General features: G+C 36.1%; 106 protein-coding genes and 5 tRNA genes (1 of these 111 running past the window's edge). 43 read left to right on the top strand and 68 right to left on the bottom strand.

Annotated features, from left to right (window positions below; all coding sequences use genetic code 11):
* The 12 genes from mraY to MP478_RS17260 all read left to right on the top strand — a co-directional run.
* Nucleotides 1-828: the 3' portion of a phospho-N-acetylmuramoyl-pentapeptide-transferase gene (mraY, locus tag MP478_RS17315; RefSeq protein WP_047489752.1), read on the top strand. The gene continues 414 nt to the left of window position 1, outside the view; the window shows 828 of its 1,242 coding nt (coding positions 415-1,242); its start codon lies beyond the left edge, outside the window; the stop codon is at nt 826-828.
* Between the two features lie 85 nt (nt 829-913).
* Nucleotides 914-2,239 carry a UDP-N-acetylmuramoyl-L-alanine--D-glutamate ligase gene (gene murD, locus MP478_RS17310; RefSeq protein ID WP_230032955.1) on the top strand — a complete coding sequence of 442 codons (1,326 nt, stop codon included), beginning with the start codon at nt 914-916 and terminating at the stop codon, nt 2,237-2,239.
* Nucleotides 2,240-2,288: 49 nt separating this feature from the next.
* Complete coding sequence (locus MP478_RS17305; RefSeq protein WP_230032957.1) at nt 2,289-3,527, top strand: FtsW/RodA/SpoVE family cell cycle protein; 1,239 nt, start codon at nt 2,289-2,291, stop codon at nt 3,525-3,527.
* Between the two features lie 49 nt (nt 3,528-3,576).
* The gene (gene murG, locus MP478_RS17300; protein ID WP_257201157.1) at nt 3,577-4,674 is read left to right on the top strand and encodes an undecaprenyldiphospho-muramoylpentapeptide beta-N-acetylglucosaminyltransferase; all 1,098 of its coding nucleotides are present in this window, start codon (nt 3,577-3,579) and stop codon (nt 4,672-4,674) included.
* A gap of 71 nt (nt 4,675-4,745) precedes the next feature.
* Nucleotides 4,746-6,104 carry a UDP-N-acetylmuramate--L-alanine ligase gene (gene murC, locus MP478_RS17295; RefSeq protein ID WP_257189550.1) on the top strand — a complete coding sequence of 453 codons (1,359 nt, stop codon included), beginning with the start codon at nt 4,746-4,748 and terminating at the stop codon, nt 6,102-6,104.
* A 77-nt stretch (nt 6,105-6,181) separates the two neighbouring features.
* Nucleotides 6,182-6,559 carry a GxxExxY protein gene (locus MP478_RS17290; protein WP_257201156.1) on the top strand — a complete coding sequence of 126 codons (378 nt, stop codon included), beginning with the start codon at nt 6,182-6,184 and terminating at the stop codon, nt 6,557-6,559.
* 78 nt (nt 6,560-6,637) lie between these two features.
* Nucleotides 6,638-7,603 (top strand): cell division protein FtsQ/DivIB, encoded by a 966-nt coding sequence (locus MP478_RS17285; RefSeq protein ID WP_257189547.1) that lies wholly within the window; start codon nt 6,638-6,640, stop codon nt 7,601-7,603.
* An 80-nt stretch (nt 7,604-7,683) separates the two neighbouring features.
* A complete protein-coding gene (gene ftsA, locus MP478_RS17280; RefSeq protein WP_230032971.1) occupies nt 7,684-9,069 on the top strand; it encodes a cell division protein FtsA in 1,386 nt (461 codons plus the stop codon).
* Nucleotides 9,070-9,146: 77 nt separating this feature from the next.
* Complete coding sequence (gene ftsZ / locus MP478_RS17275; RefSeq protein WP_230032972.1) at nt 9,147-11,060, top strand: cell division protein FtsZ; 1,914 nt, start codon at nt 9,147-9,149, stop codon at nt 11,058-11,060.
* 96 nt (nt 11,061-11,156) lie between these two features.
* Complete coding sequence (locus MP478_RS17270; RefSeq protein ID WP_257201155.1) at nt 11,157-11,603, top strand: GatB/YqeY domain-containing protein; 447 nt, start codon at nt 11,157-11,159, stop codon at nt 11,601-11,603.
* 443 nt (nt 11,604-12,046) lie between these two features.
* Complete coding sequence (locus MP478_RS17265; protein WP_047489771.1) at nt 12,047-12,457, top strand: BrxA/BrxB family bacilliredoxin; 411 nt, start codon at nt 12,047-12,049, stop codon at nt 12,455-12,457.
* 106 nt (nt 12,458-12,563) lie between these two features.
* The gene (locus MP478_RS17260) at nt 12,564-14,078 is read left to right on the top strand and encodes a GH3 auxin-responsive promoter family protein (protein ID WP_257201154.1); all 1,515 of its coding nucleotides are present in this window, start codon (nt 12,564-12,566) and stop codon (nt 14,076-14,078) included.
* Between the two features lie 56 nt (nt 14,079-14,134).
* Here the strand turns inward: MP478_RS17260 and MP478_RS17255 are convergent, their stop codons facing one another.
* From MP478_RS17255 to MP478_RS17210, 10 genes are all read right to left on the bottom strand, one after another.
* Nucleotides 14,135-14,548: a hypothetical protein gene (locus MP478_RS17255; RefSeq protein ID WP_230032976.1), complete on the bottom strand. Its 414-nt coding sequence runs from the start codon at nt 14,546-14,548 to the stop codon at nt 14,135-14,137.
* 28 nt (nt 14,549-14,576) lie between these two features.
* On the bottom strand, nt 14,577-14,939 hold the full coding sequence (locus tag MP478_RS17250) for a hypothetical protein (RefSeq protein WP_257201153.1): 363 nt from the start codon (nt 14,937-14,939) through the stop codon (nt 14,577-14,579).
* A 4-nt stretch (nt 14,940-14,943) separates the two neighbouring features.
* Entirely contained in the window at nt 14,944-15,915 is a 972-nt protein-coding gene (locus tag MP478_RS17245; RefSeq protein WP_230032978.1) for an endonuclease/exonuclease/phosphatase family protein, read from the bottom strand.
* A 74-nt stretch (nt 15,916-15,989) separates the two neighbouring features.
* The gene (locus tag MP478_RS17240) at nt 15,990-16,985 is read right to left on the bottom strand and encodes an endonuclease/exonuclease/phosphatase family protein (protein WP_257201152.1); all 996 of its coding nucleotides are present in this window, start codon (nt 16,983-16,985) and stop codon (nt 15,990-15,992) included.
* A 9-nt stretch (nt 16,986-16,994) separates the two neighbouring features.
* Nucleotides 16,995-17,750, bottom strand: a complete 756-nt coding sequence (locus MP478_RS17235; RefSeq protein WP_257189542.1) for a rhomboid family intramembrane serine protease — start codon at nt 17,748-17,750, stop codon at nt 16,995-16,997.
* 5 nt (nt 17,751-17,755) lie between these two features.
* Nucleotides 17,756-19,549, bottom strand: a complete 1,794-nt coding sequence (gene mutL / locus MP478_RS17230; RefSeq protein ID WP_257201151.1) for a DNA mismatch repair endonuclease MutL — start codon at nt 19,547-19,549, stop codon at nt 17,756-17,758.
* A 246-nt stretch (nt 19,550-19,795) separates the two neighbouring features.
* A complete protein-coding gene (locus MP478_RS17225; RefSeq protein ID WP_257189539.1) occupies nt 19,796-20,623 on the bottom strand; it encodes a YoaK family protein in 828 nt (275 codons plus the stop codon).
* Between the two features lie 29 nt (nt 20,624-20,652).
* Nucleotides 20,653-21,147 (bottom strand): hypothetical protein, encoded by a 495-nt coding sequence (locus MP478_RS17220; protein WP_257189538.1) that lies wholly within the window; start codon nt 21,145-21,147, stop codon nt 20,653-20,655.
* 219 nt (nt 21,148-21,366) lie between these two features.
* Complete coding sequence (locus MP478_RS17215) at nt 21,367-22,770, bottom strand: HAMP domain-containing sensor histidine kinase (RefSeq protein WP_257189537.1); 1,404 nt, start codon at nt 22,768-22,770, stop codon at nt 21,367-21,369.
* Between the two features lie 3 nt (nt 22,771-22,773).
* A complete protein-coding gene (locus MP478_RS17210) occupies nt 22,774-23,481 on the bottom strand; it encodes a response regulator transcription factor (RefSeq protein ID WP_257201150.1) in 708 nt (235 codons plus the stop codon).
* Nucleotides 23,482-23,659: 178 nt separating this feature from the next.
* On the opposite strand from MP478_RS17210, the gene MP478_RS17205 reads away from it, so the two are divergent.
* The 6 genes from MP478_RS17205 (at nt 23,660) to MP478_RS17180 (ending at nt 32,837) form a co-directional block, all read left to right on the top strand.
* Entirely contained in the window at nt 23,660-24,229 is a 570-nt protein-coding gene (locus MP478_RS17205; RefSeq protein ID WP_257189535.1) for a helix-turn-helix domain-containing protein, read from the top strand.
* A gap of 480 nt (nt 24,230-24,709) precedes the next feature.
* Nucleotides 24,710-27,535: a TonB-dependent receptor gene (locus MP478_RS17200; protein WP_257201149.1), complete on the top strand. Its 2,826-nt coding sequence runs from the start codon at nt 24,710-24,712 to the stop codon at nt 27,533-27,535.
* A gap of 9 nt (nt 27,536-27,544) precedes the next feature.
* Entirely contained in the window at nt 27,545-28,843 is a 1,299-nt protein-coding gene (locus MP478_RS17195) for a DUF5690 family protein (protein ID WP_257201148.1), read from the top strand.
* A gap of 11 nt (nt 28,844-28,854) precedes the next feature.
* On the top strand, nt 28,855-30,009 hold the full coding sequence (locus tag MP478_RS17190; RefSeq protein WP_257201147.1) for a TIGR03364 family FAD-dependent oxidoreductase: 1,155 nt from the start codon (nt 28,855-28,857) through the stop codon (nt 30,007-30,009).
* A 7-nt stretch (nt 30,010-30,016) separates the two neighbouring features.
* Nucleotides 30,017-30,685, top strand: coding sequence for an HAD-IA family hydrolase (locus tag MP478_RS17185; RefSeq protein WP_257189531.1), 669 nt, complete (start codon nt 30,017-30,019; stop codon nt 30,683-30,685).
* A gap of 298 nt (nt 30,686-30,983) precedes the next feature.
* Nucleotides 30,984-32,837, top strand: coding sequence for an alkaline phosphatase family protein (locus MP478_RS17180; protein ID WP_257201146.1), 1,854 nt, complete (start codon nt 30,984-30,986; stop codon nt 32,835-32,837).
* A gap of 73 nt (nt 32,838-32,910) precedes the next feature.
* Here MP478_RS17180 and MP478_RS17175 read toward each other — a convergent pair whose 3' ends face one another.
* The 3 genes from MP478_RS17175 to MP478_RS17165 are packed head-to-tail and all read right to left on the bottom strand — an operon-like array spanning nt 32,911 to nt 35,234.
* Nucleotides 32,911-33,396 (bottom strand): GNAT family N-acetyltransferase, encoded by a 486-nt coding sequence (locus MP478_RS17175; protein ID WP_257201145.1) that lies wholly within the window; start codon nt 33,394-33,396, stop codon nt 32,911-32,913.
* Nucleotides 33,397-33,409: 13 nt separating this feature from the next.
* Nucleotides 33,410-34,825, bottom strand: a complete 1,416-nt coding sequence (locus MP478_RS17170) for a PLP-dependent aminotransferase family protein (RefSeq protein ID WP_257189528.1) — start codon at nt 34,823-34,825, stop codon at nt 33,410-33,412.
* Nucleotides 34,826-34,868: 43 nt separating this feature from the next.
* Nucleotides 34,869-35,234 carry a hypothetical protein gene (locus tag MP478_RS17165; protein ID WP_257189527.1) on the bottom strand — a complete coding sequence of 122 codons (366 nt, stop codon included), beginning with the start codon at nt 35,232-35,234 and terminating at the stop codon, nt 34,869-34,871.
* Between the two features lie 145 nt (nt 35,235-35,379).
* Between MP478_RS17165 and MP478_RS17160 the strand changes: the two genes are divergently transcribed.
* Nucleotides 35,380-36,027, top strand: a complete 648-nt coding sequence (locus tag MP478_RS17160) for a helix-turn-helix domain-containing protein (RefSeq protein WP_257201144.1) — start codon at nt 35,380-35,382, stop codon at nt 36,025-36,027.
* 168 nt (nt 36,028-36,195) lie between these two features.
* Nucleotides 36,196-36,396, top strand: coding sequence for a hypothetical protein (locus MP478_RS17155; protein ID WP_257201143.1), 201 nt, complete (start codon nt 36,196-36,198; stop codon nt 36,394-36,396).
* 44 nt (nt 36,397-36,440) lie between these two features.
* Here MP478_RS17155 and MP478_RS17150 read toward each other — a convergent pair.
* The 5 genes from MP478_RS17150 to MP478_RS17130 form a co-directional block, all read right to left on the bottom strand.
* Nucleotides 36,441-36,524, bottom strand: a tRNA-Leu gene (locus MP478_RS17150).
* Between the two features lie 84 nt (nt 36,525-36,608).
* Nucleotides 36,609-36,690: transfer RNA gene (locus MP478_RS17145), tRNA-Leu, on the bottom strand.
* 122 nt (nt 36,691-36,812) lie between these two features.
* Nucleotides 36,813-36,896, bottom strand: a tRNA-Leu gene (locus MP478_RS17140).
* Nucleotides 36,897-36,901: 5 nt separating this feature from the next.
* Nucleotides 36,902-36,977, bottom strand: a tRNA-Gly gene (locus tag MP478_RS17135).
* Between the two features lie 4 nt (nt 36,978-36,981).
* Nucleotides 36,982-37,063, bottom strand: a tRNA-Leu gene (locus MP478_RS17130).
* 179 nt (nt 37,064-37,242) lie between these two features.
* Here MP478_RS17130 and MP478_RS17125 point away from each other — a divergent pair.
* From MP478_RS17125 to MP478_RS17115, 3 genes are read left to right on the top strand one after another with little or no spacing between them, the layout of a single operon-like run.
* The gene (locus MP478_RS17125; protein ID WP_230033019.1) at nt 37,243-37,620 is read left to right on the top strand and encodes a DUF3127 domain-containing protein; all 378 of its coding nucleotides are present in this window, start codon (nt 37,243-37,245) and stop codon (nt 37,618-37,620) included.
* Nucleotides 37,621-37,676: 56 nt separating this feature from the next.
* On the top strand, nt 37,677-38,330 hold the full coding sequence (gene aat / locus MP478_RS17120; protein WP_257201142.1) for a leucyl/phenylalanyl-tRNA--protein transferase: 654 nt from the start codon (nt 37,677-37,679) through the stop codon (nt 38,328-38,330).
* Nucleotides 38,317-39,195, top strand: coding sequence for a DMT family transporter (locus MP478_RS17115; protein ID WP_257201141.1), 879 nt, complete (start codon nt 38,317-38,319; stop codon nt 39,193-39,195). The genes aat and MP478_RS17115 overlap by 14 nt, the downstream gene beginning before the upstream one ends.
* Nucleotides 39,196-39,374: 179 nt before the next feature.
* Here MP478_RS17115 and MP478_RS17110 read toward each other — a convergent pair whose 3' ends face one another.
* From MP478_RS17110 to MP478_RS17075, 8 genes are all read right to left on the bottom strand, one after another.
* Complete coding sequence (locus MP478_RS17110) at nt 39,375-40,754, bottom strand: tetratricopeptide repeat protein (RefSeq protein ID WP_230033034.1); 1,380 nt, start codon at nt 40,752-40,754, stop codon at nt 39,375-39,377.
* 206 nt (nt 40,755-40,960) lie between these two features.
* Complete coding sequence (locus tag MP478_RS17105; RefSeq protein WP_257201140.1) at nt 40,961-41,932, bottom strand: zinc-binding alcohol dehydrogenase family protein; 972 nt, start codon at nt 41,930-41,932, stop codon at nt 40,961-40,963.
* A 129-nt stretch (nt 41,933-42,061) separates the two neighbouring features.
* On the bottom strand, nt 42,062-42,643 hold the full coding sequence (locus MP478_RS17100; RefSeq protein ID WP_257201139.1) for a Crp/Fnr family transcriptional regulator: 582 nt from the start codon (nt 42,641-42,643) through the stop codon (nt 42,062-42,064).
* Nucleotides 42,644-42,693: 50 nt separating this feature from the next.
* The gene (glmM, locus tag MP478_RS17095; protein ID WP_230033041.1) at nt 42,694-44,076 is read right to left on the bottom strand and encodes a phosphoglucosamine mutase; all 1,383 of its coding nucleotides are present in this window, start codon (nt 44,074-44,076) and stop codon (nt 42,694-42,696) included.
* 70 nt (nt 44,077-44,146) lie between these two features.
* A complete protein-coding gene (locus MP478_RS17090) occupies nt 44,147-45,163 on the bottom strand; it encodes a DUF4421 domain-containing protein (RefSeq protein WP_257201138.1) in 1,017 nt (338 codons plus the stop codon).
* 218 nt (nt 45,164-45,381) lie between these two features.
* Entirely contained in the window at nt 45,382-47,415 is a 2,034-nt protein-coding gene (feoB, locus tag MP478_RS17085; protein ID WP_257201137.1) for a ferrous iron transport protein B, read from the bottom strand.
* Nucleotides 47,415-47,669 (bottom strand): FeoA family protein, encoded by a 255-nt coding sequence (locus MP478_RS17080; protein WP_257189515.1) that lies wholly within the window; start codon nt 47,667-47,669, stop codon nt 47,415-47,417. The genes feoB and MP478_RS17080 overlap by 1 nt, the downstream gene beginning before the upstream one ends.
* Nucleotides 47,670-47,811: 142 nt before the next feature.
* Complete coding sequence (locus MP478_RS17075) at nt 47,812-48,726, bottom strand: GLPGLI family protein (RefSeq protein ID WP_230033047.1); 915 nt, start codon at nt 48,724-48,726, stop codon at nt 47,812-47,814.
* A gap of 181 nt (nt 48,727-48,907) precedes the next feature.
* Here MP478_RS17075 and MP478_RS17070 point away from each other — a divergent pair, with 181 nt between their 5' ends.
* Nucleotides 48,908-49,405, top strand: a complete 498-nt coding sequence (locus MP478_RS17070; RefSeq protein ID WP_230033049.1) for a DinB family protein — start codon at nt 48,908-48,910, stop codon at nt 49,403-49,405.
* Nucleotides 49,406-49,457: 52 nt separating this feature from the next.
* On the opposite strand, the gene MP478_RS17065 is transcribed toward MP478_RS17070, so the two are convergent.
* Nucleotides 49,458-52,157, bottom strand: a complete 2,700-nt coding sequence (locus MP478_RS17065; protein WP_257201136.1) for a carboxypeptidase-like regulatory domain-containing protein — start codon at nt 52,155-52,157, stop codon at nt 49,458-49,460.
* 660 nt (nt 52,158-52,817) lie between these two features.
* Here MP478_RS17065 and MP478_RS17060 point away from each other — a divergent pair.
* Entirely contained in the window at nt 52,818-53,699 is an 882-nt protein-coding gene (locus MP478_RS17060) for a cupin-like domain-containing protein (protein ID WP_257201135.1), read from the top strand.
* Between the two features lie 52 nt (nt 53,700-53,751).
* Here the strand turns inward: MP478_RS17060 and MP478_RS17055 are convergent, their stop codons facing one another.
* The 18 genes from MP478_RS17055 to MP478_RS16970 form a co-directional block, all read right to left on the bottom strand.
* Complete coding sequence (locus MP478_RS17055) at nt 53,752-54,534, bottom strand: T9SS-dependent choice-of-anchor J family protein (RefSeq protein ID WP_257201134.1); 783 nt, start codon at nt 54,532-54,534, stop codon at nt 53,752-53,754.
* 134 nt (nt 54,535-54,668) lie between these two features.
* Complete coding sequence (locus MP478_RS17050) at nt 54,669-56,393, bottom strand: hypothetical protein (protein ID WP_257201133.1); 1,725 nt, start codon at nt 56,391-56,393, stop codon at nt 54,669-54,671.
* Nucleotides 56,394-56,573: 180 nt separating this feature from the next.
* Nucleotides 56,574-57,305 (bottom strand): metallophosphoesterase, encoded by a 732-nt coding sequence (locus MP478_RS17045; protein WP_257201132.1) that lies wholly within the window; start codon nt 57,303-57,305, stop codon nt 56,574-56,576.
* Nucleotides 57,306-57,307: 2 nt separating this feature from the next.
* Nucleotides 57,308-57,850 carry an RNA 2'-phosphotransferase gene (locus tag MP478_RS17040; RefSeq protein ID WP_257201131.1) on the bottom strand — a complete coding sequence of 181 codons (543 nt, stop codon included), beginning with the start codon at nt 57,848-57,850 and terminating at the stop codon, nt 57,308-57,310.
* 12 nt (nt 57,851-57,862) lie between these two features.
* Nucleotides 57,863-58,342 (bottom strand): hypothetical protein, encoded by a 480-nt coding sequence (locus MP478_RS17035; protein WP_257201130.1) that lies wholly within the window; start codon nt 58,340-58,342, stop codon nt 57,863-57,865.
* A complete protein-coding gene (locus MP478_RS17030; RefSeq protein WP_257201129.1) occupies nt 58,339-59,286 on the bottom strand; it encodes an ADP-ribosylglycohydrolase family protein in 948 nt (315 codons plus the stop codon). The genes MP478_RS17035 and MP478_RS17030 overlap by 4 nt, the downstream gene beginning before the upstream one ends.
* Nucleotides 59,286-59,972, bottom strand: coding sequence for an NAD-dependent deacylase (locus tag MP478_RS17025; RefSeq protein ID WP_257201128.1), 687 nt, complete (start codon nt 59,970-59,972; stop codon nt 59,286-59,288). The genes MP478_RS17030 and MP478_RS17025 overlap by 1 nt, the downstream gene beginning before the upstream one ends.
* A gap of 4 nt (nt 59,973-59,976) precedes the next feature.
* Nucleotides 59,977-60,483, bottom strand: a complete 507-nt coding sequence (locus tag MP478_RS17020) for an O-acetyl-ADP-ribose deacetylase (RefSeq protein ID WP_257189506.1) — start codon at nt 60,481-60,483, stop codon at nt 59,977-59,979.
* 30 nt (nt 60,484-60,513) lie between these two features.
* A complete protein-coding gene (locus MP478_RS17015; protein WP_257201127.1) occupies nt 60,514-61,149 on the bottom strand; it encodes a DUF4291 domain-containing protein in 636 nt (211 codons plus the stop codon).
* Nucleotides 61,150-61,269: 120 nt separating this feature from the next.
* Nucleotides 61,270-61,680, bottom strand: coding sequence for an ADP-ribosylation/crystallin J1 (locus MP478_RS17010; protein ID WP_257189504.1), 411 nt, complete (start codon nt 61,678-61,680; stop codon nt 61,270-61,272).
* An 11-nt stretch (nt 61,681-61,691) separates the two neighbouring features.
* Nucleotides 61,692-62,288 carry a DUF4291 domain-containing protein gene (locus MP478_RS17005; RefSeq protein WP_257201126.1) on the bottom strand — a complete coding sequence of 199 codons (597 nt, stop codon included), beginning with the start codon at nt 62,286-62,288 and terminating at the stop codon, nt 61,692-61,694.
* Nucleotides 62,289-62,291: 3 nt separating this feature from the next.
* On the bottom strand, nt 62,292-62,762 hold the full coding sequence (locus tag MP478_RS17000; RefSeq protein WP_257201125.1) for a macro domain-containing protein: 471 nt from the start codon (nt 62,760-62,762) through the stop codon (nt 62,292-62,294).
* Nucleotides 62,763-62,835: 73 nt separating this feature from the next.
* A complete protein-coding gene (locus MP478_RS16995) occupies nt 62,836-63,912 on the bottom strand; it encodes an adenylosuccinate synthetase (RefSeq protein WP_257201124.1) in 1,077 nt (358 codons plus the stop codon).
* Nucleotides 63,913-63,985: 73 nt separating this feature from the next.
* On the bottom strand, nt 63,986-64,840 hold the full coding sequence (locus MP478_RS16990; protein ID WP_257201123.1) for a hypothetical protein: 855 nt from the start codon (nt 64,838-64,840) through the stop codon (nt 63,986-63,988).
* Between the two features lie 2 nt (nt 64,841-64,842).
* Nucleotides 64,843-65,178, bottom strand: a complete 336-nt coding sequence (locus tag MP478_RS16985; protein WP_230033075.1) for a hypothetical protein — start codon at nt 65,176-65,178, stop codon at nt 64,843-64,845.
* A 69-nt stretch (nt 65,179-65,247) separates the two neighbouring features.
* Nucleotides 65,248-65,793: a 2OG-Fe(II) oxygenase gene (locus MP478_RS16980; RefSeq protein WP_257201122.1), complete on the bottom strand. Its 546-nt coding sequence runs from the start codon at nt 65,791-65,793 to the stop codon at nt 65,248-65,250.
* A gap of 31 nt (nt 65,794-65,824) precedes the next feature.
* Nucleotides 65,825-66,367: an NADAR family protein gene (locus MP478_RS16975; RefSeq protein ID WP_257201121.1), complete on the bottom strand. Its 543-nt coding sequence runs from the start codon at nt 66,365-66,367 to the stop codon at nt 65,825-65,827.
* A gap of 347 nt (nt 66,368-66,714) precedes the next feature.
* Nucleotides 66,715-67,410 carry an NUDIX hydrolase gene (locus tag MP478_RS16970; protein WP_257201120.1) on the bottom strand — a complete coding sequence of 232 codons (696 nt, stop codon included), beginning with the start codon at nt 67,408-67,410 and terminating at the stop codon, nt 66,715-66,717.
* Nucleotides 67,411-67,529: 119 nt separating this feature from the next.
* Between MP478_RS16970 and MP478_RS16965 the strand changes: the two genes are divergently transcribed.
* Entirely contained in the window at nt 67,530-68,174 is a 645-nt protein-coding gene (locus MP478_RS16965) for a DUF1579 domain-containing protein (RefSeq protein ID WP_257201119.1), read from the top strand.
* Nucleotides 68,175-68,208: 34 nt separating this feature from the next.
* On the opposite strand, the gene dinD is transcribed toward MP478_RS16965, so the two are convergent.
* The 6 genes from dinD to MP478_RS16935 all read right to left on the bottom strand — a co-directional run bounded on the left by dinD (nt 68,209) and on the right by MP478_RS16935 (nt 73,824).
* Nucleotides 68,209-69,012, bottom strand: a complete 804-nt coding sequence (gene dinD / locus MP478_RS16960) for a DNA damage-inducible protein D (protein WP_306592796.1) — start codon at nt 69,010-69,012, stop codon at nt 68,209-68,211.
* A gap of 141 nt (nt 69,013-69,153) precedes the next feature.
* Nucleotides 69,154-70,950 carry a translation elongation factor 4 gene (lepA, locus tag MP478_RS16955; RefSeq protein WP_047489911.1) on the bottom strand — a complete coding sequence of 599 codons (1,797 nt, stop codon included), beginning with the start codon at nt 70,948-70,950 and terminating at the stop codon, nt 69,154-69,156.
* Nucleotides 70,951-71,077: 127 nt separating this feature from the next.
* Nucleotides 71,078-72,103, bottom strand: coding sequence for a hypothetical protein (locus tag MP478_RS16950; protein WP_257201118.1), 1,026 nt, complete (start codon nt 72,101-72,103; stop codon nt 71,078-71,080).
* 103 nt (nt 72,104-72,206) lie between these two features.
* Nucleotides 72,207-72,713: a hypothetical protein gene (locus tag MP478_RS16945; protein WP_230033097.1), complete on the bottom strand. Its 507-nt coding sequence runs from the start codon at nt 72,711-72,713 to the stop codon at nt 72,207-72,209.
* A gap of 5 nt (nt 72,714-72,718) precedes the next feature.
* Nucleotides 72,719-73,255, bottom strand: a complete 537-nt coding sequence (locus MP478_RS16940; protein ID WP_257201117.1) for a hypothetical protein — start codon at nt 73,253-73,255, stop codon at nt 72,719-72,721.
* 17 nt (nt 73,256-73,272) lie between these two features.
* Nucleotides 73,273-73,824: an RNA polymerase sigma factor gene (locus MP478_RS16935; RefSeq protein ID WP_047489920.1), complete on the bottom strand. Its 552-nt coding sequence runs from the start codon at nt 73,822-73,824 to the stop codon at nt 73,273-73,275.
* 202 nt (nt 73,825-74,026) lie between these two features.
* Here MP478_RS16935 and MP478_RS16930 point away from each other — a divergent pair, with 202 nt between their 5' ends.
* From MP478_RS16930 to MP478_RS16915, 4 genes are all read left to right on the top strand, one after another.
* Complete coding sequence (locus tag MP478_RS16930) at nt 74,027-74,776, top strand: Rossmann-like and DUF2520 domain-containing protein (protein ID WP_257201116.1); 750 nt, start codon at nt 74,027-74,029, stop codon at nt 74,774-74,776.
* On the top strand, nt 74,766-75,284 hold the full coding sequence (locus MP478_RS16925; protein ID WP_230033100.1) for an HAD family hydrolase: 519 nt from the start codon (nt 74,766-74,768) through the stop codon (nt 75,282-75,284). The genes MP478_RS16930 and MP478_RS16925 overlap by 11 nt, the downstream gene beginning before the upstream one ends.
* A gap of 5 nt (nt 75,285-75,289) precedes the next feature.
* Nucleotides 75,290-75,844, top strand: a complete 555-nt coding sequence (locus tag MP478_RS16920) for a nucleoside triphosphate pyrophosphatase (protein ID WP_257201115.1) — start codon at nt 75,290-75,292, stop codon at nt 75,842-75,844.
* Nucleotides 75,845-75,930: 86 nt separating this feature from the next.
* On the top strand, nt 75,931-78,516 hold the full coding sequence (locus MP478_RS16915) for a lipopolysaccharide assembly protein LapB (protein WP_257201114.1): 2,586 nt from the start codon (nt 75,931-75,933) through the stop codon (nt 78,514-78,516).
* Nucleotides 78,517-78,574: 58 nt separating this feature from the next.
* On the opposite strand, the gene tsaB is transcribed toward MP478_RS16915, so the two are convergent.
* The 7 genes from tsaB to rpiB form a co-directional block, all read right to left on the bottom strand.
* Nucleotides 78,575-79,261, bottom strand: a complete 687-nt coding sequence (gene tsaB, locus MP478_RS16910; protein WP_257201113.1) for a tRNA (adenosine(37)-N6)-threonylcarbamoyltransferase complex dimerization subunit type 1 TsaB — start codon at nt 79,259-79,261, stop codon at nt 78,575-78,577.
* 70 nt (nt 79,262-79,331) lie between these two features.
* Nucleotides 79,332-80,081 (bottom strand): SDR family NAD(P)-dependent oxidoreductase, encoded by a 750-nt coding sequence (locus MP478_RS16905; protein WP_257201112.1) that lies wholly within the window; start codon nt 80,079-80,081, stop codon nt 79,332-79,334.
* Between the two features lie 101 nt (nt 80,082-80,182).
* Nucleotides 80,183-80,554 carry a YraN family protein gene (locus MP478_RS16900; RefSeq protein WP_257201111.1) on the bottom strand — a complete coding sequence of 124 codons (372 nt, stop codon included), beginning with the start codon at nt 80,552-80,554 and terminating at the stop codon, nt 80,183-80,185.
* A gap of 27 nt (nt 80,555-80,581) precedes the next feature.
* Nucleotides 80,582-81,511 carry an LD-carboxypeptidase gene (locus MP478_RS16895; RefSeq protein WP_257201110.1) on the bottom strand — a complete coding sequence of 310 codons (930 nt, stop codon included), beginning with the start codon at nt 81,509-81,511 and terminating at the stop codon, nt 80,582-80,584.
* Nucleotides 81,508-82,194 (bottom strand): LysE family translocator, encoded by a 687-nt coding sequence (locus MP478_RS16890; protein WP_230033116.1) that lies wholly within the window; start codon nt 82,192-82,194, stop codon nt 81,508-81,510. Before MP478_RS16890 ends, MP478_RS16895 begins: the two co-directional genes overlap by 4 nt.
* 268 nt (nt 82,195-82,462) lie before the next feature.
* Nucleotides 82,463-84,613 (bottom strand): ribonuclease R, encoded by a 2,151-nt coding sequence (rnr, locus tag MP478_RS16885; protein ID WP_257201109.1) that lies wholly within the window; start codon nt 84,611-84,613, stop codon nt 82,463-82,465.
* 334 nt (nt 84,614-84,947) lie between these two features.
* Entirely contained in the window at nt 84,948-85,382 is a 435-nt protein-coding gene (gene rpiB, locus MP478_RS16880; protein ID WP_230033127.1) for a ribose 5-phosphate isomerase B, read from the bottom strand.
* Nucleotides 85,383-85,937: 555 nt separating this feature from the next.
* On the opposite strand from rpiB, the gene pgk reads away from it, so the two are divergent.
* Nucleotides 85,938-87,128 carry a phosphoglycerate kinase gene (gene pgk, locus MP478_RS16875; RefSeq protein ID WP_257189470.1) on the top strand — a complete coding sequence of 397 codons (1,191 nt, stop codon included), beginning with the start codon at nt 85,938-85,940 and terminating at the stop codon, nt 87,126-87,128.
* A 1,568-nt stretch (nt 87,129-88,696) separates the two neighbouring features.
* Here the strand turns inward: pgk and MP478_RS16870 are convergent.
* The 6 genes from MP478_RS16870 to MP478_RS16845 all read right to left on the bottom strand — a co-directional run bounded on the left by MP478_RS16870 (nt 88,697) and on the right by MP478_RS16845 (nt 97,331).
* On the bottom strand, nt 88,697-89,518 hold the full coding sequence (locus MP478_RS16870; RefSeq protein ID WP_257201108.1) for a class I SAM-dependent methyltransferase: 822 nt from the start codon (nt 89,516-89,518) through the stop codon (nt 88,697-88,699).
* 114 nt (nt 89,519-89,632) lie between these two features.
* Complete coding sequence (mnmG, locus tag MP478_RS16865; protein ID WP_257189468.1) at nt 89,633-91,495, bottom strand: tRNA uridine-5-carboxymethylaminomethyl(34) synthesis enzyme MnmG; 1,863 nt, start codon at nt 91,493-91,495, stop codon at nt 89,633-89,635.
* A gap of 147 nt (nt 91,496-91,642) precedes the next feature.
* On the bottom strand, nt 91,643-92,062 hold the full coding sequence (gene ybeY, locus MP478_RS16860) for an rRNA maturation RNase YbeY (protein WP_257201107.1): 420 nt from the start codon (nt 92,060-92,062) through the stop codon (nt 91,643-91,645).
* A 4-nt stretch (nt 92,063-92,066) separates the two neighbouring features.
* Nucleotides 92,067-94,223 (bottom strand): patatin-like phospholipase family protein, encoded by a 2,157-nt coding sequence (locus MP478_RS16855; protein ID WP_257189466.1) that lies wholly within the window; start codon nt 94,221-94,223, stop codon nt 92,067-92,069.
* Between the two features lie 2 nt (nt 94,224-94,225).
* A complete protein-coding gene (locus tag MP478_RS16850; RefSeq protein ID WP_257201106.1) occupies nt 94,226-96,673 on the bottom strand; it encodes a bifunctional UDP-N-acetylmuramoyl-tripeptide:D-alanyl-D-alanine ligase/alanine racemase in 2,448 nt (815 codons plus the stop codon).
* Between the two features lie 58 nt (nt 96,674-96,731).
* Nucleotides 96,732-97,331, bottom strand: a complete 600-nt coding sequence (locus tag MP478_RS16845; protein WP_257201105.1) for a thymidine kinase — start codon at nt 97,329-97,331, stop codon at nt 96,732-96,734.
* A 61-nt stretch (nt 97,332-97,392) separates the two neighbouring features.
* Between MP478_RS16845 and MP478_RS16840 the strand changes: the two genes are divergently transcribed.
* The 4 genes from MP478_RS16840 to fabG all read left to right on the top strand — a co-directional run bounded on the left by MP478_RS16840 (nt 97,393) and on the right by fabG (nt 101,969).
* Nucleotides 97,393-98,868, top strand: a complete 1,476-nt coding sequence (locus MP478_RS16840) for a hypothetical protein (protein WP_257201104.1) — start codon at nt 97,393-97,395, stop codon at nt 98,866-98,868.
* Between the two features lie 2 nt (nt 98,869-98,870).
* Nucleotides 98,871-99,545: a 16S rRNA (cytidine(1402)-2'-O)-methyltransferase gene (rsmI, locus tag MP478_RS16835; protein WP_230033152.1), complete on the top strand. Its 675-nt coding sequence runs from the start codon at nt 98,871-98,873 to the stop codon at nt 99,543-99,545.
* Nucleotides 99,546-101,057 (top strand): WG repeat-containing protein, encoded by a 1,512-nt coding sequence (locus MP478_RS16830; protein WP_257201103.1) that lies wholly within the window; start codon nt 99,546-99,548, stop codon nt 101,055-101,057.
* A gap of 168 nt (nt 101,058-101,225) precedes the next feature.
* On the top strand, nt 101,226-101,969 hold the full coding sequence (gene fabG / locus MP478_RS16825) for a 3-oxoacyl-[acyl-carrier-protein] reductase (protein ID WP_230033155.1): 744 nt from the start codon (nt 101,226-101,228) through the stop codon (nt 101,967-101,969).
* 84 nt (nt 101,970-102,053) lie between these two features.
* Here fabG and MP478_RS16820 read toward each other — a convergent pair whose 3' ends face one another.
* On the bottom strand, nt 102,054-103,094 hold the full coding sequence (locus tag MP478_RS16820; protein WP_257201102.1) for a GMP reductase: 1,041 nt from the start codon (nt 103,092-103,094) through the stop codon (nt 102,054-102,056).
* Between the two features lie 61 nt (nt 103,095-103,155).
* On the opposite strand from MP478_RS16820, the gene MP478_RS16815 reads away from it, so the two are divergent.
* The 3 genes from MP478_RS16815 to MP478_RS16805 are packed head-to-tail and all read left to right on the top strand — an operon-like array spanning nt 103,156 to nt 105,554.
* The gene (locus tag MP478_RS16815) at nt 103,156-103,896 is read left to right on the top strand and encodes a prolipoprotein diacylglyceryl transferase (protein ID WP_257201101.1); all 741 of its coding nucleotides are present in this window, start codon (nt 103,156-103,158) and stop codon (nt 103,894-103,896) included.
* An 11-nt stretch (nt 103,897-103,907) separates the two neighbouring features.
* Nucleotides 103,908-104,141: a hypothetical protein gene (locus MP478_RS16810; protein ID WP_230033162.1), complete on the top strand. Its 234-nt coding sequence runs from the start codon at nt 103,908-103,910 to the stop codon at nt 104,139-104,141.
* A gap of 9 nt (nt 104,142-104,150) precedes the next feature.
* Nucleotides 104,151-105,554, top strand: coding sequence for a radical SAM protein (locus tag MP478_RS16805; protein WP_257201100.1), 1,404 nt, complete (start codon nt 104,151-104,153; stop codon nt 105,552-105,554).
* A gap of 81 nt (nt 105,555-105,635) precedes the next feature.
* On the opposite strand, the gene surE is transcribed toward MP478_RS16805, so the two are convergent.
* Nucleotides 105,636-106,424: a 5'/3'-nucleotidase SurE gene (surE, locus tag MP478_RS16800; protein ID WP_230033173.1), complete on the bottom strand. Its 789-nt coding sequence runs from the start codon at nt 106,422-106,424 to the stop codon at nt 105,636-105,638.
* A 320-nt stretch (nt 106,425-106,744) separates the two neighbouring features.
* A complete protein-coding gene (locus MP478_RS16795; RefSeq protein ID WP_230033175.1) occupies nt 106,745-106,915 on the bottom strand; it encodes a lmo0937 family membrane protein in 171 nt (56 codons plus the stop codon).
* Nucleotides 106,916-107,267: 352 nt separating this feature from the next.
* On the opposite strand from MP478_RS16795, the gene MP478_RS16790 reads away from it, so the two are divergent.
* Nucleotides 107,268-109,397, top strand: coding sequence for a carboxy terminal-processing peptidase (locus MP478_RS16790; RefSeq protein ID WP_257189457.1), 2,130 nt, complete (start codon nt 107,268-107,270; stop codon nt 109,395-109,397).
* Between the two features lie 52 nt (nt 109,398-109,449).
* Here the strand turns inward: MP478_RS16790 and MP478_RS16785 are convergent, their stop codons facing one another.
* A complete protein-coding gene (locus tag MP478_RS16785) occupies nt 109,450-109,953 on the bottom strand; it encodes a superoxide dismutase family protein (protein WP_230033179.1) in 504 nt (167 codons plus the stop codon).
* A 214-nt stretch (nt 109,954-110,167) separates the two neighbouring features.
* Here MP478_RS16785 and MP478_RS16780 point away from each other — a divergent pair, with 214 nt between their 5' ends.
* From MP478_RS16780 to MP478_RS16765, 4 genes are all read left to right on the top strand, one after another.
* Complete coding sequence (locus tag MP478_RS16780; protein ID WP_257201099.1) at nt 110,168-110,806, top strand: 4'-phosphopantetheinyl transferase superfamily protein; 639 nt, start codon at nt 110,168-110,170, stop codon at nt 110,804-110,806.
* A 181-nt stretch (nt 110,807-110,987) separates the two neighbouring features.
* Entirely contained in the window at nt 110,988-111,407 is a 420-nt protein-coding gene (locus MP478_RS16775; protein ID WP_257201098.1) for a hypothetical protein, read from the top strand.
* 441 nt (nt 111,408-111,848) lie between these two features.
* Nucleotides 111,849-113,612, top strand: coding sequence for a fibrobacter succinogenes major paralogous domain-containing protein (locus tag MP478_RS16770; protein WP_257189454.1), 1,764 nt, complete (start codon nt 111,849-111,851; stop codon nt 113,610-113,612).
* Nucleotides 113,613-113,869: 257 nt separating this feature from the next.
* On the top strand, nt 113,870-115,343 hold a 1,474-nt coding region (locus MP478_RS16765; RefSeq protein ID WP_257201097.1), incomplete at its 3' end, for a condensation domain-containing protein.

Genomic DNA, 115,343 nt, shown 5'->3' with positions numbered 1-115,343 from the left:
GGCCAGGTTGGATTAGGATTAATTGTGGGGGTTACCATGTATTTCCACCCTGATATCACCGTTAAAAGAAAATACGCTGATGCAAAAGTAGTCAACAGAAACAATGTAGAGCAAAACTTTATGCCTACTGAAAAAATTACTGTTTCCACCGTACCTTTTGCAAAAAACAACGAGTTCGATTACAGTGGAATTTTGTTTTGGATGAATGATAAAGATGCCCACGAATGGGCATGGGTTGTCTTTATCCCTATCGTCATCTTCATTGTAACCGCCGTTTCAAACGGAGCCAACATCACTGACGGAATAGATGGTCTTGCAGCAGGAACAAGTGTGGTCATACTCCTCACGCTGGCCCTTTTTGCCTACCTTTCCGGGAACATCATCTTTGCAGATTATCTCAATATCATGTTCCTCCCGAATATGGGTGAAACCACCATTTTTGCCGTTGCGATGGTAGGAGCGGTTATTGGATTTTTCTGGTACAATACTTACCCCGCACAGGTCTTTATGGGAGATACTGGAAGCTTAATGCTGGGCGGAGTTATTGCCGTTTTAGCTATTATTTTAAGAAAAGAATTATTGATTCCCGTATTATGTGGAATCTTCTTAATTGAAAATCTGTCTGTTATGCTTCAGGTAGTTGTTTTCAAATACAGAAAGAAAAAATATGGGCTGGAATATGCCCAAAACAATAGACTATTCAAAATGTCACCATTACACCACCATTATCAGAAAGATGGCTTCCACGAAAGCAAAATCGTGAACAGAATGATCATCATTGGTGTAATACTGGCTATTGTATGTCTGATCACCTTAAAAATGAGATAAATATTGTCAAGCGTAGAAAGTATTAATCTTAAAAAACCAGATTACATTAATACATTTTTACATTGTACATTTTACAAAAAAAAATATGAAAATAGTTGTTTTAGGAGGAGGAGAAAGCGGATGTGGAGCTGCATATTTGGCTAAAAAGAAAGGTTTGGAAGTGTTTCTTTCAGACAAAGGAGTCATTAAAGATAATTACAAGCAGTTTCTTACCGAAAATGAAATTGAATTTGAAGAAGGATCGCACGACGAAGAAAGAATTCTCAATGCAGACTGGATTGTAAAAAGCCCGGGAATTCCTAAAAAGGCTGAGATTATCTATAAAATTCATGAGAAAGGAATAAGACTTTCTTCTGAAATTGAATTTGCTTCTGAATTTACAGACGCTAAGATCATTGCTATTACCGGAAGCAACGGAAAAACAACTACTACCTCTCTGATCTACTATATCCTGAAAAATGACGGATTAAATGTAGGATTGGGAGGAAATATCGGGTACAGTTTTGCCAAACAGGTGGCCGATGAAAATTATGAATATTATGTTCTGGAAGTAAGCTCTTTCCAGTTGGATGATATCCAGAACTTCAGACCTTATATTTCTTTATTGCTGAATTTATCCCAGGACCACCTGGATCAGTATAACTACAATTATGAAGAATATGCATTGGCAAAATTCAGAATTGCTGAAAATCAGGAAAATGACAACTTCTTCATCTATAATAAAGATGATGAAATGAGCAAAAATCTTCTTGAAAAGCTTGAAATAAAAGCCAAGATGATTCCTTTCTCAACAAAAGAAAAACTAACGGAAGGGGGATTCATCAATGATGACAGCATTGTAGTAAAAGTAAAAGATGATTTCTCAATGAAAATTGAAGAATTATCTCTGATGGGAAACCATAACGTTGCCAACAGCTTAGCAGCATCAATTGCCGGTAAGATATTGAAAATCAACAATGAAAGTATAAGAAACTCATTAATGACTTTCCAGGCGGTAGAGCACAGACTGGAGTTTGTTTCTGAAATTGATGGCGTTAAATACATCAATGACAGTAAGGCAACCAACGTCAATGCCACATACTACGCTTTGGAAAGTATGAAAACCCCAACCGTCTGGATTGTGGGCGGATTGGATAAAGGAAATGACTATACCGAAATTGAGGATTTAGTTAAGAAAAAAGTAAAAGCAATTGTTTGCTTAGGAATTGACAATAAGAAGATTATAGATTTCTTTAAAGATAAAAAAGAATTTATTTATGATACTTCAAGCATGGAAAAAGCAGTGGAAATATCAAAATCACTGGCCAAAAAAGGCGATACCGTTCTTCTGTCTCCATGCTGTGCAAGCTTTGATTTGTTCAAAAGCTATGAAGACAGAGGAAACCAGTTTAAAGAGCAGGTATTAAAATAAAATGTAGGCAGTACAAAATACATGGTACTTTATACATCAAGACAATATTATGGACGAACAGAACACAGAAAGCAGATTTGAATTTCTAAAGGGCGATAAAGTACTTTGGATGGTCATTCTTGTGATCTCCATTTTCTCTATTTTCCCCGTATACTCTGCTAGTTCAAATCTGGAATATATCGTTAATAACGGGACCACTACAGGCCACGTTATCAAACATATGTTCTTTGTAGTCTTAGGATTAGGAATCATGAGACTGGCAGGAACCGTAAAATATGAATACATCGGAAAGCTCAGCAGTATTTTACTCGGCCTGATGGTTGTTTTATTGGTTGTCACCATGTTTACCGGTCAGACCATTGATGGAGCCAGTGCCTCAAGATGGCTGAAAATTCCCGGAACACCTATCTCATTCCAGCCGTCATCATTTGCCTTTTTAATGCTGATTATCTATTTGTGCCGGTATTTAACAAAAAAGATAACAAGAGAAAGACTGCCCATAGAAAATATCATGTATATTTTCGGACCTATTCTTCTTGTTTTTGTACTCGTTGCGAAAGATAACGGATCTACAGCATTAATGATCTTAATGGTTTCTGTAGTTGTTCTGGTCATCGGACAGCTTCACTGGAAGTATATTGCAGGCTTTATTTCAGCTTCATTTGTGGCTATAGTATTATTTCTGCTGATTGCCTTAAATACCAATATGATTGGAGGAAACCGTGTTCATACATGGATGAGCCGTGTAGAGACCTTTACATCAAGCAAGGCAAAATCAACAGATACCGATGATGAAAGTGTAAAAGCCAAAAATTATCAGGTAATGCAGGCAAAGGCAGCCATCGTACACGGTGGAATTACCGGAATGGGACCTGGAAAAAGTGCATTAAAACAAATGCTACCACAGTCTGCTTCCGACTTTATCTTTGCCGTTATTGTAGAAGAATATGGTGTCATTGGGGCCGCTTTCCTGATCAGCCTTTATCTCATCATGATGATAAGGATTGTAATGATAGCCAGCAAGATGCCGGCATTCTTCGGATCATTGCTGGTCCTCAGTCTCGGAGTAATGATTTTTATACAGCTCGCCGTAAATATTGCCGTAGCTGTGAACCTGATCCCCGTAACAGGACAGCCTCTGCCACTAATAAGCTACGGAGGAACCTCCATGCTTGTTACCTACCTGCAGCTAGGAATTATTCTGAATATAAGCTCTAGAATACAGATTTATGATGAGGAAGGAATGGGCAAAAAACAAAGCATAGCAGAAATAAACGATATTGCGTAATGTCATTGCGAGGAGCGAAAGCGACGAAGCAATCTCAAAATTTATATAAATGAACAAAAAATTAAAAATAGTATTATCAGGCGGAGGAACAGGAGGACACATCTTCCCGGCTATCGCTATTGCTGATGAAATCAGAAAAAGATTTCCTGATGCAGAATTTTTGTTCATTGGAGCCAACGGAAAAATGGAAATGGAAAAAGTTCCGCAGGCTGGCTATACAATAGAAGGAATTGATATCGCCGGAATCGACAGAGGGAATCTATTATCCAATTTGGGACTACCTTTCAAAATTCTGAAAAGCTTATCCCGCTCCAAAAAAATAATCAAAGCCTTTGCTCCTGATTTTGCAGTGGGAACCGGAGGATTTGCCAGCGGCCCTGCCCTTTATGAAGCAAGTAAAATGGGAATTCCCATCTTCATACAGGAACAGAATGCCCACGCTGGAGTGACTAATAAAATTTTAAGCAAGAAAGCCAAAGCCGTTTTTACAGCCTATCCAAAAGTAGAAGGTTTTCCGGCAGAAAAAATAAAATTCCTGGGCAATCCAATCCGCTCAGCTATTATTTCAGGAATGCAGGAAACAGCTCAGGCAAAAGAAAAAATGGGATTGAATAAAGACAAACTTACCATTCTATCTGTGGGAGGTTCTTTAGGATCCAGAACATTAAATAATGCCTGGAAATCTCATTTAAATGAAATTGTAAACAAAGATTATCAGCTGATCTGGCAAACAGGTAAGCTTGATTATAAAGATATTATAGAAGAAACAAAAAATGTGGACACCAGAAATATTCAGATCCTTGAATTTATCAAAGATATGGAGCTGGCCTATTCTGCAGCAGACATTATTGTTTCCAGGGCCGGAGCAATCGCCATATCAGAACTGGCAGTAGCACAAAAACCGGTGCTGTTGGTTCCTTTCCCTTTTGCAGCGGAAGACCATCAAACAAAAAATGCCATGAACCTGGTTGAAAAAAATGCTGCCAGAATGGTAAAAGACTCGGAAATGCAGGAAAAATTCTGGAATGTTTTATCAGAGATGTGCGAAAATGAAAGTGTAAGAAAAGAAATGTCCGACAATCTGAAATATTTTGCCAAGCCTAATGCCGCAAAAGAGATTGTAGACGAAATATTTAATAAACTGTAAAAAGTAAAAGGTACAATGTAAAAACTAAGAAAAATACATTATACTTTGTACATACTACATTAAGACAAAAAATGAAGAAATTAGAAACATATCAGAATTTTTACTTCGTTGGGATCGGAGGTATCGGAATGAGTGCTCTCGCACGCTATTTCCATGCATCCGGTAAAAAGGTACTGGGATATGATAAAACCAATACCAAACTTACTCAGAATCTGATGAATGAAGGTATTGATATTGTTTTTGAAGACCTTACTGATGAACGAATAAACTCCCTTAAAAAAGAAGATACACTGGTTATCTATACTCCGGCTATTAAAATACTTGGGATTTTGGATTATTTTAACCAAAATCAGTTTGAAGTATTGAAACGGGCTAAAGTTTTGGGACTGATTACAGAAAATACAGATTGTATCGCCGTAGCAGGAACACATGGAAAGACCACAACATCTACCCTTGTGGCACATTTGTGCAAAGAAGCAGATCTGCCTTTCTCATGCTTTTTAGGAGGGATTTCTGAAAATTTTAAATCCAACTTCCTGTACAATGGCTCTACCTATTCTGTAGTAGAAGCTGATGAATATGACAGAAGCTTCCTGAACCTGTCTCCAGACTGGGCCGTAGTAACCTCTACAGATGCAGACCATCTGGATATTTATGGTGATAAAAGCCATATTGAAGAAGGCTTCAGACAGTTTGCAGCATTGGTTCCCGAAGATAAAAAACTCTTTGTAAGAAAAGGGATAGAAATCGGCAGAGGACATCAGACTTATGCTGTGAATGAACCTGCTGATTATTATTCAGACAACCTGCGTATGGATCATGATAAGATCTATTTTGATTTTCATACCCCAACAGAAACAGTAAAAGATTTCGTCTGGGAAATCCCGGGAATACATAATGTGGAAAATGCTACTGTAGCATTGGCTATTCTTCACAATTTGGGCGCAGATTTTGATACGCTGAAAAAGGCAATTGCCAATTTTAAAGGAATTAAGAGAAGATATACCAAACATTTTTATCAAAACGGCAAAATATATATTGATGATTATGCCCACCATCCTACAGAAACAAATGCTGTAATAAGCTCTATCAGAACATTTTACCCTGATAAAAAGCTATTGGTTGTCTTCCAGCCGCACCTGTTCAGCAGAACAAGAGATTTTGCAGACGGATTTGCGGAAAGCCTGAGCCAGGCAGATGAATTGATTTTGCTGGATATTTATCCCGCAAGAGAACTTCAGGAAAACTTTGAAGGAGTTACGTCAAACTGGCTGCTGGAAAAAGTACATTTAGAAAAGAAAGAAGTATCGGCTTTATCCGCTGCTTTTGAAAAAATAAAAGAAAAGGATTTTGATATCCTTCTTACAGTAGGCGCAGGAAATATTGATACCCTGTATGATCCTATCTGTGAGTGGTTAACCAAAATTTGAGCGTAACGCAATGCACGCGGAGAAAATAAAAGTTCGTTCGCAAAGGCGTTTCACTCAGCAAAAAAAACACAAAATGTATGATAGAAAATGAAATTTCAGGAATTGTTTTCGATGCTGGAATAAAAATACATCGTACGCTTGGAATTGGCCTTTATGAAAAAGTATATGAAGAATGTTTAATCTATGAGTTGAAAAGTAGAGGATTAAATGTAGAAAGTCAGAAAAGTATTGACATAGAATATGAAGAATTAAAAATTCCTGAAGCATTCAGAGTAGATTTATTAATTGAAAACAAAGTAATAATTGAAATAAAAGCAATACCGGAAATCAATGATTATCATTTTTTCCAGCTTTTAAATTATTTGAGAATAACAAACATAAAGCTGGGAATGATCTTAAATTTTCATTCTATGTTATTTAAAAATGGAGTAAAACGAGTTGTAAATAAATTATGAATAAGCCGTCGCTGAGTGAAACGCCTTTGCGAACAAAAAAATAAAATCCTTTGCGCCTATAGCGTTTAAAGAAAAAATATGAAAAATAAGTACAGAATATTAAAAATTGTTGTCACCGTAATCATCCTTGGGTTGTTACTGAGTTTCTCATTGAAGAGATTCGGAAATCAGCAGATTACCGACAGTAAAATTTCTGTAAAAATGAGTGAAAAAACTCCGGTTTACTTTGTTGACGAAAAAGATATCCGGGAGATTGTAAAAAAAGAAAACCCATCGGGAAAGGTAGGTGAACTTAATATTCCTTCACTGGAAAAAAAGATCAATGCTCTGCCAGCCGTAGACAGCGCCAATGTTTATTTAAACTTAAATGGGAAGCTTAATCTGGATATTAAGCAGAGAGTTCCTGTCTTCAGGCTAAATAAAGATGGAAAAGACTTTTATGTAGATGAAAAAGGAATCGAGTTTCCTATTTCAAGAACCTATTCTCATCCCTGCATGCTGGTAACAGGTAATATTCAGCCCGATGAATATGAAAAACTGGCAGAGCTGGTGGAAAAAATTGATAAAGATGATTTCAGTAAGAAGTATTTTATTGGAATTTCAAAATATAAGGACAGCTATAATCTCCTGACAAGTGAGGGGAATTATAGAGTGGAAATTGGTGATTTAGATAATATAGATTTTAAAGTAAAAGGATTTAAAACTTTTGTGGAAAAATACCTGGTATATCAGGACCCTCAAAAATACAGCATGGTTTCTGTAAAATACCAGAACCAGATTGTAACCACTTTAAATCCTTATTTCAAAGAAAACGACAGTCTTCTGAAAGCTGGAAAGCTGGAACTGGCAAAAGCACCATCGCTAACGGCTATCGCTAAAAAAACGGACGCTAAACCCAAAATAGCTGAACTAAAAAAAACGAACTCAACAAAACCAAAGGAAAGCACAAAACCTAAAACACAGGCAAAGAAAAAAACAGAGAAAAAAACACAGGCTCCGGTACCGTCCAAGCCTAAGCCCAAATCAAAGGTGAAAATAGAATAAAAAGTCCCAAAGGACGATTTAACATAAAATAGGAGATATCCTATAATGGAAAAAGTAGAAAAAATCAAATCGATATAAAAATGGAAAATCAAGAGTATTCAGTAGGTCTGGACATCGGAACAACAAAGATTGTTGCGATTGTCGGAAGACGGAATGCACATGGGAAAATAGAAGTTCTCGGTGTAGGAAAAGCTAAAAGTCTTGGTGTTCATAAAGGAATTGTGAACAACATTTCACAAACCATTAATTCAATCAAGGCTGCAGTATCCGAAGCACAATCCAGTGCAGGGGTGCCTATCCGTAAAGTAACGGTAGGTATTGCAGGAAAACACATACGTTCTCTGCAGCACTCCGATTATATTATGCGTGAACATCCGGATAAATTTATTACAGATGATGACATTGAAGCATTAAAAGATCAGGTCAAGAAGCTGGTAATGCTTCCTGGAGAAGAAATAATCCATGTACTTCCTCAAGAATATAAAGTGGATTCCGAAGGTGAAATTCAGGAACCTGTCGGTATGCACGGAAAACGTTTAGAAGCGAACTTCCATGTTGTAGTAGGTCAGATGGGAAGCATCCGAAATATTGCAAGATGCGTCCGTGAAGCCGGGCTGGAAATGGAAGCCCTTACTTTGGAGCCATTAGCATCGTCAGAAGCTGTTCTTACCAAAGAAGAAAAAGAAGCTGGTGTAGCCATTGTTGACATTGGTGGTGGTACTACCGATATTGCTATTTTTAAAGATAATATCATTCGCCATACATGTGTTATTCCTTACGGAGGCGGAATTATTACAGAAGATATCAAAGAAGGCTGTTCAATTATTGAAAAACATGCAGAACAACTGAAAGTAAAATTCGGTTCGGCTGTTCCCGAATTGGAAAAAGACAGTACTTTTGTAACCATTCCCGGGCTTCACGGAAGACCGGATAAAGAAATTTCTTTAAAAACTTTGGCACAGATTATCAATGCAAGAGTGGAAGAAGTCCTGGAAATGGTAAATACAGAGCTGAAGGCTTATGGTGCTTTTGAACAAAAGAAAAAGCTGATTGCCGGAATTGTTCTTACAGGTGGTGGTTCCAATTTGAAACACCTTCGTCAGCTTGCCAATTATACCACAGGTTTCGACAGCAGAATCGGTTTTGCCAATGAATATATTGCGAACGATAAAAATCAGTATCTGAAAGGCCCTGAATTTGCTACTTCTATCGGGTTATTGATGGAAAGTTTAAAAATCAGGGATAAAAAACAGACCGCTGACGAAATGGAAGAAGTTGCCCATGAACAGCCTCAGGCTGAAAAAGCAGCTCCCCAGGCAGAAACTGTTCAACAGGTTCAGCCTCAGGCAGCAAGCATTCAGGAGCAGGCTGTAGCCAACGAACAGCGGGAAAACAGAAGGGCAAAACTGACTTTTGGACAGTCGCTTATGGAAAAAGTAAAAAAATTCTTTGAAGAAGTAGAATAAGTTATAAATGATAGATGATAATGATAAATGATTTATCAACCATCACTCATCATTCATCAATTGTAAAAAAAATAGTTATGGAAAATATAGGTACACAAGGATTTTCATTTGATTTACCAAAAGGAAATTCATCGATCATAAAAGTAATCGGTGTAGGAGGCGGAGGAAACAACGCCCTGAAACACATGTACGAAAAAGGAATTCACGGGGTAGATTTCGTGGTCTGTAATACGGATGCTCAAACTCTAGATAATAACCCTGTTGCAAATAAAGTTCAGCTAGGAACTACCATTACAGAAGGTCTCGGAGCCGGTGCTGACCCTGAGGTTGGAGAAAAGTCTGCAATAGAAAGTATTGAAGACATCAAAGCAGCTATGGGACAGAACACTAAAATGGTGTTTATTACTGCCGGAATGGGCGGTGGTACAGGTACTGGAGCAGCTCCTGTCATTGCTAAAGTAGCAAAAGATATGGGGATTCTTACGGTAGGTATCGTTACGGTTCCTTTTAGCTTTGAAGGAAAAAGAAGGCTGGACCAGGCTGAAAATGGTCTTGACAAATTAAAAAATAACGTTGACTCATTAATTGTGATCAACAATGATAAACTAAGACAGCAGTTCGGAAACCTTGGATTCAAACAGGGATTCTCAAAAGCTGATGAAGTGTTAGCCAATGCCGCAAAAGGAATGGCAGAAGTTATTACCGGTTATTTTGATGTAAACATTGACTTTAGAGATGCTAAATCAGTGCTTCAAAACTCCGGTACGGCTCTTATGTCTACGGGTACAGCTTCAGGTGAAAACAAAGCTGAAGAAGCGGTAAGAAAAGCCCTTGATTCTCCGTTATTAAATGACAATAAGATTACCGGTGCCAAAAATGTATTATTGCTGATCAGAAGTGGTGCAGAAGAAGTTACCATGGATGAAATCGGAATCATTATGGACCATATCCAGAAAGAAGCCGGAAACACAGCTGATATCATCTTTGGGGTGGGTGCTGATGAAGAATTAGGCGATGCTGTAAGTGTTCTTGTGATTGCTACAGGGTTTTCTAATGACAACAAGAAATTTGCAGGTCCTACAGAAAAGATCAGAATCAGTCTTAATGACAATTATGAATCTCAAAAATCTTCTCCTTTTAAAACAAGAGAAGAAAGAGAATCTGCTCCAGAAGCGTCTCATGATTTCAGCAGAAAAAATCTTTTTAGATTAGATGATGAAGACCACGATACTCCACAGTTCGGGGCTACATCTATTGAAAAAAAAATGATTATTGAAGAAGAGGAAATTAAAACAGAGATAAAATTTACTGACAGACAGCAAGAAACGCTGAACACTCCTGAGCAAAACTGGAGAAATGAAGAGGAAAATGATCAGGATGGCTTCAGCTTATTTTCAATTGATGACGAGAATGAAGATCCAAACGATTTGGAAATCCAGTCTTTCTCTTTTGATTTTGAAAATAAAAAAGAGGAGCCTCAGTCTGGAAGTACGTTTAACAATTCTTTTTCAGAGGAAAAACCTGTTGAGTTCAATTTCTTTGTCAATGAATCCAACAGAACGGAGCCGAAGACAGATTTTGGACAGCCTAAAGCGGAATTTAACGCACCTGCCAGTGCTGTAGCTGAGCCTGCACAGAAAATTGAAACGTTCTTCCAGAAAGAAGAAACCAAAGCAGAAACAAAGCCTGCATTTGAAAGCAAGGCAGAAATTGAAACTCCAAAATCTGAAGAATCAGAATTCACTTTCGTGAATAAAGCGGTGGATCAGGAAAGAGTTTTTGAAAGAAGAAATAAATTAAAAGAATTCAATTCCCGATATCAAAGTTTTGACAGCACTAGTGAATTTGAATCTATTCCAGCTTTCAAAAGAAAAAATATTTCTATTGACGGAACCAATGCATCAGACCAGAATATCAACACATACCTGTCTGATAACAATGGCTCTATGCAGATTAAAGAAAACAGGTTTTTAAATAAAGACGTAGACTAAATAATATAACAATATAGAAGTGTACCAATGTAACAATCTTTACCGCTATCAATTATTGGTAAACTGTTACATTGATACATTGTTAAATTTGAAACCATGAGTTTAGAAAATATAATTAGCGAAGCTATAAAAACAGCTATGAGAGAGAAAGACAGAGTCGCTTTGGATTCTCTCCGTGCTGTAAAATCTCAAATTCTTCTTCTGAAAACTGAAGCCAGAGGTGCTGAAGTTTCTGCAGAACAGGAAATTGCGATTCTTCAGAGAATGATCAAACAGCGTAAAGATTCTTTTGAACAGTTTACTGCTCAGAACAGACAGGATCTGGCAGAAGTAGAGGAAGCACAGATGAAGGTCATTGAGAAATTTTTACCTAAACAACTTTCTCCTGAAGAATTAGAAGCAGAAATTAAAACTATTATTTCTGAAACCGGAGCCGAGTCTATTAAGGATTTAGGGAAGGTAATGGGAGCTGCTTCAAAAGCGTTAGCCGGAAAATCTGACGGAAAAAGTATTTCCGAGATGGTTAAAAAGCTTCTTTCATAACGGGATTCGGTTTCGGGTTTCGGGTTATCCCGAATCTCGCAAACGTTTTCTCACAACTAAAGGATATTCAACCTTTGCATATCGATTTGATTAAAGAATCCCGGGGCTTTACAGTCCCGGGATTCATTTTGGATATTTAAGTTTATTATTCAGTTCAAATTAAACTGAAAAAAAGAATATTTAACTGCGGTTTATGCCGAGTTAAATAATTTGTTAGCCTGAGGGAAAGCTGCAATTGTTTTTTTCATGGTCGTTTGTTTTTTCAGAATCATTTCAAATTTAATAAATATATTTTATTATTCCTATTTTAAATTCAATTATTTTTAAATATTGTTGAAATATTAATATTACATTAATTTTATATGACTAATCCAGCGATAGTTATTATATATTGATCAAACGTAAAGAATTGTTTAACTTTGTAGCGATAAAAAACAAAATATATGTATCCAACAGATTTAGTAATGCCTATGAAGGCTGAACTTACAGATAAAGGTTTCCAGGATTTAACTTCTCCTTCTCAGGTAGAAGAAGCTTTAAAGCAATCGGGAACTACACTATTAGTAATCAATTCAGTGTGTGGATGTGCTGCAGGAGCAGCAAGACCTGGCGTGGTATACTCTTTAACAGGAGATAAAAAGCCTGACCACTTAACAACTGTTTTTGCAGGATTTGATACTGAAGCTGTAGTAGAAGCAAGAAAACACCTTGCTCCATTCCCACCAAGCTCTCCTTGTGTTGCCCTTTTTAAAGATGGAGAATTAGTTCATATGCTGGAAAGACACCACATTGAAGGGAACCCTGCAGGGGCTATTGCCGCTAACCTTCAGGCTGCTTATGATGAGTATTGCTAAGAAACAAATAAGCTAAAAAGCAAACCGTTACAAAATATGTAACGGTTTTTTTATTTAATATCATAAAAAATTCTCTGAAAAATCAAATATTATTATATTTGTTGGAATGGCAACCAAGGCACTTTTTAATACTGTAGTCAACTGGTTTATCCGTCAAAGGATAGATCAGATACAAAACTTCATGGATCATCCCATTGAAACACAGAAGGGCATATTATTTTCCCAACTCTTTCATGCAGAAGATACGGAATACGGTAAACTACATGGATTCAATTCTATTTCGAGCTATCAGGACTTTAAGAATAAAGTTCCGATTGTTACCTACGAAGATTTTGAACCTTATATTGAAAAAGCAAGGCAGGGGCATAAAGATGTAAGCTGGCCAGGCCTCATTAAACATTTTGCCAAGTCCTCGGGAACCACCAATGCAAAAAGTAAATTTATTCCTATTTCAGCAGAAAGTCTTGAGTACTGCCATATGAAAGCAGGAAAAGATATGGTTTCTATTTACGCAAACAACCATCCTGAAAACCAGCTTTTCACCAATAAAAACCTTCGTTTGGGGGGAAGCTCAGAGCTCTATGCTGATTTTAACACCAAGTTTGGGGATCTGTCTGCCATTCTTATTGACAATCTTCCTTTTTGGGTTGAAATTACAACCACCCCAAGTAAGAAAGTTTCTCTGATGTCTGAATGGGAAAGTAAATTAAAAGCCATTACCTCAGAAGTGAAAAATGAAGATGTAGGCAGCATTCTTGGAGTACCGAGCTGGATGATGGTTCTTCTGCAGAGAGTATTGAAGGAAACGGAGGTTGGCAGTATCTCGGAGCTATGGCCTAATTTGGAGGTGTTTTTTCACGGTGGAATCAGTTTCAAGCCCTATCGGGAACAGTACCGCAATATCATCGGAAAAAACATCAATTACTACGAAATATACAATGCTTCTGAAGGCTTCTTCGGTATCCAGGACAGATCAGACAGTGATGAAATGCTTCTTATGCTTGATTATGGCATCTTTTATGAGTTTATTCCAATGGACCAGTTTCATTTTTCCAATCCGAAAGTGGTGAACCTCGAAGATGTTGAAATTGGTAAAAACTATGCCATGGTGATTACAACCAATGGTGGATTATGGAGATATTTGATTGGCGATACGGTAGTCTTCACGTCTGTTAATCCTTTCAGAATAAAAATAACGGGACGAACGAAACATTATATCAATGCGTTTGGGGAAGAACTGATGATTACGAATGTAGAATCTGCACTTTCCAGAGCTTGTGAAGCTACGGGTGCTCAGGTTACCGATTTTACAGGCGCCCCTGTTTTCATGAAAGAAAATGAAAGCGGCGCTCATGAATGGATCTTTGAGTTCAGCCATTATCCCGATAACTTAGACCTGTTTATTGATGCTTTTGATCAGCATCTGAAGACCATCAATTCGGATTATGAAGCTAAAAGATACAACAATATAACCCTGAAAAGGCCGGTGGTTCACATTGCCAAACACAACTTATTTTATCACTGGCTGGAATCTAAAGGAAAGCTTGGAGGGCAGAATAAAGTACCAAGACTGAGCAATGACAGAGAATATATAGATCCGTTACTGGAACTTAATAAGTAGATTTTTTTCAGGACAAGATACAGCATAAAAAAAACCGCAGTTTACTGCGGTTTTTTTTATTTACTTAAATCTTCTTTTACTTTTTTGGCAGCGTCTTCAACTTTTGAGGCTCCTTGTCTTGCAGCATCTTTTGCATCTTTTCCTGCTTCCTGTACCCCGCTTTTTATATCCTTTCCTACCTTATTAAGGTCCTGTTTGGTCTTGTCAGCTGTTGCATCAATCTTATCTTTCGCTTTCTGAGCTGCGTTATCAATCTTATTTCCAGCTTCATCCACCTTTGTTTTAATGTCTTCTTTTGTCTTATTGACTTTTGAACTGTCAACAATATCAGAAGGGGTCTCTGTGGTGGTAGTTGTAGTGGTGGTAACTGATCCGTCAGGATTTTCTACCTGTTCAGTTTTCTTTGTCGATTTTGTGCATGCTATTGTGAATACTGAGATCACTAATGCTGCTAAGATACTTTTTTTCATATTGTATACTTTAAATAAATGATGTTTATTATTCGGTTTTGGTTTTGGATGCAGATGATGTTTCTGAAACTTTCTGTTTCTTTTCAGCATCTGTTTTTTTCTTCTCTTCTTCCAGCTTCTTTTTGGCTTCCTTATCCAGCTCTTCTTTAAGTTTCTTTTCTTCTTCCTGAAGCTTTCTAACCTGTTTTACGGAGTCCAGATACTGTGGAGAAGACATTTTTATCTTTCTGGCAATATCTACAGAAACGGCACCCGTAGAAAATGAATCTATTGCCGTTGTATCATACTGTATTTTAACTTCCTGTTCATTACTAAAGCCCGCAGATTCTTTTTTGGAACATGCGATGAACAGAATAATAAAAACAAAAGCAGCAAACCCTAAATTTTTCATGGAACTAATTTAGCAGAAATTCTGCAATTACAGGATAATGATCCGATAATTTCACAGATTGATCTACTTTATAGCTTAGAGGAATAATTGATTTTGATGTAAAGATATAATCTATTCGCAAAGGTACCTTATAGTCATGAAAACTACTTGCACTTCCTTTTCCCGCAACCAAAAAGGCATCCTGAAGATCTTTCCCTAAATTATAATATTCATAAGAATTGGGAACAGAGTTAAAATCTCCTGCTAAAATAACAGGATAGGGAGATAAATCTATTATCTTTCTTATTTTCTTAACCTGATCTTCATGGGCTTGAAAAGTAGGAATCATGTGGGATAGAAGAGCGGATATATTTCCGGCACCAAAAGCATCAAGCTTCGTAAACATTGATTTATGAAGCCGGAAGGGTTCCAGGTATACATTGACAATCCGTACAATTTTTCCATTGATATCTATATCTGCATAGAAAGAATTGCCTCTTGCTTTCTCTTCAATAATTTCAGCCTGACGTACTATTTTATGTTTCGTTTTAAGGATAACCGAAGGATATTTTACAAGATCCTGTCTTAATTCACGGTTGGTATCTTTCTCCTGAACCAGGATAATATCTGCATTTTGCTCTTTAATATAATTTTTCACCTTATCCCATCCATAATCTCCATATTTTACATTAAAGGTTAAAACCTTGATATCTCTTATGGTCTTTACATTCTCTACTTTTGGAGAAAAATTAACCCATCTTCTTATTGGGTTATAGAATAGAAAAATTCCTAAAGCAAAAGCTATTGCCACTTTTTGCTTTTTAAAAATCCATACCACTGTAAGAATAATATACGCGAACATCAGATATGGGAAACCCAGAGAAAGAAGATTAAGGTTCCCAAAAATATTTGGAGGAACCCATGCATTTCCCAACGTGCATAGCAATAAAACAGCAATAACAATATGTATAAATAGCAGTATCTGGTTCGGCTTCATGAAAAAATGGTCTTGGTACGTATTTTTTTTAAGCAAAAACCCTACCAAGCACCCATATTTAACTTTTTTTATGATTATTTACTACCTGAAGAAAACTCAGAAATGACAGGATAATGGTCTGAAAAACTGACAGAACGGTCCACTGCATAGGAAACAGCCTTCACAGACGGAGAAGAAAAAATGTAATCAATCCTTATAGGAAATTTATAATCATGGAAGCTGGTAGCACTTCCTTTTCCGGCATTTACAAATGCATCTTCAAGTCCGGATGACAGGTGGTAATACTCATAAGAATTGGGAACCGAATTAAAATCTCCAGCCAGGATCACAGGATATGGTGAGCTTTCAACAGCATTTTTAATAAGCTCAACCTGTTTTTGATGGATTTTAAAAGTAGGAATAAGCCTTTTTACAATATCCTTCATCTTTTGCTCATTGGCATCAGAATTTCCGTTAAGGGTCACCATCTCTCTTTCAAACTTAAAGGGATGAAGATAAACATCCACAAACCGATATACTTTTCCTTTTATCTCAATATCAGCCTGTATTGCCGGTGGAATTTCACTTTTTTCCGGAAAATCAAGTTCTTTACTATCCAGCACCTTGTGTTGCGTAAGGATCGTTCCCACTCCCGAAAAATTCACTCTTTTATAATCTTCAAGGTATGGAAAATCTCCTCCTCTGCCTTCCTGTAAAAGTATGACATCTGCTTCCTGAGATTTTAGATACTTTCCGATATCCTCTTTTCCCATAATTCCTCCCTTCACGTTAAAGGAAACTATTTTAATATCTGCTTTCTCTTCTTTATCAGAAGAAAAATTAATGATCCTTTGTATCGGACTGATAAAAACGAATCCCACCAGCATGAATACAAAAGCCCTCTTTTTCCAGCTGAATATCCAAAAAGCAGTCATCAGAATATAGGCAATCATTAGGATAGGAAACCCTAACGAGAGCAAATTAAACCATGGAAATATCTTAGGCGGAACATAGGCATTCAGTAAAGAAGCCAATAAAAGGAACAAAATTCCTACGTGCAGAATCAGTACTATAAGTCGAAAAATCTTCACAAAGCAGCTTTAATTAAATCTGTATAAATGTTTTCTCCAGTTTCTGGCCAATAGCCATCCTACCAAAGCTCCTCCAACGTGAGCTAAATGGGCAATACCTCCTCCATTTCCTGAAACACCAAGATATATGGAAACAACAACAATAATAGGCAGTAAATACTTTACCTTAATAGGAACAGGAATAAACATTATTCCAATTTTCGAATCCGGATATAATGTGGCAAATGCCGCCACTACTCCAAAAATTGCACCGGAAGCCCCCATCATACGTGATTTTAATAACCCATAATACTCACTTGATAATGCCAGCCCCTCAGCCGTTGTGGCACTAATTCTCTGATCTCCTGAATAATTGAGTGCCGCTTTAGGATAAATTTCCGAAGCATTTAATCCCAAACTTTGTAAACCTGAAATAATCTGTTGTGCTTCAACAAAATTCCAAAGGTTAAATAAGAAAAATGCACCTAACCCACTTGCAAAATACAATATCAGGTATTTTTTTTCTCCCAGTGTTTGTTCCAAAATTGGCCCAAAACTGAATAGAGTAAACATATTGAATAAAATATGCATCAGTCCGCCCGGCTCATTAAACGGAGCATGCATGAACATGTGCGTGATAACCTGCCAGGATTTAAAATTGGGAGAGAAAGGATAGAACCCCGAAAGTGTATCGTATAAATTAAAAAACAAGAAATTGGATATCAAATAAACAATAATATTAATAATGATAAGATTTCTTGTAATCGGTGGTATATTGTTAAACATATTTTTTAAAATTTGTTTTTAAAATCATTAAACGGAACTTCATAGAAACATCTTTTTCCGTCCGGTAAAAATTCTGGGAACCCTAATGCTGTAAAATCTTTAATAAGCTGCTCCGCATCTTTTTTATAAAGGAAATCAAATCTTGACTTCGAATGCATTTTGGCCCATTGATTCTGATAATACTGCATGAATTCTTCTTCTGTTTTATATTCCAGTATTTCAAAAAGGTTCTCCAGAAACTTCATAGCCTGTGTTTCTTTCAGCCCTTCGGGAAGTGAATCTATTCTCAGTACACTTTCATGAGCAATTTTCATGTCAAACCCTAGTTCGGGAAGATATTTTTTGATAGAATTATATTTATTCTTTTCTATTTCGTTCATGTGATACTCCAGAGAAAACAGGAGGGCATGGCTGTTGGTATTGGATTTCTTTGATGCTGATTTATTATTGCTTTCAGAAACCACAAGCCTGTGCATTCTTCCAAGATCCAGCATCAGCGTCATATCTCCTTTATTGAACACCCAGTATCCGTTGGGAAGCCTCATCAGGTCTTCATCAAAATCTTCATCTTCAAATAAATTGATTTTTGAAGGTTCTGCTGTAATATTCTGGCTGTACATTTCCGTAAGATTCTGAATCTCCTCCGGAAGTACAATATTTCTTTCTTCCAAAAACGGATTATAGTCTTTATCAACAATAATTTCAGGCATTTTTATAACTCCTCCGCCGCCGTTTCCTTTACTGGGAATAGGTTTATTCATCATTTCGTCTAAATCCGGATCTCTGTCAAAATCAAGACTTGGAGAAACATTATAAATTCCCAACGATCTTTTTATCGTGGAACGAAGCAACGCAAAAATAAGATGCTCATCTTCAAACTTTACCTCAGTTTTCTGTGGATGTATATTAACATCTATTTTTTCAGGGTCCAGCTCCAGATAAAGAAAAAATGATGGAACATATCCCGGTAAAAGCAATCCTTCAAAAGCTTCCTGAACTGCTTTATTGAAGTAAGGACTCTTGAAATATCTTCCATTCACAAAAAGAAACTGTTCGCCTCTGTTTTTCTTGGCTCCTTCCGGTTTTGCTACAAACCCATGAAGCTTACACCAGATAATATCTTCTTTGATAGGAATAAGCTGGGGCTGCAGTTTTCTTCCGAAAATATCTACAATACGCTGCATCTGGCTCCCTTTTCTGAGTTTGAAAACCGGTTCATCATCATGAAACAACGAAAACTCCAATCCTTCATGTGCCAATGCAACACGCTGAAATTCATCGATTACGTGCCTGAATTCAATATTATTATTTTTCAGAAATTTTCTTCTGGCAGGGACGTTATAAAATAAATTCTTCACTAAAAAATTGGATCCGTCCGCCGTTTGTATCGGGTCCTGAAACTGAAAAACCCCACCTTCAAGGTAAATATTGGTTCCAATGGATGCGTTTTTCTGCTTTGTTCTCAATTCAACCTGTGAAACGGCCGCGATGGAAGCCAGCGCTTCACCCCGAAATCCTTTTGTAGCAATTTTAAAGATATCTTCCGTTCCCCTGATTTTGGATGTAGCATGTCTTTCAAATGCCATTCTGGCGTCTGTTTCAGACATTCCTTTTCCATCATCCACTACTTGAATCAGGTTTTTCCCGGCGTCCCTGAGAATCAGTTCGACCTTAGACGCATCTGCATCAATAGCGTTCTCCAAAAGCTCCTTCACAATGGATGCAGGCCTCTGCACCACTTCTCCTGCTGCAATCTGGTTAGCTACATGATCCGGTAAAAGTTGAATAATATCTGACATAAAAAAACGTAAATCAACTTACAAAAATAGACAATGAAATTGGGAATTAAAACATTAAAAGAGGGAATTAATATTTAATTATCAACATTTCAACAATGCAGCTTTTTACAGACTGAGCCTCAAACCATTCACTACAGCAGTTTTATATAAAGATCAATCCCCTATTGTTCTTACACAAATAGAGGATTGATTCACAGCTAGTTTATACAAAAAAATTAATAGTGATATTTATTTATCATTTCACATTCAGTCTTCAAAGGCCAGTTTTCTTTTCTTTTCTCTTTCCGGAATTCCGTGGATCTTCTCATACAGATAAGCCAGAAGGTTGGGCTTTTTATAAATCCTGTTGTATCTGTATTTGGTATTAAAATGTCTCACATGAATTTTATAAGCATCGTATCCTATCACAATTAAAAGACACAAGCTGATCACATAAAACACTCTGAATTCCAGATAATAATAAGTAAGCCCCGAGAATACTGCTCCTAAGACATAGGCAATCATAATACTCAAGAGTAACTTTGCCCTCCCGATCAGCTCACCGTTTTTTCTATATTTTTTTTGGGTAAACATAGAAACCAGAATTCCCAGGTCGGTAGTTGTTCCGGTAAGGTGAGTTGTTTTTACTGAAAAGTTTGAGATACTGGCCGTTAAGCCATTCTGAAGACCTGTAGCAAAAAGCATTAATGCGACCAGATATTCTGTTTCTTCCAAAGTTTTCTGATAATAAAACTGTCCGTATACTCCTACGAAGAGAAGACATATAATTTCCAATACAATTGGCATGGAATGGGCAAAATACTTGCTTTTTTTATTGAAATTAATGACAATAAAATTGGATAGAAAGCTTCCGAAGAAGAACAAAAAGATCCATCCGGCCACTATTCCCACCTGTGCCCAGTTGGCCTTGCTGATTTCTGCCGCCAAAACAGCGTAATGTCCCGTTACATTCGATGTAAAAGAGAGAAATATTAATAGGGATGCTATATTTATAGTACCTGCTGTAAATGCAGTCAGCGTCCCCAATCTGATATTATCCCCCAGTGTCCTGCTGTTACTATAATTTCTTAACATTTTTTTATTTTTTTTAATTTGTGTTTATTTTAGACCTCTACAAAGATCTCTGCAAGCCTTCCTCTTTCCGGAAGCCTTTCTCTAACCTCAACGGCAATTTCACGAGACTTCAGGTCTTTGCAATTCCTGATATAAGGAATAAGATCAAACTTTCCTTTACCCTTGCTCTTAATAGACGAAGAATAATAAGCTTCTTCTATATTCCCTGCACTCACGTATTGATTGAATGTTCTCTGAAAGCTTCCTGTAAAAACATCACAAATGATTTTATTGACCAGATGAGGATATTTATTCTTCACGATTCCATAAGCATCGCAAAACTCTGCCGGCCTGATCTTATTGAAAATGGATGTTTTGGTATTGAATAAAAGATCTCTGATAGAATCTCCGGAATCATATCCTGAGGTAAGAAGGATATCATATTGGTTTTCGTCATTCGCGGCTTCTTTCTCTTTTAGCACTTTTTTCAATATGTTTAATGACTCAAGAGAGTAATCCGTTGCAATTAAAATTGTTTTAGCCATGTTCTTTTATTTTGTTTTGTGTTTATCTTTTTTGATGATACAAAACTAGAACGACCAAATTAGAAGGTCCTTGGAATGGAATTAAAATGTGATTAAAGAGATTAAAATGAGATTAGAAAATTGTTAAGAGAAATTAATCTGAGAGAAAGGTAAATTAACAACAACAATAATAAAACAATGATAATCAATTAATTATACAGATCACCTGAAAATTCAGGTTTAAACACCTTCTTTCTGTGTGCTGTAGAAATTAGGGAAACGCATCTGAACCGTAGTTCCCTGATTTTCGTGCGAGCTTACAATCAGCTCACCGTGATGCATTCTTACGATATTTCTCGCCAGTGGAAGCCCAATTCCATAGCCTTCATAATTGTTGGTATTGGAAGCCCGGAAGAACGGATCGTAGATTTTATTCATTTCTACCTCCGGAATCCCGATTCCATTATCCTTTACAATAATATAGACATCTGTATCTGTGGCCCCTAAAGAGACTTTTACCTGCTGAAAATTAGAATATTTACAGCCATTACTGATGATATTGGCTACTGCAAGATGCAGCAACTGCTCATTCCCCTGTACTTTCAGTTTTTTAGGATTATCAGGGAGCATACTGATATCGAGATATATATTATTCCTGGAATCTATTCTTCGTAGTGTTTCAATTACATCCCACAGCAGCTGGTCAATTCTTACCTTATCCATTTTCTGGATCTTGCCGTCAAATCCGGTTTGGGCAATCATTAATAAAGCTTTGATCTTTTTATCCAGTTTTTCTGCCTCATCAAGGATGATTTCCAGCGTTTCCTTATATTCTTCAGCGGTTCTGTTGATGGAAAGTGCTACATCCGCTTCTCCCATAATGGAAGTCAGCGGCGTTCTCAATTCATGGGAGACATTGCCAATCAGATGGTTCTGGGTTTCAAAAGAGGTTTCAATCCGGTTGAGCATATCATTGAAAGTGTCTACCAGTTCATTCAGCTCCTTGTTATCCGGTTGAGATTCCAACCTTAAGTGAAGGTTTTCAGAACTGATTTCTTTTACTTTTCCCGTAATTTTTAAGATCGGCCGGAACAGTGTCTTGGATAAATAAAAAGAAAAAATCATACTGAAGAACAATGAAAGCACAATACAGGTGAGCAATGTTCTTTTTAAAAAACCAAGATAATAGACCACATAATGGTTCTTGGCAGAAGCAATAGCGATATAGTCTTTATCGTCGTATCTGAAAGTCTGGCCAATATAATAGAATTCCTTATCATTATAATTGGCTTCCCCCTGCTTGATAATATTTTTAAAAAAATAAGATGGAATATGAACTTCCTGGGATATCTTCTTGAAATTGGAATCTGTAGGGACTGCAAAAACATAATCTTTTTCCATGGGAAGCTCTTCATCATTCAGGCTACTGAGGACATAGTTTTCCGGAAGATCAAGATGGTCTTTGCTTTTTTCTATCTGCACAATAGTTGCTGTACGGATCTTCAGCAGTTCATAAAATCTCTGATGTGAAAAATTAACGATCGAAAAATAAACCAGCCCACTGAAAAGCAATATAATGACAGTAAAAACCAGCATTAAAAGCACCATTGTTTTGGTCTGATTTGTGATCACTTTATTAAACATTCATTACGATTTTTTCAGGACGTAACCCATTCCTATTACTGTATGAATCAACTTATTGTCATCCTGGCTATCCAGTTTTTTCCTTAAGTAATTGACATAGACATCTACCACATTGGTTCCCAACTCATAATTGACGCCCCATACTGCATCCAGAATTTCCGCTCTGGAGATTACCTTTTCCGGATTCGTAAGGAAATAGACTAATAATTTATATTCAGTAGAGGTAAGGGTAATTTCTTCCCCTCCACGGGTTACTTTTTTTGTATAGTCGTTCACGATAAGATCAGAAAACTGAAATACATGCTCGTTATCCAGTTCCGGCTCAACTGTCTCCTGCGGTCCATTGTTGTTACTTCTTCTTAACAAAGATTTCACACGGGCTACCAGTTCAATGAATTTAAATGGCTTTACAAGATAATCATCGCCTCCGCTTTCTAATCCCAGCACAATATTTTCAGAAGTTCCCAATGCCGTTAAAAACAGAATAGGAACGCTCTGATTGGTTTTCCGGATCTCCTTACAGACATCCAGCCCATTCATTTCCGGAAGCATAATATCTAAAATCACCAAATCGAAATCATTTGCCTGAACCAGCTGTACTCCGGTACGCCCGTCAAAAGCGACAGAAATTTCATATCCGTTTTCCTGAAGTCCCTTTTTAATAAAAGACACCACGCTGGTTTCGTCTTCGATAAGAATAATTTTTTTCATAAATGAAATAACGAGTTTTACAAAAATAGGGAAATTTTGGGATGAACAAAATTGCTCTTCTCCCCTCAATAATAATTTTAAATGAATTGAGACCCTTCCTTATCCAACCTACATAGAATAATACTACCTTTGTTTTTCATATAATGACGAAAATAATTTAGGTTAAATTGAATACAGCATGAATGACTTTTTAATAGGTATCGGCAAGCGATTAAAGGATATTAGAAAAAAGAATAATTTAACCATTAATGAACTGGCATTCAAAGCCAATGTAAGCAATGGCCTTGTTTCCAGAATCGAAAACGGGAGAACAATACCTTCTCTTCCGGTGTTACTTGACCTCATCCAGTCCTTGGAAATTGATGCAAGCTATTTCTTTGAAGGGGTAGAGAAAAAATCCCATGCAAAATTCATTTATGTGCCAAAAGAAAGCCAGCAGCTCATAGAAAAAGAAGTGGAAGCTGAAGGTTTCAAGTATATGCATATCTTCAGTAAAAGTCTTCATTCTTTAGGTTTTGAAGCGGTATTGCTGACTCTTGAACCTAATTCTAAAAGAGAAAAAGTGATCACAGATGCCTGGGAGTTCAAATTCGTCCTGAAAGGTGAAGTAAAATATGTTATTGATAATGAAGAGATCATTTTAAAAGAAGGCGATTCTTTATATTTTAACGGAAAATTTCCACACGTTCCTGTAAGCATCAGCGATGAAAGCTGTGTAATGCTGGTTCTCTATTTTTATACTGCATAGATTTTCACAGCTTCATGTAACACAAAACCTTACCTTCTGTTTCTAATATTATAAAGAAGTGAAGGTGGAAATATTTTCTCTTTACTTCCCATCCTCCATTTCTTACGAGGTTATATAAGCTTGTACCCTAACCTGTTCTCCGTTTTGTTCTTTCAACTTCTAAAGTTGACAAGCAAAAGTTTACTATTTGTAAACTTCTAGTTTTCTTATTTTGGGTAAAATGAACGTAATGTTAATCAAAAACACCCTTCTCATATTCCATTTAAAAATTAAATAAAAACATCAAAGCAACCTCATAAATACATTAAAATAAATAGTTTAATATAAAGACTAAATCAAAATATTCTTTTATACAAATATTTTTAAGGTAAAATAAAAGTAACAAACAGCCTTGATTTATTAAACAATACTTAACACCAAATATTTATATATATTAAAATTATTAGCGTGATTTGCATAAAAAATTTAATATATGTAAAAATGAGAACAAACTTAGAGAAATTACTAACCCTTGCTTCTGTCTGTATTGTCACTTCTGTTGCAGCACAAAAGCAGCTCATTATAGGAACTGTTCTTGATAACAGCCAGCCCCTTCCCGGCGCCACTGTAAAAATAAAAGGTCTATCTAAAAATATAACGACTGATATTGACGGAAAATTTACGATCAATGATATTAAAGAAGGTCAGTACAATTTACAAATTACCTACATAGGATATGAAACAGCAGACATTATTATTACACTAAAGCCTGATCAAACTGTAGATCTAGGAACCGTTATGCTTTCTCAGCCCCGAAAAAATATTGATGAAGTTGTGGTTACCGGTACTTTGAAAAATACAGAAGCAAGAGCTTTAAATCTTCAGAAAAATGCAATCAATATCACCAATGTCATTGCATCAGACGGAATTGGAAAACTACCGGACAGAAATGCTGCAGAAACCGTACAGCGCGTACAGGGAGTCTCTATCGAAAGAGACCAGGGAGAAGGAAGATTTGTTTCATTAAGAGGACTTCCTCCTTTCTGGGCCTCCACGACCATCAACGGAAACAGGCTTCCCACCGCAGAGGAAGAAACAACTTCCAGAGCTACAGCATTTGATTTTTTCCCTACAGAACTGATATCTTATGTACATGTCAATAAGTCATTTACCCCGGATATGGAAGCAGATGGAATTGGCGGCGGTGTTAATTTTATTACCAAGACTCCTCCCATGAAAACAGAGTTTAAAGCAACATTGGGGAGCGGTTATAATGCCAAAGCAGATAAAGGAGTTTATAATATCGGGCTTTTGTATGGCGGAAGAACAAAGGATAAAAAGTTCGGATACCTATTCAATTTTGCCCATTTCATCAGAAACTGGTCTACTGACAATTTTGAAGCAAGAAGAAGTGGTAACGAAGGGGTTTTCAGAATGGAGCTTCGGGATTACAACGGCGTAAGGAAGACAACCGGAATTAATGCTGCCTTTGAATATGTTCTTTCCCCAAAAAACACCCTCTATGTAAAAGGAATGTACGGCACCTTGTCTGATGATGAAACACATTATAAACACAGGATTCGCTTTGATAAATTCAGCAGTACAAATAATACGGCAAGAGTAGAACTTCAGAACATCCACAACTTACTGATCACAGAGCTTACCTCTGTTTCATTAGGGGGAATTCATAAGTTAAATAAAGGAAAAATCGACTGGGATCTTTCTTATTATGACAATCAGTTCAAGTATGGGAATATCCCCGATAAGCAAAACAACTCTTACTATGTCATCAAATATACCCAATCTGGAGTAGGTATTAACCCCGATTATATTTCTGATCACGGGAATGGCCCAAGAGCCTACTGGAAAGCCGATGGTGGAAAATTGGATTACAAAAACCCTGATGCCTTATTTGGTTTCTACAGCGATCCTAATTTTAAAATGGATGCTTCACAAATGAAATTTACAGACCTTGAATTTTATAAAGTTTTTGTTCAGGAAAAAGATAAGATTGTTGCAGCCTTTAACCATGAGATTAATACTTCTGATAAATTAACCCTGAAATATGGTTTTAAGTACAGGGATAAAGAACGTAATGCAAGGTTTTCAGATATTTTTTACACCTGGAACGGCGGAACGGCTCCTCTTTTATCAGATTATTCCCAATTTATTACTTCACAGCCAAACGGAACCAAATATCTCAGTGAAATGAATGCACACATCGGAAATACTTTCGGTCCGGTACTTTCTACCTCGGGAATGAACCAGTTCTGGTTTGACAGTCAAAAAAACCTGAAGATCAATACTGCTGATTCCGAGGCTTTAGAATATAACAAAGCGTTGGGAAGAAATTTTGATGTCCTGGAGAAACATGCCGATGCATTTGGAATGGCAACCTATAAAGTGAATGATAAGATTATGGTTTTAGGAGGAATAAGATTTTCCAACACCAATACCAAAGTAAAGGGCTATAGTGTGATCGATGATGTACTGACCCCTGTTGAAAATACTAAAAACTACCTGGCCGTTCTTCCCATGATCCATGTAAAGTATGCATTAAATGATAAAACGAATCTTCGTTTTGCTGCTACGAGAACTTTCTCGAGACCTAACTTCGGAGATCTTACGCCAGGAGGAACCTATAGTGAAGCGGATAATGAATTCAAGGGTGGAAACCCCAACCTCAATCCAACATATTCATTAAACTTTGACCTGATGGGAGAATATTATTTCTCCAATGTAGGGATTCTGAGCGGTGGTGTTTTCTATAAATCCATTACAGATCCTATTTTCCAGGATTCATTCATTGGAAATTATAACGGGATCAACGGGGTCCAGTTTACAGCCCCAAACAATGGAAAGGCAGCATGGCTGGGCGGTATTGAACTGGGAATCAATAAGAGGTTTGATTTCCTTCCGGGTTTCCTTAAGTATTTTGGAGCTCAGGTGAATGCCACTTTTATGACATCAGAAATGGAGAAGCCAAGCGGAAGAAAGGTAAAACTTCCTTATCAGGCCAAAGAACTCTATAACATACAGCTCTTCTTTGAGAGAAAAAGCTTCAATGCAAGACTTGCTTACAATTATAAGGGAAAATATGCTGTAGAATATGCTGAGGATGATCGTAATGACTCTTATTATGGTAAATACAGCAGCCTGGACTTCGGAGGTTCTTACCAGCTTACTAAACATCTGAGTCTGTATGCGGATATCAACAACATCCTCAATAAACCTCTGATCTATCATTTCGGACAAAATGAAGACCGTCCCGAACAGGTGGAATATTATGGGGTAAGATGTAACCTTGGAATAAAACTGAACTTCTAAACCCAAATAATGGCCAGAACAATCAATCCTAAGACACTGGTAACACTGAAAGCTGCTTTTGCCGCTTTTGGTGTTTACTTCTGCATGTACGGTTTCAGAAAACCTTTTACCGTAGCCTCTTTCGAAGAACTATCTTACTTCGGAGTAGATTATAAAATCCTGATTATCATTGCCCAGGCTGTAGGGTATTTTATTTCGAAATTCATTGGAATTAAATTCATTTCTGAACTAAAACCTGCAAAAAGGCTGCATTATTTATTTTCCTTTATTGCCATAGCAGAACTTTCTTTATTAGGGTTTGCAATTATTCCTGCTCCTTATAATATTCTTTTTATGTTTCTCAATGGTATTCCGCTGGGAATGATCTGGGGTATTGTTTTTTCCTACATAGAAGGCCGTAAAACAACTGAAATTATCGGATTATTTCTGTGCTCAAGCTTTGTGATTTCTTCAGGGTTTACAAAGTCGGTAGGAAAGTTTCTGATGGATACATTTGCTATTTCAGAATTCTGGATGCCTTTTTCTGCCGGGCTTATTTTTATTGTCCCTTTGCTTATTTCAGGAATTCTTCTGGAAAAAATTCCAAAACCTACTGAAGAAGATATTCAGCTTAAAAGTAAAAGAAAGCCTCTTAACGGAAAAGAAAGGAAAGAGCTTATCCGCCAGTTTTTTATCCCTGTTGTCTGCATTATTTTTCTTTATATCTGTTTAACTGTTTTAAGGGATTTCAGAGATAATTTTAACCGCGAGATCTGGGACGGTCTTCACTTTACATTTGACAGTTCTGTATTTACATTGACAGAAATCCCCATTGCCATTATGGTTCTTTTGATTTTAAGCTGTATGGTAAAGGTTAAAAACAATAAAAAGGCTTTTGCTTATTATCACTATATCCTCTTTGCCGGAATTTTAACGGTGGGGCTTTCCACCTATCTCTTCCAACAGAATTCACTATCTCCGTTTTTATGGATGACGATCTCCGGATTTGGAATGTATATCTGCTATATTCCTTTTAATGGAATTTATTTTGACCGGATGATTGCCGCATTTGATATTAAAGGCAATGTAGGCTTTCTGATCTATACGGTAGATTCCTTTGGGTATCTGGGAAGTGTTCTGATCTTACTGTATAAGAATTTCGGTTCTGCGCAGACTTCGTGGCTCAGCTTTTATATCAGTCTGAATTATATCATTACAGTCAGTGTTTTAATTCTTTCGGTTATTGCCTTTCTGGCTTTTAAAAAAAAGGCAAAACCCAATTCTAATTCTAATCAATACATCAATTTCGATACTTCGAAAATCTTATAAATTATAGTAAAATGAAAACAAAATTTGATTTACTCATTGTGGGAGGCGGAATCTTAGGAACATTCCATGCCTATCATGCCCTGAAGAAAAATCTGAAAGTAGCTTTACTGGAAAGAAATGCGCTGCCTCAAGGGGCAACGGTAAGAAACTTTGGACAGGTAGTGCCATCTGGAATGGATCTTAAATGGCAGAATTTCGGGAGAGAAAGCCTTGCTATATATAATGAACTTCATGCTCAGGCAGACCTTACTATCAGGCAAAACGGCTCTGTATACATTGCTTCTGATGCTGAAGAGCTTCAGCTTATTGAAGAACTCTATGAAATCAACAGAAACAACGATTATGAATCTGTTTTATTATCTAAAAATGACTGTATCAAGAAGTTTGACGGCCTACGCTCGGATTATTGCAAAGGAGGGTTGTTCTTTCCCCAGGAGCTTTCTGTAGACTCTGCAGATATGATTGTAAAACTTCACAAGCTTTTACAGGAAAAAATGGGGCTGGAGATCTTCTACAACACCACAGTTATTGAAACAGGTGAAGATGACCGGAAATGTACTGTGATCACTGCTGAAGGAACAGAATTTTCTGCTTCCCGGATTATCATCTGCGGGGGACATGAATTTAAAACATTATACCCTAAAGTATTCAATGAAAGCGACCTGGAAGTAAGCAAACTGCAGATGCTGCAAACCAAACCTCAGGGAATTTATTCTCTTCAGGGAAATATTCTTACCGGACTTTCCGTCAGAAGATATGAATCATTCAGTGAATGTCCTTCTTTTCAAAAAATCAAATCATTGGAAAATCCTCATTCATTTGAGAAGAAATATGGTGTTCATATTCTTTTTAAGCAAGCTCTTGACGGCTCTATCATTCTTGGTGATTCCCATGAGTATGCTGATGCTAAAAATGCGGACGACCTTGGATATGATCTCAATATGGAAATTGATGAATTCATGATCCATGAAGCAAAAAAAATAATTGACCTTCCTACGTATGAAATTCAGAGAAGATGGTTTGGAGTGTATTCCCAGTGCAAGATGAAAGATATTTTCGAATACAGCCCCTCTCCGAATATCCACATTATAACGGGAATCGGAGGAAAAGGAATGACCGGAAGCGGAGGGTTCTCCAAGTTTAACATAGAAAAAATTTACGCATAAAAATTCAATGAAAAATATAGAATTACTGGTTCTGGATATGGCCGGAACAACAATTGATGAGGACAATGTAGTGTATAAAACCTTAACAGAGGCTGTCAACAGCCACGGTTATTCTGTGAGCCTGGAAAAAGTTCTTAGAACCTGCGCCGGAATGGAAAAGCTGGAGGCCATCACAAGTCTTTTGAAGGATATTAAGGGTAATGGAAATGATGCCCCTTTTATTTTTGAAAACTTTTCCGAAAAATTAAAGGAAGCTTACCGTGATCTTGATGTAAAACCCATCAACGGTACAGAAAATTTTCTTCTTACCATGAAAGCCCAAAACAAAAAAGTGGTTCTCAATACAGGATATACCGCTGAAATTGCCCAACAGCTGTTAGATAAATTACAGTGGAAAGAAAACGTACATTTTGATGCTCTGATCACTGCTGATGATGTTTCAGAAAGCAGACCGAGTCCGGAGATGATCAATCTGGCTATGAAAAAATTCAATATCACGGAACCCAAAAAGGTCTTAAAGGCTGGTGATTCCGTGATTGATATTGAAGAAGGAAAAAATGCAGGATGCGGGCTAACCATCGCCGTGCTTTCCGGTGCCCAAAGCAGAACAGAGCTGGAGAAAGCAAAACCTGATTATATCCTAAATACAATCTCTGAAGCTGAACATATTCTTTAACAACTTCTTTTTCAACTTTATGTAATACAAACGGCACAAGTGTTTTGTGTCGTTTGTTTTTTAATAAGTAAAAAGTGAACCGCTCCGTCATCACTCCGGAAAAGGGGGAATTTTAGTTCCTTCGATTGGCTATTTATAAAAAATGTTTGATTTTCTACTTATTGAGATTACATTTTATAAACTATTTACTTATCAATTAATTAATTTTCTGTTTACATATATTTACAAATAGTAAACTAATTTTACAATATTTAAAAATAAATTACTATTTGTAAACTTTTCATTAAATCCTTATCCCATGAAAACAAAACTATTCTCAATGGCTGTTGTGATGAGCTGCTTCCTTGGAGCTCAGACCAAAAAAGTTCTTTTTATTGGTATCGACGGATGTCGGGCAGACGTCATGATGTCTGCCAATACTCCAAACATCAAGAGCCTCATCAACCAGTCTATTTATTCTCTTGACGGGCTTTGCGCTGCCACTACATGGAGCGGAAACGGATGGAGCACCATGCTTACTGGCGTTTGGCACCCCAAACATAATGTGCAGGATAATAATTTTACCAATCCCAATTATGTAAATTATCCTGACTTTTTGACGAGAGCAGAAAGCCACAACCCCAATCTAAGAACAATTTCCCTGGCACATTGGGCGCCTATTAATGATAAAATTATTCAGAATGCAGATGTGAAGTCTAATCTGGCAACGGATCTTGCTGTGAAAAACGCAGCAGTCAATGCGCTGCAAAATGACAACCCTGATATTCTGTTTGTAGATTTTGATGATGTAGACCATGCAGGGCATTCTTATGGCTTTTCTTCAGCTGTTCCGCAATATGTATCTTCTATTCAGACCACAGATTCATATATCGGAGAGATTGTGAGCGCGATGAAAAACAGAAACAGTTATCAAAATGAGGATTGGCTGGTTGTTTTAACTACAGATCACGGTGCGGTAGACAGCTCGCATGGCGGGGGAAACCTTTCGGAGAGAAATATTTTTACCGTGTATTCCAATCCAGGATTTACTCCTCAGCAGATCAGTAAAACGGTTTTAGAGTCCAATAAAACTTTCAATCAGCTGAGTCTCCCGGCTGGAACTTATGCAAAGCCAACAAATCAGAATCTTTTCAACTTTGGAGCGAACCAGGATTTTACCATTGAATTTTGGGTGAAACCCAATGCTGCCTATTCCAGCGACCCTGTCATGATTGGGAATAAAAACTGGGCCAGCGGAAAAAACAAAGGGCTTGTGGTCTCAGGATATTCCGGGCAGACCTTTAAAATGAATATTGGTGATGGAACAAACAGAATTGACCTGGTAGGAGGAAAGGTAGAAACCAATAAGTGGAAGCATATTGCCGCCAGTTTTGATAGAGACGGCCTTGTCACTTTATATGAAGATGGTGTTCCGGTCACTTTTGCCAATATGAATACCATCGGAAATATTGATTCCGGTCTTCCATTAACGTTAAATCAGGATGGAACCAACACGTATGGACTCAACCTTCCCGCGTCTTATAAAGACATCAGAATCTGGAAATCTGCTCTTCCGAATAATGTAATCGTTAACTGGGCCCATCAGGATATTACCCCTTCACATCCTTATTATTCTCAGCTGCTGGCCAACTGGAAGTGTGATCATACCTCAGGAAATACCATCACAGATTCAGGTCCCAATTCCAATCACATGACCATAACAGGATCTCCGGCTTATAGTGTCAATACCTCTGGTAGTTTTAAAATCTCTGACTACACCTCTACAACAAGAGAAACAGATCATTTTCCAACGGTACTGAACTGGTTGTGTATTCCGGTACAATCCATTTGGGGAATTGATGGGATAAACAGAATTCCAGTTTGTTCAAACGGTGTTTTAGGAGCTAAAGAAATAAGGAGAAATACTGATGATTTCACCATCTATCCCAATCCTGCTTCAGCAAGCATAACTATCCTATACACCTCTGAAGATAAGGAATCTAAGGCAGAAATCATTGATGCTAAAGGAATGATTATTTCAAGTCTTCATTTGAAATCTTCCAATGGGTATTACAACGAAAAAATAAATATTGAACCCCTTCCGGCTGGTATATACTTCATTAAACTTAGCGGAAGTAAAAACTCACTGACAAAGACCTTCATTAAGAAATAACAGTAAAGCAATTAGATTTAATTTTTGATATTAGAACTCGGATATAATGTCCTTGTTCTAATATTTTTTTTTATCAGTTTTTAAAATCTAATTCCATCTGTACATCCACACGGTCATATCCCGCATTGGTAACCGGCATATGCTTAAATCCAAGTTTTTCGTACAGTTTTATGGCTGGAACCAGAATTGAATTGGTTTCCAGAAACACTTTCTCAGCCTTTAGCTCCCTAGCTTTCTCTATTAAAGTATTTCCCAGCAGATATCCAATTTTCTTTCCCTGTGCTTTTGGACTTACTGCCATTTTTGAAAGTTCAAAAATAAGGGGCTCATTACTGTTTCTTACTAATGCACATGTTCCCACGGCTTCTCCATTAAGCAGGGCAAAAGCAATATGACCTCCTTTCTGCAAGATATGTTCTTCAGGATAATCCAGCAGTTTATAATCACCGGGCTCCATCACAAAGAAATTACTGATCCATTCTTCATTTAAAGCTCTGAAAGCTTCTTTATATTGAGATTCATAGGCTATAATTTGTACTTCATTATTGATATCATTCATCTCTATGGGTGTATTAAATTTTATTTTTTATCATTTTACCAAGTTTCTCCAGGTCACTTTCTACACGGTCTGTCCATTCCAGGGCATAATTCAGCCTCATACAGTTCTGATACTGGTTATATTGTGAAAACATTCTGCCAGGGGCAAAGTTTACTTTCTGGCTTAATGCCTCATCATAAAGGTCTTCCGTACAGATCCTTTGATCCAGTTCCAGCCACAGCATAAAACCTCCTTTCGGTTCTGAAATTTTGGTGTTATCCGGAAAATATTGGGTAACAGATTTCTGAATCTGCAGGTAATTGGCATACAGTTTTTTCCTGAACATTCTCAAATGATGGTCGTACCGCCCATGTTCAAGAAAATCAGCAATGACATCTGAAAATAAAGACGGACTGGAAACTGTCTGAACCAGTTTCTGACGGATAATCTTATCTTTAAATTTCCCTGGGGCTACCCAGCCTACACGATATCCCGGGGCCAACGTTTTAGAAACAGATCCCACCCACATTACAATTCCGGCTTCATCATAGAATTTACAGGGCTTGGGTCTTCCTGCTCCAAAATAAATATTTCCATAAACATCATCTTCCACCAAAGGAACATTATATTCGGTAAGCATTCTTACCAGTTCCTTTTTGTTCTCATCAGGCATCTGAAATCCCAGCGGATTATTATAATTAACGACAAAGCAGCAAGCAGAAATCTTTGGCAGTACTTTTTTTAAAGCATCCAGATCTACTCCGGTGATAGGATGCGTTGGGATTTCCACCGCCTTCAATCCCAGCAGGTGAATCGCCTGCAGTATTCCAAAATATACGGGACTTTCAATGGCTACGGAATCCCCAGGCTGAGTAACCGCCATCAGACAGTTATAGACTCCGTTCATCGCTCCGGAGGTGATGACAAGGTCGTCCTCTGTAATTTTCCCTTCCATTACAATCGACCATTTGGCAATTTCCCGGCGAAGATTTTCACTTCCCTGTACCGGCTCATAATTGGTCCCGCTATCACTGCTCTTCTTCATTACGTTAATCATACACTTCTTCATTTTAGCCACAGGAAGAAGGCTTTTTCCGGGAATACCCAGTGCAAACTGAGTAACATCTGTTCCGGCGATGGTTCCGAATACTTTGCCAATAAGGTCTTCCGGTGTTTTTTGCCCTTCTGAAACTTTCATCTTTGCAATAGAAGGTAAGGCCAGTTTTCGCTGGGAAGTCTGGCTTACGTAATAACCATATTTTGGGCGTGATTCCACCAGAGACCGGCTCTCCAGCTCCATATACGCCTGTTTTACAGTGTTTAAGCTAACATTATGCAATTTCTGGGCACTTCTTAGCGATGGCAGCCTGTCTCCAAACTGCAAGGTTTCGGTTTTAATCTGTTCGGTAACAGCATTGGCTATTTTTAGATACAAAACATCTTTAGACATTGATCAGGGTTTTACGTAAAAGTACACTTTTATCTATGCTTTATTAAAAATCCAGCCAGCTAATCATGCTTTTAATGCTGCTTTTTAACTGTTCCGGATTTCGAAAATTGGGCGTTGTATTCTTTTTGAAATAAGCTTCCACTTTTAAAGAAAATCTTTTCTTTTCTGCCTCGGAGATTCCCTTTTTATCATAGATTTTAAAGGCAATTTCTCCTTTTGTATTTATAATAAGACTGGCAAATGAAACAATTTCATCACCCTTTTTTGCCAGGAAAAACGGAACTCCAAAATCCGGACTTATCTTTGAAGTGTTCTGTGTCTGTAGAAATAATTTTTTCAGCGCCAACATATCTGAAATATAAACTTCAGCATATTGAAGCTGCCCGTGATGTTGAATGGTTGTTTCCATAATATCATGATTTAATGAAACAAAATTATGGAGGATTTACCTTTGGATACAGATACAGAAGAATGGAATATTATGGGTACAGATATGCTGCAAATCTCCAAATGCAAATGTTTTTATCCATCATATACTTTAAAATGCTCTATTTTTGCAAAAAAAATTAGACAATTTGAGTTTTTTTGGAAGTAATGTAAAGAAAATCAGACAGGCAAAAGGATTAAGCCAAAAGGCATTTGCCGATTTATTTGATTTAAGCAGAGGGGTAATAAGCTCTTATGAAGAAGGCCGCGCTGAGCCTAAAATAGAAACGATACTAAAGGTTGCCAACCATTTTAACCTTAGTCTTGATAAGCTTCTCACCGAAGCCGTACAGGTACATCAGTTAGCCAATGTTTCAGATATCAATCAGCTGATGCTTTTCCCGGAATTAGCTATAGAGGATAGCGATGAAACAAAAGCGCCGGAAAACAATATTCAAAATACAACGGTTTTGCAAAAAATATTAGCATCGGTAGATTGGCTGTATGAATTTACGACTGAAAATCAGGTGTTATCACCCTATCAGTATGGAGATATTTTATTCCTGAATAAAGCAGATGTAAAAAGTGATTTGAACAGCCGTTTATTAGTACATACCAATGGCCGTTTACAATATGCTGCTGGAAACAATCCAGCCCATAGAGGCAAACAGGAGCTTTATAAGATTATGGGCTATGTTTCCACTGCTGAAAAGAATATTTTTGAGAGTATTTTTGAGAGACTGGAAAAACTGGAAAGGAATATACCACAATTATGAGGTGAGAATGAAGCCGAACAATTAATTAAAAACTATGAAAAGACTCTTCAATATACTCCTTATGCTTTTCTTCTATTCCTGTGGAGAAGCAGATTGTAATCAAGTAAAAAAAGTATACTATCCTGATGAATATTATATTTTCGTCACACAATCAAAGGTAGATCTTACATGGATAAAACTGGAGGGGTATGTTCGGAAACCAATGAGCGGACAAGCGTTATGGTTCACAACAACTGGGGTGTTGGTACGGATGAAATAGATTACGGTGAAATTATACTAAAAAGAAGGGGAGAATTGCCACTTACCATCCATAAAAAAGATACAATTATCACTCATGATTGGTATTGCAGAGGAAAACCCTATCAATAATAGTGCAATAAAAAACCCTCCGTATATATTACAGAGGGTTTTAGTACCCCGGGCGGGACTTGAACCCGCACGTTCTTACGAACACAGGATTTTAAGTCCTGCGTGTCTACCAGTTCCACCACCAGGGCAGGTGTGGAGCGAAAAAAAAGATTCAAACCTGAAGTTCCAATCTTTTCAAAGGCTGTAGACAACCTATTGAGTATTTCGCATTGTGCGGATGAAGGGACTCGAACCCCCACGCCTCACGGCACCAGATCCTAAGTCTGGCGTGGCTACCAATTACACCACATCCGCTGGTTGTATTGCTCTGTTTTCACAGATACAAACTCTATTTCTTACAAATATAAGACTTTATAATTACATAACAGTCTCTATAAAAACAAAAAACCCTCCGTCACAAAGTACAGAGGGTTTTGTACCCCGGGCGGGACTTGAACCCGCACGTTCTTACGAACACAGGATTTTAAGTCCTGCGTGTCTACCAGTTCCACCACCAGGGCAGGTGTGGAGCGAAAAACGGGATTCGAACCCGCGACCCCAACCTTGGCAAGGTTGTGCTCTACCAGCTGAGCTATTTTCGCATAGTGCGGATGAAGGGACTCGAACCCCCACGCCTCACGGCACCAGATCCTAAGTCTGGCGTGGCTACCAATTACACCACATCCGCTGGTTTTTTTGTATTGTAAGTTTTAAAGAGCTTGCTTCGTTTTTGTGAGTGCAAATATAGGACAATTTACTTTACCTCCAAACTTTTCAGGGAAAAAAAATATTTTTTTTACATTTTTTTTCCCCGGCAGCTATTATTACGATTCATTTTCTTATTTTTACATCGTTAATATTTACGATATGGAATTACAAGGAACGGTAAAGAAACTTTTTGATGCTCAAACATTTGCGAGCGGATTTCAAAAAAGAGAAATGGTTATTTTAACTCAAGAACAGTATCCACAGCCGATAAACATAGAATTTTTGTCTGATAAAATTAGTTTATTAGATAATCTTAAGGAAGGAGAGAACGTAAAGGTAGGAATCAACATCAGAGGTAGAGAATGGGTTTCTCCTCAAGGTGAGACGAAATACTTCAACTCTATTACGGGATGGAAAATAGAAAAAGTTTTTGATAATGGATCAGAGCCTACTCAGGCTATGCCTCAGCAGTCAGCTTCTCCTGTTTCTAACGAGAATCCGTTTGCCGGAGATGACGATGATGATTTACCTTTTTAATTAAGAAATAAAGATCAACTATAAATCCTGCTTTTTAAGTGGGATTTTTTTCTACAATGGTTCGATTAGACGAAAATGAGATTTCATTTCCTGACCCTGAAACGTATGACGGTCAGGATGGGTTAATTGCCTTTGGGGGCGATCTGTCTGTGGAACGGATATGGTTTGCTTACCAATTGGGGATTTTCCCATGGTACAACCCCGGAGAAGAAATTCTATGGTGGAGCCCTGATCCTAGGTTTGTTTTATTTCCTGATGAGATAAAAGTGTCTCAATCTATGCGGAAGATACTGAACAGAAATGTTTTTACGTTTTCAGAGAACCGGGACTTCAGAGGTGTCATTAAAAGCTGTCAGCAAGCCAGCCGAAAAGGACAGGACGGAACCTGGCTTTCTGACGAGCTGATGGAGTCTTTCATTAAGCTTCATGAATATGGCCTCGCCAAAAGCATAGAAGTCTGGCAGAATGACGAACTTGTAGGTGGGTTTTACGGATTACAGATTGGGAATTTATTTTGTGGTGAAAGCATGTTTGCCAAGGTAAGCAATGCTTCAAAGGCGGGCTTTATTCACTTTGTTCAAAACCATAAAGATACTATTGAATTAATTGACTGCCAGACTCATACAGACCACCTGGAAAGCTTAGGAGCCCGTATGATTTCTAAAAAAGAATTTTTAAAAATTTTACACAAAAATAATGAACGCAGATAAAGAAAAATGGGTTCTTCTGGTTATCCTGAGTATTATTTGGGGGTCGTCATTTATTCTGATTAAAAAATCGCTGGAACATTTCAATCCGTTTCAGGTAGGATCATTAAGAGTTCTTATTGCAGGAATTATTCTACTTCCTGTTGCTATTTCCAATTATAAACTTTTCCCAAAAAAGCACCTAAAATGGCTTATTCTTGCTGCTTTTACAGGAAATTTTATTCCTATGTTCTTATTTCCGATTGCAGAAACAGAGGTAAGCAGCAGTATTGCAGGAATTATCAATTCCATGATGCCTATTTTCGTTATTGTTGTGGGTGCACTGATATGGAAGTTTGAAACCACTAAAAAACAGATCTTCGGAACGTTGATAAGCTTCACAGGAGTTTGTATTCTGGCTTTTGGAGGTGGCAGCAGTGGAGAATTAAAAATAATTCCTATTTTGCTGTTATTACTGGCTACTTTATGCTACGCCGTAAGTACCACCACTGTAAAATCAAAGCTCATGGAGGTATCTTCCACCATCTTGTCGGCTTTTGTTTTTTCATTTGTCTTATTTTTCCCTTCCCTTATTTCTTTAACAAGTACAGGATTCTTTTCTGAATTTACTTTTTCGAAGGACAATATGCTCGGGTTATTATTTGTCAGTCTCTTATCTGTCTTCGGAACAGGACTGGCCATGATGATGAACTATCGTTTACTGAAAGTTTCTACACCTCTTTTTGCTTCTACGGTTACCTTGGTAATGCCAATTGTTGCTATTATCTGGGGAATTATAGATGGTGAACAGCTGACTTATATGCAGTTTATAGGAGCAGGGATAATTATTGCCGGATTGATATTCCTGAGAACTATCCCAAAAAAATAATTTACAGCAGGAAACAGCATTAGATTTGAACGGAAATTTCCCCAATACTCTTTTTGATAGACGTATTTACGAATACAGCCATTCATAAAAAAATCCCGCATTGCTGCAGGATCTCTGTTTATATTAAAATTAAATGTAAAGATTATTGAACCGAGCCCGGGTATCCTGATTCTTTTCGTTTAATTCTTCTTAACCTTACTGGCTTTCACCTTTTTCACTTCGTCTTTAATGAATGGATATTTTTTCTGCATATCCTTTGCCAGACTTGGGTCCAGGTCTAATGCTTTCTGAAGGGATTCCATTCCTTTATCCTTTTCTTTCAGGTTGAAAAAGCAATTACTTAACTGATAAAATAATTCAGCTCTGTAGTGTTTTTTAATCGCATTGTTTAAAATGGTTACTGCTTCTTCATATTCACCTAAAAGCATCAATACTTCCGAATATGCATACCAGTTGTAAAATCTTGAAGGTTCATCCGCTACCAGCTTCTTAAGACAGGAAAGGCTCTCTTCGAATTTTCCTGAATCAATGAATAAAAACGCCAATCTTTTTTGATAATCAAGGTTATTTTCATTCAGTTGAGTCGCTTCTTTAGCAAAATGCAGCGCTTCGGACATTCCTCCCATTTCTTCATACAGATAAGACTGCTCCATCATCGCAAGATAAAACTGAGGGTCTTCTCTTAGCGATTTCTGAAATGAATTTAATGCTAAAATAGGCTGTTTTAAAGCTTTATGGCATAATCCGATCTTATAAAAGGTGAATGCTTTTGTATATTCCAGCTCAAGCATTTCCTCATATACTTCAATTGACTTCTGATATTGCCCCAATGCTTCATAACAAGCAGCCTTATTTGCATATACTCCCACAGAACTGGAATTGATTGCCAATAAGTAATCATATCCCCTGATCGCTTCTTCGAAATTCTTTCTGTTAAAATAGAACTGACCATATTCGAACCAAGCGGTTTCCGAATAGGAAAACTCATCTAAATATTCATTAAGAAAGGCAATAGCCTCCTCGCTCTTATTCAAATCACTGAAGCACACCATACAGTTTTCTAATGCATATTCATCAGTAGGATCTTCTTTCAATGCTTTTCTATAGTGTTTAAGAGCGTTAAAAGGGTCTCCAAGATTCACATATTCATCTGCAATAAAATTGTGAAGGAAGTTTTCTTCTTCCCCCAGCTCAAGTGCTTTCTTACAAATTTCAATGGATTTTCTAGGATTTCCTAAGTTCGAATAATATTTGGCATAGCAAACCAAAAAGTCTGTATGCTCCATAGAGGAACCTTTCAGCTCATTGATAAGCTCTTTAGCTGTAGTATACTCTTCCCACTCCAACAGAATTTCAAGCTTTTTAATCTTGATATCTAAAGAATTGGGATGAAGTTTGAGACCAAAATTAACCGCCATATCAGCGTAATTAAAATCTCCCAGCTCCAAATAATACACAATAATGTCTTCCAACTCTTCTGTGTCAAAGTAGAATTCATCATTATTTTCCATCATTTCCTCGAACTTCTTTACAAGTTCATTTCCAAAATACTCTTCCAATAGTGTCCTCTTTGTCGGTCCGATGCCTGAATTTACTTACAGACCTCGGCAAACTTATTAATTAATGATACATCTGAAACTGATATTCAAATATTTATGCAAAGTTGCAATTTTTTTTTGAATTTTCCATTTCGTAATTTCTATTATAAAAATAGTAAAAAAAGAAAACAGATAAAAGGATTGTGGATAAAAAAATCAAATTGTTATTAAATTCTTATCACCAGTCTCTTTCCATTTTGAATTTCTTTATTCCAGGCAGATTCAATATATTCTAAATCAACAACTTCTGTTTCTATTTTAATTTTTCCTTCAGTAGCGGCCAGAAACATTCCGGGAATTATTTCTGAAAATAAAAGTTGGGACTCTTCTTTTGTCCAGCTTCCCAGCCCTGATCCTGAAATCTGAATGTCTGTTCCTCTTAAAATCTGTGAAGATAACTGAATATGGTCTCCACTCATTCCTCCTACAGAAACCAATTTCGTCTTATGAGAAAATGTACCGTCTCCTTTAAGAGCCGTCAGGATCATTTCTACAGACTGTCCCCAAATATAATCTAAGATGACATCAATAGGGGTTTCAGCGTGGATCTCTTTAATTTTATGTTTAAAACTTTCATCATCACGCAGTAAAGAAACAGCTTCATCAGCTCCCAGTTCAAGCAGAGATTGTAGTGCGGCTTCGTTTCTTCCGGTAACAATCACCTTTCCTGCTCCGTATAGTTTAGCAATCTGAACGGCTATCCTTCCCGTAATTCCGGTTGCACCATTGATTAAAATGGTATCTCCTTGCTGCATTTCTGCTTTGCATTTTAACCCCATTGCCGAACCCATCACTGCATTGGGCAATGCTGCAGCTACAGAAAAATCAAGGTTTTCCGGAATGGGCACCACCAATTGCCGGTCTGCCACAACTTTCTCTGCCACACTCCCCTTTTTACTGAAAAAATATACTTTAGTTCCGTTTTCAAGATATCCTACACCATCTGAGCCAATAATTTTAGGCTGGAACTCCTCGTTATCAGCAGAATAATGATTTCCACTGGCTCTGGCTCTGTCCAGGTTTTTAATAGATGCAGCCTTCACCGAAACTAAAACGTCGTTTTCTTTTATAATTTCCGGTTCAGGGAAATCTGTGTATTGAGGAATACTTCCTTTTTCAAATACTACTGCTGCTTTCATTGTTTTAAATTTTATACAAATTTATCTCGTAAGAAAGGCTGGGAGCAATAACATTTGTTATCAGATTGGGATAATTGGGCAGAGAGCCGGAGGTAATTATTGTTTTAAAATAATCCCTGAAAATAGTTTTCAGAAAGGTTTATCTTTCAGTATTTTGCTTTTTATCCTGCTGAGATGAACCGTTGTAATCCCGAGATATGAAGCAATATAATGCTGGGGCACTCTTTTGATGATCTCAGGCTTTTCTTTCATCAGATTAAGATAACGCTGCTGTGGGGTATCTTTAATAAATGAAAAGAAGTGCTTCATATAATCAAACATTCTTTCAAAAAAAGCGTCCATCAACAGGGTCCTAAGTTCAGGACATTCATACACTTCTTCCAGAAAAGCATCCACATCAGGCTTTCCGATTTTATATACAATGCAGGGTTCTATTGTTTCGAAAGAAACCATGCTTGGAAGTCCTTTTTTAAAGCTTTCAAGAGAAGAAAACATTGTATTTTCAAGAAAAAACTGAAAGGTAACATCTTTACCATCATTATTATACCATGCCCGGACAACCCCTTTTTCAAGATAATATGCATTACAGGAAACTTCATTTTCTTGTAATAACAGCGTTTTGACAGGAACTTCGATCCTTTCAAAAGTGTTCAGAAACTTCCGCCATTTTTCTTTAGGGAAGGGAAATTTGTCTTTTATATGCTCAAACATGGGATACAAAAAAGAACGGAGCTAGATGGCATCCGTTCTTTAGATTTTATTTAAATTAAACTTTTGATCTTAGCAATGATATCATCTCCCAATTTATCGGCTTCTTCCTGAGATTTAGCTTCTGTATAAATTCTGATAATCGGTTCTGTATTGGATTTTCTAAGGTGAACCCAATTGTTTTCAAAGTCTATTTTAACACCATCCACTATAGAAACTTCTTCATTTTTATATTCCAGCTCCATTTTGCTTAAAATATCATCTACGTTGATCTCCGGTGTAAGTTCTATTTTCTTCTTCCCCATAAAATAACTTGGATATCCTGCTCTCAATTCAGATACTGTTTTATTTTCTTTTGCCAGATGGGTTAAAAATAATGCTACTCCCACTAAAGAATCTCTTCCGTAATGCAGTTCAGGATAGATAATTCCTCCGTTTCCTTCTCCTCCGATCACTGCATTTTTATCCTTCATTAAAGTAACTACATTTACTTCTCCTACGGCACTTGCAAAGTATTCTGAATGGTGGGTTTGAGCTACGTCTCTCAAGGCACGACTTGATGAAAGGTTAGAAATTGCCACTCCATTTTTATGTTTCAACAGGTAATCTGCTACAGCCACCAAAGTATACTCTTCGCCGAACATTTCTCCTTTTTCATCAATTAGGGCCAATCTGTCTACATCCGGATCTACAACAACTCCCAGGTCTGCTTTTTCTTTAATCACCAGCTCGCAGATATCTCCCAAGTGTTCTTTTAAAGGTTCCGGGTTGTGTGGAAACTGTCCTGTAGGTTCACAATACAGTTTAACGGTCTCACAGCCAAGCTTATCTAATAACATAGGAATAGCGATCCCACCTGTAGAGTTTACCGCATCCAGTACCACTTTAAATTTTTTAGCTTTAATGGCCTCTACATCTACCATTGGCAGCTCCAGGATCTGCTGAATATGGATATCAAAAGCATCATCTCTTGTTTCGTAATTCCCAAGATCATCTACCTCTGCATAGTTGAAATCTTCACTTTCTGCTAAAGCAAGTACATCTGCACCGTTTTCTCCACTGATGAATTCTCCTTTTTCATTTAATAATTTCAGGGCATTCCATTGTTTTGGATTGTGAGAAGCGGTAAGGATAATTCCTCCGTCGGCTTTCAATTCCGGTACCATGATCTCTACTGTAGGTGTTGTAGAAAGCCCTAAATCTACCACATTGATACCCAACCCCTGTAAAGTAGCGGTAACCAGAGAAGAAACCATCTGACCGGATATTCTTGCATCTCTACCGATCACAAGGGTTAAATTTTTTTTATTTTTATTATTCTGAAGCCAGGTTCCGAAAGCCGAAGCAAATTTTACCACATCAAGCGGAGTCAGGTTATCATTTACTCTTCCTCCTATGGTTCCTCTAATTCCTGAAATAGATTTAATTAACGACATTATATTTTGATTGTTTGATTGTTTTCTTTCTATATTTTTCTACGCAAAGATACTTAAAAGACTCTTGAACTTATAAAACAGGAATCTTTTTTTGAATTTTATCATAGGTGTTTTTTACAACTTTCGGAGGGGCAAAACGATACCCTATATACAGCAGACCATAGAGGTTATTATTTTCCACAGTCTGGTTATTTTTCTGATCATAGGCATAGGCACTGAAATTCATTTTTCCTCCGAATAAAAAGCGGTCTGTATTGTATCCTATATGAAGTCCTCCTTCCATCCTTATGGTTACATACTGCGCATTGACCCGCGATTTATCACTCAGGTTTTCATAATAACTGGAGAATTTTCCACCGAGGCCTAATGCTAAATAGGGAGCAATATGCACCTTTTTACCAATCACCCAATTGTAGAAATATCCCATATTGGCTCCGATTTTATATTGGATTTCTTTGCTCTTCTGCCCATCTGTTATATTGGTAAAAAGGCTTATATCATAGTCCAGGAAAGGAACCCAGCTGCCACTGCTTTTTTTCTGCCATTCTCCCTGGGTATAGATACTTTTGGCTGAGAAATTTTCATTGAGAACATATGCGGTAGATCCTCCGAAACTTTGTACCCTGAAGTCCGGGAACTGGATATATGCATCTTTCCCTTCCTGCCAGCCGGGAAGAAAATCTTTCATATTTTCCAGATAAAATCCTTTTACGTTTTTATAGTAGAGGGTCTGAATAAATTTTTTGGGAAATAGCCGTAAGCTAAAGTCTGTATAAGAACTCTTTCCTTTCAGCTCATCATCGTTATTGCCTGAAATAAAATGGGGTGAAAAAGACAGGGTAGCACTTATTATTTTATAGTCAACCGAGAGGGAAGTCCTTGTTTTGTTGTTGATTGAAAATGTCATTTGGTTTTCATTTTTTCCTTCTCCCTGCGAAAAAATATAACTTTCAATATTGGTATCAATATTGGCACGGATCATCACCTGATCTGTATAGGATTTTATATTCGTGGTATCGCTTTGTGCTCTTCCATAGAACGCAAAGAAAGGAAATAAGAAAACAAAGATTGCTTTTGAAAGCTTCAAACTGAATTTTTTAAATTAAAAAAATAAATTTACTACATTTTTTTAATTAATTATTTTAATTCAATATTAAGAACAGCCGCAATCTTTATCACAGTTTGTTCTTTTGGAACTGAATTTTTTGGGTGCAAAATTCTTTCTGAGTATCTTAAATAAAGAGTAACAGGCAAATGCTACTATTACAAAGATAATGACGTATTGAAAAACTAATGATGAATCCATTATTTTAAAATCTGATATGCTATCATCGACACAAAATATGCCAAACCTGTCATCATGACTACCTGAAAGCCGGTCCATTTCCAGCTTTTGGTTTCTCTGTAGACTACTGCAAGTGTAGAAACACACTGCATTGCAAATGCATAAAATAAAAGTACTGAAACTCCTGTAGCAAAGCTAAAAACTTTCTCTCCGTTTGGCTTTACATCCCGTCTCATCTTATCAATTACTTTTACTTCCGGAGCATCATCTTCAAGGCTGTATAGTGTAGACATTGTTCCCACAAAAACCTCTCGTGCAACGAAGCTGGTAAGAATTCCAACTCCCATTTTCCAATCGTATCCAAGCGGAGCAATGACAGGCTCTATTCCTTTACCCATTTTTGCAAGGTAAGAATGGTCGAGCTCTACATTGGTTGCTACCAACTCATTAGGCTGTTGTTTGGGTCCGAAGTAACTTAGGAACCATATAATGATACTTACAATGAAAATAATTTTACCTGCTCCGGTAATAAAGTCCCAGACTTTACCTAAAACCATCTTAAGATCATATCCGAAGAGCGGTTTTTTATAAGCCGGCAAATCCATTACCAAATAGGTTTTACCTTTATGCTTAATAAATCCTTTAAGAATGGCTGCAGAGAATAATGCTACCAGAAAACCCAGAAGATACATCCCCATCAGCACCAATGCCTTATATTTTACCCCTAAAAATGTTCCTTCAGAAATAATGAGCCCAATAATGATACTGTATACCGGAAGCCTTGCAGAACACGTCATAAAGGGAGTCACCAGGATAGTCAGCAATCTTTCTTTAACGTTTTCAATATTCCTTGTAGAGATCACTGCAGGAATTGCACAGGCCGTTCCTGAAACAAGCGGAACAATACTTTTCCCATTGAGTCCGAATGGCCGCAGAAGTCTGTCCATCAGGAATACTACTCTTGCCATATATCCTGAATCTTCCAGTAGATAAAGGAAGTACAGTAGAATTCCAATCTGGGGTGCAAATACAACAATTCCTCCTATACCCGGAACAATTCCGTTTGAAATCAGTGAATTGACAGGTCCTTCCGGAAGATGCTCCGCTGTAAAGGCTGCAAGCCATGAGAAAGATTCCTCAATCCAGTTCATAGGATATTCTGCCAGGAAAAATACACTTTGAAAAATAACTAATAAAATGGCTAAAAATACTACATATCCCCAAAATTTGTGAACCAAAACCTTATCCAGCTTTTCCGTTAACAATTCTTTGAACTGAGGTTTTTTAGTAATTACATTTTCTAAGATTTTATCTACATTCTGATATCTCCTAACTGTTTCCTGAACCTGTAATCTTTTAGGTACCAAACTTTTAGAATCTGCTTCATTAAGCTGATCCATTACAGATTCTATTCTTCCCAGGTCTGTACCTAACGAAAGGCTCATCCATGCTTTATATTCGTTATCAAAACCTTTATGTGAAGCCAGTTTCCGTATAAAATCCCTGTGTTCGTTCGGTGTTTCAAATGAAATCTTATCTGCTTTTACAAATTGGTTATTGTAAACGGCTTCTCTTACTTCATCTATACCAATATGTTCTTTGGCATTTGTCTGAATGATCGTAATACCTAAGGCTTTGGAAAACTGTTGGATATCTATATTAATCCCTCTTCTTTCCGCCTGGTCAATCTGATTGACAATCAGAATCATGGGAACGCCGAGATCCTGAATCTGCTGAAACAAAAGAAGGCCTCTTTTCAGACTTAAAGCTTCAAGAATATAAACAACTCCGGCATAGTTTTCCTGTTCATCGATAAGATATTTTGAAAAAATAGCCTCATCTTCAGAACTTGGATACACGCTGTATGATCCGGGCAGATCTACTACCTCAACGTCTTCATTTTTATAGGTATAATTCCCGGAATAACTGGCAACAGTTACCCCGGCATAATTTCCGGTCTTCTGCTTTTTATTACAAAGTGTATTGAAAACCGTAGATTTTCCTACATTCGGGTTTCCTACTAAAAGTATTTGTTTTTTCTTGTTTGCCTGCATTAATTCAATTCTTCAACAATGATGTAATCTCCTTCTTCCTCACGAAGAGCAATCCGGCTTTTCTCTACTCCAAACTCTACATACATTGGCCCATTGAATGGAGCCTGATACAAAATCCTGAAAAAGGTCTCTGGAAGAAGCCCCATTTCAATGATTTTATTGGGCATTTTCAGATGGTCATTATCATAGCCCAATATCTTCCCCATTTTGTTTTTGGGAAATCCACTTAATTTATGTAATCCTTTCTCTTTCAAAGCCTGATTTTTAGTGTTGCAAATATACGTTATTTAAATTTAATCTAAATAACAACAGATATGAAAGAAATCAACCCAAATACATTGCTGTATCTGGGTTGATTTGAATATAATTTAGTTGATATGAAGTCTGTTCTGATTTTTATTTTTCTGCTTTTTCTACAGCTCCTACGCTTAATTTAGTGTAAGGAGGCTCCACAGGGTTATCATTGGCGTTATAAAAGTCTTTATACTGTTTTTCCTGCTTTTTCATCATGTCTCCAATAGTCCCGTCCATACCCGGAATTGTTTTAGACATCATCTCCTGGGTAATCATTGGCCTTACAGAAGCAAAAGGATCCTTCTTAAAATCATTGAATGTTTTTTCAAACTTTTCTCTAGGCAGATCTTTAACCTTTCCTCCTGAAGCCTGCATCAAATGTTCAATGTAAGAGAACTCTGTATAATCTTTCACTTTTTTATTCCCCTGTAATACCCATGAATAATTTTTCTCTGAATCTTCTATTTTTACAATAAGCCCTGGAAGACCATAAAACTTGTACGGTCCGTCCTGGAAAGGAATATCTGTTGTAAACCATGCCGTCCATTTTCTATCTCCAAATTCTGTAGTGGCCTTCTGAGTATTGTACTCACCTATCTTTTGTTTGTCGCCAAGAATCTTCCAGTTGAACTTTAAGTTTTCACTATATCCAATATTGGTAGGTGTAAAACCATTTGCAATTTTGTCAACATACTGAATTCCCATACCTGGATACGTTTTATATATCCTTGCTGAAATCTTTGGCGTTTTAATAGTTTTTGAAAGGTCTTTCATAGTCCCGGCCTTCTGCATTGCCTCTATTTCTATTTTCATAATAGAATCTTGTGCAATAACGGTATAATCCTGATAAACAGATCTGTTTTTATCTGTAATATCCAGGATAGTAATCACTTTATCCATTTTTGCAGAATCTTTCTTGGGCTTAAAGGTAAGCTCATAAAAGAACCGGTTAGCTGTTTCCTGTGCACTTGCTGCTGCAAAAAGAGCTATAAAGAATATGGAAAATAGCTTTTTCATTTTAATCAAGTTTATTAATTAGTAATCGGATGTGAACTTTTGTTACAGTTTTTCTTCATTTTTATTTTCATGAGGGTTAATTTTCGCCTGATCAGAAAGGCAAATTATAAAAATTATGATTTTGTTAAAACATTTCAAGTTTTAAAAGAAGTATCTTTAATATTCTAAAAACCAAAATATTATGGACACTTTATCACAATTAAAATCCGAACTGGAGGGAGAATTTCAAACAACAAAAAAATTCATTGAACTCTTTCCTGAAGGGAAAAATGATTATGCTCCTCATGAAAAAAGTATGAAAATGATGCCTCTTGCGACACATCTTGTGGAAGTTTTTGAATGGCCAAATACTATTTTAAACACTTCGGAACTGGATTTTGCCAAGGGAGGATACCAGCCCACTGTTCTTTCCACAAAAGAGGATCTTTTAAAGAAACTTGATCACGATTATCAATCCGGAAAAGCAGCTTTAGAAAATGCTTCCGAAGACCAATTAAATCCAAGCTGGACGATTAAAAATGACGGGCATGAACTGGCAAGCTGGAGCAAGTATGGAGCGATCCGTCATGCTTTAAACCAGATTACTCATCACCGGGCACAATTGGGAGTTTATTACAGGCTCAATAACATTCCTCTTCCCGGAAGCTACGGTCCGTCTGCAGATCAGCAAAGCTTTTAATACTTCAGTATATCTCAACAAAAAACCAATCCGGTTCGGATTGGTTTTTACTTTATTTAAAGTTGAATTTTACTGTAAACATTACCTGGCTGGGGCGGAGCTGCATTGTAGTCTGTGTAATCGTTGCATCCCCTACATTGATCCTTTCAAATACTTTTCTGTCTCCAATATTCATCCACTTTAGTTCGAAGTCTACTTTTTTCTTTGCCCAGCTAAACTGATAAGAGACATCAAAAAAGCCATTATTTAATTTGGTCTGTCCTAATTTTGAGTTAATCTGATCCCAATAGAAGCCTATGGTATGATTTTCCAACGGATAGAAAAACACATTTAAATTATGGGTATACCCCTCAGTTTTTCCAAGATCATCCTGAATAATACCATTGGATTGCTTATTCCATGATTTTGTCATATTAAAATCGAAACTCATCCACGAAAAATAGGTGTTGTTTAATTTAAATCCTAATGTATTTCCGTCAGTTCTGGTATTAATGTCCTGTTCATTTCTTCTTGACTGAGACTTTGAATTTGTATTGTTATAGTTCAGGGAAGCATTTGTTTTAAATTTAGGAAAATACTTTCCAATTTCTGCATAGTAACTGTTGTTTGTTCTTTTGTTCTCGCTTTCAATATATTCAATAACACTGAATCCGAATTCATTTACTGCACTTGAGGCCAACAGGTTGTTCTTAGCATCACTTAATCTGTATCCTGCATTAAAGAAAATATTGTTTAATGGATTTCTATACTCTAATCTTGCTCCTGCACTTTTTGTCGTCGTTTGGGGTATTGGATTTTTGGGGTTCATTACATTAAATCCACCTGGGCTGGTTAAAATATATCCTGCATAAGCGGTTTGGATATCTCCAAAATTATTACTGATACTTCCGTTCAAGCTTGCTTTAAAAAATGAAGCAAAAGAATATTGAGCAAAGACATTAGGGGTAAATGTTGTTTTATTTAATGATTTTGAAACATTTCTGAATGCATCTTCAGCTTTAATATTATTGAAGTTAACAGGGAAATTAGCAAATAAGCTCCAGGCTTCAGATTTATAATTAATCCCTACGGATGCATTTGGATTGATTTTCGTGAATTTCAGATCATTTTCATAGGCAAAACCTGTAAAATCCGGTTTATTATCATCAGTAATTCCATCGAAGTTTGTAGTCAGCCTATCTGTTGAAAAATCAATTCCCACCTGTGGAGTAAAAGTCCAGCCTTTTGTTGAAAAACTGATATTTGCAGAATGTGATGTATCTAAAGATTTAATTCTAAAATACTGTAAAGCTGTACTTCCTGGAGTAAATTTAATGGTAGCTAACTGAGCAGTATCTGATACTTTGTAGGGAAACTGCAGATACTCAGCAGGAGAAATTTCTAAGATCTGCTTGTCATCCTGATAACTGATATAAGACTTAAAATTCACCATTTTTTCTTTCCATGGAATAATCGTACTTAAAGAGTTTTGAAAAGATGAAGTTGGAGATTCCAATGCTTCATTTCCAATGCTTCCTCTTCTTTCTGCCAAAGCTCTGTCGGCATTCCAGAATTGAGAAAATGTAGTTGTATTTTTAAAGAATCCTTTTTTAGCGTTTTTAGTAAATATCAATTCTCCTTTTACTTTATCTGTATAGAAGTTGTTCAGGAATTTGGTATTGTATTTCGTTCCCTGCTGGATATCTGTAATGGTACTATTGGACTCTCTTTCCACCGCATTGTTAGTATAGTTTGCATTGGCTTTGAGTTCCCATTCCTTCTTTTTATCAATATTGGTTAGGTAGTTCGCTGAGAGGTAGTGAACACTGTTCATCAGATATCTTTTTACCGGAAGATCAGGAACGCTGGCATTTTCAACATCTAGCCAGTTGTTTTGTGAGATATTACTTCTTCTTCCTTCCCATCCGCTTCCAAAAGCGAGAATATTTCCTTCATTTTCCACCTGTTCCCCCATATTATTGGTTTTATAATTGACTACCCACTGGCTTTTCTGGCCGAAAAACATGGGAGTCAGCTTTACATTCCAAAGCCAGGGATCTCCAAAACCTGTTCCCACCTCTCCTCTTCCGGTCATGGTTACAGAGTTTTTAAGCTTAATATTAATGGCTGCCTGATCGGAAGGGACTTTATCCTGAAGAATTTTTACCGGCTGGTGATTTTCAAGAACTTCCACTTTCTGAACGGCATCTTTGGGAAGTGAATTGTTGATGGTTCCATATCCACCCTCCATTAAATCCTTTCCGTTGACATAAAATTTATTGATCGCATTTCCCTGATAAAGGATCGTCCCGTCTTTATTGACTTCAATTCCCGGGATTTTTTTCATTACATCCGCAAGCGTTCTGTCGTTTTTGCTATTAAAAGCTTTAAGGTCATAAGAAATGGTATCTCCTCTGGCGGTGATCATTTTTGTCTTCAGCTGCACTTCTTTGATTTCTGTAGCCTCCGACTGCATTTTAAAACTCAGGTTCTGGTCGGTATTGCTGATCTGTTTGGTAACCGGTTTTTGGTTAAACGCTTTCACCTTAAGATCCACATTAGATTCTGCAGAGGTAAATGTTACTTTATATTCTCCTTTAGAATTGGTGATCCCATATGCCAGAATAGCATCTTTACCCGATTCCTCAATGGTTACACTTGCGCTTGGTATGGCTACTCCATCGTCATCGGTAATTTTTCCTGACACCGTTTTCTGTGCAAAAGTGAACACAGAAATAAAGATCATCAAAAATAAAGAAATATTTTTTTTCATACTTATGTATTTACCCAATTAGTTAATCATTGTTGAATTTCGTTACACTTTTCATAAAGATCATTTTTAAACCGAAAAGTTAAATCCATATCACTACAAATATAGTTATATTTTAACAAGATAAATACCTTTGCATTTAAAAATCCAGATATTCATGGATAAGAATGCTGAAGCAAAAAATGCCCTATTCTTAAAACCACATTATCAAATGGATAGAAAAAGAGATAAGCCAACCACAGATTATAAATATTTCAATAATACATCCATTTAATTTTTGGATTAATAAATTTATACTCTTATTCATATTTGAATATTAAAAGTAAATTATAATTTCTATTATCATAATTAAAATAATATTATTACAAAATTTGAAATATTTTATTAATATTTATATCATTTTGTTTGTAAGATAAAAGAGATATATTAGATGTAGGAATGAACTCTTATTCATTTTATTTGTATTTTATTGCCCTGTGATTATTTATAGGACAATTTATTTATGTCTTTTGAAAAGAGTTTAATAAAAAGGTATTAAATGGCATTTTGCTATTTTTATTTAGTCTAAACAGCTGAAAATAATTTCAATCATAGATAAAAAAAATTTTCTTAGTCTTCTCATTATACTTTAATTTAATAATTTTGTAATATAAAATTTACATAATGGGAATAAATTTAAAGCCTATAGATATTGTAGATGACATTTCCAAAGAGGAATTCTACGAAAAGTATCTAAAGCCAAGAAGGCCCGTTGTCATCAAGAATATGGCAAAAAAATGGCCGGCGTACCAAAAATGGACGATGGAATATATGAAGGAGGTTGTAGGAGACGTGGAAGTTCCGCTATATGACAGTTCAAAAGCAGATCCTTCTGCCCCAATCAATTCTTCCGCCGCAAAGATGAAGTTTGGAGACTATATAGATCTTATTCAGAGGGAACCTACCGACCTTAGAATTTTCCTTTTTGATCCGATAAAATTTGCCCCTAACCTTCTTGAAGATTATATTTCACCTAAAGAACTAATGGGTGGTTTTTTAGATAAATATCCCAATATGTTTTTTGGAGGTAAAGGTTCTGAAACCTTTCTTCATTTCGATATTGATATGGCCCATATTTTCCATACTCACTTTAATGGAAGGAAACACATTCTTCTTTTCGATTATAAATGGAAAGAAAGGCTATACCAAATTCCGTATGCAACTTATGCCCTGGAAGATTATGATATTGAAAATCCGGACTTCACCAAATTTCCGGCACTGGAGGGCGTAGAAGGTATTGAATGTTTCCTGGAGCATGGGGATACACTCTTTATGCCTACAGGATGGTGGCATTGGATGAAATATCTGGACGGAAGTTTCTCTATTTCATTAAGAGCATGGGACAAATCATGGGCTGTAAAGGCACATTCTTTATGGAATCTTACGGTACAGCGTAAATTTGATGATATCATGAAGTCCAATTTCAAAAAAGAATATATGGACTGGAAAGAAAAGTTAGCCGTTAAAAGAGCAGAACTGGCCTTACAAAGAGGTCTTCCAAAATAAAAAAAAGACGTTTCTGGCTGAAACGTCTTTTTTATTTTTAATAAAAGTAAGATTACTTCTTAATAATTTTATAGCTTTTTTCAGCCACTCCTTCTTTAATTTTCAATATATAATTTCCTGTTGCTAGATCATTAACATATAGTCTTGCATTTTCGGAATTTACAGTTTCATTTTTGAGCAATTTCCCGGTAAAATCATATATGCCTACTTCAGACATTTTATTTTTATTACTAATGTTTAAAACATCTTTTACAGGATTTGGATAGATAGATGCTTTGTTTAAATTTACTTCCGAAATTCCTAGATTATTGGTGGAAATTTCAAAATCATCTATCCCAATATACCAGATATTCGTTGTAGAAGAATAAAAAGCAATATAAATTGTTTGCCCAACATAAGGGGTCAAATCATAAGTATACTGTTGCCAGGTAGTAGGCGGTTTTACTGAGGCTGCTAAAGTATCTGTAAAGGCAGCGGCCGTAGGATCCGTTGTCGATATTTTGATATCAATAGTCTCTGCAAGTGAGGCACCTTTGTTTTTTGCCCAAAAAGAAAGTTTGTCTGACACTCCTGTTACCACCAGAATAGCAGGACTAATAGCATAATCATCATGTGCTGTACTTCCATATTTCAACCCTAAGAAATGTGTTCCTGAATATGGAGCAAATGCAGATGGAGAAGAAGCATTCGCTGTAATCCAGGTTTCAGAGTCGCCTCCGTTTATTATGGTCCAATCTGCCGGCATGGTAGCCGAATCAAAACTTTGGGAGTACTGTGCTGACATCCCTAAAGGTATAAGACAACACATGGCTAATAATTGATAAATTTGTTTCATTGTTTTTTATTTATATATCAATTCAAATTTAAACAATATTTATCTTTAAACTAAAAAACAAAACAAAATCCTATAAATTAACCAAAAATGTTGAAAATTAGTCAAATAATAAACTATATCATTGAAAATTTAATTTATTCAATCCTAAATATAGGATACTGTCTGAATGTTTTTTCTTCAAAGTAAGGTGAATGTCTATAGACCCAGTCTAACTGCATTTCACCATCTTCAGAAAGCTTTTTATCTGATAATTTTGCCTTGTCAAAGACGTCTTTCAGATTTTTATCTTTCTTTAACAGCTCTGCAGCCGTATCTTCAAATATATAGGCTGAATAGTATTCTTTCTGAGCTAAGATTCCATCAAAAAAATTCCAGTTGAAAAACGAGTCTAACGCCTCAGGTTCAAGGGTTTCAATAACATACTTCACACCAGGCTGATTGGTAGAAACTAAATAATCACCTTTAGAAAAAGTATGTTTTTTCTCTGCTGCTTTTACAGTCGTTTCATAGTGAAGATAATGTCCTTCGTAAGGATTTTTAACTGTTTTAAAATCTTTAATCTTATAAGACTCTACTGCTATAGTACTATCTTTCTGAAGCGGCTTCATCTGAATTCCATTTCTTTTAAATTCCTCAATGACTCTATATTGAGCCTGTGGAATCACATAATACCTGGGAATTGTAATGTAACCGGTAGGAACTGCCGTGGTAAACAGCTTTATATTCTTTGTAAAAGGTTTGTTCCTGTCATAATACAGTCTTGGTTTCCCAGAAATTTCGCTGGGTTTATATTTTCCTTCATACCCTTTAAAATCCATGGTAGAAAACTTTGTAGAATCTATTTTCCAACGGATTCCATATGGTTTGCCTGCCCGATACTGCTTCAGGTTTTCCAAACGAAGTTGTTTTATTTTACTATAATCCTTATCCAGGTTCTCCAGATTAACCAGCATATACTTGTAAGTGGCATCTACCCTTTTGTCATACGGCTTCAGCATATGGGTTTCAGGAACTGTTCCCAATGAATTGAACAAAGAGGTATACCCCGTTGAGTATCTCGGGGAGTCTTCAAAAGAAGCAAAGCCCACCTCCGGAACATCCCCGTGAATATTCACATAAGGGGTGCTTTCATAGCCTAACTTTTTCATCTCATTAAGGTTTTTAGCCTGATAATCATTGTAAAAATAGGTTCCGAGGGTATTTCCCAGGCGCTCTTTAAAAGTAGAAATATAGGTAAATGTATATTGATAGTCTGCTCCGTTACTCACATGATTATCGATAAATACATCCGGTTTCAGCCACTGGTAGATTTCCTGAAAGCTTCTTGCATTTTTAGAATCTGCCTTGATAAAGTCTCTATTAAGGTCATAGTTTCTTGCATTTCCTCTAAAGCCATACTGTTCCGGGCCATTCTGATTGGCTCTGGAATAAGAGCCTCTGTTCAGCATTCCACTAATGTTATAGGCAGAAATAGCGGCAATGATAAAATTTTGTGGTGTTTTAATTTTCTTTGTTGCCAAATCACGCATCAGCATCATCGTAGCATCTATTCCATCCGGTTCTCCGGGATGAATTCCGTTATTGACAAAAAGAATTGCTTTATCTTTTCTCAGTTTTTCAACATCTTTTTCAGCAAAAGGATTGTATACCACGACATAAATAGGTTTTCCATTGTCATCTTCTCCTTTTTTAAGATATTGAATGGTGTTAAAATTCTTCGCCAGATCCTGATAATAGGTATTCATTTCGTCATAGGTAACCGTCTGATTTCCATTTCCTTTTTCAAAAGGAGTCTGAAAAGATTTCTGGGCAAAGACTAAGCTGGAACTTAAGGTGAGTAAAAGGTATTTCAGTTTCATTGATATTTTATTTTCCGGCCTAAAATTAGTTAAATATGATTATGGCAGAAAAGCAAAATAGTAAAAAGGCAAAAATGACCCTGTTGATTAAGTAAAAACAGCCATAAAAAATTAAAACCTCATACTTTTTGTATACCTGTGAGGTTAGATTGCAGACAACATCTTATTCATCTTTTAATTTTATACGTTTCTTCCTTTTTCATCAGGATATAGCAATGGAAGCGGATCACTTTGCCAGCATTCTTTAGTTTCAATATCCATAACAGATAGGGCACCTGTAAAAGCGGCTCCGGTATCCATATTCCATATATTGGCTTTATTGACAGGTGTTTTACTTCCAATATAAAGTGTTGGAGTATGTCCTATAAATATTTCATGATATAAAAGCAGTCTTTTAGGATAGAGCTCTGAGTTTTTTGACAGTTTTTTATCCATTGCTGCCGCAGTCTCCCACAGGGTTCTGTCCCATCTGTAATTGCTGGAATACACTTCCTTTTCGGGCCCGTGCATAGAAGAATATCCTGCATGAATAAACAGACGGTTTCGACTATCCACATGGTAATTTTTCATTTCCCGAAAGAAATCAAGATGAATTTTTTTATCCTGGTGAGAAAAGTCTGCGTAGCTTTCTACGGTACTTTGTCCGCCATTGAAAAGCCAGACCTCTGGTCCGGTTCCCGCAGAAAGCCAGTCTTCAGCCCAGGCATCATGGTTCCCTTTGATAAAAATACATTTCTGCTTTTTCGAAAGCTCAATTAAAAACTGGATAATCTGTGAAGATTCGCTCCATCCGTCAACATAATCACCCAGAAAGATCAGCTGATCATCATCCATGACTTCTGCCCTTTCAAAAACCTGCTGTAATGCTTTAAGCCCTCCGTGGATATCCCCTATCACTAATGTTCTTCCCATTTTTATTTTGAAATGTATTTTGCCTCTACAAAATCTGTCAGCCAGACTCCATTAGCCGAAAGATAAAAAAATAATCCGTCTTCATGCATTTTTCCGGTTCTGATGGTGAGAATAACAGGTTTTCCGTGTCGCATTCCTACCTTTATAGCGGTCTCTTTATCAGCACTTAAATGAACATGCTGACGGCTTCTTTTTTCTATCCCTTTATCTAAAATGGAGGAAATATTGCCTTCCGCCGTACCATGGTATAAAAAGTCAGGAGGCTGACGGGTTTCCAATGCAAGATCTATATCAATAGAATGCCCCTGACTTGCTCTGATCATGGTTTTATCCTCGTTAAAGGCAAACCTTTTTTTATTATTGGTTTCTACTACCTCATCTAATTCTTCGGGTGTAAAATATATTCTTTTTTTTGCCGATTTTTCTCTCAGCTCACCTATGTGAGCCCATCCGTTTTCATCAAGTTGCAAACCAATGCTTTCCGGCTGATGCCTCAAAATAAGGCTTAAAAATTTACTTATTTTTTTCTTTTCTATTTCGTTCATAGGTATGTTTCATTAACAATTATAAAATTCCGGAGCAAAGGCTACTTTTACTCCTAAAGTTCCGGAGATTTTAGCCGCATATGTATCAAAATTGCAAGTGTTTGAAGCGATGGAAAGTATCAAATATTTACTGTTAGGTAAGCAAACTGAAAAATAAGACTCACCAGGCCCTCTTCCTGGCAGTATGTTTTGAATTTCAAATCCTTTCACATCACGCAAAGGGATTATTAAGCTTTTCTCATTATTTGAAAAACCAAGCAAATTATTTCTTTCATCAACCCAAAGCAAAGTATTGTTATTTAAGAGCTTTAATATTTCATCCGGTGTTTGAAATGAATAATCCTTGGAATAATTAACACGGTTACTTCCAATCTCTACAAATTTGTCTATTTCAACTTTCCACTTGTATTCTTTCAAGAGTTCTTCTGAGGTAATTATCTGATTATCTTGTCCGGAGAAGAATTTTGACAGTATTTTTAGCAAGGCTTTCATTTCTTTATAGAATATTTGTTTTCTAATTTTTCACATACTTTTTCTATATCATCTTTCCTTACCAGCTCATCAATCCATTCTTGGGGTATATTTTCAAATCCATAATAAATACCTGCCAATCCTCCTGTAATTGCTCCTGTCGTATCTGTATCTTCTCCCAGATTCACCGCTTTCAAAACAGCTTCTGAATAATTTTCCGAATTAAAAAAACACCATAAAGAGGCTTCCAGACTGTGTAGCACATAGCCACTTCCTCTGATTTCATCTTCGGAATAACCTGAAATATCATTTTTCAAAATTCTTTGGAAGAGTTCAGTCTCACTTGGGTTAAAACATTGTAATTCTGCATATTCCAAAACCATCTTTTGCATATACTTATAGGCTTCTGCTTTGTTTTTCCCTTTTATTAACTGAATCGCAAGGATTACATAGATAAAACAAGCAAAAACAGATCTAAAATGGCCATGCGTAATGGTTGAAACTTCCCTTACGGTCTTATATAACCTCTGAGTATCATCTTCATTTTCCAGATAAAAAGCTAAAGGAAGAATTCTCATTAAAGAACCATTCCCATTATCTTCTTCAAAAATATTTCCTGAAAATCTGGCACTCTCTCCTTTGATTAGCCTTGCAATCGCTTCCCGTGTAGTTCCTCCAATATCGAAAAGTCTTCCGTGGGCTGTACAGTGTCCGTATTTCACCCATTTTACAAAACTTTGCCCGATCTTTTCCAGATCATAGCCTTTTGTAAGCACCTCAGCAAGACAGAGCGTTAATGAACTATCATCACTCCAGGTTCCTTTGGGTTGATTATGCGAGCCAAATTCCTGCATTTCTTTAACAGGAAACCGTTTCAAATATTCTCTGTTTTTAAATTCTACCGGAACTCCTAAAGCATCTCCAATACAAACACCGAAAATTCCGGCTTTAACTGCATTTTTCATCAGGCAAGATTAACCAGTTTATCAAACAATAGTTTCATTCCCTGTGTGGCCGTTTCCTTCATAACCACTGCTCTTTTTCCATATCCGAATTCTGTTTCATTAGGGTTGATAACAATTAGAAGGCAATTGTCGCTAATCTCATGAATCAGCCCGGCAGCAGGATATACCTGTAGAGAAGTTCCGATTACCAGTAAGATATCTGATTCTTTTACGATTTCTTTTGCTGTCTGATATAAAGGAACATCTTCCCCGAACCAAACGATAAAGGGTCTTAGCTGAGCTCCATCTTCTGCTTTGTCTCCCATATTGATGTCTCCTTTTTGTTCATAAATCAGGCCTTTATTGTTGCATGAACATGATTTGAACAATTCTCCATGGATATGAAGGATATTGGAAGATCCTGCTCTTTCATGAAGATCGTCAATATTCTGGGTAATAATCTGTACCTCAAAATGTTTTTCCAGCTCTGCCAGCAGCTTATGGGCTTCATTAGGCTGTACCTCATGAAGCTGGCGTCTTCTCTGGTTGTAGAATTCTAATACCAGAGCCCTGTCTTTTCGCCATCCTTCCGGACTGGCCACATCGGTTACATTATGATTTTCCCAGAGACCATCTCCGTCTCTGAAGGTTTTTATTCCGCTTTCGGCACTGATTCCCGCTCCGCTTAATATGGTTAGTTTTTTCATTATTTTAGTCTAATAGCTTTTTGTAAATCATCTCATTTTCGTCATCAAAACAGACAAAAATAATTTTTTCTATGGTCTCTGACTGAAATTTTCTAGCCTCATGTACAGCAATTTCTCCCGCCAATTCTTTGGGAAACCTATAAATTCCCGTGCTGATATTAGGAAAAGCTATTGTTTTCACTCCAAGGTTTTCTGCCAGCTGTAAAGAATTGATATAGCAATTCGATAGCAGTTTTGAGCATTTCTCTGCATCATCATTCCAAACCGGGCCTACAGTGTGAATAACATATTTTGCAGGAAGATTTCCTGCAGTAGTTACCACCGCTTCTCCAGTATTACATTTGCCCTGCCTGTTTCTTATCGCTCTGCATTCTTCCAGAATTTGTGGTCCTCCAGCACGATGAATGGCTCCATCTACGCCTCCACCTCCCAATAAAGAAGAATTAGCTGCATTGACAATGACATCGGCATTAATTTTTGTGATGTCTTCTCTTATAACTTCAATTTTCATAAAAAAGTTTTTTCAAAGTAGGTGTAATCATTACTTTAAATTAAGCTTCCTGTTTAGAACCTCATCATCAAATAATAATGGTTTTTCTTCAGGAATGACAAGCTGATCTACATCATCATTCAGGACAAACTGATACTGTTTCTGAACAAAATCAGAGATATTTTCAATTAAAATAATATCTTCTTTTGCAAAAGAATGGATATGTTCATTTCTTAAACCAATTTGTATAGCTCTCCTTTCCAGTTTGTTTCCAAAAGGATCATGATCCGGATCCCACTGAAGTCTTACAGATGATTCTTTTACCTGTTTCTGCCACACTTCTCTGGATATTCCAAGATCATCATTGTAGCTAGAAACAATAGAATTTTCAAGGTATTTTTTGAATGCATCTAACTTTAAATGTATGGCTAATACACATTCCTGTCCTTCTTTTGTTCCCCAGCCATTACGATACATCATCCAAAGGAAATTAGGTTTTATCCAGGTCATTCTTTCCAAACTGAATCCACCACCAAAATATTGATTTTTAACCGCAAATTCTCCTATTGCTCTTTTATAGGACTGATAGACTACAATTTTCTCATCATCATATTGTGCCATGATGTGATGTCCTTTTTGAGGCCAATCTGGTAGCTGTTCTTTATATTTTTTTAATGTAAGTTTCATTGTATTTCTTCAAATGGCTTCAGCATCTCTTCTTTCTTGTCAGCACTGCAAAAGCCACTCTTTTAAATTTATTTTTATATTTCCCCTGGAGACATTTTCTGATTAATGAACTCCTGATGATTATTTTAAGACATTTACCAAGCTGTTTATTTCAATATTTACAGATCCTTTAAAATCATTCCCCACAAACACTTTTATTACTTCAATTTTCCCAATAATTGCCTGGTTAAATTCTTCCAGCCCTTCAGAAGGAACCCAAAGTTCATTATGATTTTTTGCGCCTACATTTTGTGCAGGATATTGCTTTGCTACCTCTTCTGATACGTAAAATTGGGTTACAAAGCCAAGATAATTACCAAATTCATCTCTTGTGTTCCATTTTTCAGCAATTTCTGAAGCGTAGCTTTCATCAAGAACTGGATAGAAAATGGGCTGCCATTCCAATCTTGGAGGGAATTTTTTATATCCGGTTTCCATAATGAGAATCATTTCTTTTTCTCCCACCGGTCTGTAAAGGCTTGTTGTTTTCACTATTTCTTTTTTTACATCATTGATCCTATTGTATGAGCAAGCTCAGCAGATACAGGATACGTTTTTTCTACCGGCAATATCTTTTTTGCCTTATCATATTCTCCTGCTTTTGTAAACTCCAATATCTTTTTTACCAACGGCGTGTAATCTTCTATTTTTACAATCCAATCTTCATTAAATTCTTCTATCAAATGGCGGCTAATACCTACCTGTATTGAACGATAGTCTAATTTACTTCCTTTAATATTCCTTTCCGGATCCCACTGTACATACACTTCGGCGTTGCTAAACTCTTTTTCCCAATTTTCAGGATTGGAATAGACTCTCTTTTCAGGAGAGGTTAAAACAGCCATACGCAAAGCTTTTTCCCAGGATTCTCTTTTGATATGTATTGCCAGAGTACATTCCTGATTGGATTTCTGTCCATAATTGCTGCGTTCCATCATCCAGAGAAAAGAAGGCTTAATCCATGTCATCCTGCTGAATGAAAAAGGAGCGCTAAACTTCTGATGTTCTACTGCTGCTTTTGCAATGGCTTTATTATAAGCCTGATATACAACAATAGTATCACGGGTATAATCTGCTCTTATTTCAAATTCTTTCATCATTAATTAATCAAAATCATAGACATACACTTCAACATTCTTATTCAGTAAGGTTCTTTCGATGATAGGTTCTATCTGTTCCCATTTTCCGCCAGCCAAACCACATCCAATTCTCGGCATATGTACTGAAGCATTTCTTTGCAAAGCTTCATAGGTAAGCTTCAATAGACATTCCTCTGCTGCCATATATCTGATAGGTGGAACCTCTGAATGCGTAATAATCTTATGCTGAGCAATCATATTGCAAACCCAGACATCTTCTTCCGTCCGAACCATCTGAATTTCTCCCAAGGTAAAATTTTCTTTGCTTCTAAACCATTCTCTGTATTCTTTTTCCGGATGTTTCCATCTTTTTGATACAGCTGTGACAAAACCTTTTCCCCAGCCTCCTATATCATTACATATATGGGCAATTATTTTATTTCCTTCAGTATTGGGAACAGTTGCATCTCCTTTTATATATTGTATTGTTTTCATGTGTATCTTTTTATGTTGCCTGTTCCTTTCCTAAAAATAAAATTAATGTCTCTATTATCTGCTGATTCTTTCTTTAAGCGTCAGAAAACTTTTTGAAATCCTGTGAATATGGGGAATAGGAACCATACACAGTGTCAAAATCAATATTCAGATTTTCAGGTTTAAACTTTTCATCTATCTGATCCAGACAGGTTACTACAAGATTCTTTTTTGTTGCTTCCACATGGGCTCCGTCTAATTTCAAAGCATAGTTTAAAAGGTCATAATCTAACCCGCCAAATCGAAGCCCTTTCTGATACTCATTAAAGGTACAGGTTTCCTCTTCATTATTTCTCAGGATCATCTCCTTTTCATTACTCATCCAGCCATTTCCATGTCTTGTTGCATAGCTTCTGGTCACATAATACATTTCTATATTTTCAATTTTCTGCAGTTTACAGATTTCATATGCGTTTTTTGAGGTGGTATTGGCATACGTTACATTAGGAAATACACCATGATTCATATCCAGCAGGACTCCCTGGCTTCCTTCAAAAATAAGGTTATCAAACGATTTTAAAAAATGATAATCATCTATTTTCCAGTCTATCTGATCAATGGCTTCTAAAAAAAATTTCAACTGCTCTTCTATTTCATTTTCATCCATAAGACCGTAGTAATAAGCAATACCTTTCAGCTTTTCTATCAGCATTTCTTTGGGGGCAATCAGGTCAATGGCAAATAGTTTATAAGGGCTTTCATTCCTTTTCATGGTAGCTCCTACTCCTTTTCCGCAGGTTCCGTGCTCCAGATTCTTTATATTAGTTCTGTTTTTCCAGACATCAAAAGGCGTAGTTACCTTCGCTAATGGATGAATATGAAGCTCTGTATTTCCATTTTTTGCTTTTAACTCTTCCCTTTCATTGAATAAAAATAGAGGATGAATCGTGCAATGTTCCGTAAAATAAGAAGGTAATCCCCGAAGTGCTCCGCTTGCAAAACTGGAATGAACATGTTTCCTGTCATCAATCATCACTGTATGAGCGGCCTGTTGTCCTCCTGAAAACCGGATCACCACTGAATCCGGGCTTTGGCAAGCCAGAAAATCTGTTGTTATTCCTTTTCCTTCATCACCAAACCCTAATCCTATCACTATTTGTGCCTTTTTCATATGTAGATTTTTTATTGTTCTAGAGCATTTACCATTGCCACCTATGCCTCTCTGAAAATGTAAGTTTCCTCGCTTAAAGCATTTGAATATGATCTAATCCTTCCTGCCCTTCTGTTCCAAAAGTTTTGTTTTTACATTGGTCGCAGATAATTTTTTTAATTACGTCAGGAATATCTCTGTGATCTTCTATGGATATACAGTTTTTGCCTAATAACTCCTTCCAGCCTCTGTCTGCTCTTATGGCCTGATCGGAATGTAAAACACTGATGTGGTATACTTCGTATCGTTTTTTAGCTTCCTCCAACAGTTCATCATGAGTATAGGTTTGTTGTCCTGAACCCATAATTTCTCTGATGGCTGATGCCGGAAGTACCTTTAAACAGGGTTCATCTCCTACGGTAAACAACAGCCCTTTCTGCTTTCTTTTTTCAAAGGCATCTGTTCTGGTGTGAAATGCTGCAAAATACCATGCTAAAAGATAGCTTTCTCCTCCATTTCCGCCACCTCCGGATTCAATATAAGTACGGGTAAGCCACATATCCAATTCTTCATCCCCGGATTCAAACTGCCCCACCTGTAACGGGTAGCTGTCGCATTCGTGATCTCCGATTCCTAAGAACAGTAAGGCCGGATCCGGCACGCCTCCCTGGATAATGCCTCCCATCAGCTTGGGTAATCCTTCTTTGATCAGTTCATGAGGAATATGTCCCATACTTCCTGTAACATCTAATCCTAAAATAATCGGGACCGAGTTAGGATGAACCTCAGAATCTCTGGATTCCCTGAAAGAAACACCTTGAGGATTCATAGATGGGTGAGCCTGTCTTTTTGTATTCTGAGTGAAAATCTCACTTGCGGATTTTATTCCGTATCCTGCCTTACTGGCTCTATCGTAACGAGCATCTATATCGTATCTTGTACTTCCCATAATTAAAATGTTTTTCCGAATAAATATTCAAATCTCTTTTGACTTACTTCGAGCTGGATATTTAAATTTCTGATTGTTAATGATAATTCTATGTCTTTCTGAACAAAGTCTTCGGTGTTGAAATCTGCAAAAGTTAAACTGTTCCTGTCTAAAGGGCTGATATCAATAAGTCCTTCCTGTTCACGCTCGAGTCTCTTTATTTTTAACTCGATATCCTCTACCTTGCGCCTGTAGATCAATTCTGAATCTTCTCCGATCGTTCGCGCACGGTCTTCTCTGATCTGATCATTGTTTCTTTGTAATGATTCGATAAATCTTGGTTTTAGCTCATCTTCCATAATCATTCTTTTGTGTTGTTATTACGCTAATTAAAAAGAGCATAGTTATGCTGCATTCCTGCATTCATTTTAACAGGAATACATTATATCAGTTCTTAAAACATATTTTAATCCGCTTATCAGTGTTCTTCCTTCGTGTCTTAAGGGATGGTAAAAGATTAAGGCAGTCCCTTTTTTAGGAGCTACCGTGAAAAGGTTTTCAAATTCTGTTTCTCCCCCTTCAAAATCATCGTTCAGATAGATTAAAAAGGTATAGAAACTTTTCTCTTTTTCATTTCTGATATAACTTCCGTCACGGTGCATTTTAAATTGCTGGCCTGGAGAATACTTATAAACCCTGAACATCTCATTAAAATTCAGAAGTTTGTAATTTTCATGTTGCTGCGGAAGAAATTCAGCTGCTTTTTTAAAAAGATCCTCTGCCAGATTATTATCAAAAATCATCAGCCTGTCATTGTTTCTGATCCCTTTGCTCATCAGTTGGCGTCCACCGACATTGATTTTGGCTTCTTCAAAATTTTTTCCTTGTGATAAAGCGATGTATTGGTCACATTCGGCTTCCGTAAGAAAGTCTTCAATTAAAAATATCTGTGGATGTAGGTCTGTTTTTTCCATAGTTAGTATTTTGTGACTGGTTATTGTGTTTTTACCCTCTTAATTCATCCCGTACTTCCATCAAGACAAAACCTAAAAGGTTTTCTCCTTTCCATAATAAAGGATTTTCTGCTCTTGAGTCTGTTTCCAGCATCCCGATTCCCCAAATGGTATCATAAGGGCTGGCTTCTACAAGAATCTTATCGTTGGTTGATAAAAGAAAGTCTTTATATTTCTTGTTCTGTGAAAATTTTAAAAGATTTCCCTGTTTTACAATCTCGTATTTATGTTCATCCCAACGTTTCGGATCAAAATTCTTTACTTTTCTTCCCAGGCTTTTAACCTGGTTGGGCGTGGATGCCTGCACTATTTTTTCTAAAGTTTCGGGATCATTGAATAACCTTGCTTTACCAGCCATCATATAATGTTCTGCTGTTTTATAAACAATACCGTTTTCTTCAAACTTTCCTGCAAACCATTGGCTAAAGCATGACTTGGTGACCTCATCTTTAACCGTATGTCCCCAGAAAAACAAAAACTTTATCCTTTCTTTTTTCTGAAATCTGTCTTTAATAATTTGTATAGTGTATTTCATGATTGCGTTATTATTACACAAATGTAAGTGAATTCCAATTTATACACCAAATTTATTTGTGTTGTTTTTACACTAATAAATATAAAATACTGATTATCAGTGATAAAATTTTAATTAATAAACACTACTGCCACAAATATTTTACGCAAACGACAGGTGTCTGTTGGGTTTAGGCTAAAGCCGATGGAATGCTGGTATATAAAAAAACGGGCTAAAGCCCGTTTCAATTGAATATCTTCTGAATATCTTTGCTTATACAATAGATTTTAGTGTAGTTTTAATAACACATTGAGTAAGTGCATTTGTGATTATTAGTGTAAAATATTGTCTGATTTGTGGTTAAAAAACTATTTGATTTCAAAATAAAATCCCTGCTCCTCCAGTTTTTTGTATTTTTCCTGATTGAAGGTAAAGAGCTTTCCAGGTCTTCCGCTGCCTTCTTTTTTAACGTTATTGGTTTCATTAAGCAAACCATAGCTCATAATTTTTTTACGAAAATTTCGGCGGTCAATTTCCTGTCCTACAATGGTTTTATAAAGGTTTTCAAGGTCTGAAAAAGGAAATTCCTCATTGAGAAGATTAAATCCAACCGGCTGATACTGGATTTTGGTACGAAGTCTCTTTAATGCTGTATCAATAATTGTTTTATGATCGAAAGCTACAGAAGGGAGCTTGTGGACACTGAACCATTGTGCATCGTCAGCATCAGAATCAGCAAACAACTCATGATAAGAAGGGTTCACGAGCCCCAAATAAGCCACGGAAACCACTCTATTCCTCGGATCACGCCCAACATTACCAAATGTATAGAGTTGTTCCAAAAAATCGGGCTTTATACCTGCTTCTTCGTGCAGTTCTCTCTTTACCGCATCATCCAGGTTCTCATCATCCAATACAAGGCCTCCGGGAAGTGCCCATCCGCCTTTAAAGGGTTCTATGTTTCTTTTGATTAAAAGAATCTGAAGGTCTTTTTTATCAAAATAGCCAAAGATAACAGCATCTACAGCCACTTTTATATCCTGTAATTTTTTGGGAGATTCCATAAATTAATTTGCGTTACGAATACACAAAGTTACAATTTATCATAACAATAAAAAAATTACATATAATAAAAGTTACTATCTTTAAGTTATTACTATAACCAACTTAAAATTAAATAATTATGAAAAATTTACTAACAGTTCTTTCTATGGCTTTTTTAATGACAGCCTGCGAGAAAGGAAAAACAACAGCAGCCGGCAATGCTGACAAAACGGATTCCACCGCCGCAAAATCCGAATGGAAACCTGTAGATTCTGCTACAGCAACCAAAGCGTGGATGGAATTTGCTACTCCGGGAGAAATGCATAAAATGCTGGCAAAATTTGATGGAAACTGGACCGGTGCTACCAGCATGTGGATGGATGAAAGCGGAAAAGCAGCCACCAGCACTTCTGAATGCACTAATAAAATGATCTTTGAGGGACGTTATCAGGTAAGCAATTATAAAGGAAATTTTATGGGAATGCCTTTTGAAGGGATGAGCATTATGGGATATGATAATGCCAGGAAAAAATTTGTAAGCACCTGGATTGACAATATGGGAACAGGATTAATGCATGCCGAGGGAGACTGGAATCCTGCTAAAAAATCTATTGATTTTAAAGGTAAAATGACGGACCCCAGCCAGCCTGGAAAAGAATGTGACGTAAGAGAAGTCTATACCTTTACCGATGATAATAACCATACACTGGAAATGTACGGTCCCAATCCTAAAACAGGAAAGGAAATGAAAACAATGGAAATAAAATTCACCCGCAAGAAATAAAACAAAATCTGCTTCGTTTGAAGCAGATTTTGTTTTATTTCTTAAAAGGCTTTTTAGTTTGTTTCAAAACTTTCTTTTCATCTCCGTCTAATTTTCTCTGCAATTTTCTGACATCCTCCGCAGAAGGTAAATTTTCAGGAATTATTCCTCTGTTAGTAAGCATATTCCTAACAGCAACATTATTATCTATATGTTCTTCTTCAATTTTTGATTGTCCTTTTAGATCTTTACTTTGAACATTCAATCCTGTCATTTCTGCAGCTAAATCTTTAGCTTTAATACTAATAGTAGGTAAAAAATCAGCAACTGGCCTATTTTCAGGAATACCCATTTTTTTCTTTAGCATTTGGGTGTTTAACCGGAAAAGCGCTTGATCTCCTTTACTTCTTATAATAGCAAATCCCTGGCTATCAACTCCTCTCTCATATAAAACTCCTGAAAGTTGTTTTTCGGTTTGACTTAATTTTTCACGGGCTTTGATTCTTTCATACTCCAATAATCTTTGCTCTACTAATTCTGCTCTTCTTGTTTGAACTGCAAAATAATTTTGTGCAAAAGAAATCTCTTGTTTTCTACTATCCCCATTCTGTGCGATTAAATAACATCCGTACCTTGTTAATAGAATATCATCTATCTCTTTTTCAGCTCCTTTCGGCATCTGTATCGTTTTCCTGATATCAGGAAAATGATACTCGATTAGCTCCCCAACATTTTTGCAAGCATCTTTTGCTTTTATAATTACTTTTTCAAAGTTTTCCCATTTACTATATCCTAACAAAATTTGTAAATCCCTTGCACTCCAGCATTCTATTCCCTCTAGTTCAGGAGGCTTCTTCAAATTTATAGAATAAGTTTTTTATTTCTTCTGATTTCATTCAACAATATGTTTTTATAAAAATACAAAAAAAATCCTGTAGCTTTCTAAAGCGCTAAAATCAAAGGCAATAAAAAACCGCTTCGAACGAAGCGGTTTATATTTTTAATCATTAAGCTTTAATACAGCCATGAATGCAGACTGTGGTACTTCTACCCTTCCAATCTGTTTCATTTTTTTCTTACCTTCCTTCTGTTTTTCCAAAAGCTTTCTCTTTCTGGAAATATCTCCTCCATAACATTTCGCGGTAACGTCTTTTCTTAATGCCTTGATTGTTTCTCTGGCAATAACTTTCGCTCCCAATGCTGCCTGAACTGCAATATCAAACTGCTGTCTAGGGATCAGTTCACGAAGTTTTTCACACATCTTTTTACCAATATAATAGGCATTACTCTCATGAATCAGTGAAGAAAGGGCATCTACCATATCTCCATTGATCAGAATATCCATTTTAACCAGTTTGGAAGAACGCATTCCTATTGGTGAATAATCAAATGAAGCATATCCTTTGGAAATAGATTTAAGACGGTCATAGAAGTCGAAAACAACTTCAGCCAAAGGCATATTGAATGTTAATTCTACCCTGTCTGCCGTTAAATAACTTTGGTTAACAATCTCTCCTCTTTTTTCAATACAAAGCGTCATAACCGCACCTACGAAATCGGATTTAGTAATAATGGAAGCTTTTATATAAGGCTCTTCAACTCTATCCAAAAGATTGGGATCAATCATTTCAGACGGATTGTTGATTAAAATTGCGGTTTCAGGTTCTCTTTTAGAATATCCATGGTATGAAACATTGGGTACCGTAGTAATAACATTCATATCAAATTCTCTGTCAAGACGTTCCTGTACAATTTCCATGTGAAGCATTCCTAAGAATCCGCAACGGAAACCAAAACCAAGTGCTGCAGAACTTTCAGGTTCAAAAACCAAAGAGGCATCATTTAATCTTAATTTTTCCAATGAGAATCTTAGTTCCTCAAAATCTTCAGATTCAATAGGATAAATGCCGGCAAAAACCATTGGCTTTACTTCCTCAAAACCATCGATGGCAGCTTCTGCAGGATTCACAAAAGAGGTAATGGTATCACCCACTTTAACTTCTCTTGCATCTTTAATTCCGGAAATAATATATCCTACGTCACCACATTCAATAGTTTTTTTCGGAACTTGTTTTAGTTTCAAAGTTCCTACTTCATCAGCACCATATTCTTTTCCTGTAGCAAAAAATTTAATTTTTTCGTTTTTAGAAATACTTCCGTTCACCACTTTGAAATAAGCCTCAATTCCTCTGAACGGGTTGTAAACAGAGTCAAAGATCAATGCCTGTAACGGAGCTTTAGGATCTCCAACCGGAGCAGGAATTCTATTCACAATCTGCTCAAGCAAATCATGAACTCCTTCTCCTGTTTTCCCTGAAACTCTAAGAACATCTTCATATTTGCACCCTAAAAGTCCCATAATTTCGTCGGTAACTTCTTCTGGGTTTGCAGATGGAAGATCTATTTTATTAAGAATTGGAATAATCTCCAAGTCATTTTCCAATGCTAAATATAAATTACTGATCGTTTGTGCCTGAATACTTTGGGCAGCATCCACAATAAGAAGGGCTCCTTCACAAGCAGCAATAGAACGGGAAACTTCATAAGAGAAGTCTACGTGTCCCGGTGTATCAATCAGGTTTAAAATATATTTTTCTCCTTTATATTCATAATCCATCTGGATCGCGTGAGACTTAATCGTAATCCCGCGTTCTTTCTCCAAATCCATATCATCCAGCGTCTGAGATTGTAGTTCTCTTTGAGTAACTGTATTCGTATACTCTAAAAGACGATCTGCCAAGGTACTTTTACCATGGTCGATATGAGCGATTATGCAAAAATTTCGTATGTTTTTCATTTAAGAATCTTGTAATTTGCAAAGATAAGAAAATGCAAGAGAATTTTATATTCTTAATTTTTTCTTTTAACTAAAACACAAATAATGGTAAAAAGAGAAGCAAAATTGTCTCTTCTTTTCCGATATGTTATTTAGTTTTACCAAAGTTTTCAGGGAAAATATAATCTCCTGTAAGCGTATCAATTCCTACTCTATAATACATTGCATTCTGTTTGCGGATCTTTGTGGCAGTAATATCTATTACAGCAACGACCAAACCTCCAATAATACCTCCAACTCCAGCCCCTGCATAAATAGCAGCATTAGACCTTGGAAAAATTTCCTCTTCGGATGCAGTTATAAAATAGCCTTCATCATCTTTCTCTATCTCAATAATACTTGTGGGTGTTTTTTTATAAGCAATTCCGTTATCGATGATTGCAAAAACATCTTTATTAAGATTATCATAACCATCAACTCTTTTCACTCCTTTAATCACGCCCTCTTTATTCTTCTTTACCGTAAGTTCTTTATCAGGTTTTTGTTCTGCAAATGATTTATAATCTCTATAGACTCCATCTGCAAAAGACTGGGAGCTATAAACAGGTAACTGCTCAGATATTATTTTTCCGTAGTTGTCAAGATCGGCCTCGGAAACAGGAATATTCAAACCACTTTCAGCATATGAATCTTTTACAATATTGGTTAATTCCGATGATATTTTGGCTGCTATAGCCCTTGTAATATAAGCATGATCTCTCTGTGGATAATCTTTTGAAATTTTAATTTTTTTTAAAAAGTAATATTTATTATTTCTTTTTAAAAAGGTAGACACCTGCATTTCAAGATGTCCTGCGACTGATCTTTCGCCCGGTATATCTTTAACTTTTAAATGTTCCAGTACAAGGAAGTATTCAGTCTTTCCCAGTTTTTTATTATTCTCTAAAAACCAATCTGAAAATAATTTTTCCAGGTCTTCTTTTTCAAATTTTACCTCGTAAGGCTCTTTCCTGTGTGAAACTATACCTATTGTTTTATCTTCTCTTCTGTCAAGCAACGTAAGAGATTGGGCGGCATGATTTCTATCTTTTATATTATTTCTAAGTTCTATAAACTGGTTTTTCTGACCGTATAACACTACTGAAAGCAATAAAAAGAAAAGTGTTTTTTTCATAATTGATGTTTTCGGTAAAAGTAGAATTTTTTAAAACATAAATTAAACGGCTCTCACAAAAAAAGATTTGTAAGAGCCGTCCAACATTAAAAAAAATAAACTATTATGGGGTCTGTTTAGGTCCTGGATTATTATTTCCGTGAGGTTTCCTTTCATTCATTTTATCTCTCATCATTCCTTCAGACTGAAACAGCTTTAAGACTTTTTGACAGGGAATTACCTGCTGCATTTTATCTGCGTATTTTTTTCTGTTATCCAATAGCTTCTGCCCTATTTCAAAGCTTTGCTGAAGTTTAACTTTGGCTTCTTCATCTGATAATGTTTCAGGATTAAAGCCAGGATCGAACTGTCCTTTTATCTGCTTCTGACTTTCCAGGTATTCATTATAAAGCTGGGTAAATTCTGCTTTATCATCCTGGTCAATATTCAGATTATCCATGATCATGTTGTTCCTGAACTTCTTAAGCAGTTCTTTCCTTTCTTCAGGAGAAAGATTGTTAATGACTTCCTTCCGTTGTTTTGGATCCATCTTTTTCCAGTCATAATCCGTCCTTTGAGCATTCAAGCCGAAACCATAAATAATAAAAAACGTCAATATTATCTTTTTCATCTTTATTAATTATATAAGTCCAAATAAACGTCTTGTGTCGAGTTACTAGCCAATTCTGCAATTTCAGAATTAGAAAACGAATCCAGGTAATCATTTATTTTGGTTTCGTCTTTTTTAGGCTTGGCTTTCACTGATTTTGGTGACGTTTCTGTTTTTTCTTTTTCGTTTTTTAAAGCATAGTTAACATTATCCGCCTGATTTACACTTGTTTGATTATTATTATCAGCAAAAGTTAAATCAGATTTTAATGTTTCATAAGCAAGTTCACTTTCTGTTTTGGGTTCTCCTTTATTAACTGCATAGGCAGCATCTGAAGTTAGCCCTTTTTCAGCGGAATCATTATCAGAATTTAAAACATAAGTCATTCCAAAAATTAAAGCTACTGATGCCGCGGCAGCGTACAGCCAGTTCAATTTAAAGATAGGCGCTTTTTTGCTTGTCTTTATATCATTCATAACATTCTCCTGAATGTTTTCAAACAAATGATCAGGGACTTTGTAAATATTTTTACGTTCTAATTTTTCTATGTCGAACTCTTTCATTTCTGTTTTTTCAAAAATTATCTTTCGTAATTTTCTTTAATAAATTCTTCTATTTTCTGCTTGGCATAATGATAATTTGTTTTTAACGTCCCTACAGACATATCTACAATCTTAGATATTTCTTCGTAAGGCAAATCATCATAATACCGCATCATAAATACCAGTTTCTGCTTTTCTGGCAGACTTTGTATAGCGTTCTGTAGCAGGATTTGTATTTCTTCGGCACTTCCTTCGGTATTGTCGGCGACAAGATTCTGCATATGATACTCTGCGTCTTCATCAGTTTTTTTCATTTTATTCATTTTGTTGACTTGTTGTAATGCTTCGTTGGTAGCAATTCTGTAAAGCCAAGTGTACAACTGACTGTCATTTTTGAACTGATGAAAATTCTGATAAGCTTTAATAAATGTTTCCTGCAAAGTATCCTGAGCAAGATCTCCATCCACGATAATTCTTCGAATGTGCCAATACAATCTGCTTTGATAAGCATCCATCAAGGCACGGACACCTTTTTCCTGGGTCCGTGGATTCTGCATCAACGAAATAATTTCCGCGTCCTTAATCTTCATAAGATGCTTTCACTGTTTTGGATTACAAAAGTAACTGAAAGTTAAATTACTTCTTCAATTTTAACCTTAAAAATCAAAATAATATGAAATTTTTTTGGGTACTAAGCTTTAGACTACACGCAATAAGTATGCCTATCCTTACTATCCGGTTTCCCCATCCCCTTTCTTTTTAGTACTCGGCTTAAAATCTTATATTTGTTATATGCAAATTGTAATTATCGGTTCCGGAAATGTTGCTTATCATATGGCAAAGGCTTTCAGTCTGAAAGGTATTCCTTTGGTCCAGATTTTTGGCAGAAACGAAAATGAATTAAAGAAAATAGCTGAAGAACTGAATCTTCCTTATTCTACAGAACATTTGAAGGATGCAGATCTGTATTTGATCTGTGTAAGTGATCATTCTGTAGAAGACGTTTCCAAGATCATCACTAAGAAAAACAGTCTGGTGGCCCATACTTCAGGATCCCTTCCTAAAGAAATCCTTTCAGGGGAATACCGGAAGGCCAGTTTTTATCCATTGCAGACTTTTTCAAAATCTAAAAATCTGGAATATGAAAAGATTCCGTTTTTTATAGAAACTGAAAATAAGGAGGATCAAAAACTTCTTTCTGATCTTGCTTCTGTGGTCTCCAAAAATGTAATGGAAAGCACCCATGAAAAAAGAAAATATATTCACCTGACAGCAGTTTTTGCCTGTAATTTTGTGAATCATCTTTTTTCAAGAGCCAAAGAAATTTCAGATTCTCAGGAGATTCCTTTTGATTATTTCTTGCCTTTAATTGATGAAACGGTCCAAAAAATCTACGAGATAGAGCCTAAAATGGCACAGACAGGCCCTGCGGTAAGAAATGATGTAAGAATTTTACAGCTGCACGAACAGCTATTAAAAGACGAAAGTCTTGAAATTTATAAAACAATGAATCATTCTATTCAAAAAATGTATGAGTTATAAAGAGAAATTAAAAGATATAAAAGCATTTGTATTTGATGTTGACGGTGTTTTTACAGATGGCAGTGTTTATCTTCTTCCCGGAGGGAATATGTGTAGGGTAATGAATGTGCTGGATGGTTATGCAGTCGTTAAAGCTTTAAAAAACAATTATTTAATTGGGGTCATCACCGGTGGAAATGATGAAATGGTAAAGCATAGAATCAATTATCTTGGAATTCAGGATTATTATCCGAAATCCCATAATAAATTATCTGATTTTGAAGATTTTAAAAAGAAATACAATCTTAAAAATGAGGAAATCCTGACTATGGGAGATGATCTTCCGGATATTCATATCATGGAAAACTCCGCGATAGCAGCATGTCCTGAAAATGCAGTTCCTGAAGTAAAAGGAATTTCCAGTTATATTTCCCCGCAAAAAGGGGGGAGTGGTGCTGTGCGAGACGTCATAGAGCAGGTAATGAAAGTTCAGGGAAACTGGCATGATGATAATACTCAATCTGTATAATATTTATGAAATTACTTTTAGCATCTCAATCCCCGAGAAGAAAGGAACTTCTTTCCAGCCTTGGCTTTGAATTTGAAGTGGTAAAAACCGATTGTGAAGAAATCCTTCCTGACCATATAAAAATAGAGGAAGCCGCGGCTTATTTATCTCTGTTAAAAGCAGATATCTTCAGAAACCTTATCGATGACGAGGTTTTATTAACATCTGACACGGTAGTAGCTATTGACCATCAAATCCTTGGCAAACCGGCCAATGAAGACGATGCCCGGAAGATGCTTCGCCAGCTTTCCGGAAAAACACATCAGGTTTATACGGGAATTACGGTGAAAACCGCTGATAAGTCCATTACAGAGACCGATGTAGCTGATGTAACGTTTGATGAGATTACCGATGAGGAAATAGATTATTATGTTCGGGAATACAAACCTTTTGATAAAGCCGGAAGCTATGGTATTCAGGAATGGCTGGGTATGGCTAAGATTAAAAGTATGACCGGAAGCTTTTATACTATTATGGGGCTACCTACTCATTTGGTTTACAAAATTTTGAACGAAATATAAATATTATTCATTATAAAATTTTATTATTTTTACAAAATCATCAAACTGCTGATAATAAAAAGCAGATTAGCTAGTTATATTGAATAATGAAAAAGAATATATTGTTCCTTTTAGTAATGTGTATCGTTGCTTCATGTGCTACCAAGACAAAAAAGCCAGAGCAGCGGTCTAAGCTATTGAAAGGCTTTTCCACATACTATAACACCCTTTTTAATGCGAAGGATGCATTAAACAGTGAATTTACAACCAGAGATAAGGGACATAAAGATAATTTTTATGCTCCTTATATTCCTATTCTTACTTATGAAGAACAGCCTTTGGGGAGTGATCTGGGCCAGTCTGCAGCATTTGCAGAAAATTCCATGAAAATGGCTGAAGTAGCGAACTCAAAGCCATCGGGAAGAAATAGTTCCGGTACCCCGAATGTCCCGGGAATGCAGGGAAATATGCCTGGTAATACCCAGGATAATCAGGATGACGGTCAAAATAAAGGGGCTACAACTTTGGAAATTGCTGAAGCTAAAGCACTGAAGGCCATCAATAAATATTCAGTGACCAGAAATGGGGAAGAGAAGAATAAACAAATTTTTGAGGCATATATGATCCTGGCGCAATCCAGAATTTATCAAAATAAGCCTTTGGAAGCTCTGGACGCCCTGAATTATGTTTTCACACATATGAAAGATGATAAAAGGCTGCCTTTGGCAAGAATTTATCAGGGATTAGCTTATGACAACATCAAAGATTACCATAGAGCTCATGAAACTTTTGCCAAGCTGAAAGGGGAGAAGCTCAATAAGACCTATGCAAAACTTCTCAGCATTTATTATGCTGAGTCTCTGCTGGATGCCGGGAAGAAAGAAGAGGCTGCCAAGGAGCTGGATGAAGCATTTGAACTGAATGGTAACAGAAAACTTAAGAGCAGAATTTCTTATCTCAGAGGGCAGGTACAGGAAAATCTCGGACAAAATGAAAAGGCAAGAGACAGCTATGCTGCAGCCTATAAATATGCCAATGATTTTGAATTTGAAGTAAAATCTCAGATTGCTATTGCCAAAACATTTAATGGAAAAGGAGACTACAATGGTGCAAAAAATTATTTGGAAAGCATCAGTAAAAAAGGGACTTACGGTTCCCGAAAGAATGAATTTTACTATGCTTTAGGCTTAATGGCCAATAAGGCTGGAAAAAAAGACGAAGCCCAGCAGTTTTTCAGAAAATCCTTATTTGAAAAGGTTTCCGACCCTCAAATCAGAGGTTTAGCGTATTATGAAATAGGGAAGAGTTATCTGGAAAAGAATGACTATATCGGTGCCGGAAGTTACTATGATTCAGCACTTGTTGTAATGACTTATGAGCCTTCCAAGGTGTTGCTGAAAGATCAGTCTGAGTACATTAAAAAAATCTCTAAAAATTACTACCTGATTAAAAAAAATGACAGTATTCTTTCTTTAGCCAAGATGGATGAGGGACAGAAAACCGACTTTTTCTCCAAGTATATTGCTAAGCTAAAAGTTAAAGAAGAAAAAGAAGAGCAGGAGAGAAGACGTGCAGAAAGAAGCAAAGGTTTTGATACCGGAGACTATAATGCCAATTCTATTTTCGCCAATGACGTCAATGCTTTTGAAGACTTTGGAGTTACTACAAAAGGTTTTTATTTCAGTAATACGGGAACTGTAAGCAAAGGAACATCATCCTTTAAACAGGTCTGGGGAGACAGAGCTCTTGCTGATAACTGGCGTTTTTCAAAAAAGATGGTTTCTATTGAAGATATGAAAAATGAAGCTTTAGGAGTATCTGCTGCCCCTAACCCAAGACGTTTTGAACCGGCTTATTATATTGAGCAGATCCCAACAGATCAGGGTAAACTGTCCCAGCTGAAAAAGGACAGAGATACAGCTTCTTTAGGCCTTGGAATTATGTATCAGAATTATTTTACCAATACCCCTTTAGCTACTAAAACGCTGTATGATCTTGTAGATGTAAAGCCCGAAGAAAAAGTAATGCTTCAGGCATTATATGAAATTTTTGCAATGAATTACGAGAAAAATCCTCAGATATCAGACAGGGCGAAACAGATTCTTTTAAAGGATTATCCTTATACTTCATATGCTGAATTTGCAAGAAACCCTAAAAACGTTTCATTTGTAAAATCTACGGAAGATGTTGAGAATGAATATAAAAAGGCATATGCTTTATTTGAATCGGAGAAGTTTGATGACAGTAAGAATGTCATTGACCAGACGATCCAAAAGTTTCCAAAAGATGCTTTAGTGCCTAAACTCTATTTACTCAATGCCTTTAATGCAGGAAAATCCAGTGGAAAAGAGGTAATGATCCTGCAGCTTGAGCAGATAGCACTGAACTATTCTAAAACCCCGGAAGGAGTGAGAGCTAAAGAAATGCTGAATTACCTGAAAAGTGACCTTAGCTTCCAGGCAACGGATAATAAAGGAAATTCTGTTCCTAAGCAGCCCGGAGCCCCCGTTCAACCTAATAACAACTCCGAACCTGTACAGGAGGGGTTACAGAAAGCTGACCTCAACAACAACAATTTAGAGAGCTTAGAGACGGCTCCTTCTACAAAAAAGCCCGGCGGTGACAGCCAGCAAAAAAAGAAAAGAGCAGCACAGCAGCCCACGGAATCCACCATTCCTAAAAGGCCTCAATAAAATAAAAAAGCGAAGATTAACTCTTCGCTTTTTATATGTAATAGCCTATTTTTTATGATCATATAGAATCTGAGGATTTCTTTTTCTTCACTCCGTGGAAATCTTTTAAATAAAAAGGCTCAAAGTAAGCAATATCTTCAAAGTCTTTATGTTCTATTTTTTCTAATGATTTTTTGATAAGATATTGAGCAGAAGGGTAGACATCTTCTCTAAAATCCGCCTGGGGAAGATTTAGAATCTCTTTTGCTTTCTTCGCTCCGTCTCCTACAAATATCACTTTCTTATCTTTAAACTCTTCAAAAGAGGTTTCATCTAAAATCTTAGCTTCTGTATTGCTGAGTTCAATTCCCGTCAGGCCGTCATAAACTGCCGTATAAACCTCCATTCTTCTTGCGTCGACTAATGGCACTACAAAATCATAGTTATGTCCTAAAAAGGGTTCTATCATGCTTTCCATAGAATTTACGGCAACCAATGGGATGTTCAATCCGTAGCAGAATCCTTTTGCCGAAGCCGCGCCAATTCTTAACCCGGTATAAGATCCCGGTCCTTTTCCCAGTGAAACGGCCTCAATATCTTTCAGTGAAATTCCCGCCCCCTCCAATGCCCATTCTACAAATGTGTGCAGGCTTTCAGACTGTTTATAGTTTTCTGAAACTTCTTCGGAAAGGCACAATAGTTTTTCATTGTCTGAAATTGCTACAGAACAGTTTTTAGAAGAGGTTTCAAGATATAAAATTTTCATTTTCTTATTTTAAACTAAACCGCAAAATTGCTTTTTAAATATGCTGCAAATTTACGCCTTTATTTTGAGACTATTTTCTGTAGATGGTTCTTGGTTCTGCCTGAGCACTAGGATAAATGGTCATATCAGAAACAGTAACATGCTTGGGGGCATTTATACAATAAGCGATAGCATCTGCAATATCTTCTGCTTTTAACGGTTCATATCCGGCGTATACCGTTGAAGCTTTTTCACTGTCTCCTTTAAACCTCACTAAAGAAAAATCAGTTTCCACAGCTCCCGGCTGAATATTGGTCACTTTAATTCCAAACTCTGTAAGCTCTAATCTCATGCCTTCAGAAATCACATCCACAGCCTTTTTGGTAGCGCAGTAAACAACTCCATTGGCATAAGTTTGTCTTGCTGCCACAGAACTTATATTGATAATATGACCTAAGTTTTTAGTTTTCATAATTGGGATGATCATTTTAGAAACATAGAGTAATCCCTTTACATTTCCGTCGATCATAGAATCCCAGTCATCAGTCTTACCGGCAGAAAGAGGATCTAAACCATGCGCATTCCCGGCATTATTAATCAGAACATCAATATCTTTCCAATTCTCGGGAAGGGAGTTAACGGCTGCTTCAACTTCTTCAAGGTTTCTAACATCAAATATTAAACTAAATATTTCGGTAAATTCAGATAATTCTGTTTTTAAAGATTCTAATGCTTCATTTCTTCTCCCGCAAATGATTATTCTGTTACCTTGTTTTGCCAAAAGTTGTGCTGTGGATTTTCCTATACCGGAAGTAGCCCCGGTTATTACTATTGTTTTCATACAATTAAAATTTTAATGTAAAAGTGTCCAACTATAATAGTCTTTCAATACTTGATTTTTTGATATTGGATGATTCATTTATATGCTGAAACACGTATTGATCAATTGGCATCCAACGCCTGAAAAGCGTCGATTATATGGTCAATACTTAATTTTTTTTTTTCATCAGGAAGAACTGAAATAATATCAAATCTTACCTCATTCTTTTTATCTGTTTCCTCTAAATAATGGTTAGCTGCAGAGACAATCGACTTTATTTTTGTTTTGGTAACGGCTTCCTGAGGAAGCATAAAAACATCAGTAGACCTTGCTTTTACTTCTACAATAATGATTACATCTTCTTTCTCAGCAATAATATCAATCTCCGCTTTTTGAAAACGAAAATTCCGGTCAAGAATAGTATAGCCGTTTTTCTGAAGATAATCAGCGGCCATGTCTTCTGCTATTTTGCCAAAATCATTATGGTTAGCCATAGTCTGGATTTGAGAATCAGGGATATTTTAGAATTCAATTTTCACTTTAGTCTCAACTTTTATTGTAGCAGTTCCTCCAATTAAAAGAGGTCTGTTGTCTTTAATGTGTCCGTTTGGGAAACCAAAAACTATAGGGAATTTATACTTTGAAAGTCTTTCTGAAATCAGTTGGTAAGCAAATTCATCAAAACTCTCCTCATAACTTTTATTATCTTTTTCATCACCCATATTGGTCATTCCTCCTACAATAAGCCCTTTAATTTTATTAAAAACCCCGGCCAGTTCAAGGCTCATAATCATCCGGTCTAAAGCATAAAAGTTTTCTCCGATATCTTCAATGAATAAAATTTTATCTTTAAATTCAAAGGAATACCGGGTTCCCAAGAGAGCGTAAATCAGCGCTAAATTTCCTCCCACAACTTCACCTTCTATATTCCCTTTTTTATTCAATGAATGTGCACTCAGGCTGTATTTTGGGGCTTTGCCTTTTAAGATATCAAAGATCATATCATAACTTTCTTCCGTTACTCCAAAGCTTGATGTTTTGATCGTCTGCCCGTGAATGGAAACAAATCCTTTCTTCAGCAGGTAACTTTGGATCACCGTATTATCAGAATATCCGATATACCATTTCGGATTTTTGGTGAAGTTTTTCAATTTCAGATGCTGAATCAGATGCTGGCAGCCATAGCCTCCTCTGGAAGCCCATATAGCACCAACTTCTTTATCATTTAAAGCCCAGTTGATATCCTGTATTCTTTCCTGCTCTGTTCCGGCATAATTATACCCATTTGAAAATTTAGTGTAAAGATGTTGTCCTAAAACAGGTTCAAATCCCTTATTTTTAATCATTTTTATTCCCTTTTCCAGCTGGGATACATCTACAGCTCCCGCAGGGGAAATAACAGCTATTTTAGCCCCTTTTTTAAGGGGTTGTGGAAAGATATTTTTTTTCATTCTGTTTTTTGATATTTAACTTCTTTCTTTTCAGCTTCCTCTAACTGTCTGTCAAACTGATTAAACTTTTTAAAACTCTGGAGGAAAATAAAGAAACTGAAAACAATAAGAATTACCCCAACAACTCTTCTGATTTTATTAGCCAGTTTCTGGGTAAGTTTATCGTGAAATTGCTTGGCAAGAAATATTTTGGCCAGATCAATGGAAAGATATGTTGCGAGTACAATGCCTATATATAAAATAAAACTACTGGTGTTAGGATATTGATTTCTCACAGAAATTACCGTTACCAGCCAGAAAAGGATGACTCCTACATTTAAAAGATTAAAGAAAAAACCATTAAAAAAAGTTTTAAAATAATTTTGTCCGATAATTTTTTCCTCTCCGGGCATATGCATTTTGGTTTTGGTAACCAGCATCACAATTCCATACACAAAAATAAGGATAGAAGTTATTCTGTAGAACCCGGGATGTTTATCAATTAAAGTGACAATATCCGAACTGGCATAATATGCCGCAACAATACATAATAGATCCGCACTGATTACTCCCAGATCTAAAGCCAAAGCATGTTTGGGGCCTCTGGAAAAGCTGGTTTCAATTAAGAGGAAAAATATAGGCCCTATAAAAACCAGACTCAGCATGAATCCTAATATAACGGCAGATAGTACAAGTTCAAACATTTAATATGATTTAAAATGAAAAAGATTTTCATTCCGTTTTATACAAAGTTAGACTTTATGATTTAATTATTCAATAAAGTTGTTATATATCAACTCTAATTACGGCAAGTTTAAGACACGCTATTTTTAAGAAAAGAAATTGGAAACAAGAGGGAAAATCTTACTGAAGTCCGGAGAGAAGGGGCAAGAAAAAAATCAACCCTATCTGAAAAATTGTATAAAAAAAGAGGCTGCTCTTGTACAGAACAGCCTCTCCTTTATTATTATTTTAAACGACTTGAAAGTCTAGTTGTTTTTGAATAAGATTGGCTTTCACAACCTTAATGCGAAGTTCATCTCCCAACTGATATCGATTTCCGTTTCTTACTCCATATACAGCATGTGTTTTTGCATCGTATGAATAAGAATCATCCACAAGGTCTCTTAGTTTGATTAATCCTTCAGCACCGTTTTCAGGTATTTCAACCCAGAAACCAAATTCAGCAACTCCGGAAATCACTCCTGTAAATGTTTCTCCAAGGTGTTTTTCCATAAACTTCACCTGCATAAATTTGATAGAATCTCTTTCCGCATCAGCCGCCAATCTTTCCATTGAACTGCAGTGTTTCGCTTTTTCTTCCAGCTCCGGTCTGTTTGGCGATTTTCCTCCATCCAGATAGTGCTGAAGAAGACGGTGAGCAATCAAATCCGGATAACGACGGATAGGAGAGGTGAAGTGGCTGTAATACTCAAAGCCAAGACCATAATGTCCAATAGGATCTGTAGAGTATACCGCCTTAGTCATACTTCTCATAGCCAGCGTTTCAATCATATTTTCTTCGCCTTTTCCTTTGACATCATGAAGTAATTTATTCAAGGATTCTGCTACTTTTTTCGTATTGGCAAGATTCATTGTATACCCGAAAGTAGATACAAAATCTCTCAATGCTTCCAGTTTTGCAGGATCCGGATCATCATGGATCCTGTAAATAAATGTATTGTTGGTGATTTCACCTTTATTTGTCAATGAAACAAATTCAGATACTTTTTTATTGGCTAAAAGCATGAATTCTTCAATCAGGTGATTGGAATCTTTACTTATTTTAAAATAAACTCCAACCGGTTCATTATTTTCATCCAGGTTGAATCTTACTTCACTTCTGTCAAATGTAATAGCTCCATTTCTGATACGCTCATTACGCAGAATCTTTGCAAGTTTATCCAGGGTATTTATCTCTTCTGCCAGATCACCTTCGCCTGTTTCTATACGTTCCTGAGCTTCTTCATAGGTGAATCTCCTGTCTGAATGGATAACCGTTCTTCCAAACCACTGCTTTTGGATTTCCGCCTGATCATTCAATTCAAAAACGGCTGAGAATGTATATTTATCTTCGTTGGGACGAAGGGAACAAACATCATTACTTAATACTTCAGGCAACATCGGAACAACTCTGTCTACTAAATAAACAGAGGTCGCCCTTTTATAAGCTTCATCATCCAGAATAGTTCCCGGAACTACATAATGGGATACATCCGCAATATGAACTCCAATTTCCCAATTTCCATTTTCTAACTTTCTTATGGATAAAGCATCATCAAAGTCTTTAGCATCTTTGGGGTCAATAGTAAAAGTACAGATATCACGCATATCCCAACGCTTTGAAACCTCTTCATCCGTAATACTTCTGTCAATCTTATCTGCATCGGCTTCAACTTCCGGTGCAAATTCATATGGAAGTCCGTATTCTGCAAGAATAGAGTGGATCTCTGTCTCATGTTCTCCAGGAGCACCCAATACCTGAATGATTTCACCTTCAGGATTTTTATCTCCAGGTTTCCATTCGGTCATTTTAACAACAACCTTATCTCCATCCTGGGCATCATTGAATTTTGTTTTCGGGATAAAAATATCGGTATTGATAGATTTTTTATCACAGACTACAAATCCAAAATCTTTATGGGCCACCTTTTGAAAAGTTCCTACAAATTCTGTTCTGTTTCTTTCCAGAACTTCCAATACAGAACCTTCCAGTTTCTTTCCTTTATAATGGTAAGTTATAATAAGAACTTTATCACCCTGCAAAGCATCTTTCACATTTTTGGCATGAACAAAAATATCATCCTCCACACCTTCTACACTTACATAGGCATTTCCACTTTGGTTGAAATCGATAATTCCGGACATTGTTCCTGCAATTTTCAAATTCACAATATATTTACCTTTTTCCACTTCCTGAATCTTTCCCGATGCCTGAAGTTTATGGAGTGCCTGAATGACAAGTTCACGCTGTCTCGGGTTTTTATAATCTATCCCGTCAGCAATCTGTTTATAATTATAAATTTTTGATGCATTAGCATTCATAAAACGAAGGATCAGTCTCCCGATTTCCATCATTTTCAAATCATTTTTATGACTTATATATTTTCCTTTTTTTGGCATTTTAATTTTTTTTAATTGTTCATGGCTTTAATTCAATTAAAACCTTTTTCTAAATTTCCACTATACTTAATATAAAGGTAGTTAATTTTACTATTCAATTTCTTTTAGCCAATCAACAGTAATTTCCTTTTTAAATCAGTTATAACGGGATTTTTAGTTTTGTATAAATTTAATACAAATATGGAGAAGAAAAGAGAAAACCTTTTGCTAAATATCTTTTTATATATCAAAAAAGGTTCCGAAGAATAATAGAATGTAATTTCTATTGAACATTGCAAATGTACGAATAAAAAATAAATAAGGCTTGCAAATGAATTTACAAGCCTCAGTATACTTAGCAAACTGCTATTTTATCAACTCTATTTTGGTGTCTTCCACCTTCAAAATCTGTTGTAAGAAATTTTTCTACGATATCAATAGCCACTTCTTTGGATATAAACCTTGCCGGCATGGATATCATATTAGCATCATTATGCTGTCTTGCCAGTGTTGCAATCTCCGGCATCCAGCAAAGTGCACATCTGATCTTCTGGTGTTTGTTTGCAGTGATCTGAACTCCATTTCCGCTTCCACAGATCAAAATTCCCAATTCATTTTCCCCATTTTCTACAGAAGTGGCTGCAGGATGTACAAAGTCCGGATAATCCACACTGTTTGTGGAAAACGTGCCAAAATCCTGAACTTCAAATCGTTCTGAGAGATAGTTCTTAACAATCTCCTTATATTCATAGCCTGCATGGTCTGCTGCAATAGCAATTTTTCTTTTCATAGTACTTGTATTAAGCTTTATTAGATTCTATTTCCTTACAAAGGTAAGAATAATAACAAATAGTGTTAGTAAACCGGGGATTAATTGTGAAAAGGTATGTTAATAAGTGTGGAAAACTTTCATCAACTTTCTATTTTTAAAGATGAATTTATTTCGTAATAGAAAACCTTTCCGGAAATTTCAACCACAACTTTCCGATTGTTTTCTTCAGTTAATCCAAACTTTTTCCATAAAAAAATTACTAATAATTGATATTTACCAAAGTTATCAACATCTGTTAATAAGTACCAGAATAAGCAGGTTTACAATGATTTATAATGTGAATTAAATATGAATTTAACAAAAGCTATTTGTTATAAACTTTTAGCCTAAAACTTATCCCCGAAACTAACAACACTCAACAACAACTACATTATTCTTTTCTTTATAAGAGAAAAAATTGTTGATTAGTGAGTGAATGGGGATGGGGAAAGTTTTTGAAAACTTTTATTTCAATGGATCTGTTGAAAACAGTTTAAAACCTTACATTTGTGAAACGAAAATTCAACGATATTTATGAAAACAATCAATGATTTCAATTTTAAAGATAAGAAGGCACTGGTAAGAGTGGATTTCAATGTTCCACAGGATGACCAGCTTCAGGTAACAGATAACACAAGAATTGTTGCGGTGAAACCGACAGTAGAGAAGATTCTTAACGATGGCGGATCTGTCATCTTGATCACACATCTTGGAAGACCTAAAGGAGAGGTGAAAGATGAGTTTTCTCTGAAGCATATTGTAGGTGAAATTTCCAATGTTCTTGGGCAGGAAGTTAAATTTGTTGATGAATCTATTGGTGAGAAAGCAGAAAAAGCAGCTTCAGAATTGAGACCTGGGGAGATCTTATTATTAGAAAATGTACGTTTTCATAATGAAGAGGAAAAAGGGGATGAAGGTTTTGCTGAGCAACTTTCAAAATTAGGGGATGCTTTTGTAAATGATGCTTTTGGAACGGCACATAGAGCTCATGCTTCTACTGCTGTAATTGCAAAATTCTTTCCTTCTACTAAATTTTTCGGTTTGTTAATGGCTAATGAGCTTAAAGCAATTGATAAGGTATTAAAAAATGGTGAGAGACCTGTAACTGCTATTTTAGGAGGTTCTAAAGTTTCAACTAAAATCACCATTATAGAAAATATTCTTCCTGCAGTAGATAATTTGATTATCGGTGGAGGTATGGCATTTACTTTTATTAAAGCTCTTGGAGGAAAAATAGGTAATTCTTTAGTAGAAGAAGATAAGCTTCCATTGGCTTTAGAAATTTTAGGTAAAGCAAAAGAACATAAGGTAAAAGTGTATCTTCCTTCGGATGCTATTATCGCTGAGAGTTTTAGCAATGATGCTGAAAGAAAGGAAGCTGATATTTATGCTATTCCGGAAGGATGGATGGGACTTGATGCAGGCCATAAATCAAGAGATCAGTTTAATGATGTACTTTTAAATTCAAGAACTATTCTTTGGAACGGTCCAATTGGAGTTTTTGAAATGTCAAACTTTGCCGGAGGAACTATTGCACTTGGTGACAGTATTGCTGAAGCAACAAGACTTGGTGCTTTTTCTTTAGTTGGGGGAGGTGACAGTGTTGCTTTTGTTAAACAATTCGGATACGGTGAGAAAGTAAGCTATGTTTCTACCGGTGGTGGAGCAATGCTTGAAAGTCTTGAAGGTCTTGAGCTTCCAGGCGTAGCTGCAATTAACAATTAATTTAAGTTTTAAAATACTAAACCTGCTAATTCTATTAGCAGGTTTTTTTGGGTCCGAATTATTTTTTTGGCTCTATAATTTTAGGATGTAGTGCTATTTTTATGAGCAAAGAAAGACTAGAATAACAATTTATTTAACGTGTTTTTAGTACAAATGAGCTTGTAAAAAATCTTAATGCTTGTTATATTTTTTACGTTATTTCTATGTATGAAGATTCATTTTTATGATTATGTTAATACCTAATTGAATTGATTGGATATTAAATATATATTGAATGTTGTTATAATTAGTGATTATAATAAAATATATAGTAAATAAACTGTTGTCCAGTGAGTATATTTGTTTGAATATTCTGCTTAAAAGCTATATTTTTTCAATGTTTGCTTTATTCTTATCAAAGCTTTTTTGCATGGATTGACTAATAGATATTACTTATAGTTATAATAAAAAGTTATAACTTAAAATGAATATTTTGCCTTATTCTACATGCTTTTTTAAGCAAATTATGTTTGTGTTATGTTATTTTTTTCTGGCTATATTTTTATTTGCGTCAATTTTTGACGGCAGCGGGAGATACATTTTTAGTACCAAATTGAAATAGTATGATGTATATAAATGAATTTTTTACAGTAGGAAATTCTGCTCATAATGATAATCTCGGTTAGTTTATTGATAACTTTAGTGGAGAGTGTCACCTTTCAAAAAGTAAGCAGATGGATTGATGAACTTTCTTACTTCCGATTGATAGTAGAGTGTTAAAAGATGAAATTACTTATCGTTCAGAGGAAATGATAATTCATGGGAGTAATTCTTTATTCTCCAGTAACAAGTTTACAATTATACGAGAATGAATTTTGTAGCTGAGTTCAAAAAGAAAAAAGAAATATCACCAATATTTCAATTTCTGATAAAATTGGTGAGGTATTAAGAATACTATTTTCAATCGAGTACTATGATGTTCTGTATATTTCTAATTAACCTAAAGTTGAATGTACTCCTTTATCTGTATTTTTAGCGGATCCATAAGCTCAATATGTTTTATTGGTAAAAATACCTTTGCCTGTTGTCAATGGAGGATCATTAGTTTTAATCAGCCTTGTACTTTTCAATAATTAGAAGAGAGTAGGGGTGTATACTATTCAGCCGATGTATTAGGTTCCTGAACTTTTCATACTTTTGTGCGGGTGGTATTTCAGATGTGAAATTTAACGTGGGCAGCACAACAATTTTTATTATTCAAGGAAATGTAAATTTTATAAGTAATTGGATTGTTAATCCTATAAAATATGATAGGTATCTTTCGGCCTTTTTTTGAATAGAGAGGTAAGTATCTTTTTTTAGATCATTTAAGGAAAACTTGAATATTTATGAAATTAAAAGTAGAGTGAAGAATTTTTAAAAATCTTACGGTATGAAATTTTTTATCTCTTTTGAACTAAAAATTGAAAATCATAATATAAACTGATATTGGTATAAATTGAAAAACTCAGGGAATTTTCCTGAGTTTTTTATTTTTTAGGTAAAAATGCTTAAAATCGACCTTCATAAATGGCTTAAAAATCGATTTTCTACTTTTTTTCGATAATGTATATCAAACTTGAAAATTCATTCGAAAAAAAGGCTTTTACGTTCGAAATCGTTCCGTAGATCGTTGCTTTTAGCCAAAAAAGCGACGATTTTTTGTATTTTTCGCTTAGCATGGAGATATAATATGAATCCAGGACGAGTGGTTTTATTTTTCTCATTTTCCAATCTGATTTCTTTGAAATTAAATTTTCCATTCCATTTTTTGAAAAATGATAGATATGTCTTGGTACATCATAAGCTGCCCAATATTCTTTATAATGTTTTGCATCATAAGAAGTAGGGTTGGGAACGGCAATTATTAAAAGACCTTTTTCTTTTAATTTCCCGTGAAATATATCCAGCATTTCATCTTGGTTCTCTATATGCTCAAATACATGCCATAATGTAATTGCATCCAGGCTTCGATCTTCAATTGTATGGATATCGTCCAAAATTTTGGCTTTGGTTATTTTACTTTCTACTGCTTTTCTTGCATCAGCATCAGGCTCGAAACCGAAAGTTTCAAAATCATTTTCTACATACTTTACAAATTCTCCGGCACCGCATCCGTAATCCAATATTTTCGATCCTTTTTTGATTCTATCAACGAGGATGTTTTTTTTATACTGAAGATTAAAAGACTGAAGAAATTTATATAATTTTTCTTTCAGACTTCCGGAATCCTGATGATGGGAGATATAATCTTCGCTTTCATAATATTTGGAAATATGGGATGGAATAGGGGTGGTTTTAAATACTCCCTTGGTTTGTGTTTCTTTAATTTCAAATATTTCCTGTGAAAGAAAATGATCTTTTATTTTCATTGAAGTCGTTATCTTTATATTTGAAAATTAAGATATCTAAAAGCTGAAATACGCTCTTAAATACCTTAATTTAGCTTTAACTTTTTAAATGTTTCACGTGAAACATTTATTTTTTTAACGTCCTAAATACACCAGTAAAACGTTTATATCGGATGGAGATACTCCGCTTATTCTTCCAGCTTGCGCTATAGTCTTAGGGCGGACGTTGGTCATCTTCTGTTTGGCTTCTGTAGAAAGGCTGGATAGCTTTGAATAATCAAAATCTTCAGGGATTTTAATGTTTTCCAATCGGTTTAGCTTTGCCACATTCTCCTTTTCTTTTTCTATATATCCTTTGTATTTGATATTGATCTCCGCCTGTTCTCTTACTTCGTCGCTATATTGAGAAGAGAATTCCTTGATGGCTTCAATTTCATCCATTTTATGTAGCGTCATATTCGGTCTTGTAAGGATCTGAGCTGCTCTGTAAGCCTGATCTACAGGATTACTTTCTATAGATTCCAGAATAGGGTTGATCATTCCTGGTTTTAAAGAAGTTTCTCGTAAAAATCCTTCAAGTGATTGACTGTCAGTAATTTTAGCTTCTACTTTCTTTAATCTTTCTTCTTTTGCCAGTCCTAATTGATATGCTTTTTCTGTCAATCTGATATCTGCATTGTCCTGTCTCAAAAGAAGTCTGTACTCGGCACGTGAAGTAAACATTCTGTATGGTTCTTCAGTTCCTTTTGTAATCAGATCATCTATTAATACTCCAATATAAGCTTCATCTCTGTTAAGGATGAATTCATCTTTTTCGTGAACTTTATTGTGTGCATTAATACCTGCCATTAAACCTTGACCTGCTGCCTCTTCATATCCTGTAGTACCATTGATCTGTCCTGCGAAATATAAATTATCAATTAATTTTGTTTCTAAAGTATGTTTCAATTGGGTAGGAGGGAAGTAGTCATATTCAATAGCATAACCCGGACGGAATACTTTTACGTTTTCGAATCCTGGAATATGTTTCATCGCTTTAATCTGTACATCTTCAGGAAGGGAAGAGCTGAATCCATTTACATAGATTTCTACTGTTTTCCATCCTTCAGGTTCTACAAAAAGCTGATGTCTGTTTCTTTCTGCAAAACGGTTGATTTTATCTTCAATACTTGGACAGTATCTTGGACCTAAACTTTGAATCGTACCATTGAACATTGGGCTCCTGTCAAAACCTTCACGCAAAATATCATGTACTGTTTCGTTGGTATATACAATATGACAGCTTAGTTGTTTTGTTAATTTTGGGGTATCAAGATAGCTGAATTTTTGAGGATTTTCATCTCCTTTCTGTTCTTCCATTTTGGAATAATCCAAACTTCTTCCATCTACTCTCGGTGGAGTACCGGTCTTCATTCTTCCTGCTTCAAATCCTAAAGAGACGAGTTGTTCGGTAATACCAAATGCTCTCGGTTCTCCCATTCTTCCTCCGCCTAATTGTTTATCACCAACGTGAATTAATCCGTTAAGAAATGTTCCGTTTGTTAAGACTACAGATTTTCCTTTTACTTCTATTCCTAAGGAAGTAATCACTCCCGTTACTTTATTGTTTTCTACAATAAGTTGTTTTACCATATCCTGAAAGAAATCAAGATTTGGAGTATTCTCTAATGCTAACCGCCATTCTTCTGCGAAAAGCATTCTGTCATTTTGGGTTCTTGGAGACCACATTGCGGGACCCTTTGAAAGATTCAGCATTTTAAATTGGATAGCTGATTTATCTGCTACAATTCCGGAGTATCCTCCCATTGCATCAATCTCTCTTACGATCTGTCCTTTTGCGATTCCACCCATTGCCGGGTTGCAACTCATCTGTCCGATGGTCTGCATATTCATAGTAACGAGTAGGGTCTTTGAACCCAGGTTCGCGGCAGCAGCTGCAGCTTCACAACCTGCATGTCCGGCACCTACTACTATTACATCATATATTTCTGAAATCATTTTTATCTCGCTTATTTTAAGCTTTACACTTTGTTCTTATTACCAATGTTTCACGTGAAACATTTTTGAAGAATGCACTCTAGGTAAATTTATATTACAGCTAGAATAGAGCACTTTAGATATATAGCTTTAAGTAATTCTTTAATTTTAATTCTTTAAATCCTTATATCTGGATAAGTAAAGATCTTCCATTCTCCGCATCTCTTTTTCCTCTTCCTCAGTCTTATCTTTATATCCTGAAAGATGAAGAATGCCATGGGCCAGAACCCTTCTTACTTCTTCTTCATAATCTCGGCATAGGGTAGAGGAGTTTTCGGAAATGCGCTGCAAAGATACGAAAATCTCTCCGCTTATTGTTTTCCCTTTTACATAATCAAAAGTGATGATATCTGTATAATAATCATGTTGCAAATAGTCCTGATTGATCTTGAGAAGATATTCATCATCACAAAAAATGTAATTGATTTCTCCCTGTTTTTTTCCTTCTGAAAGAATAATATCTTCCAGCCATTGTTTGTAATCTGTACTTACGCTTTCCGGTAAGTTTTCGTAAAAGAATTGTATCATTGTTTTAAAACCAGTGTCCTAAGATAACACTGAATATGCCTTTTTGATTATTTTTAAGTGAGTGGCTAAAGTTTACTTTAATTTGTCCAAATGGAGATTTATATCCTGCTGTTATTCCCAGTGAGCTAAAATTTACTTTAACTGCATCTTCGAATTTAAGATCATTAGAAAGATTGGCAAAACTGAAATTTCCACTAACAAAATAACTTTTGTTGAATTTAAACTGGATATCATTTGAGGCTAATATCACATTATTGCTATGAAGCTGTGCAAAATAAAAACCTCCAAAACTTTTAAAGTTGATAATATTCTGTTCAAAAACCCCACCAAGTCTGTACTGATAATACTGAGGAAGATTTTCACCAATGGTAAGTCCACCAAACAGATTAAGACGATAGGTAAATTGTTTACCCAACGGAATATTAATTCTTAGATCTGCTTTTATCTGGATAATTCTCTTCTCAACTTCAGATTTTAACAGATCTACCACCTTTCCTTCTGCAGCGAAATAGACCCCTTTTGTAGGGAATTCTTTGTCATCCTGGGTATCGGTCTTCAAGAAAGCATAGGGGTTCAAAAAACGGCTGTAACGCCTGTTTTCGCCATTAAGTTCAGCCTTGAAGTAATCATGGCTTATACCGCCTCCAATTGCAAATTTATCCTTCCATATTGATTGAATGTAGGCTTCGTTTCTGATCCATTCCCATTTATCCACGATGTTATTATCCATATTCTTAAGATCAAAGCTCATTCCGGAAGAATAAATACCAAATCCGGGAATATATCCGTTATCAATAAAATAATTAAGGTAGTATCTGAGCTTATCCCCGACAACAACATCTACTGAAAGGTTTGAATTTTTAAATAAAAGTCTTTTTGCGGAATAATTTAATAGGAGTCCTGTTTTGAAAATTTCATCATAATGAAGTCCGAATTTTACAAAATGCCGTGCATCATCTTCGGTAACGTATAGCTTCAGATAATTCGTGTCATTCTGCTGAATAATATCATAGTTGATGAATCTGTAGTTATTGGTGGCAACAAGCTTATCAATCATCTTGTTAATATTTCCATACGTTTGTAAAGAGGGAAGACGTAGTCCCAATTTCCCCAAAACATAGTTTTTACCATATATTTTGCCTCCTTCTATCGCAAGACTGTCTATTTTGTAGACGTTGGAATATATTGGATTTACACGCTGCCTGAGGCGGTCAAAGGACCGTTTGGGTAATTGATCCAGGGTATTGACATATTTCATTCCTTCTACATAGCCGCTATCAAGAATCTTTTTTTTCTCATCATAGCTGGTGGCTGTCATTCCCTTTAGATTGGGCTTGATGTTAATATCAGTATATTTATATTGTTTTCTGGTATCTCTTTTTATTCCAAAGTCGATCACCTGGTTCAGGATTGAAATAATATTGTTTAAATCTTCTCTTTTTGAAAGGTCCTGGTTCAGGTCCACTCCAATGACGATGTCAATCCCTTTGTCCTTTAAAGGTTTTGAGGGGTAATTTACGGTCATGGCTCCATCAATATAAATACTGTCACCTATTTTCACAGGATCCATTAAAGAAGGAAATGCTGAACTTGCCATGATTGACTGTACGAGGTCTCCTTTTTCAAAGATCTGCATATTTCCACTTTCCAGATTGGTGGCCACACAAAAAAAGGGAATAGGAAGTTTAGAAAAATCATCAATGTTGGAAACATTTTTGAAAAGCTCTTTAAGAAGATAGACATTCCTTTGTCCTGTACTTATAGAAGATGGAAGTGTTATTTTTCCATTTTTTAACGGAATAGATAGAAGATATTTATCCACAGATTTATTGAAAAATGTAGACTCCTGCCGGGATTTGGGATCCATAATCAGAGAATAGAAATCCGTATCCATAACAATTTTTTCTATTTCTTTTCCGGAATATCCGGCAGCATAAAGACCACCTACAATGGCTCCCATACTCGTTCCGCCAATATAATCTACTTTGACTCCCAGTGAATCTAAAACTTTAAGTACTCCGACATGTGAAAAACCTTTGGCACCACCACCGGCCAGCGATAGTCCTATTCTTGGGTTTTTGGGAATTACCAAATCCTTTTTTACTTGTGACTGGATTAAAAGTAATTGGAATACGAAGAGAATGATCAGGAGTTTTCTCATAGTTAATCTTTAATATAAATCCGTTTCACCCGAGGGGAAATGGAGGTTAATACTTCATAGGTAATAGTTTTGCAGTAAGCTGCGAATTCTTTTAAACTGGGTTGAGCGTTGAAAATGGTTACTGTATCTCCTTCTTTTACATTAGGGATATTATCTACATTGAGCATCATCATATCCATGCATATATTTCCTACAATAGGAGCAAGAGTTTTATGAACTCCCAATTTTCCGATTTCATTTCCGATTAATCTGGGAATACCGTCAGCGTATCCTACCGGAATAGTAGCAATATTTGTCTGATGATCTGTTTTATATTTTCTGCTGTAGCCCACAGATTCACCGTTTTCAACCAATGATATCTGTGAAATCACTGTTTTAAAACTTACTACAGATTGTAATTTTTTTTGTATTTCACTATATGGTGACTCTCCCAGCATTCCAATTCCAATTCTTACCATATCATACTGATAATGGGTATAGTTTGTAATTCCGGAAGAATTTAAAATATGACGGATAGGAGTATAGCCAAGCTTTTCTGTTAAATAGCCTGAGTTTTTTTCAAAAATCTCTAATTGGCTCATGGTAAATTCTTTTTCTTCCGGCACATCAGAGGAAGATAAATGGCTGAACATACTTTGAACCTTAAGATTTTTATGTTGTAAGGTTTCACTTAACCGATCTAATTCAAAATCTTTAAATCCAAGACGGTGCATTCCTGTTTCCAGTTTGATATGAATAGGATATTTCTGATCATACCCGGACTTCTGAACTGCTTCATAGAAAAGGTCCAACACCCTGAAACTGTAAATTTCAGGTTCCAGATTATAATCTATAATAGTCTGATAACTGTGCTGTTCAGGATTCATCACCACGATTGGGGTGGTAATTCCTTTTTTACGGAGTTCTGCACCTTCATCGGCGAAAGCTACCCCCAGATAATCAATATGATGGTGCTGTAGAAATTCTGAAATTTCATAGCTTCCCAGGCCATAAGCATTGGCTTTCACCATGGCCATCATTTTCGTTCCCGGCTTCAGCAGAGATTTATGATAATTGATATTATGAAGAATTGCGTTCAGGTTGATCTCCAAAACGGTATCATGCTTTCTCAGTTCAAGGATATCTTTAAGCCTTTCAATTTCAAATTTTCTGGCTCCTTTTAAAAGAATGATTTGATTTTCTAAATCTGTAAGTCGTTTACTTTCAATAAGTTCTTTTGTGTCTATGAAAGTATATACTTTAGATTTAAATAATTCACTAAATTTTGATATTTCATCACCAATTAAGAATACAGAATCGAAATGCTGCTCATTAACCAGTTCTGAAACTTCTTCATACAGCTCCTGTGAATTCGTATTCACCCCTACAATATCCGTTAATACCAAAGATTTTTCAGGCTTATTGTATTCTTTTAAAAACTGTAGGGCAGTTTTCAGTGAGTCCAGATCCAGATTGAAAGAGTCGTTGATTACGATATTGCCTTTAATTCCTTCAATAGCTTCAAGCCTCATTTCAACGACCTTTAAAGTGTTGATTTTTTCAACGATCTTTTGATTTCCGATGTTCAGCTCCTTTAGGACTGTGATAAGCGCCAGAGCGTTGGTTAATGTGGCTTCATCTCTTTGATGGGCCGGAAAATTGATTTCTTCACCAAAATATTCCACAATGATGTTTTCACCCTTCGAAATATTGTTTTTAATGAAGACCTGATTTTCTTTTTTAAACCCGTAAGAGATTAATTTTTTATCTGAGTACAGCTCTTTTATTTTTTTACTTACCAAAGAATGGTCACCATTATAAATAATCACCTCAGAATCTTTAAAAAGTTTGAGCTTTTCATCAATAAGTTCTTCTTCCGAAGAAAAGTTGGCAGCATGAGCTGTTCCTATATGGGTTAACAATCCGATTTGAGGATGAAAAATATTTTCTAAATTTTCCATTTCGTCCGGTTGGGAAATTCCCACTTCAAAAATCCCAAGCTTATGGGAAGCATTGATTTGAAGGAGGGAAAGAGGAAGGCCAATTTGGGAATTAAAACTTTTAGGGCTTTTTACTGTTGGAAATTCATTCCACAGACATTGATACAGCCATTCTTTTAAAATAGTTTTCCCATTACTTCCTGTAATTCCGATGGATTGTAAATGGGAATGTTCGAAATGATACTTTGCCAGTTTTTGAAGAAAATCCACAGAATTCTCAACAATAATCCAGGTTATATTTTCAAACTGTGGATATGGATGTTCAGAAATAATTACATGGATACCTCTGTCTATAGCAGATTCAATAAATTTTTCACCAGAGTTTTTATGGGTATTTATAGCAATAAAAGCAGTATTCTTTGTAGAATATATAATTCTGCTGTCAAAAGCTATATTTTTGATCATTACATCTCCGTCTCCAATAACCTGTGCATTGGTGATTTTTGCAATTTGTTGTACTGTATAGTTCATTGGTACCCTTTCTGCTTATTTATGTAAAGGCAAATCTGTTTATTTTAGAATTTGCCTGTTAGTTTTTTATATTATTTTTCTTTGCAAGCACTTCATCCATAAAAACACGGCGGCTTACTGCTTCATAACTTTCTGTTTCACCCAATTCCACCAGGTTATTGCCCTGAGAAATCCTCATGGAATAATTGGCAAGATTACCTGTTCTCTTACAAATAGCATGCACTTTTGTTACATACTCGGCAGTAGCCATCAAATTGGGCATAGGACCGAAGGGACGTCCCAGGAAATCCATATCCAGCCCTGCAATAACTACTCTTATACCACTATTGGCAAGCTGATTGGCAATCTCTACAATGCTCTCATCAAAAAACTGAGCTTCATCTATTCCTACCACATCACAGTTGGAAGCCAACAAAAGAATTTCATTAGGATTTTCTACTGCTGTACTTCGTATTTTATTCTGATTATGAGATACTACATCATCTTCAGAATACCGGATATCCAGTTTCGGTTTAAAAATTTCTACATTCTGTCCCGCCATTTCCGCTCTCCGCAATCTTCGGATTAATTCCTCAGTTTTACCGGAAAACATAGAGCCACAGATAACTTCCATCCAACCGCTTTGTTTGGAATGATTAATTGTATTTTCTAAAAACATTTGTTAAATTAGCCGTATATTTTTAACATCAAAAGTAAGCAATTTTAATAAGAATCTTATTATGCAGAATATCCAAGATTTAAAGGAAAAAATTTTTTTTGAATCCAAGAATATCATTGATAATCTGGACAAAATAAATAACGTAGACGAATTACTTTCCAAGCAAGATCTTGTAGATGAGCTTGCTAACAGGATTTCTTTTTTGAAATTAATGGAAAAAAATATAGAATATTTCATTGCTGAAGATCCTGTTCACCATTTTGAAAATAAGCATCATTCCTTTGCATCCGGAGATATGGAATCTCATGATTCCGGAAATGAGGTAACGGAAGAAGAAGCTATTTTTAATAATGAACTGAATGAGATTGATGAAAATGAAAATGATAACTTTGCCGCTGGAATTGATGAAGAAGCAGTATTCAATAACCAGCTGAATGAAATCATGGAAAATGAATTCCATGAAAATATCATCAGCTTTGTGGATGAAAGCTATGAATACAAAAATGGAGATCAGCAGGAGATCCCAAAGAATGGAGTAACAGAAGAGGAAGCTGTTTTTAACAATCAATTGAATGAAATTGACGATAATGAGATCTCAGGAAGTGAAGCGGCAGTTTTAAGTTTTATAGATGAAGAAAAAGTACTTGCTGATGCTATTCCGGACTATGATGAGGATATTGATGATAGCATCTTTAATGAAAACATTACGGAAGAAGAAGTACGGTTTACTAATGAGCTGAATGAAATAGAACGTTCTGAAGAGGAGGATGCTCAACAGAAAGACGAGATAAAGGATGAAGTATTTCTGGAGGAGTCAAAAGGGACTGCAGAAAGGATCCCAAGTATTTTTGATACCGAAACCCTGGAAGACGAAATGTTGATTGAAGAAACTGAAGAAGAGTTTATTTCCTCAAAGACTTCAATAGAACAGGGAGAAATGGCTACAGAAACTTCCAATGTAGAGAATATCATAAGTGAGATAAAAAACGAACATCCTGAAGAAGAAAAGGAGGAGCAAATACTTGCAGAAGTATATGACAGAAGAAAAATTGTTGAAATAGACAAGCCTATCCCTGAGGAAACAGAAAAACATCCTTCTGATGAAAGTTTTGAAAATTTAGATGCTTATCATCAGGAGAAAAAAATAAAATTAGCCAATATCAAAGGACTAAAAGCCGTTCAGTCTCTTTTTGACGATGACCCGTTAGAAAGAGAAATACCTAAAGAAGACCAGGCTCCGGTAGTGAAGGAGGAAACAGGAAGCATTTTGAAATCCAATATTCCTACCAATTTTATGGAAGCTGACAAACAAAAACCGGAATTCAAGCTGGATTTGAATGACAGAATTGCTTTTTCAAAGATGCTGTTTGATGGAAGTCAGACAGACCTTAATGAAACGGTAGCCCAGCTCAACCAGTTTAGAAGCATTGAAGAAGCAAAGGAATATCTGAGTGATCTTTATTATGCCAGAAAATGGAGTAAAGTGGATGAATATGCTCAGAGACTTTGGATATTGGTGGAAAATAAATTCTTATAATTTTGAGCGGAATCTTATATTTTGTTCCTACTCCTGTAGGAAATTTGGAAGATATGACTTTCAGGGCAGTGAATGTTTTGAAAGAAGTTGATTATATTTTATGTGAAGATACCAGGACTTCCGGTATACTTTTAAAACATTTTGAGATCTCAAAACCTTTGAAATCTTATCATTTGCATAATGAACATCAGGCAACTGAAAAAGTGATTGCCGATCTTAAAAGCGGTCAGAATATCGCCATTATTACAGATGCAGGAACTCCGGGAATTTCAGATCCCGGCTATTTACTGGCAAAAGCCGGAGCAGATAATGGCATAGAAATGATCTGTCTGCCGGGAGCTACGGCTCTGATTCCTGCTTTGGTGGTTTCAGGACTTCCCAATAATGAATTTCTCTTTGCAGGGTTCCTGCCCCAGAAAAAAGGGAGACAAACAAAGCTGAAACAGCTTGCTGAAGAAAAGAAAACGATTGTTCTGTATGAGAGTCCTCACAAGATCAATACTACATTAGAACAGATCAAAGAATTCTTTGGAGAAGAAACCAAAGCAAGCTTAAGCCGTGAAATCTCTAAAAAATTTGAAGAAACTAAACGGGGGACTATCAATGAATTAATTGAATTTTCCAAGAGTAAAACTTTAAAAGGGGAGATCGTTCTTATCGTCAATAATTCTATTTAATTGAAAAAATTAGTTTTCGTATTGTGCTCCACTATTTGTGCAGCACAGTCTCATCAGTACACTAAAGTTCTTTTATCAAAAAAGATTGGAAAAGAGGTTAGCTCCTATTCGGAAGGATACGGAACGGTATATGATGCTGCTACCAGGAAACAGGGAATTGTAGACTCGTTGGGAACAATTACATTTGAATCTCCTTACAGAGGCAGTATTTATCATATTTCCAAAAACAGATTCGTTCTGCGGTCTGAAGAAGGAAGTAAAGCTACATCAGGAATTATTGATGAAAAAGGGAATGAGCTGATTTCTTTGGATGAACAGGAATTTAATACGCCGTGGTTCAGTAAAGAACGGATTATTTCTTCCAGAAAGGATAAGGAAGCTGTTTATGATTATAATGGGAAACAGATTATTCCTTATTCTGATAAAATAAGATTTGCAGCCAGGAACAGGTTTTTTGTTTTACAGAATAAGAAATGGCTGCTTTATGATTTTAATGGCAGGCAGGTCACTGAAAGAGAATTCAGAGAAGATTACCACTTTGAAGGGGATAAAGCTTTGATTGTGAACGAAGAGGGGCAAAGTGAAATTATTGGATTAGATGGAAATACGCTCCATCGGTTTTCAAAGAATATAACAGATATCAACGCGTATCCCTATCTTATTACAAAGAACAAAAATACAGGAAAATATGGTTTAATCGATCTCGATGAAGATACCATTGCTGAAGAGGTTTACTCTGATATTACCCCTGAATATTTTGGAAAGAAAGAATATATCTATCTTAGAAAGAGCAATAAAGCAACTATTTTTTATAAGAAGGACCAGAAACTTTATCCCAGCAGTTTCAGGGATCTGGCTCCTTTATTTGATCGTCTTTTCAGTGTGTATAATGATCAATCAAAGAAATCAGGAATTGTTGATGTAGAAGGCAATGTGATTATTCCGCAGGAATATGACTTTATCAAAAGTTTTGTCATCTCCGGGAATGATTTTATTTATCTTAAAAAAGGAAATGAAGAAAAACTGCTGGATAAGGACCTTAAGAATGTGCTACATGATGGTGATCAGATCCTTGGTTTTTATCCTAATAGCTTAATGATCAGAAAGCAGGATAAATATTACAGGTTTTCATTGGGCAACCAATCGATGACAGAATTAAAGGATATTACCATGATTAAAGGCTTGGCTACAGATTATTTTAATCTGCTTAATCAATATTCAAAACCGCTTGTATGCAAGAATAAAGATAATCTGTATGGTATTTTAGATGAAGCAGGCAAAGAAATTGTTCCTTTTATATATGAAGATATCGTAGTATTTGAAAACTATGAAAATGAAATTGTTGTGAAGAAAGACGGCAGATACGGTGTTCTGAATTTTCAAAATGAACCTCTCCGGGAAATTATTTATGATACTTATTTTTGGGAAAAAGAAGTATTGAGGTTAGATCGAAACAAAAAATCTGACTTTATCTATTTTACAAGGTTCAAAAATACGGCTACCCAACTTTAATAAACTGAAAACTGATAAAAAAAGTCAGTAATTTAATGATTTGAATGCGTTGCATGACAATTTATAATATCTTTGCAAACCGTTTAATTCTGGAAAGGAATTATAGATCGAAAATGAGTCAGCATTCATAAGCTGAATGAGTTATAAAGAAAATAATTGTCAATAAATATGAAACTATTAGAAGGAAAAGTAGCACTAATTACCGGAGCTACAAGAGGAATCGGGAAAGGGATTGCTGAAGTATTTGCACAGCATGGTGCAAAAGTAGCATTTACTTACGCCGGCTCTGTAGACAAAGCTAAAGAATTAGAAGCATCTTTAAGTTCTGTAACCCAAATTAAAGGATATCAGTCTGATGCATCGGATTATGATGCTGCCCAGCAATTGGTAGATGATGTAATGAAGGAGTTTGGGCAAATTGATATTTTGATAAACAATGCCGGGATTACAAAAGATAACCTGCTGTTGAGAATGTCTAAAGAAGATTGGGATCAGGTGTTGAGAGTAAATTTAGATTCAGTTTTTAACCTTACAAAAGCAGTGATTAAACCGATGATGAAGGCAAGAACAGGATCTATTATCAATATGACTTCCGTAGTCGGAATAAAAGGACATGCAGGACAGGCAAACTATGCTGCTTCTAAAGCTGGTGTAATTGGATTCACAAAATCTGTTGCTCTGGAACTGGGATCCAGAAATATCAGATGTAACGCTATTGCTCCGGGATTCATTGAAACGGAAATGACGGCTGTTTTAGACGAGAAAATAGTCCAGGAATGGAGAGAAGGTATTCCAATGAAAAGAGGAGGACAGCCTGCAGATGTTGCTAATGCCTGTGTATTTTTAGGAAGTGACATGGCTTCTTATATATCCGGACAGACGCTAAACGTTGACGGGGGTATGTTAACTTAAAAATAGTAAAAAGGCTGCACATGAGGTACAGCCTTTTTTTATTCTTATTGCTGCTCATCCGGCAGTCTCTAAAAATGATAAGGATTAGTCTTTAAAAACCTGGTTTTCCTGCTCCTGAACTCTGATAAAAGTAGTTCTTTTGGAAAGCTGCTTAAGTTTGGAAGCCCCCACATAAGTACAGGTAGATCTTACCCCTCCTAAAATATCTTTTACGGTTTCTGATACAGGACCTTTGTAGGCTACTTTCACCGTTTTTCCTTCAGAAGCACGATACTCTGCAACCCCTCCAGAATGTTTATCCATAGCTGTTTTTGAACTCATACCATAAAACAAACGGAATTTCTTACCATTTTCCTCTACCATTTCGCCACCGCTTTCATCATGTCCGGCAAACATACCTCCAAGCATCACAAAATCTGCTCCGCCACCAAAGGCTTTAGCCACATCGCCGGGAACCTTACAGCCTCCGTCTGCTATAATGTGTCCTCCCAGACCGTGAGCCGCATCTGCGCACTCAATGATAGCTGAAAGCTGAGGATATCCTACCCCTGTTTTTACTCTTGTTGTACAAACTGAACCGGGGCCTATTCCTACTTTAATGATATCTGCCCCTACCAAAAGAAGCTCTTCCACCATCTCTCCGGTGACCACATTCCCCGCTATAATAATTTTGTCCGGAAAATTGGCTCTTGCTTTCTTCACAAATCCAACGAAATGCTCCGAATAACCATTAGCTACATCAATGCAGAGAAACTCAATTTTTGGATGCTTTTCAAGAATCTGTCTGATTTTTTCTTCATCTGCTTTTCCCGTACCGGTACTTAATGCGATATACTGATAAATACTTTCAGGCTGGCTTTCAAGAAACTCACTCCATTCTTCAGTGGTATAGTGTTTATGAATGGCTGTAATTATTTTTTCTTTTGCCAGTTCCACAGCCATTTCAAAAGTACCAACCGTATCCATATTAGCTGCGATAACGGGAACTCCATTCCATTTTTTCTGAGAATGCCGGAAAATAAATTCTCTTTCCAGATTAACTTCTGACCGGGACTTTAAGGTAGAACGTTTGGGACGGAACATTACATCCTTGAACCCCAGTTTTATTTCATATTCTATACGCATTTTATAATTATTTGTCAGAATAAAGGTAGTAAATAATCTCAAATAGATTATTTTTGAAGCAATGGATTTTCCTGTAACTTTTCATATTTTCGGTACAACAATCCTTGCACATCCTCTTTTTGAGACCGCCGGGATGTTTTTGGGTATGCGGTATTATTTTTACCTTAAAAGAAAGTCTAAAGAAAAGCTTAGTTTCAATATTTCCGCTGCTGTATTAATAGGGGCAACAGCAGGAGCTTTAATAGGTTCCAAGCTGATAGGAAACCTCGAAAATCCTTATACATTATTCGAAAATTTCAGCTTTAAAAGATTTTGGTCCAACAATACGATTGTGGGTGGCCTTGCTTTTGGGTTAATAGGGGTGGAGCTGGCAAAAAAAATAGTAAAACATAAAGAAAGCACCGGAGACTTAATTGTTTTTCCTTTAATGCTTGCCATAATGATCGGAAGAATCGGTTGCTTCCTTACGGGAATTCATGAAGAAACCTATGGAATTCCTACCGATTCAATCTTTGGAATGCATTTGGGAGACCAATATCTAAGGCATCCTGTAGCGCTTTATGAGATTGCATTTCTATTTATTTTATGGATAGCTTTACACTATATTCAACGCTTGAAGAAATACCCTTCAGGATTTGTTTTTCAGGTTTTTATGCTGAGTTATTTTACTTTCAGATTGCTGCTGGATTTTATTAAGCCCAGAGTAGAAATTGCCGGAAATTTGGGAACAATACAAATTGTGTGTGTATGTGTAATTATTTATTACATTTATATTATCAAAAATACCAAATCCTTATATTAAAAATATTCACGATGAAATCTTTAACAATTTTAGAAGTGGGCAATATGGCCGGTGTCGTCATCATGATCATTGGAATGATTATTTTGGGTGCTTTGTTTATTTCTCTGGTAGTCACTTTGATCACGAAAGTAATCTATGAATGGAAAGGAGACCGGAAATTCAGTAAAAAACAATTTATACAAACTATGGTAATCTGTATTTTAATCTGCGGTTTGATTAGCGGATATATCTGCGGAGGACTTTAACATTAAAATATGCCAGTAAGAAACTATACGTATTACGATTATACGATAAGCCTTTGCCCCGAATGTCTTAAAAGAGTAGGAGCTAAGATTATTATTGAGGATGAAACTGTTTTTATGACGAAAAGATGTCCTGACCATGGCTTCTTTAAGACAAAAATAGCCTCGGATGTGCAGTATTATAAAAACATAAGAAACTATAACAAAGCTTCGGAAATGCCCCATCATTTCGGAACAGATGTGGAGTACGGATGTCCTTATGACTGCGGACTTTGTGTAGATCACGAGCAGCATAGCTGTCTTTCTATAGTAGAAGTTACGGACCGGTGTAATTTAACATGTCCTACATGTTATGCCATGTCTTCTCCTCACTATGGAAGCCACAGAAGTCTGGAGGAAATAGAAGCGATGTTTGATATTATCGTTAAAAATGAAGGCGAACCGGATGTTGTTCAGATTAGTGGAGGAGAACCTACCATACATCCTGAGTTTTTTAAAATCATGGATATTGCCAAATCGAAACCCATAAAACATTTAATGTTAAATACCAATGGGATAAGAATAGCTAATGATCCGGGATTTGCCGAAAAACTGGCGACCTATGCGCCGGAATTTGAGGTATATCTTCAGTTTGATTCATTTAAGCCTGAAGTGTTGGAGGACTTCAGGGGAAAAGATCTTACGGCGGTAAGAATGAAAGCCCTGGAGAAACTGAATGCACTTAACCTTTCCACCACACTGGTTATTGTACTTCAAAAAGATAAAAATATAGATGAAATCGGTAAGATCATTGAGTTTGCTCTGAAACAGAAATGTGTACGGGGAATTACTTTCCAGCCTGTAGAGATTGCAGGAAGAAACAGGGAAGATTCTTCCCATGAGAAAATTACCTTAACAGAGGTAAGACAGGAAATTCTCAATCAGTTCCCGCTATTAAATTCTGATGATATCATCCCTGTTCCCTGTAATCCGGATGCTCTGGCCATGGGATATATTTTAAAATTAGAAGGAGAGACAATCCCTTTAACCCGATATATCAATCCTGCTGATCTTCTGAATAATGAATCTAAAAACACCATTGTTTACGAACAGGATGAAGGACTTCAGATGCAGCTGCTGGATATATTCAGTACGGGAATTTCTGTAGATAAAGTAAAGCCTAAAGTGAACCAGCTACTCTGCTGCCTTCCGGATGTATGTGCTCCCAATTTTGATTATGATAACCTGTTCAGAATTATCATTATGAATTTTATGGATGCCCATGATTTCGACGTCCGTGCGGTAAAAAAATCCTGTGTACATATTGTCAATAAGGATCTGAAATTGATCCCATTTGAAACAATGAATCTTTTCTACCGAGATGATAAGAAAAATTATCTAAAAGAACTGAGAAAAGAGGATAAAGTATTGTTTTAACTGAATCGGAAAAAAATAAGAGACGTAAAATCATTTTACGTCTCTTTTATATGTTTTTAAAACTGTTCGTAATAGAAACTGTTATTTAACTTCCGGAATAGGGTCAAAAGTCATTACCTCTCCGAGTGTATTCATATACTCATAGGCTGTCATGTCAAATTTCACCGGTACAATAGAAATATATCCGTTGGCCAAAGCTGTCTCATCGGCATCTTCAGATTCATCCATATTATTGAAATATCCTGTAAGCCAGTAATATTTTTTTCCGTGTGGATTTACTCTTTCATCAAAGCTTTCTTCCCATTTCGCATGAGCCTGTTTGCAGACTTTTATGCCTTTTATTTCTTCCGCCGGCAGTTTGGGAATATTGACATTCAGTACAATTCCTTTAGGCATAGGCTTTTCAAGAGTCCTTCTGACTATATTCTGAATAAATTCTTTAGCCTGGGTAAAATCTGCCTCCCAGCTGAAATCCAGTAATGAAAATCCAATTGCAGGGATTCCCTCCACTCCGGCTTCCACAGCAGCAGACATCGTCCCCGAATAGATCACATTAATAGAAGAATTAGCCCCGTGATTAATTCCTGAAACAACAATGTCCGGCCTTCTTATCAAAATTTTGTCAAGAGCCATTTTTACACAGTCTACAGGAGTTCCACTACAGGAAAAATCTTTTTGTGGGCCTTCAAGGGTAACTTCTTCGTAGCTTAGGGTAGAATTAATGGTAATAGCGTGGCCTTTTCCACTTTGGGGAGAATTAGGGGCTACAACAACAACTTCTCCGATTTCATTCATAAAATTTACAAGATTTCTGATACCAGGAGCTGTAATTCCATCATCATTAGTAACCAGAATAAGTGGTCTTTCCATAAAATATTTTAATTTTTTAATAATATGAAGTGCAGTTTGTCCAATTATTTAATCAGGACAAAAAGAAATTTCAACACATCAAATGTAGTTAAAAATAACCTGTTATAAAATATCTGCGGGGTTATAAATACATCATATTTTTAAGAAAAAATTAAAAATAGGCATAAAATGGGATGTTTTCTGATCGGAAATATCAAAAAAGGGTCAGTACGAAGGGATGCCTTTCAGTGAAACTGTAACAGATTTTATCTTTGAAAATAATATCCATACAATCTCACCGAAATTTACATCTTTTTAAAGTTTAATAATTTGAGTAAGGCTTAATCAAGAGGTTTTCTCCCTGATATAATATTGTAAAGAATAACAATAATAGCAATGACCAAGAGAACATGAAATAAATATCCGGTACTGATTCCCGGAACCACTCCTAACATTCCTAAAAGCCAAACAACGATACAAATGACTGCTACTAACCATAATATACTTCTCATAACGTTACATTTTTAAAGTTATCTGATTAAATATCAGCATAATTTGTGCCTTTATGTCTTAAAATTACTTTTTGTGGTACCTGTTTTTTTTTATTAAATAGGCAAAACCATGTTTAAAAGCACTTATAGAAAAGGAAGTTTAAGATATTTTTACCATATAAGAAAAATTTCTTTTCGTAGAAATATAGAGAAGCGGATTTATTATTTGCATAGCTCTTTTGATAAAAAACACTAAAACTATACGATATTTGTAAATAAGGTATTAAATTTGATCGTTTGTAACAATACGGGTATTTTATGTTACTAATTGATATACTTATTTTTAAAAAAATTAATAAATACAAGACAGTTTATGTGGAAAAATTTCAAACTGAATAAATTTTTACTCCTAATTCCATTAACCAGTCTAATGTTTTGTTTCAACTCGCCAAAGAATGACGATGAAAAGATGCAAACAATAATGGTGAGCGTAAAAAATACACTTTCTTATCTTCATTATAGCCCAAAAACTATTAATGATGCCTATTCTAAGGACGTTTATAAGCATTATTTCGAATTGGTAGACCCTGCAAAAAGATATTTCCTGCAATCTGACATGGATGAATTCAGCAAGCATGAGACAAAGCTTGATGACTATATCAGCCAGGGCGATCTTAGCTTTTATAAACTTACGATAGACAGACTCTACCAAAGAGTGGATGACATTGATAAGATTACCCAGGATATTTTCAGTAAACCGATTAATCTTCAGGAAGATGAAGCGCTTACTCTAGAACCCAAGCTTAAAAAAATTCCTGCCAATAAGCAGGAACAGTATAACGAGTGGAAGAAGTTCATTAAATATAATATCCTTCAGGAGATTGAATCCATGAACAGTAAAGAGGAAGCTCAGAAAGAGAAAAAAGATTCTGTTCAGAAGTACAAACTTAAGGATACGATCAATTTTAAGGTTCTTACTCAGGATGAAAAGATTAAGAAGGCTACAGATGAGGTAAAAGACCTTGTGAAAGATACCTTTACAAGATTCAAAAAGAGAAAGAAAATGGATTGGTTTACAGTGTATATGAATGCATATACGGAAGTATTTGATCCACACACGAATTATTATTCACCAAAAGATAAAGAGGATTTTGACAGCCAGTTTACCGGAAAAGTAATCGGTATCGGAGCCATTATTCAGGAGAAAAAAGGAAATCTTTTCCTGGGAGCTCTTACTATTGGAGCCCCGGCATGGAAATCTAAGCAGCTTTCTGAAGGAGATAAGATTTTAAAAGTAAAATCTAAACCTAAAGATGATGCAGTAAACGTTGTGGGAATGCTTTCTGATGAAGCGGTAAGGCTGATCAGAGGGGAAAAAGGAACGCCGGTAACCTTAACGGTACAGAAAAAGGACGGATCTATAAAGGACGTTACTATGATTCGTGAAGAGGTAGCTATTGAAGATACTTTTGCAAGAAGTATTGTGGTGAATACACCGAATGGAAAGAAATACGGATTCATTAACCTTCCAAGCTTTAATGCTGATTTTGAAAATGCAAAAGGAAGAAACGCTTCTGACGATATTAAAAACGAAATTGTAAAACTTAAAGCTCAGAATATTGAAGGAATTATTCTTGATCTGAGAAATAATGGTGGAGGATCTTTAACGGAAGTTGGGGATATTATGGGCCTTTTCATGGATGCTGGTCCTTATGTTCAGGTAAAAGATGGAAACGGGAAAATCCAGACCTTAAAGAACAAATATGAAGCTCCTATATGGACGGGGCCTTTAGTCATTATGCAAAATGAACTTTCAGCTTCAGCTTCAGAAATTTTAGCAGGAGTAATGCAGGATTATGGAAGAGCAATGATCATCGGATCACCACAGTCTTTTGGAAAAGGTACCGTACAGACTTTTGTTGACCTGAATAGATTTTTAAATACTGAGGATGATTTCGGATCTTTAAAACTGACGATTCAAAAGTTTTACAAAATTACCGGTGAATCTACTCAGAGAAAAGGAATTGTTTCTGATATTCAAATGAAAGACTTCTTTACCTATGCTGAAGTAGGAGAGAGATATGATGATTACGCATTGGCCTGGGATAAAATTCCACCTACAAAATTTGAAAAGCTGAACTATTTCAACATTCAGGCTCTTGAAAAAGCAAGCTCTGAAAGAATGGCTAAAAACAGCAATTACCAATTGTTATTAGAATCAGCTCAATGGAGAGAAAAATTGGATAAAGAAGAAAATATCACGCTGAATATCAATAAATTTAATGAATTGATGAAGCATAGGAAGTCTCAGATTGAGAAGTTTAAGGTGCTGACTAAATTTGAGAACGGACTTCAGTTTATCATGTATCCAAGTGAAGTTGAAAGAGAGAAAAAAGATGAAGCATTCAAGAAAAAATCTGAAATGTGGATCAAAAATCTGAAAAAAGATCTCTACCTGCAGGAGGCAATGAATATTGTAGCAGATATGGGAACAAAATCATAATCATAAAAAAACCGCTAATGAAAATTAGCGGTTTTTTATTGAAATAAACGGGTTATTTGATTTCTACACATCCAACTCTTCCTCCTGCATTCCCTGTAGGCTGAGTATGGAAATCATCAGCCGCAGCGTGTACGATAAGACCTTTTCCAATGATATTTTTAGACTCATCTGTACAGGAAAGACACCATTTGTCTGTCTTAAAGGTTAAAGTGGCATTTCCACTCTCGTCTGCAATCAGGTTGCCTATATCTCCCATATGGAAATGTTCAGCACCCCATTTTCCATGGTCATCTTTACCGGGATTCCAGTGTCCTCCGGTAGATGTTCCATCCGCTGCAGAACAGTCTCCTTTTTCATGAATGTGTACTGCATGGATTCCAGGGGTCAGGTGATTGACATCAAGCTTCATAATTACATCGCTTCCCTGTTGGGTAAACTTTGCCGTTCCTCCTGTTTGTGTTCCGCTCTTGGCGTTTACTTCGTACGTTTTTACAGTGCCACAAGAAGCAGCTAAAAATGCACATCCAGCCAATACTGCTAATGTTTGTACTTTCATTTTTAAATGATTTATAGTGATTATAGGTTAAAATTAAAAAACATTTTCCAAAATGCTTTATGATTCCAGTCTTTTTTTCTGCAAAAGCCACTTAATGATGCCCTGTATCCATATTGATTGATGAGCAGATACAGTTTCCTAATCGAAAATAAATAATAAGCTTTAAAATAGGTTTGAAAAAGAAAATGACTATTTTTAATGTAATTTATTTTTGATGATTATTCTATATTCGTTTATTGATGAAAGCAGACACAAATTTTTGATGGACAGGTATTTGAATGCTTTTCCGGAAGATTTTAAGAAAGATATTCTGAAATACCGGCGATGGCAGGATGCCCAGCTTTCTCTGTTGGGAAGAGTTCTTTTAGAGCATGGGTTAAATGCTCATTATGGAATCAAAGGCGCAGAAATTGGAAGATTATCCAACAATAAACCTTTTCTAAAAGGGCATACCGTTCATTTTAATATATCTCATTCCAAAAATCTTGTGGCTTGTGCTATAGCTGATTATCCTATTGGAATTGATATTGAGTTTTCAGATGATTCCATCAATTATTTGGATTTTCAATTCCAGATGACGGCGGGTGAATTTGAGGAAATTCATCAATCCGAAGACCAAATAAATAGTTTTTTTACCTATTGGACAAAAAAAGAAGCGGTCTTAAAAGCAGAAGGTAGTGGGATGATGATTCCTCTTGATTCATTTGAAATTTTAAATAATGAATGTATTATTGAAGGAAAAAAATTCTTCACGAAAGAATTTTTTATAGATAAAAGATATCATTGTTGCATAGCATCTGAGGAATTTACAGTCGTAAATAAATCTATTTGTTTTGAATTGTTCCAAAACTGATTAACCCTTTTTAAAAGTGTTGTGCACCCTATTTTATTATTTTTTTTTCATAAAAAATACACCATATAAATCATTTATAGGTGATAAAATAAGATTTTTTTGCAAAATTTACTTTGTGATTTCAAAATTAACATATATCTTTACGCAGAGAAAAAAATTATTTCAACACTAAAAATTCACAATGAGAAAAAAGTTATTGCTGCAAATCAGCATTTGCTTCAACGTACTTACATTTGCACAAGTAGGTATTAAAAAAGAGAATCCCCATCTTAGTACAGATCTTGAGCTTGGTTCAAATAACAAGGCTTTAATTTTGAACAGAGTCCCAAACACAAATGCAATTCCAAATCCTGCCAATGGAATGATGATTTATGATCTTTCAGAGGAATGTGTAAAAGCATACCAATCTGGAAAATGGTCGAAATGTTTAGGCAAAAATCTAAGAGCCAAACAGGCTTCTGACCCACTATCTTTATCAAAAGGTTCTGTAGACCTGCCCCACGATTTTATTGCTTGGCAATTTTATCGCGAACAAGACATTACGTATACACAAGGGAGGAGAACTCTTGTGAAAGACGAGATATTGAGATCAATGGATTAGTGGTAGCATTCCCGCGATAATTTTCCCGGCAGGTAACAGAAGCTTATATTATTCAGTACAGTATTTCAGCCAAAGCATATATTCTGACAATTAGGGTTTCATTGGCATACAACAATTTTTGACCTGAATAGTACGATTCTTTCCCTTCCTTGAAAATGAGTTTCAGGCAGAAATTTCCTGAGAATTATATTAGATTCAATAATTACTTTATAATGATGTAAATAGTAACTGTTGTAAGAAGACTGTGCCTAAAACGCAAAGGTTAATTATTATATTAAGTTACTGTTAATTAATTATTTAGATTGTCTATTGTTTTCATTGTCTCTCAACCATATTCTGAATCTCGGTGCCCGGGCCTACCATTACTTGATTTTTCACAATTTCAAAAAATAAACACATTTATATAACCCAAATTCATTTATTAAAAACGAATATTTTAAGATGAAAAAACTATTATTATCGATTTATTTCTGTATCAGTTCTTTATCCTTCGGACAGGTAGGGATTAATACTGCAAATCCCCATTTAAGTGCTGATCTGGAATTGGGATCCACAAACAAAAGCTTATTATTAAACAGGGTTCCCAATACAGGAGCTATTGCTAACCCGGTTAACGGCATGTTAATATACGATGTAGCAGAACAGTGTGTAAAAGCTTTCCAGGGAGGTGCGTGGTCGTCATGTTTCTGGCAAGAGAACAATTCTTTTGCTTTAACATGTGCTTCTGCGGTATTTGCTCCCGCTACAGCAACTCAGGGACAAGCTTACACAGGAACCTTAACAATTCCTTATACTGGTGGAGATGGAAGTGCATATCCGGGACAGACTATTCAGTCTAATGGATTGACTGCTACATTGGCGCCAGGTACTTTTGCTACCGGGGCCGGAAGTTTACAGTTTTCTGTTGCCGGCTTTCCTATCACTTCAGGAAGTGCTGTATTCAGTATTACTGTTAATGGAAGTACATGTACTTCTATTAGTCTTCCTGTAAATCCCGGAACTCCGGTAATTCCACCAAATATTACATTAGAAGGAAGATACTTTATTGCTTCTGTGTATGATCAGGATTATTCTCCGTTTACAACACCTACAGGACCTGCTACTACTGCCAGACCTGTTGCTGCGGATGGAGTAAATGAAACACTGGTTGATCTTCAGGGAGTGATTCCTACTTCAGGATTAACAGTCTATATTCCTGCAACAGCTACAGGAAGTGGAAGCATTGGTTCTTACAGCCAAACAATAAATGTTCCGGCTAATCTTACCGAAGATGGCATTTCCAGAAATATTACACTTTCCTGGAGTTCCCAGTCTTATAACAGTACCACTAAATCAATTACAGCCACCCTTAAAGCTGAAGGAGGTACATTAAATGCCCGCAAGCTGGACGTGAATGCAGGAATAGGAAATGATTACCTTGGTGTGCTGTTGGGAAGATTCCTTATGCCTAATGCCGGGGCTCAGAAAGGATATGATGTCCGTATAATAGCGGCAATTCCGGACAGAATGTTTAATCAGCCTGATATTGATAAAAACTTTAGCCACAACTTCCTTTATCTTCCGATACAGGCCGAAGATGGTAACGTATGGCTGAATCATAACTTAGGAGCAGATTACACGAATGTAAATGATCCGAACTTCAATCTTGGAAAAAGACCGACTTCTGCATCAGATTATCGTGCTTATGGTTCGCTATTCCAATGGGGAAGAAAACCGGATGGACATGACCTGATTAAATGGTCAGCTTCTAATACAGGAACACCAGTTAACCCTATTATTACCGGTACCGCGAATGATAACCCTACAGATACCAGATTCATTGCTACAGGAAGCGACTGGAGAGTAACTGGCAGTACTACGCTATGGCAAACCAGCACTTCTGCAAATAATCCGTGTCCTATAGGATTTAAAGTTCCTACACAGGCACAGATACAAACTTATCTAAGCGCTTCTAATATTACCAATGGTATTAATGGGGCAGCAGCAAGTAAATTAGGTCTTACTGCAGCAGGAACCAGAGATGCAGGTCTAGGAAATATCTCAACTGTTACAACAGGAACTTCCGGACTTTACTGGAGCAGTACAGCCGGATCAATATCCAGCCCAGCTGCCGCAGCTTTACAGATTTCTCAATTTGGAGCTCCAAGTGCTACTTTTTTCCCAAGTAAAGCACAAGGCATCTCAGTTCGTTGTATTAAAGAGTAAAAAAATAAATTTTAAATAATCACTAGGGTAGTTGTCGACTTTGTTAACAGCTACCCAACGTGGTTAAAATACTTCCCTATAATTGGAATTATTAGCAATAAAAGTAGCCCTGTTATTACAAAAATAGCAAGACAATTAAAAAACACATACTTCTCATCATGAAAACCTAATGACAACTTTTGAAAACCAAGAAATATTTGAAGAAAATCTGAAAAAAAATCCTAACCTAACACCATATCCGAAAGGATATAATCCCCATGAATTTAACACCTTACCAATCTACCTTTTACAATGAATGGATCCTGAATCCATCCAGAAGTGACTACAACATTATTTTTGACCAGTCAATGTCCGGATATATAGATATTCAGAGACTGAATTCAAGCTTAGTCCGGTTTGTCAACAACAATTTACTGCTCAACAGTAATGTTATTGGTGAATCGGGAAACTTAGTCTGGAAACACAGACCGCTGCTCTCTGAAGATGCTCAGATATTAACGTTTATTGCCAAAGAGCCCAGCTCTGAAGAGGTACTAAAGCTTGCCCTACAGCCGTTTGATCTTGAGAAAGACCAGCTGGCAAGATTTTATGCGATTAAACTTGATAATGGAGGATATAGGATTATTCATATATTTTCTCATATTCTTGTTGATGGTCTAAGTGCTAACAGTATTTATGCAGAACTCAGTACCTTCTACAATGATCTTAGCTATGTAAACCCGATTAGCCTTGCAGAGCAGAAAAAATTATATGAAAAACTGAGAAGTCAGTTTGATGATATATTGACAGGTGGGAAAGCCGAAATGTCTAATTTCTGGGAGAATAGTCTGAAAGATGTAGAAAATATTGGATTTAAATTTTTACAGACCTCAGAATTAGTTCGTTCAGATCTTGAACAGAAAGTTCCGGTTCTTACCAATCCGGTAAGTGAACTCCGGTTTAATTTTCCTGAGCCTGTATTTCTTAAGGTAAGACAACTAACATCAAAATATAAACTTACGCCCTATACATTTGGGCAATTGGTGTTAGCTGTTTTGCTTCATAGAATTTCCGGAATAGATAACCTGGTGATCAACTATCCTGTTGGTATTACCGAGGGGCAGGATTTTATTTTTGGAGCCCACATCAATACTATTGTGAAGGGGTATAGATTTCATAAAGAATCTTCTCTTCAGGATCTTGTAGAGCAAAATTTAGAGTATACCCATCTGCTGAAGAAAAGTAAGGCCAGGTATCTTCCTATTGAAGAGCTTATCAGCCACGCACCTACATCAAATATATTGGAATTTGGATTTGTTCAGACCAGTCTTAAGGATGTGGTTATTCATTATGAAGGAGCCAGCAATGTAATTATTAATAGTGACCTGAATGTTGATTTAGTAGGAAAATTATCATTTGAGCAGGAGGTAAGAGATGGACAGGTTAATTTTAAAGTCCGTTATGCCAATCAAAAACTTGATGTCAGACTGGTTACAGGATTTGTAGACATTTATAAGGGGCTGTTTATTGAAATACTGGAAGATTTACTGGAAGGGAAAGTAGAAAAACAGATCACAAACTATGAACTGTTAAACCATGATTCTTACCAAAATACAGTTACTTTCTGGGATAGGATAGAATCTGTTGAATCTGATAAAACCCTTCATGAGTTATTTGAATCTCAGGCATCAAGGACGCCGGATGCGGTTGCGTTGGTTTATGGAGAAGTTAAATTAAGCTATAAAGAGCTTA

It is taken from the genome of Chryseobacterium sp. WG14 (genome assembly GCF_024586945.1).
Classification (GTDB): domain Bacteria; phylum Bacteroidota; class Bacteroidia; order Flavobacteriales; family Weeksellaceae; genus Chryseobacterium.
This window is presented reverse-complemented; position numbering and strand designations above follow the sequence as displayed.

Coding starts and splice junctions, on each gene's coding strand:
- MP478_RS17100 (WP_257201139.1), bottom strand. CDS start 42,643: ATGTTTGAGCATATAAAAGACAAATTTCCCTTCCCTAAAGAAAAATGG.
- MP478_RS16965 (WP_257201119.1), top strand. CDS start 67,530: ATGAAAAATTTACTAACAGTTCTTTCTATGGCTTTTTTAATGACAGCC.
- MP478_RS16945 (WP_230033097.1), bottom strand. CDS start 72,713: ATGAAAAAGATAATATTGACGTTTTTTATTATTTATGGTTTCGGCTTG.
- MP478_RS17115 (WP_257201141.1), top strand. CDS start 38,317: ATGAACGCAGATAAAGAAAAATGGGTTCTTCTGGTTATCCTGAGTATT.
- MP478_RS17250 (WP_257201153.1), bottom strand. CDS start 14,939: ATGAAAAATTTAGGGTTTGCTGCTTTTGTTTTTATTATTCTGTTCATC.
- MP478_RS17075 (WP_230033047.1), bottom strand. CDS start 48,726: ATGAAAAAGCTATTTTCCATATTCTTTATAGCTCTTTTTGCAGCAGCA.
- MP478_RS16895 (WP_257201110.1), bottom strand. CDS start 81,511: ATGAAAAAAAATATCTTTCCACAACCCCTTAAAAAAGGGGCTAAAATA.
- MP478_RS17185 (WP_257189531.1), top strand. CDS start 30,017: ATGAAAAATATAGAATTACTGGTTCTGGATATGGCCGGAACAACAATT.
- MP478_RS16930 (WP_257201116.1), top strand. CDS start 74,027: ATGCAAATTGTAATTATCGGTTCCGGAAATGTTGCTTATCATATGGCA.
- MP478_RS16845 (WP_257201105.1), bottom strand. CDS start 97,331: ATGTTTTTAGAAAATACAATTAATCATTCCAAACAAAGCGGTTGGATG.
- MP478_RS17245 (WP_230032978.1), bottom strand. CDS start 15,915: ATGAAGCCGAACCAGATACTGCTATTTATACATATTGTTATTGCTGTT.
- MP478_RS17055 (WP_257201134.1), bottom strand. CDS start 54,534: ATGAAACAAATTTATCAATTATTAGCCATGTGTTGTCTTATACCTTTA.
- MP478_RS17205 (WP_257189535.1), top strand. CDS start 23,660: ATGAATGACTTTTTAATAGGTATCGGCAAGCGATTAAAGGATATTAGA.
- MP478_RS16920 (WP_257201115.1), top strand. CDS start 75,290: ATGAAATTACTTTTAGCATCTCAATCCCCGAGAAGAAAGGAACTTCTT.
- ftsZ (WP_230032972.1), top strand. CDS start 9,147: ATGGAAAATATAGGTACACAAGGATTTTCATTTGATTTACCAAAAGGA.
- MP478_RS16995 (WP_257201124.1), bottom strand. CDS start 63,912: ATGAAAAAGGCACAAATAGTGATAGGATTAGGGTTTGGTGATGAAGGA.
- MP478_RS17225 (WP_257189539.1), bottom strand. CDS start 20,623: ATGTTAAGAAATTATAGTAACAGCAGGACACTGGGGGATAATATCAGA.
- MP478_RS16855 (WP_257189466.1), bottom strand. CDS start 94,223: ATGAGAAAACTCCTGATCATTCTCTTCGTATTCCAATTACTTTTAATC.
- aat (WP_257201142.1), top strand. CDS start 37,677: ATGGTTCGATTAGACGAAAATGAGATTTCATTTCCTGACCCTGAAACG.
- ftsA (WP_230032971.1), top strand. CDS start 7,684: ATGGAAAATCAAGAGTATTCAGTAGGTCTGGACATCGGAACAACAAAG.
- MP478_RS16795 (WP_230033175.1), bottom strand. CDS start 106,915: ATGAGAAGTATATTATGGTTAGTAGCAGTCATTTGTATCGTTGTTTGG.
- MP478_RS16925 (WP_230033100.1), top strand. CDS start 74,766: ATGAGTTATAAAGAGAAATTAAAAGATATAAAAGCATTTGTATTTGAT.
- MP478_RS16770 (WP_257189454.1), top strand. CDS start 111,849: ATGAAAAAACTATTATTATCGATTTATTTCTGTATCAGTTCTTTATCC.
- MP478_RS16810 (WP_230033162.1), top strand. CDS start 103,908: ATGAAATCTTTAACAATTTTAGAAGTGGGCAATATGGCCGGTGTCGTC.
- MP478_RS17190 (WP_257201147.1), top strand. CDS start 28,855: ATGAAAACAAAATTTGATTTACTCATTGTGGGAGGCGGAATCTTAGGA.
- MP478_RS16785 (WP_230033179.1), bottom strand. CDS start 109,953: ATGAAAGTACAAACATTAGCAGTATTGGCTGGATGTGCATTTTTAGCT.
- rnr (WP_257201109.1), bottom strand. CDS start 84,613: ATGCCAAAAAAAGGAAAATATATAAGTCATAAAAATGATTTGAAAATG.
- MP478_RS17125 (WP_230033019.1), top strand. CDS start 37,243: ATGGAATTACAAGGAACGGTAAAGAAACTTTTTGATGCTCAAACATTT.
- MP478_RS16940 (WP_257201117.1), bottom strand. CDS start 73,255: ATGAAAGAGTTCGACATAGAAAAATTAGAACGTAAAAATATTTACAAA.
- MP478_RS17265 (WP_047489771.1), top strand. CDS start 12,047: ATGTATCCAACAGATTTAGTAATGCCTATGAAGGCTGAACTTACAGAT.
- MP478_RS17195 (WP_257201148.1), top strand. CDS start 27,545: ATGGCCAGAACAATCAATCCTAAGACACTGGTAACACTGAAAGCTGCT.
- MP478_RS17270 (WP_257201155.1), top strand. CDS start 11,157: ATGAGTTTAGAAAATATAATTAGCGAAGCTATAAAAACAGCTATGAGA.
- glmM (WP_230033041.1), bottom strand. CDS start 44,076: ATGTCGTTAATTAAATCTATTTCAGGAATTAGAGGAACCATAGGAGGA.
- MP478_RS17065 (WP_257201136.1), bottom strand. CDS start 52,157: ATGAAAAAAAATATTTCTTTATTTTTGATGATCTTTATTTCTGTGTTC.
- rpiB (WP_230033127.1), bottom strand. CDS start 85,382: ATGAAAAGAAAAATTGCTATTGCAGCAGACCATGCAGGCTATGAATAT.
- MP478_RS17210 (WP_257201150.1), bottom strand. CDS start 23,481: ATGAAAAAAATTATTCTTATCGAAGACGAAACCAGCGTGGTGTCTTTT.
- MP478_RS17255 (WP_230032976.1), bottom strand. CDS start 14,548: ATGAAAAAAAGTATCTTAGCAGCATTAGTGATCTCAGTATTCACAATA.
- tsaB (WP_257201113.1), bottom strand. CDS start 79,261: ATGAAAATTTTATATCTTGAAACCTCTTCTAAAAACTGTTCTGTAGCA.
- MP478_RS16905 (WP_257201112.1), bottom strand. CDS start 80,081: ATGAAAACAATAGTAATAACCGGGGCTACTTCCGGTATAGGAAAATCC.
- mnmG (WP_257189468.1), bottom strand. CDS start 91,495: ATGATTTCAGAAATATATGATGTAATAGTAGTAGGTGCCGGACATGCA.
- MP478_RS16900 (WP_257201111.1), bottom strand. CDS start 80,554: ATGGCTAACCATAATGATTTTGGCAAAATAGCAGAAGACATGGCCGCT.
- MP478_RS17015 (WP_257201127.1), bottom strand. CDS start 61,149: ATGAAACTTACATTAAAAAAATATAAAGAACAGCTACCAGATTGGCCT.
- MP478_RS16980 (WP_257201122.1), bottom strand. CDS start 65,793: ATGGAAAAAACAGACCTACATCCACAGATATTTTTAATTGAAGACTTT.
- fabG (WP_230033155.1), top strand. CDS start 101,226: ATGAAACTATTAGAAGGAAAAGTAGCACTAATTACCGGAGCTACAAGA.
- MP478_RS17035 (WP_257201130.1), bottom strand. CDS start 58,342: ATGAAAGCCTTGCTAAAAATACTGTCAAAATTCTTCTCCGGACAAGAT.
- MP478_RS17235 (WP_257189542.1), bottom strand. CDS start 17,750: ATGTTTAACAATATACCACCGATTACAAGAAATCTTATCATTATTAAT.
- MP478_RS17045 (WP_257201132.1), bottom strand. CDS start 57,305: ATGGGAAGAACATTAGTGATAGGGGATATCCACGGAGGGCTTAAAGCA.
- MP478_RS17040 (WP_257201131.1), bottom strand. CDS start 57,850: ATGAACGAAATAGAAAAGAAAAAAATAAGTAAATTTTTAAGCCTTATT.
- MP478_RS17030 (WP_257201129.1), bottom strand. CDS start 59,286: ATGAAAAATGCAGTTAAAGCCGGAATTTTCGGTGTTTGTATTGGAGAT.
- MP478_RS17170 (WP_257189528.1), bottom strand. CDS start 34,825: ATGTCTAAAGATGTTTTGTATCTAAAAATAGCCAATGCTGTTACCGAA.
- MP478_RS16820 (WP_257201102.1), bottom strand. CDS start 103,094: ATGCGTATAGAATATGAAATAAAACTGGGGTTCAAGGATGTAATGTTC.
- MP478_RS16850 (WP_257201106.1), bottom strand. CDS start 96,673: ATGAACTATACAGTACAACAAATTGCAAAAATCACCAATGCACAGGTT.
- MP478_RS17290 (WP_257201156.1), top strand. CDS start 6,182: ATGATAGAAAATGAAATTTCAGGAATTGTTTTCGATGCTGGAATAAAA.
- pgk (WP_257189470.1), top strand. CDS start 85,938: ATGAAAACAATCAATGATTTCAATTTTAAAGATAAGAAGGCACTGGTA.
- MP478_RS16790 (WP_257189457.1), top strand. CDS start 107,268: ATGTGGAAAAATTTCAAACTGAATAAATTTTTACTCCTAATTCCATTA.
- MP478_RS17260 (WP_257201154.1), top strand. CDS start 12,564: ATGGCAACCAAGGCACTTTTTAATACTGTAGTCAACTGGTTTATCCGT.
- MP478_RS16890 (WP_230033116.1), bottom strand. CDS start 82,194: ATGTTTGAACTTGTACTATCTGCCGTTATATTAGGATTCATGCTGAGT.
- MP478_RS16780 (WP_257201099.1), top strand. CDS start 110,168: ATGATTATTCTATATTCGTTTATTGATGAAAGCAGACACAAATTTTTG.
- MP478_RS17155 (WP_257201143.1), top strand. CDS start 36,196: ATGGATAAAACTGGAGGGGTATGTTCGGAAACCAATGAGCGGACAAGC.
- MP478_RS17220 (WP_257189538.1), bottom strand. CDS start 21,147: ATGGCTAAAACAATTTTAATTGCAACGGATTACTCTCTTGAGTCATTA.
- murG (WP_257201157.1), top strand. CDS start 3,577: ATGAACAAAAAATTAAAAATAGTATTATCAGGCGGAGGAACAGGAGGA.
- MP478_RS17180 (WP_257201146.1), top strand. CDS start 30,984: ATGAAAACAAAACTATTCTCAATGGCTGTTGTGATGAGCTGCTTCCTT.
- MP478_RS16805 (WP_257201100.1), top strand. CDS start 104,151: ATGCCAGTAAGAAACTATACGTATTACGATTATACGATAAGCCTTTGC.
- MP478_RS17005 (WP_257201126.1), bottom strand. CDS start 62,288: ATGATGAAAGAATTTGAAATAAGAGCAGATTATACCCGTGATACTATT.
- MP478_RS16915 (WP_257201114.1), top strand. CDS start 75,931: ATGAAAAAGAATATATTGTTCCTTTTAGTAATGTGTATCGTTGCTTCA.
- lepA (WP_047489911.1), bottom strand. CDS start 70,950: ATGAAAAACATACGAAATTTTTGCATAATCGCTCATATCGACCATGGT.
- murC (WP_257189550.1), top strand. CDS start 4,746: ATGAAGAAATTAGAAACATATCAGAATTTTTACTTCGTTGGGATCGGA.
- MP478_RS16990 (WP_257201123.1), bottom strand. CDS start 64,840: ATGGGAAGTACAAGATACGATATAGATGCTCGTTACGATAGAGCCAGT.
- MP478_RS17105 (WP_257201140.1), bottom strand. CDS start 41,932: ATGAAAGCAGCAGTAGTATTTGAAAAAGGAAGTATTCCTCAATACACA.
- MP478_RS16985 (WP_230033075.1), bottom strand. CDS start 65,178: ATGGAAGATGAGCTAAAACCAAGATTTATCGAATCATTACAAAGAAAC.
- feoB (WP_257201137.1), bottom strand. CDS start 47,415: ATGCAGGCAAACAAGAAAAAACAAATACTTTTAGTAGGAAACCCGAAT.
- MP478_RS16950 (WP_257201118.1), bottom strand. CDS start 72,103: ATGAAAAAAACACTTTTCTTTTTATTGCTTTCAGTAGTGTTATACGGT.
- MP478_RS16975 (WP_257201121.1), bottom strand. CDS start 66,367: ATGAAATACACTATACAAATTATTAAAGACAGATTTCAGAAAAAAGAA.
- MP478_RS17285 (WP_257189547.1), top strand. CDS start 6,638: ATGAAAAATAAGTACAGAATATTAAAAATTGTTGTCACCGTAATCATC.
- MP478_RS16840 (WP_257201104.1), top strand. CDS start 97,393: ATGCAGAATATCCAAGATTTAAAGGAAAAAATTTTTTTTGAATCCAAG.
- MP478_RS17165 (WP_257189527.1), bottom strand. CDS start 35,234: ATGGAAACAACCATTCAACATCACGGGCAGCTTCAATATGCTGAAGTT.
- MP478_RS16815 (WP_257201101.1), top strand. CDS start 103,156: ATGGATTTTCCTGTAACTTTTCATATTTTCGGTACAACAATCCTTGCA.
- MP478_RS16935 (WP_047489920.1), bottom strand. CDS start 73,824: ATGAAGATTAAGGACGCGGAAATTATTTCGTTGATGCAGAATCCACGG.
- MP478_RS17215 (WP_257189537.1), bottom strand. CDS start 22,770: ATGTTTAATAAAGTGATCACAAATCAGACCAAAACAATGGTGCTTTTA.
- MP478_RS17020 (WP_257189506.1), bottom strand. CDS start 60,483: ATGAAAATTGAAGTTATAAGAGAAGACATCACAAAAATTAATGCCGAT.
- MP478_RS17000 (WP_257201125.1), bottom strand. CDS start 62,762: ATGAAAACAATACAATATATAAAAGGAGATGCAACTGTTCCCAATACT.
- MP478_RS17305 (WP_230032957.1), top strand. CDS start 2,289: ATGGACGAACAGAACACAGAAAGCAGATTTGAATTTCTAAAGGGCGAT.
- MP478_RS16870 (WP_257201108.1), bottom strand. CDS start 89,518: ATGAAAATAAAAGATCATTTTCTTTCACAGGAAATATTTGAAATTAAA.
- MP478_RS17025 (WP_257201128.1), bottom strand. CDS start 59,972: ATGAAAAAACTAACCATATTAAGCGGAGCGGGAATCAGTGCCGAAAGC.
- murD (WP_230032955.1), top strand. CDS start 914: ATGAAAATAGTTGTTTTAGGAGGAGGAGAAAGCGGATGTGGAGCTGCA.
- surE (WP_230033173.1), bottom strand. CDS start 106,424: ATGGAAAGACCACTTATTCTGGTTACTAATGATGATGGAATTACAGCT.
- ybeY (WP_257201107.1), bottom strand. CDS start 92,062: ATGATACAATTCTTTTACGAAAACTTACCGGAAAGCGTAAGTACAGAT.
- MP478_RS17175 (WP_257201145.1), bottom strand. CDS start 33,396: ATGAATGATATCAATAATGAAGTACAAATTATAGCCTATGAATCTCAA.
- MP478_RS17200 (WP_257201149.1), top strand. CDS start 24,710: ATGAGAACAAACTTAGAGAAATTACTAACCCTTGCTTCTGTCTGTATT.
- MP478_RS17050 (WP_257201133.1), bottom strand. CDS start 56,393: ATGAAACTGAAATACCTTTTACTCACCTTAAGTTCCAGCTTAGTCTTT.
- MP478_RS17060 (WP_257201135.1), top strand. CDS start 52,818: ATGGGAATAAATTTAAAGCCTATAGATATTGTAGATGACATTTCCAAA.
- MP478_RS17070 (WP_230033049.1), top strand. CDS start 48,908: ATGGACACTTTATCACAATTAAAATCCGAACTGGAGGGAGAATTTCAA.
- MP478_RS16775 (WP_257201098.1), top strand. CDS start 110,988: ATGAGAAAAAAGTTATTGCTGCAAATCAGCATTTGCTTCAACGTACTT.
- MP478_RS16970 (WP_257201120.1), bottom strand. CDS start 67,410: ATGGAATCTCCCAAAAAATTACAGGATATAAAAGTGGCTGTAGATGCT.
- mutL (WP_257201151.1), bottom strand. CDS start 19,549: ATGTCAGATATTATTCAACTTTTACCGGATCATGTAGCTAACCAGATT.